General features: G+C 68.5%; 113 protein-coding genes, 1 tRNA gene, 1 other RNA gene, 1 pseudogene and 1 riboswitch (1 of these 117 running past the window's edge). Of the genes and pseudogenes, 69 read left to right on the forward strand and 47 right to left on the reverse strand.

Translation table 11 applies throughout. From position 1 onward, the window contains the following. The first annotated feature begins 260 nt into the window (after positions 1-260). From ABFX36_RS09025 to ABFX36_RS09085, 14 genes are read left to right on the forward strand one after another with little or no spacing between them, the layout of a single operon-like run. Positions 261-1037 (forward strand): aggregation-promoting factor C-terminal-like domain-containing protein, encoded by a 777-nt coding sequence (locus tag ABFX36_RS09025; protein ID WP_346076016.1) that lies wholly within the window; start codon positions 261-263, stop codon positions 1035-1037. Then, positions 1037-1954, forward strand: a complete 918-nt coding sequence (locus tag ABFX36_RS09030; protein WP_062368065.1) for a hypothetical protein — start codon at positions 1037-1039, stop codon at positions 1952-1954. Before ABFX36_RS09025 ends, ABFX36_RS09030 begins: the two co-directional genes overlap by 1 nt. Further along, entirely contained in the window at positions 1954-3663 is a 1710-nt protein-coding gene (locus ABFX36_RS09035; RefSeq protein WP_346076018.1) for a Gp37-like protein, read from the forward strand. Before ABFX36_RS09030 ends, ABFX36_RS09035 begins: the two co-directional genes overlap by 1 nt. Continuing rightward, entirely contained in the window at positions 3663-4019 is a 357-nt protein-coding gene (locus ABFX36_RS09040) for a hypothetical protein (RefSeq protein ID WP_346076020.1), read from the forward strand. The genes ABFX36_RS09035 and ABFX36_RS09040 overlap by 1 nt, the downstream gene beginning before the upstream one ends. Then, positions 4016-5206, forward strand: coding sequence for a peptidoglycan recognition protein family protein (locus ABFX36_RS09045; protein WP_346076021.1), 1191 nt, complete (start codon positions 4016-4018; stop codon positions 5204-5206). Before ABFX36_RS09040 ends, ABFX36_RS09045 begins: the two co-directional genes overlap by 4 nt. Beyond that, the gene (locus ABFX36_RS09050) at positions 5203-5538 is read left to right on the forward strand and encodes a hypothetical protein (protein ID WP_346076023.1); all 336 of its coding nucleotides are present in this window, start codon (positions 5203-5205) and stop codon (positions 5536-5538) included. The genes ABFX36_RS09045 and ABFX36_RS09050 overlap by 4 nt, the downstream gene beginning before the upstream one ends. 4 nt (positions 5539-5542) lie before the next feature. Continuing rightward, the gene (locus tag ABFX36_RS09055; RefSeq protein ID WP_346076025.1) at positions 5543-5971 is read left to right on the forward strand and encodes a hypothetical protein; all 429 of its coding nucleotides are present in this window, start codon (positions 5543-5545) and stop codon (positions 5969-5971) included. Further along, positions 5968-6387, forward strand: coding sequence for a hypothetical protein (locus ABFX36_RS09060; RefSeq protein ID WP_346076027.1), 420 nt, complete (start codon positions 5968-5970; stop codon positions 6385-6387). Before ABFX36_RS09055 ends, ABFX36_RS09060 begins: the two co-directional genes overlap by 4 nt. Beyond that, positions 6384-7313 carry a hypothetical protein gene (locus ABFX36_RS09065; protein WP_346076029.1) on the forward strand — a complete coding sequence of 310 codons (930 nt, stop codon included), beginning with the start codon at positions 6384-6386 and terminating at the stop codon, positions 7311-7313. Before ABFX36_RS09060 ends, ABFX36_RS09065 begins: the two co-directional genes overlap by 4 nt. 10 nt (positions 7314-7323) lie before the next feature. After that, positions 7324-7749 carry a hypothetical protein gene (locus ABFX36_RS09070; RefSeq protein WP_346076030.1) on the forward strand — a complete coding sequence of 142 codons (426 nt, stop codon included), beginning with the start codon at positions 7324-7326 and terminating at the stop codon, positions 7747-7749. Beyond that, positions 7746-7958 (forward strand): hypothetical protein, encoded by a 213-nt coding sequence (locus ABFX36_RS09075; protein WP_006897607.1) that lies wholly within the window; start codon positions 7746-7748, stop codon positions 7956-7958. Before ABFX36_RS09070 ends, ABFX36_RS09075 begins: the two co-directional genes overlap by 4 nt. Before the next feature lie 4 nt (positions 7959-7962). Continuing rightward, positions 7963-8187 carry an endonuclease domain-containing protein gene (locus tag ABFX36_RS19060; protein ID WP_428832051.1) on the forward strand — a complete coding sequence of 75 codons (225 nt, stop codon included), beginning with the start codon at positions 7963-7965 and terminating at the stop codon, positions 8185-8187. After that, positions 8169-8609 (forward strand): hypothetical protein, encoded by a 441-nt coding sequence (locus tag ABFX36_RS09080; RefSeq protein WP_346076033.1) that lies wholly within the window; start codon positions 8169-8171, stop codon positions 8607-8609. Before ABFX36_RS19060 ends, ABFX36_RS09080 begins: the two co-directional genes overlap by 19 nt. A 3-nt stretch (positions 8610-8612) precedes the next feature. After that, on the forward strand, positions 8613-10418 hold the full coding sequence (locus ABFX36_RS09085; protein ID WP_346076034.1) for a hypothetical protein: 1806 nt from the start codon (positions 8613-8615) through the stop codon (positions 10416-10418). A gap of 128 nt (positions 10419-10546) precedes the next feature. Here the strand turns inward: ABFX36_RS09085 and ABFX36_RS09090 are convergent, their stop codons facing one another. Both ABFX36_RS09090 and ABFX36_RS19135 read right to left on the reverse strand, forming a co-directional pair. Continuing rightward, the gene (locus ABFX36_RS09090; RefSeq protein WP_346076036.1) at positions 10547-10951 is read right to left on the reverse strand and encodes a HicB family toxin-antitoxin system; all 405 of its coding nucleotides are present in this window, start codon (positions 10949-10951) and stop codon (positions 10547-10549) included. Between the two features lie 71 nt (positions 10952-11022). After that, a complete protein-coding gene (locus tag ABFX36_RS19135) occupies positions 11023-11235 on the reverse strand; it encodes a type II toxin-antitoxin system HicA family toxin (RefSeq protein ID WP_487047121.1) in 213 nt (70 codons plus the stop codon). An 82-nt stretch (positions 11236-11317) separates the two neighbouring features. On the opposite strand from ABFX36_RS19135, the gene ABFX36_RS09095 reads away from it, so the two are divergent. After that, positions 11318-11509: a hypothetical protein gene (locus ABFX36_RS09095; RefSeq protein ID WP_278124101.1), complete on the forward strand. Its 192-nt coding sequence runs from the start codon at positions 11318-11320 to the stop codon at positions 11507-11509. Positions 11510-11552: 43 nt separating this feature from the next. Next, positions 11553-11711 (forward strand): hypothetical protein, encoded by a 159-nt coding sequence (locus ABFX36_RS09100; protein ID WP_346076038.1) that lies wholly within the window; start codon positions 11553-11555, stop codon positions 11709-11711. A gap of 23 nt (positions 11712-11734) precedes the next feature. Here ABFX36_RS09100 and ABFX36_RS09105 read toward each other — a convergent pair whose 3' ends face one another. Then, complete coding sequence (locus ABFX36_RS09105) at positions 11735-12541, reverse strand: GNAT family N-acetyltransferase (RefSeq protein ID WP_062366634.1); 807 nt, start codon at positions 12539-12541, stop codon at positions 11735-11737. 111 nt (positions 12542-12652) lie between these two features. Between ABFX36_RS09105 and ABFX36_RS09110 the strand changes: the two genes are divergently transcribed. Further along, positions 12653-13774: a hypothetical protein gene (locus ABFX36_RS09110; protein ID WP_156479411.1), complete on the forward strand. Its 1122-nt coding sequence runs from the start codon at positions 12653-12655 to the stop codon at positions 13772-13774. An 11-nt stretch (positions 13775-13785) separates the two neighbouring features. Here ABFX36_RS09110 and ABFX36_RS09115 read toward each other — a convergent pair. Together ABFX36_RS09115 and ABFX36_RS09120 are read right to left on the reverse strand one after the other, a co-directional pair. After that, positions 13786-13860: transfer RNA gene (locus tag ABFX36_RS09115), tRNA-Cys, on the reverse strand. 57 nt (positions 13861-13917) lie between these two features. Further along, complete coding sequence (locus ABFX36_RS09120) at positions 13918-14748, reverse strand: spermidine synthase (RefSeq protein ID WP_045537690.1); 831 nt, start codon at positions 14746-14748, stop codon at positions 13918-13920. 35 nt (positions 14749-14783) lie between these two features. Here ABFX36_RS09120 and ABFX36_RS09125 point away from each other — a divergent pair, with 35 nt between their 5' ends. After that, a complete protein-coding gene (locus ABFX36_RS09125) occupies positions 14784-15737 on the forward strand; it encodes a cobalamin biosynthesis protein (protein ID WP_062366639.1) in 954 nt (317 codons plus the stop codon). An 85-nt stretch (positions 15738-15822) separates the two neighbouring features. Beyond that, complete coding sequence (locus tag ABFX36_RS09130) at positions 15823-16470, forward strand: hypothetical protein (RefSeq protein WP_045538697.1); 648 nt, start codon at positions 15823-15825, stop codon at positions 16468-16470. Positions 16471-16486: 16 nt separating this feature from the next. Here ABFX36_RS09130 and ABFX36_RS09135 read toward each other — a convergent pair whose 3' ends face one another. Then, positions 16487-17428, reverse strand: a complete 942-nt coding sequence (locus ABFX36_RS09135) for an SURF1 family cytochrome oxidase biogenesis protein (RefSeq protein WP_006895230.1) — start codon at positions 17426-17428, stop codon at positions 16487-16489. 34 nt (positions 17429-17462) lie between these two features. Beyond that, the gene (locus ABFX36_RS09140) at positions 17463-17951 is read right to left on the reverse strand and encodes a low molecular weight protein-tyrosine-phosphatase (protein WP_006895231.1); all 489 of its coding nucleotides are present in this window, start codon (positions 17949-17951) and stop codon (positions 17463-17465) included. A gap of 287 nt (positions 17952-18238) precedes the next feature. On the opposite strand from ABFX36_RS09140, the gene cobC reads away from it, so the two are divergent. The 7 genes from cobC (at position 18239) to ABFX36_RS09175 (ending at position 24701) form a co-directional block, all read left to right on the forward strand. Continuing rightward, on the forward strand, positions 18239-19381 hold the full coding sequence (cobC, locus tag ABFX36_RS09145) for an Rv2231c family histidinol phosphate aminotransferase CobC (protein WP_081598072.1): 1143 nt from the start codon (positions 18239-18241) through the stop codon (positions 19379-19381). After that, positions 19378-20523, forward strand: coding sequence for a Nif3-like dinuclear metal center hexameric protein (locus ABFX36_RS09150; RefSeq protein WP_006895234.1), 1146 nt, complete (start codon positions 19378-19380; stop codon positions 20521-20523). The genes cobC and ABFX36_RS09150 overlap by 4 nt, the downstream gene beginning before the upstream one ends. Continuing rightward, entirely contained in the window at positions 20520-21278 is a 759-nt protein-coding gene (locus ABFX36_RS09155; protein WP_006895235.1) for a zinc ribbon domain-containing protein, read from the forward strand. The genes ABFX36_RS09150 and ABFX36_RS09155 overlap by 4 nt, the downstream gene beginning before the upstream one ends. Positions 21279-21328: 50 nt before the next feature. Then, entirely contained in the window at positions 21329-21952 is a 624-nt protein-coding gene (locus ABFX36_RS09160) for a histidine phosphatase family protein (RefSeq protein ID WP_045538702.1), read from the forward strand. Between the two features lie 52 nt (positions 21953-22004). Further along, an RNA gene (rnpB, locus tag ABFX36_RS09165) (RNase P RNA component class A) lies at positions 22005-22421 on the forward strand. A gap of 214 nt (positions 22422-22635) precedes the next feature. Beyond that, positions 22636-23226, forward strand: a complete 591-nt coding sequence (locus ABFX36_RS09170) for an LGFP repeat-containing protein (protein WP_006895238.1) — start codon at positions 22636-22638, stop codon at positions 23224-23226. Positions 23227-23276: 50 nt separating this feature from the next. Then, complete coding sequence (locus ABFX36_RS09175; RefSeq protein ID WP_039866933.1) at positions 23277-24701, forward strand: RNB domain-containing ribonuclease; 1425 nt, start codon at positions 23277-23279, stop codon at positions 24699-24701. Positions 24702-24711: 10 nt separating this feature from the next. On the opposite strand, the gene ABFX36_RS09180 is transcribed toward ABFX36_RS09175, so the two are convergent. The 3 genes from ABFX36_RS09180 to panB all read right to left on the reverse strand — a co-directional run bounded on the left by ABFX36_RS09180 (position 24712) and on the right by panB (position 28088). Further along, positions 24712-26193 carry a CYTH and CHAD domain-containing protein gene (locus tag ABFX36_RS09180; RefSeq protein WP_006895240.1) on the reverse strand — a complete coding sequence of 494 codons (1482 nt, stop codon included), beginning with the start codon at positions 26191-26193 and terminating at the stop codon, positions 24712-24714. Position 26194: 1 nt separating this feature from the next. Continuing rightward, positions 26195-27154 (reverse strand): prolyl aminopeptidase, encoded by a 960-nt coding sequence (gene pip / locus ABFX36_RS09185; RefSeq protein ID WP_006895241.1) that lies wholly within the window; start codon positions 27152-27154, stop codon positions 26195-26197. A gap of 85 nt (positions 27155-27239) precedes the next feature. Beyond that, positions 27240-28088 carry a 3-methyl-2-oxobutanoate hydroxymethyltransferase gene (gene panB, locus ABFX36_RS09190; protein WP_006895242.1) on the reverse strand — a complete coding sequence of 283 codons (849 nt, stop codon included), beginning with the start codon at positions 28086-28088 and terminating at the stop codon, positions 27240-27242. Positions 28089-28298: 210 nt separating this feature from the next. Here panB and glnA (ABFX36_RS09195) point away from each other — a divergent pair, with 210 nt between their 5' ends. From glnA (ABFX36_RS09195) to ABFX36_RS09215, 5 genes are all read left to right on the forward strand, one after another. Then, positions 28299-29636, forward strand: a complete 1338-nt coding sequence (glnA, locus tag ABFX36_RS09195) for a type I glutamate--ammonia ligase (RefSeq protein ID WP_006895243.1) — start codon at positions 28299-28301, stop codon at positions 29634-29636. Between the two features lie 11 nt (positions 29637-29647). After that, the gene (locus ABFX36_RS09200; protein ID WP_062366641.1) at positions 29648-32656 is read left to right on the forward strand and encodes a bifunctional [glutamine synthetase] adenylyltransferase/[glutamine synthetase]-adenylyl-L-tyrosine phosphorylase; all 3009 of its coding nucleotides are present in this window, start codon (positions 29648-29650) and stop codon (positions 32654-32656) included. Positions 32657-32705: 49 nt separating this feature from the next. Beyond that, positions 32706-33812: an esterase/lipase family protein gene (locus tag ABFX36_RS09205; protein WP_231650251.1), complete on the forward strand. Its 1107-nt coding sequence runs from the start codon at positions 32706-32708 to the stop codon at positions 33810-33812. Positions 33813-33936: 124 nt separating this feature from the next. Next, a complete protein-coding gene (locus ABFX36_RS09210; RefSeq protein WP_006895246.1) occupies positions 33937-34893 on the forward strand; it encodes a cyclase family protein in 957 nt (318 codons plus the stop codon). After that, positions 34890-36563, forward strand: a complete 1674-nt coding sequence (locus ABFX36_RS09215; RefSeq protein ID WP_006895247.1) for an AMP-binding protein — start codon at positions 34890-34892, stop codon at positions 36561-36563. Before ABFX36_RS09210 ends, ABFX36_RS09215 begins: the two co-directional genes overlap by 4 nt. A 43-nt stretch (positions 36564-36606) precedes the next feature. Here ABFX36_RS09215 and ABFX36_RS09220 read toward each other — a convergent pair whose 3' ends face one another. Further along, positions 36607-37425 (reverse strand): TetR family transcriptional regulator, encoded by an 819-nt coding sequence (locus ABFX36_RS09220; protein ID WP_006895248.1) that lies wholly within the window; start codon positions 37423-37425, stop codon positions 36607-36609. A 126-nt stretch (positions 37426-37551) separates the two neighbouring features. Here ABFX36_RS09220 and ABFX36_RS09225 point away from each other — a divergent pair, with 126 nt between their 5' ends. Next, positions 37552-39114, forward strand: coding sequence for an AMP-binding protein (locus ABFX36_RS09225; protein WP_006895249.1), 1563 nt, complete (start codon positions 37552-37554; stop codon positions 39112-39114). Between the two features lie 16 nt (positions 39115-39130). On the opposite strand, the gene ABFX36_RS09230 is transcribed toward ABFX36_RS09225, so the two are convergent. The 4 genes from ABFX36_RS09230 to ABFX36_RS09245 all read right to left on the reverse strand — a co-directional run bounded on the left by ABFX36_RS09230 (position 39131) and on the right by ABFX36_RS09245 (position 42236). Continuing rightward, positions 39131-39697, reverse strand: a complete 567-nt coding sequence (locus ABFX36_RS09230; protein WP_006895250.1) for an FKBP-type peptidyl-prolyl cis-trans isomerase — start codon at positions 39695-39697, stop codon at positions 39131-39133. 11 nt (positions 39698-39708) lie between these two features. Next, on the reverse strand, positions 39709-40323 hold the full coding sequence (locus ABFX36_RS09235; protein ID WP_039866935.1) for an FKBP-type peptidyl-prolyl cis-trans isomerase: 615 nt from the start codon (positions 40321-40323) through the stop codon (positions 39709-39711). Positions 40324-40472: 149 nt separating this feature from the next. Beyond that, entirely contained in the window at positions 40473-41483 is a 1011-nt protein-coding gene (locus tag ABFX36_RS09240; protein WP_006895252.1) for an alpha/beta hydrolase, read from the reverse strand. A gap of 264 nt (positions 41484-41747) precedes the next feature. Further along, positions 41748-42236, reverse strand: a complete 489-nt coding sequence (locus ABFX36_RS09245; RefSeq protein ID WP_006895253.1) for an SRPBCC family protein — start codon at positions 42234-42236, stop codon at positions 41748-41750. A 96-nt stretch (positions 42237-42332) separates the two neighbouring features. On the opposite strand from ABFX36_RS09245, the gene ABFX36_RS09250 reads away from it, so the two are divergent. Then, positions 42333-42920: a TetR/AcrR family transcriptional regulator gene (locus ABFX36_RS09250; RefSeq protein ID WP_039866984.1), complete on the forward strand. Its 588-nt coding sequence runs from the start codon at positions 42333-42335 to the stop codon at positions 42918-42920. A 255-nt stretch (positions 42921-43175) separates the two neighbouring features. Here ABFX36_RS09250 and glnA (ABFX36_RS09255) read toward each other — a convergent pair whose 3' ends face one another. After that, a complete protein-coding gene (gene glnA, locus ABFX36_RS09255; protein WP_006895255.1) occupies positions 43176-44609 on the reverse strand; it encodes a type I glutamate--ammonia ligase in 1434 nt (477 codons plus the stop codon). 292 nt (positions 44610-44901) lie between these two features. Between glnA (ABFX36_RS09255) and ABFX36_RS09260 the strand changes: the two genes are divergently transcribed. Beyond that, positions 44902-45435, forward strand: coding sequence for an RDD family protein (locus ABFX36_RS09260; protein WP_006895256.1), 534 nt, complete (start codon positions 44902-44904; stop codon positions 45433-45435). A 6-nt stretch (positions 45436-45441) separates the two neighbouring features. On the opposite strand, the gene ABFX36_RS09265 is transcribed toward ABFX36_RS09260, so the two are convergent. Next, on the reverse strand, positions 45442-46059 hold the full coding sequence (locus ABFX36_RS09265; protein WP_006895258.1) for a TetR/AcrR family transcriptional regulator: 618 nt from the start codon (positions 46057-46059) through the stop codon (positions 45442-45444). 119 nt (positions 46060-46178) lie between these two features. Here ABFX36_RS09265 and ABFX36_RS09270 point away from each other — a divergent pair, with 119 nt between their 5' ends. Genes ABFX36_RS09270 through ABFX36_RS09280 form a run of 3 tightly spaced genes read left to right on the forward strand, consistent with a single transcriptional unit; the run spans position 46179 to position 49560 of the window. Then, positions 46179-47138, forward strand: coding sequence for an SDR family oxidoreductase (locus tag ABFX36_RS09270; protein WP_081598073.1), 960 nt, complete (start codon positions 46179-46181; stop codon positions 47136-47138). Next, the gene (locus ABFX36_RS09275) at positions 47135-48067 is read left to right on the forward strand and encodes a patatin-like phospholipase family protein (RefSeq protein WP_006895260.1); all 933 of its coding nucleotides are present in this window, start codon (positions 47135-47137) and stop codon (positions 48065-48067) included. Before ABFX36_RS09270 ends, ABFX36_RS09275 begins: the two co-directional genes overlap by 4 nt. Then, entirely contained in the window at positions 48064-49560 is a 1497-nt protein-coding gene (locus ABFX36_RS09280; protein WP_006895261.1) for a flavin-containing monooxygenase, read from the forward strand. The genes ABFX36_RS09275 and ABFX36_RS09280 overlap by 4 nt, the downstream gene beginning before the upstream one ends. Here ABFX36_RS09280 and ABFX36_RS09285 read toward each other — a convergent pair. From ABFX36_RS09285 to ABFX36_RS09325, 9 genes are all read right to left on the reverse strand, one after another. Next, on the reverse strand, positions 49546-50049 hold the full coding sequence (locus ABFX36_RS09285) for a nuclear transport factor 2 family protein (protein WP_039866938.1): 504 nt from the start codon (positions 50047-50049) through the stop codon (positions 49546-49548). The two genes, ABFX36_RS09280 and ABFX36_RS09285, sit on opposite strands and share 15 nt — an antisense overlap. Then, positions 50046-50933, reverse strand: a complete 888-nt coding sequence (locus ABFX36_RS09290; protein ID WP_006895263.1) for an LLM class F420-dependent oxidoreductase — start codon at positions 50931-50933, stop codon at positions 50046-50048. The genes ABFX36_RS09285 and ABFX36_RS09290 overlap by 4 nt, the downstream gene beginning before the upstream one ends. Next, a complete protein-coding gene (locus ABFX36_RS09295; protein WP_006895265.1) occupies positions 50933-51724 on the reverse strand; it encodes an SDR family NAD(P)-dependent oxidoreductase in 792 nt (263 codons plus the stop codon). The genes ABFX36_RS09290 and ABFX36_RS09295 overlap by 1 nt, the downstream gene beginning before the upstream one ends. Before the next feature lie 88 nt (positions 51725-51812). Further along, positions 51813-52568 carry a DUF4191 domain-containing protein gene (locus ABFX36_RS09300; RefSeq protein ID WP_006895267.1) on the reverse strand — a complete coding sequence of 252 codons (756 nt, stop codon included), beginning with the start codon at positions 52566-52568 and terminating at the stop codon, positions 51813-51815. Between the two features lie 131 nt (positions 52569-52699). Beyond that, positions 52700-53746 carry a lipoyl synthase gene (lipA, locus tag ABFX36_RS09305; RefSeq protein WP_006895269.1) on the reverse strand — a complete coding sequence of 349 codons (1047 nt, stop codon included), beginning with the start codon at positions 53744-53746 and terminating at the stop codon, positions 52700-52702. Continuing rightward, positions 53743-54480, reverse strand: coding sequence for a lipoyl(octanoyl) transferase LipB (lipB, locus tag ABFX36_RS09310; protein ID WP_006895270.1), 738 nt, complete (start codon positions 54478-54480; stop codon positions 53743-53745). The genes lipA and lipB overlap by 4 nt, the downstream gene beginning before the upstream one ends. Next, the gene (locus ABFX36_RS09315; protein WP_006895271.1) at positions 54473-55357 is read right to left on the reverse strand and encodes a TIGR01777 family oxidoreductase; all 885 of its coding nucleotides are present in this window, start codon (positions 55355-55357) and stop codon (positions 54473-54475) included. Before ABFX36_RS09315 ends, lipB begins: the two co-directional genes overlap by 8 nt. Positions 55358-55367: 10 nt before the next feature. Then, positions 55368-57113: a 2-oxoglutarate dehydrogenase, E2 component, dihydrolipoamide succinyltransferase gene (gene sucB, locus ABFX36_RS09320; protein WP_006895272.1), complete on the reverse strand. Its 1746-nt coding sequence runs from the start codon at positions 57111-57113 to the stop codon at positions 55368-55370. A gap of 190 nt (positions 57114-57303) precedes the next feature. Continuing rightward, the gene (locus ABFX36_RS09325; protein WP_039866939.1) at positions 57304-58827 is read right to left on the reverse strand and encodes a leucyl aminopeptidase; all 1524 of its coding nucleotides are present in this window, start codon (positions 58825-58827) and stop codon (positions 57304-57306) included. An 85-nt stretch (positions 58828-58912) separates the two neighbouring features. Here ABFX36_RS09325 and gcvT point away from each other — a divergent pair, with 85 nt between their 5' ends. After that, on the forward strand, positions 58913-60022 hold the full coding sequence (gcvT, locus tag ABFX36_RS09330; protein ID WP_346076055.1) for a glycine cleavage system aminomethyltransferase GcvT: 1110 nt from the start codon (positions 58913-58915) through the stop codon (positions 60020-60022). Between the two features lie 58 nt (positions 60023-60080). Next, entirely contained in the window at positions 60081-61187 is a 1107-nt protein-coding gene (locus ABFX36_RS09335; RefSeq protein WP_006895275.1) for a branched-chain amino acid aminotransferase, read from the forward strand. Between the two features lie 93 nt (positions 61188-61280). Here ABFX36_RS09335 and ABFX36_RS09340 read toward each other — a convergent pair whose 3' ends face one another. Genes ABFX36_RS09340 through ABFX36_RS09350 form a run of 3 tightly spaced genes read right to left on the reverse strand, consistent with a single transcriptional unit; the run spans position 61281 to position 64453 of the window. Next, positions 61281-62063 carry an adenosylcobinamide-GDP ribazoletransferase gene (locus tag ABFX36_RS09340; protein WP_045540157.1) on the reverse strand — a complete coding sequence of 261 codons (783 nt, stop codon included), beginning with the start codon at positions 62061-62063 and terminating at the stop codon, positions 61281-61283. A gap of 10 nt (positions 62064-62073) precedes the next feature. After that, positions 62074-63783 (reverse strand): nicotinate-nucleotide--dimethylbenzimidazole phosphoribosyltransferase, encoded by a 1710-nt coding sequence (gene cobT / locus ABFX36_RS09345; RefSeq protein WP_346076058.1) that lies wholly within the window; start codon positions 63781-63783, stop codon positions 62074-62076. Between the two features lie 4 nt (positions 63784-63787). Next, on the reverse strand, positions 63788-64453 hold the full coding sequence (locus ABFX36_RS09350; protein WP_006895278.1) for a DUF3043 domain-containing protein: 666 nt from the start codon (positions 64451-64453) through the stop codon (positions 63788-63790). Positions 64454-64525: 72 nt separating this feature from the next. On the opposite strand from ABFX36_RS09350, the gene ABFX36_RS09355 reads away from it, so the two are divergent. From ABFX36_RS09355 to ABFX36_RS09365, 3 genes are all read left to right on the forward strand, one after another. Beyond that, positions 64526-65617, forward strand: coding sequence for a glycerate kinase family protein (locus ABFX36_RS09355; protein WP_346076060.1), 1092 nt, complete (start codon positions 64526-64528; stop codon positions 65615-65617). A gap of 158 nt (positions 65618-65775) precedes the next feature. Further along, a complete protein-coding gene (locus tag ABFX36_RS09360) occupies positions 65776-66123 on the forward strand; it encodes a HesB/IscA family protein (protein ID WP_006895280.1) in 348 nt (115 codons plus the stop codon). Positions 66124-66234: 111 nt separating this feature from the next. Further along, complete coding sequence (locus ABFX36_RS09365) at positions 66235-67206, forward strand: carbohydrate kinase family protein (RefSeq protein WP_045539470.1); 972 nt, start codon at positions 66235-66237, stop codon at positions 67204-67206. Between the two features lie 299 nt (positions 67207-67505). On the opposite strand, the gene asnB is transcribed toward ABFX36_RS09365, so the two are convergent. Further along, positions 67506-69431, reverse strand: a complete 1926-nt coding sequence (asnB, locus tag ABFX36_RS09370) for an asparagine synthase (glutamine-hydrolyzing) (RefSeq protein WP_346076063.1) — start codon at positions 69429-69431, stop codon at positions 67506-67508. Between the two features lie 310 nt (positions 69432-69741). Between asnB and ctaC the strand changes: the two genes are divergently transcribed. The 3 genes from ctaC to ABFX36_RS09385 are packed head-to-tail and all read left to right on the forward strand — an operon-like array spanning position 69742 to position 71900. Continuing rightward, positions 69742-70884: an aa3-type cytochrome oxidase subunit II gene (gene ctaC / locus ABFX36_RS09375; protein ID WP_006895283.1), complete on the forward strand. Its 1143-nt coding sequence runs from the start codon at positions 69742-69744 to the stop codon at positions 70882-70884. Between the two features lie 6 nt (positions 70885-70890). Beyond that, positions 70891-71307, forward strand: a complete 417-nt coding sequence (locus ABFX36_RS09380) for a cytochrome c oxidase subunit 4 (protein WP_006895284.1) — start codon at positions 70891-70893, stop codon at positions 71305-71307. 41 nt (positions 71308-71348) lie between these two features. After that, positions 71349-71900 carry a GNAT family N-acetyltransferase gene (locus ABFX36_RS09385; protein ID WP_346076066.1) on the forward strand — a complete coding sequence of 184 codons (552 nt, stop codon included), beginning with the start codon at positions 71349-71351 and terminating at the stop codon, positions 71898-71900. 135 nt (positions 71901-72035) lie between these two features. On the opposite strand, the pseudogene ABFX36_RS09390 reads toward ABFX36_RS09385, so the two are convergent. The 5 genes and pseudogenes from ABFX36_RS09390 to ctaE all read right to left on the reverse strand — a co-directional run. Further along, positions 72036-72521 (reverse strand): annotated as a pseudogene (locus ABFX36_RS09390) (helix-turn-helix domain-containing protein); the annotation flags it as partial. 379 nt (positions 72522-72900) lie between these two features. Beyond that, the gene (gene qcrB, locus ABFX36_RS09395; protein ID WP_006895286.1) at positions 72901-74520 is read right to left on the reverse strand and encodes a cytochrome bc1 complex cytochrome b subunit; all 1620 of its coding nucleotides are present in this window, start codon (positions 74518-74520) and stop codon (positions 72901-72903) included. Next, a complete protein-coding gene (gene qcrA / locus ABFX36_RS09400; protein WP_062366668.1) occupies positions 74517-75668 on the reverse strand; it encodes a cytochrome bc1 complex Rieske iron-sulfur subunit in 1152 nt (383 codons plus the stop codon). Before qcrA ends, qcrB begins: the two co-directional genes overlap by 4 nt. Continuing rightward, the gene (gene qcrC, locus ABFX36_RS09405) at positions 75665-76567 is read right to left on the reverse strand and encodes a cytochrome bc1 complex diheme cytochrome c subunit (RefSeq protein ID WP_062366670.1); all 903 of its coding nucleotides are present in this window, start codon (positions 76565-76567) and stop codon (positions 75665-75667) included. Before qcrC ends, qcrA begins: the two co-directional genes overlap by 4 nt. Before the next feature lie 81 nt (positions 76568-76648). Beyond that, positions 76649-77260: an aa3-type cytochrome oxidase subunit III gene (gene ctaE, locus ABFX36_RS09410; RefSeq protein ID WP_039866941.1), complete on the reverse strand. Its 612-nt coding sequence runs from the start codon at positions 77258-77260 to the stop codon at positions 76649-76651. Positions 77261-77430: 170 nt separating this feature from the next. Here ctaE and ABFX36_RS09415 point away from each other — a divergent pair, with 170 nt between their 5' ends. Then, positions 77431-77895 carry a hypothetical protein gene (locus ABFX36_RS09415; RefSeq protein WP_006895290.1) on the forward strand — a complete coding sequence of 155 codons (465 nt, stop codon included), beginning with the start codon at positions 77431-77433 and terminating at the stop codon, positions 77893-77895. A gap of 55 nt (positions 77896-77950) precedes the next feature. Next, entirely contained in the window at positions 77951-79039 is a 1089-nt protein-coding gene (gene trpD / locus ABFX36_RS09420) for an anthranilate phosphoribosyltransferase (protein ID WP_062366672.1), read from the forward strand. A 2-nt stretch (positions 79040-79041) separates the two neighbouring features. Here trpD and ABFX36_RS09425 read toward each other — a convergent pair whose 3' ends face one another. The 3 genes from ABFX36_RS09425 to ABFX36_RS09435 are packed head-to-tail and all read right to left on the reverse strand — an operon-like array spanning position 79042 to position 81901. Next, on the reverse strand, positions 79042-79833 hold the full coding sequence (locus tag ABFX36_RS09425) for an AraC family transcriptional regulator (protein ID WP_346076071.1): 792 nt from the start codon (positions 79831-79833) through the stop codon (positions 79042-79044). Continuing rightward, a complete protein-coding gene (locus ABFX36_RS09430; RefSeq protein ID WP_006895293.1) occupies positions 79830-80108 on the reverse strand; it encodes an Lrp/AsnC family transcriptional regulator in 279 nt (92 codons plus the stop codon). Before ABFX36_RS09430 ends, ABFX36_RS09425 begins: the two co-directional genes overlap by 4 nt. Before the next feature lie 32 nt (positions 80109-80140). Continuing rightward, positions 80141-81901: a DEDD exonuclease domain-containing protein gene (locus ABFX36_RS09435; RefSeq protein ID WP_346076073.1), complete on the reverse strand. Its 1761-nt coding sequence runs from the start codon at positions 81899-81901 to the stop codon at positions 80141-80143. A 277-nt stretch (positions 81902-82178) separates the two neighbouring features. Between ABFX36_RS09435 and ABFX36_RS09440 the strand changes: the two genes are divergently transcribed. From ABFX36_RS09440 to ABFX36_RS09460, 5 genes are all read left to right on the forward strand, one after another. Next, positions 82179-82343 (forward strand): hypothetical protein, encoded by a 165-nt coding sequence (locus ABFX36_RS09440; protein WP_346076075.1) that lies wholly within the window; start codon positions 82179-82181, stop codon positions 82341-82343. A 110-nt stretch (positions 82344-82453) separates the two neighbouring features. After that, positions 82454-82653: riboswitch (cyclic di-AMP (ydaO/yuaA leader) on the forward strand. An 18-nt stretch (positions 82654-82671) separates the two neighbouring features. Continuing rightward, entirely contained in the window at positions 82672-83247 is a 576-nt protein-coding gene (locus ABFX36_RS09445; protein WP_006895296.1) for a C40 family peptidase, read from the forward strand. 88 nt (positions 83248-83335) lie between these two features. Beyond that, positions 83336-84382: a C40 family peptidase gene (locus tag ABFX36_RS09450; RefSeq protein WP_006895297.1), complete on the forward strand. Its 1047-nt coding sequence runs from the start codon at positions 83336-83338 to the stop codon at positions 84380-84382. A 45-nt stretch (positions 84383-84427) separates the two neighbouring features. Continuing rightward, positions 84428-85783 (forward strand): peptidase MA family metallohydrolase, encoded by a 1356-nt coding sequence (locus tag ABFX36_RS09455; RefSeq protein WP_346076077.1) that lies wholly within the window; start codon positions 84428-84430, stop codon positions 85781-85783. After that, on the forward strand, positions 85780-86898 hold the full coding sequence (locus ABFX36_RS09460; RefSeq protein ID WP_346076079.1) for a glycosyltransferase family 4 protein: 1119 nt from the start codon (positions 85780-85782) through the stop codon (positions 86896-86898). Before ABFX36_RS09455 ends, ABFX36_RS09460 begins: the two co-directional genes overlap by 4 nt. 130 nt (positions 86899-87028) lie before the next feature. Here the strand turns inward: ABFX36_RS09460 and ABFX36_RS09465 are convergent, their stop codons facing one another. After that, the gene (locus tag ABFX36_RS09465) at positions 87029-88831 is read right to left on the reverse strand and encodes an AMP-dependent synthetase/ligase (protein ID WP_062366681.1); all 1803 of its coding nucleotides are present in this window, start codon (positions 88829-88831) and stop codon (positions 87029-87031) included. A 130-nt stretch (positions 88832-88961) separates the two neighbouring features. Here ABFX36_RS09465 and ABFX36_RS09470 point away from each other — a divergent pair, with 130 nt between their 5' ends. The 6 genes from ABFX36_RS09470 to ABFX36_RS09495 all read left to right on the forward strand — a co-directional run bounded on the left by ABFX36_RS09470 (position 88962) and on the right by ABFX36_RS09495 (position 93484). Beyond that, complete coding sequence (locus tag ABFX36_RS09470; protein ID WP_062366683.1) at positions 88962-89372, forward strand: hypothetical protein; 411 nt, start codon at positions 88962-88964, stop codon at positions 89370-89372. Between the two features lie 2 nt (positions 89373-89374). Then, a complete protein-coding gene (locus ABFX36_RS09475; RefSeq protein ID WP_346076082.1) occupies positions 89375-89812 on the forward strand; it encodes an SRPBCC family protein in 438 nt (145 codons plus the stop codon). A gap of 20 nt (positions 89813-89832) precedes the next feature. Continuing rightward, the gene (locus ABFX36_RS09480) at positions 89833-91044 is read left to right on the forward strand and encodes an ArsA-related P-loop ATPase (protein ID WP_062366688.1); all 1212 of its coding nucleotides are present in this window, start codon (positions 89833-89835) and stop codon (positions 91042-91044) included. Between the two features lie 274 nt (positions 91045-91318). Continuing rightward, on the forward strand, positions 91319-91672 hold the full coding sequence (locus tag ABFX36_RS09485; protein WP_062366690.1) for a hypothetical protein: 354 nt from the start codon (positions 91319-91321) through the stop codon (positions 91670-91672). Position 91673: 1 nt separating this feature from the next. Continuing rightward, positions 91674-92678, forward strand: a complete 1005-nt coding sequence (locus ABFX36_RS09490; protein ID WP_062366692.1) for an ROK family protein — start codon at positions 91674-91676, stop codon at positions 92676-92678. Between the two features lie 74 nt (positions 92679-92752). Further along, positions 92753-93484: a lysophospholipid acyltransferase family protein gene (locus ABFX36_RS09495; RefSeq protein ID WP_062366694.1), complete on the forward strand. Its 732-nt coding sequence runs from the start codon at positions 92753-92755 to the stop codon at positions 93482-93484. A 38-nt stretch (positions 93485-93522) separates the two neighbouring features. On the opposite strand, the gene ABFX36_RS09500 is transcribed toward ABFX36_RS09495, so the two are convergent. Then, positions 93523-94872, reverse strand: coding sequence for a glycosyltransferase 87 family protein (locus ABFX36_RS09500; RefSeq protein WP_062366696.1), 1350 nt, complete (start codon positions 94870-94872; stop codon positions 93523-93525). A gap of 40 nt (positions 94873-94912) precedes the next feature. Between ABFX36_RS09500 and ABFX36_RS09505 the strand changes: the two genes are divergently transcribed. Next, entirely contained in the window at positions 94913-95413 is a 501-nt protein-coding gene (locus ABFX36_RS09505) for a polyadenylate-specific 3'-exoribonuclease AS (RefSeq protein ID WP_006895308.1), read from the forward strand. Positions 95414-95483: 70 nt separating this feature from the next. Further along, positions 95484-96878, forward strand: a complete 1395-nt coding sequence (locus ABFX36_RS09510) for a class II 3-deoxy-7-phosphoheptulonate synthase (protein ID WP_006895309.1) — start codon at positions 95484-95486, stop codon at positions 96876-96878. Between the two features lie 39 nt (positions 96879-96917). Here the strand turns inward: ABFX36_RS09510 and ABFX36_RS09515 are convergent, their stop codons facing one another. After that, a complete protein-coding gene (locus tag ABFX36_RS09515) occupies positions 96918-98147 on the reverse strand; it encodes a protein kinase domain-containing protein (protein ID WP_062366698.1) in 1230 nt (409 codons plus the stop codon). Between the two features lie 70 nt (positions 98148-98217). Here ABFX36_RS09515 and ABFX36_RS09520 point away from each other — a divergent pair, with 70 nt between their 5' ends. Continuing rightward, the gene (locus tag ABFX36_RS09520; RefSeq protein ID WP_006895311.1) at positions 98218-98583 is read left to right on the forward strand and encodes an Rv2175c family DNA-binding protein; all 366 of its coding nucleotides are present in this window, start codon (positions 98218-98220) and stop codon (positions 98581-98583) included. A 12-nt stretch (positions 98584-98595) separates the two neighbouring features. Here the strand turns inward: ABFX36_RS09520 and ABFX36_RS09525 are convergent, their stop codons facing one another. The 4 genes from ABFX36_RS09525 to ABFX36_RS09540 are packed head-to-tail and all read right to left on the reverse strand — an operon-like array spanning position 98596 to position 103604. After that, complete coding sequence (locus tag ABFX36_RS09525) at positions 98596-99507, reverse strand: phytoene/squalene synthase family protein (RefSeq protein ID WP_006895312.1); 912 nt, start codon at positions 99505-99507, stop codon at positions 98596-98598. Next, positions 99500-100981 (reverse strand): alpha-(1->6)-mannopyranosyltransferase A, encoded by a 1482-nt coding sequence (locus tag ABFX36_RS09530; protein WP_006895313.1) that lies wholly within the window; start codon positions 100979-100981, stop codon positions 99500-99502. Before ABFX36_RS09530 ends, ABFX36_RS09525 begins: the two co-directional genes overlap by 8 nt. Beyond that, entirely contained in the window at positions 100978-102504 is a 1527-nt protein-coding gene (crtI, locus tag ABFX36_RS09535) for a phytoene desaturase family protein (RefSeq protein WP_006895314.1), read from the reverse strand. Before crtI ends, ABFX36_RS09530 begins: the two co-directional genes overlap by 4 nt. A 5-nt stretch (positions 102505-102509) precedes the next feature. Beyond that, on the reverse strand, positions 102510-103604 hold the full coding sequence (locus tag ABFX36_RS09540; RefSeq protein WP_062366701.1) for a polyprenyl synthetase family protein: 1095 nt from the start codon (positions 103602-103604) through the stop codon (positions 102510-102512). A 114-nt stretch (positions 103605-103718) separates the two neighbouring features. Here ABFX36_RS09540 and ABFX36_RS09545 point away from each other — a divergent pair, with 114 nt between their 5' ends. Continuing rightward, positions 103719-104702, forward strand: coding sequence for a methylenetetrahydrofolate reductase (locus tag ABFX36_RS09545; protein WP_062366767.1), 984 nt, complete (start codon positions 103719-103721; stop codon positions 104700-104702). A gap of 42 nt (positions 104703-104744) precedes the next feature. On the opposite strand, the gene ABFX36_RS09550 is transcribed toward ABFX36_RS09545, so the two are convergent. Together ABFX36_RS09550 and ABFX36_RS09555 are read right to left on the reverse strand one after the other, a co-directional pair. Beyond that, positions 104745-105563, reverse strand: coding sequence for an LppM family (lipo)protein (locus ABFX36_RS09550; RefSeq protein ID WP_231875683.1), 819 nt, complete (start codon positions 105561-105563; stop codon positions 104745-104747). A gap of 78 nt (positions 105564-105641) precedes the next feature. After that, positions 105642-106310 carry a GNAT family N-acetyltransferase gene (locus ABFX36_RS09555; RefSeq protein ID WP_006895318.1) on the reverse strand — a complete coding sequence of 223 codons (669 nt, stop codon included), beginning with the start codon at positions 106308-106310 and terminating at the stop codon, positions 105642-105644. A 337-nt stretch (positions 106311-106647) separates the two neighbouring features. On the opposite strand from ABFX36_RS09555, the gene ABFX36_RS09560 reads away from it, so the two are divergent. The 7 genes from ABFX36_RS09560 to ABFX36_RS09590 all read left to right on the forward strand — a co-directional run. Beyond that, on the forward strand, positions 106648-107181 hold the full coding sequence (locus tag ABFX36_RS09560; protein ID WP_062366707.1) for an SAV_6107 family HEPN domain-containing protein: 534 nt from the start codon (positions 106648-106650) through the stop codon (positions 107179-107181). A gap of 132 nt (positions 107182-107313) precedes the next feature. Beyond that, positions 107314-107724, forward strand: coding sequence for a DUF3040 domain-containing protein (locus ABFX36_RS09565; RefSeq protein WP_006895320.1), 411 nt, complete (start codon positions 107314-107316; stop codon positions 107722-107724). Positions 107725-108178: 454 nt separating this feature from the next. Next, positions 108179-108616, forward strand: coding sequence for a division/cell wall cluster transcriptional repressor MraZ (gene mraZ, locus ABFX36_RS09570; RefSeq protein ID WP_006895321.1), 438 nt, complete (start codon positions 108179-108181; stop codon positions 108614-108616). 249 nt (positions 108617-108865) lie between these two features. Then, a complete protein-coding gene (gene rsmH, locus ABFX36_RS09575; protein WP_346076090.1) occupies positions 108866-109894 on the forward strand; it encodes a 16S rRNA (cytosine(1402)-N(4))-methyltransferase RsmH in 1029 nt (342 codons plus the stop codon). 5 nt (positions 109895-109899) lie between these two features. Further along, on the forward strand, positions 109900-110712 hold the full coding sequence (gene ftsL, locus ABFX36_RS09580; protein WP_231875684.1) for a cell division protein FtsL: 813 nt from the start codon (positions 109900-109902) through the stop codon (positions 110710-110712). A 22-nt stretch (positions 110713-110734) separates the two neighbouring features. Further along, positions 110735-112651, forward strand: coding sequence for a peptidoglycan D,D-transpeptidase FtsI family protein (locus tag ABFX36_RS09585; RefSeq protein ID WP_045539581.1), 1917 nt, complete (start codon positions 110735-110737; stop codon positions 112649-112651). A 128-nt stretch (positions 112652-112779) separates the two neighbouring features. Beyond that, on the forward strand, positions 112780-113141 hold the start of the coding sequence (locus ABFX36_RS09590) for a UDP-N-acetylmuramoyl-L-alanyl-D-glutamate--2,6-diaminopimelate ligase (protein ID WP_062366713.1). It continues 1714 nt past the right edge of the window; the window shows 362 of its 2076 coding nt (coding positions 1-362); the start codon lies at positions 112780-112782; its stop codon lies off the right edge, out of view.

Below are 113141 nucleotides of genomic sequence, written 5' to 3' on the forward strand. Positions count from 1 at the left end.
GCACCGCGGCGGCCTTCTCCTCGACCGAGTAGCGACGAGTCGTCGGCTTCCCATTCGCCAGTTCCTTCGGCATAACTCCATCCTCGTTTCCAAGGTCAGGAGCCTCCAACAAACCCAGGGCGCTTCACTATCGTCCCGGTCAGCAGTCGGGTAGTTACGGGTCGTCGACGGCGGAGCAGCCGAAGGGCGCGTCGCTGTCTGAGCGTCTTGGGAATGCTGCGTCTGCGTTTGTGTCGGGTCAGGTCCAGTCGCTGCTTGGTGTGCTGAGTGTCAATGATTCGCCGGGTGTGTTGGCGGCGATCAATGAGTATGAGTCGCAGCGGTCGCAGAGTAAGTCGCAGTCTCAGGGTCCGGTAACGGATCCGGGGACGACGAAGCCGCAGGAGGGTGAGGATACCGGGGCGAGCGCGAAGGCTCCGGATGCTCCCGCGGCGCCGGCCGCGCTGACTGGTGTTGAGGCGATCAAGGCCGCGTTCAAGCAGGGGTTACGTGAGGCGTGGCGGACTGGCGTTGAGTGGGATGCGTCGGACTGGATTGTCGGCAAGGAATCAAACTGGGATCCGAAGGCCCGCAATCCGTCATCGGGCGCGTTCGGCCTGGGTCAGTGGTTGGGGTCAACGAAGGATCAGTACCTGCCGGATGAGAACCCTGATCCGACTGTGCAGGGTAAGGCGTTCGATGCGTACGTGAACGACCGGTACGAGTTGCCGACGAAGGCGAAGGCTCACTGGGATCAGGAGGGCTGGTACGACGTCGGAGGCGTGATTCATGAGGGAACCACGCTCGTGAAGAACGGTCTCGGTCACAAGGAGACGGCGCTTCCGTTCGACCCTCACGACCTGAAGAAGTCGCTCGATCGCAGCAGTGATGACCGGGTGCTCGAGCGGTTGGATCGTTTGATTGCGCTGACTGAGCGGATGAATGAGCGGATCGGTGAGGGTGGCGACACCTTCAACTGGACCTCGAGTGGCAATTCCAAGCAGGACATGGACGAGGTGCAGCGTGCTCGTCGTGTCGCGAAACTGGCGGGAGTCTGATGCAGACCGCGAATATCGAGCTGATCGGCGATGACGATTCGTTCCCGGTGTCGGGGATCGGTTTCGGCGAGTCGGAGGGCATCAAGCTCGCGGAGGATCCGGAGGAGATTTTCGATACGGATTTCTCACGGGCGACGATCCCGGCGGGGATCGGTGGCCGGCTGGGGAGGACCGAGGTTCCGGTTCGTCATCTGGTGTTGCCGTTCAACATCACCGGTGATGTGTCGGGCGGGAATGTGCCGATAGAGGCGCAGATCGCCCGGTTCCGGAAGCTGTGGGGCTCACACATGCAGCCTCGCCGCGTGAAGTGGCTGTACACCAGCGAGGAGTCTGGTTCCCGCTGGTTGTGGCTCTATCTCGAGTCGAAGATCAAGTTCAACCAGAAGCGGGACTGGAATCTGGATGGTTTCGCGAAGGCGGTTGTGCAGGCGGTCGCGGTCGAGCCGCGGTATGAGTCGACGCCGCTGGTGGTGAAGGCCGAGAACCCATCGTCGGGGACGCACACCGTGTGGTTGCCGGTGTGGAATCCGACTGATCAGGAGGCGTGGCCAGACTGGTCTCTCGATCCGAAGGGTACGGCGTCGTTCTCGATCGCGGACTTCTCGTTCGGGCATGAGCAGGACATCGATGTCACGTGGACGCCAGGTCAGCATGCGAACCGCATGGTCGCGCTGAAGCCGATCTCGGTGCCGTGGTCGGTGCGCCCGGTCCGGTCGGGCGATGACCCGTATGTCGCGGCGGATCTGTCGAACGCGTCGGGGCTGATGGGTGGAGTGTTCCCGCTGTACAGCATTCCGCCGTACACGGGGACGCAGCAGAACCCGGTACTGCTGCCGGTGACGATCAACGGTCCTGCCGGGGCTGAGGTACGGCTGACACTGCGGCGCTTCTGGTCGGCCGAGTCAGGTCTCGAGTGATGACCGGCAACATCGCACCGTTCCTCGGCGGCAGCGTGGACGACTTCGCGTTGTGGGCTGAGGAGATCCGGCAGACACGCCTCGATCGGGTCGCTCAGCCGGCGCGTATCCGTTTGTTCGACGGCAACTGGATTGAGCGTGGCGAGGCCGTCGAACGTCTCGACGGTAGCGGAATGACCCTCAAGCTCAACGACACCGGCAGCATCGTCGTTGAGCTTCCGATTGATCGGGAGGACCGCCGCGGCACCTACCTTGCGCATTGGGCTCTCGATCAGGATGCCCGCTCGACCACCAACATCCACATCATCGTGGAGAAGGATGGGGCGAGGATCGGTGGTCGCGCAGCTCCGGACAATGGCGTCACGCTGAAAACTGGCGGCGATCACGGCGACCGCGTCGTACTGACGTTCCTTGAGGACACTGAGGAACTGAAGAACGTTCATGTCGCGGCGAATCCGTTCTTGCCGGTCAGTTTGATTCAGCAGCCGAAGGTGCAGTTCTTGATCGGGCGGGCCGACTGGGTGCTTCCCGCGAGTCTGGCCATGAACCTCGCGCGCCTGCAGGTGTTCAACTTCGACATGAACAAGGACATCCTGGATCCGGCGAACTGGCTGGGCGGGATGTGGGCGCAGTCGCAGATCGTGGTGAAGCCGCGGCCGATGCGGAACTCGGTGGCGCCGGTGACGATCATGACGGGAACGATCAAGCAGTCGTGGTGGGAGATCGCGGCCCCGATTCTCGAGGATGCTGAGCTGCAGATCGTCACGCGACGCTTCCTGAATGGCGACCCGGAGCCGTGGCCTGGCGCAGGCACCAGTTGGCGTCAGGGAACCCTGTTCGTCGAGTTGGTAGACAAGTCCGGTTTCCGCACCGGTACATCGCTTGGCGGCAATCTGGCGACGGGACTGGTGCGGTCGATTGCGTCGGTGACTACGAATCGTGTGGAGGACCGGTATGACCTGCTGACGGGTGCGCCGGTCGATGACGGTAAGTATCGGCTTCCGGGGAAGCTGGGGACGGCACCGGAGATGCCGTACGTCACCTACATCGACGGCGACAACTCCGGGATCAGCGGTTTCGAGTTGGTTCGGGGTGCTGGTGGCGCGTGCCGGATCACCGCGGGTGGCGAGTCGATGCCTGGCGTGAACGAACTCGGCGAGGCTGTTGTCGGGTATGCGGGCGACGTCTTGGGCGACAACATCAACATCGCAGGCTACGGCGTCGGTTCGCTTGGTTCGATCCTCAATGCGTTCTTGATGCCGATCTACAAGAACAGCGTGCTCGCGTACACGAGTGTGCCGTTGATCGATCGTGCCGCTCAGCAGGGCTGGGGGCACGCGCTCGAGACTGCGTGCACCAACGTTACCCAGGCGTACACGCCGGCCGCGTTCATGGACCTCCGGCGTCGTCGCCGCGAGACCGACCCGAAAACGGCGTTCACGTTCACGGTGCAGAACGCGATCCCGTGGATCATCGGCGACAACGGTTTCGGGCACTGGTGGCTCGGCGACCGCAGCGGTGCGACGAACCGATACCTCGGCTCGCAAGTCCACGTTCAGCGTTGCACTGAGTTGACCCTTCCGCTCGACGGCGGGGGCGACTGGGAAGCGAAGTTCGGTGACGTCCGCGCCCATCAGGATCCGCTCGAGAAGGCTTTCGGGCTGGTGGCTACGGCGATGGGTGCATTCAATCAGATGGGGGTGGCGTGATGACGGTGGAAAAGCCTGGCGATCAGGTTGATCCGGAGGTGCAGAAGCTCGCGCAGGCGTTGATGTTCGTGCTGATGACGGGCGGTTCTGCGCCGTATCCGATTCCGGCTTTCGAGGTGACAAGGATGGCGCAGCTCGCGTTCGAGTGTGGGGTGCGTCAGACCGAACAGAAGGCCGACAGTATCGAGTTGCCTGGGTGGATTCTGCAGGGGATGCGGGAGCAGTCTGTGGAGTCGGTTCCGGAGCTGAGCGTGGTGGGGGAGCAGGAGACGGATCTGGTGTGCGCGGCGCCACCGGTGCCTGACGAGATCCCGGAGCATCTGATCGGCGCTGTCGTGAGTGAAGTGCAGTCTTGAGCACATCGGATGACTATGCGCGTGAGGTGATCCGCGCCGGCCGCGACATGGGTGTCTCGCCGCGAGGCATTGTGATCGGCCTGGCGACCTGCATTGTCGAGGTCGGGTATCCACTGCGGATGTATGCCAACCGCAAAGTGCCGGAGTCGTTGTTGCTGCCTCATGATGCGGTCGGCGACGACGGTTACTCGGTCGGCTTGTTTCAGCAGCAGATCCGGCGAGGCGCGTCGGGTGAGTGGTGGTGGTTCGACTGCGCTACCTGCATGAACCCGTACCTGTCGGCGCGATTGTTCTTTGAGCGGCTGGTGAAACGCGACTACGACCACGGCGATCCCGGAGCCCATGCTCAAGCGGTCCAGGGGTCGGCTTTCCCGGACCGGTACGGGAAGCGGATGGCTGAGGCGCAGCAACTCTACGACCGACTCTCAGGAGGACCAGTGTCCACGTACTACGACAGTGACCGCTCGAGCGAGTTCGGATTCGGTCGGCCGCGGCCGATCTCGGGATTGCGCGGCGTGTGCATCCACACGACCGAGTCGGGGAAGTCGGCGACGGCGACCGCCCGGACCGCTGACGACGTCACCAGCTATCAGATCCGCTCGCAGACCGGCTCGTACAACGTGATGGTCGGTGTCGACGGCAAGCGGATCCTGCAGAACACGGACGACTGGCAGACATGGTCGACGGGCAACAAGGGCAACGACATCCTGCTGCACGTGTGCGTCGTCGGCAATGCGTCGCAGTCACGCGCGGAGTGGCTCGCGCAGGACAAGATGCTCCGCGCTGCCGGGTCTGTCGTCGGCCACTGGTGCCGCCTGTACGGGTGGCCGCTCAAGAAAGTCACCGCCGACTCGCTGCCTGGCGTGGTCGGGCACGTCGACACGCGCGTGTGGGGCGGCACCGACCACACCGACCCCGGACCGAACTTTCCCTACGACGTCGTTCTCGCATACGCGCAGGGCGCACCCACTGACGAGGAGATTGACATGGCTAGCTCTGCAGACCTCGAACGAAAGCTGGACCTGATCTTGGATCAGATCGGCCCAAAACTCCCCGGATGGGGACCACAGTCGAGCTTCGGCAAGGACACTCAGGGCCGGGAACTGACCCTGCGTGATGGTGTCATCGCGAAGCTCGACCGGATGCAGGCCGACATCGACGCGATCCGCAAGGCGGTGACCAAGTGAGCAAGTACTTCACTCCCGCTGTCCGCAAACGCCTGTACCTGGCGCTGTCGGCTCTCCTGCCGCTCGCCGCCGTGTATGGGCTGATCGATCAGGACCAGGTGTCGATGTGGCTGACACTGGCGGTCGCAATCCTCGGCACCGGTGGCACTGTCCTCGCCGCAGCCAACACACCACAGACGCCCAGTGTCGATGATGTGGTGAAGGATGTACGGCAGCGTGCCGGAGACCTGCTCGAGTCGTCCACGTCGCAGTGGCCGGGCATCGTCGAGGATGTGATCGACTCGGCTACATCGGCGTGGCCGACTACGGGACGCCACGCGAAGGGCGACTGACCTGATGCGGTGGCCGCGTCGCGGCGATTGGGTGCCGCTGATGCCGGAGCGGTCCCGGATGCTCGTCATCCTCGCCGTCCCGATCGAGGCGATCCTCCGGGCCTGGGACTACCTCACACCAGACATCCAGCCGCCGACTCTATCGCTGAGTGTGGTGGAGCAGATGATGCCGCTCGAGGTGTGGGGTGCGATCTGCGCGGTGGTCGGTGTGGTGACGGTGTGGGGGTTCGCGATGCGATGGCCGCGGACGGCGATCGCCGGACTCCGTCTCGGTGGCGCCACCTACGGACTACTGGCGTTGGGACAGTGGCTTGCGGTGGTCGACAATCCGTGGCTTGACGGCGTCCGCTCCCCGGCGATCACCACGATCTTCGCGGTCGCCTACTGGGGTCTAGCGATGGGATACACACAGCAGATGCGGAGCCGTGCATGACCGTAGGTGATCTACCCATCGGCACCCCGTGGTGGGTCGCCGTCATCATCATCGTTGCTTTCGGTCGGCCGGCGTTGGGGTCGGCGATCATGTCGCGGGTGCCGGGGTGGTTGGGTGCGTATGCCCGGCATCGGCAATCGCGGACACCGGAAGGCCGTGCAGATCTGTCGTTGTCGGCGGCGTGGGAGCGGCAGGACCGGGAGATCAAGCGGTTGTCGGCGGCGTATGACTCCCTATCTGAGGATTACGGGGATTTGGCGTCTCGGGTTGACAGTTTGGACCGCAAGTTGTCGGAGATGACGAAGAAGTTCTTCTCCGCCCTCGGTTATATCCGGCAGTTGGTGGCGACGATCCGGCGACTCGATCCTGACCATACGATTCCTGATCCGCCTGTCGATTTGGAGGTGTACCTGTGACTTTGCCGCATATGGATTGGGATGATCTTGATCCGGATGATTTGGTGGAGACGGTTCTGATGCCCGACCAGCTCGGCACGGCGCTGCAGGACCAGTCGGAGACCAAGTTCGCCACCCAGTCCGCCGATCGCTTTCCGGGCTATGTCGACGGGACTCTCGCCGGCGGGCCGCTCGCTTCTGGTCCGCTCGGGATGGTCAACAAGATGTATGGCCGGTTTGTGTCCCGGGTGGCTCAGGCTGATCCTGCGACTATCGAGAAACCGAAGGACCTGCAGCCGCTGGTGCCGGGGTTCTTCAATCTGCCGTTGCAGGATCTGTTTGCTCCGCTGCTGAACGCGTTGATGGGCATTGGCGGAGGGGTCCTCGGCGGCGCCCTGTCGACCATTGCCAACTTCTTCGCTGGACGGTGGGCGCAGGTCGACGACTTGCACGACGGGCAAATGCAGCTCAACGATCGTGTAGACCTGCTTTCGCCACTGCAGGACTACGGGAGTTCATACGCCGGAACACAGAACTCTCTGTGGAACAAGGGCAAGATCCCTTTCGATAAGCAGATCGGCCCGATGAAGAAATGTCACCTTGCGTCTGGCGGGATCGTGTTCGAAGAGCAGGGGATGTGGGATGTTCGCGCGAGGGTCACGATCACGAGTACGCCGCCACTAGTGGGTGCGTTCATCGACTGGGAGATTCGTGTCGTCAAGGACTCTGATGGGTCGATTTTCTCGGTCTCTAGGGACACTCTTGAGTCGAGTAGTGCGCAGTCGCGGGAGATCAACACCTCTGTGGTAGTGCCGACTGCCGGGTACCGCGCCGAAGTGTGGGTTACCAACATTGGTCCGGGTCGTCAGATCGCTGGCGGACCGGAACGGACCAGGCTGACGGTTCAGCATATTTCGCGGTCGACATCTTTCCAGATCGAGGGTTGAGGTATTCGAAATGACAATCATCCAGGACCGCATCGAGGATATTGCTGGAGCGGAGTTCGCGCAGGCTGTAACCTTCACCATTCCGCGCATCCGGGAGTCGGCATCAGGCGCGGCGATCGTCACTGAGCAGAAGCACCGGTTTCAGGTGACCGATGGTGGAGACCTCGTCACATCTAACCTCGACCCCGGACCAGCGACAGTCAGGATTGGCCTGAACTCGTATCAGATCACGATCCCGGATAGTTCTTCACCGATTCGTTTGTGGCCGCTGATCGACGCTGGGATGCCGGCACCTCCACCGTCTGAGCAGTACGATTTCGTTCGCAATGGTGGAGGTCTGGTGCGGGCGCAGGCGGTCGACTTGGACGAGTACGAGTCCATGATGTGGGACCCCGGGACGCTGTACATCATCAAGGATGCGCAGGTGACGGAGTGAGCGCGGTCCGGTTTGATGCGACACCGTCTGACGGGATGACGACGGCGGTGATCCGCTACGGCACCCCGACGCAGAGCACTGAGGTCGAGTACCCGGATGCGGTTCTGATGCGTGTGTGGGATGACGGCGCGCTCGCTGTTTTCGCGGCTTCTGGCTGCACTCTCGAATTCGCCCAGCCGGGCACGTACTGGTCATTCACCTGGAAATAGAAGAATGTCAGGTAGTGGGGTTTGCGCTATCTGCGGCGAGCCGCCGAGTGGTCAGAGGATATCTGTAGATCATGATCACTCATGCTGTCCTGGAAATAGGACTTGCGGGTGCTGCATCCGCGAACTGCTGTGCGGGAAGTGCAACACTCTAATTGGCATGGCAGACGAAGATGAGCGACGCCTAGAACAGGCGATCGCCTACCTAAGGAGATGGTCCACATCGCTATAACACATAAGATCTACCGCGGGTTTTTCGAGTCGGTATTCAACAAGGAAATCGATTTCGACACCGACACCATCAAGGTGATGCTGGTCGGCGCCGGGTACACGCCGGACCAGGCGGCGCACCGCTACAAGTCGGCGGTCACCAGCGAGGCGTCGGGCCCGGGCTACACGGCCGGCGGTGTCACGCTCGGGACGCCGCAGATTGTCGGGTCGGGGAGCACTGTCACTCTCAAGGGCGACAACATCGCGTGGCCGTCCTCGACGATCTCCGGCCGTTACCTGGTGATCTACGATGCGACACCGGGGTCAGATGCGCAGCGCCCGCTGATCTCGTACGTGGACTTCGGTGAGACTGTCAGCTCGACGAGCGCGACGTTCCAGGCGACGTGGAATGCGCTCGGTCTGCTGTCGGTGTCTGTGGCCTGACGTATGTCGATCAGCCTGGGTGGCCGGTCGGTCCGCGGTCTCCGGTACGTCGATGAGGTAGGCGAGGAGCACGTCATCATCCTCGCCTACCTCGACGGCGTCGCGGTGTGGGATGGGCGGATGCCGGTGTTCGTGCAGGCGCCGCGCGCGATGGCGACCGCTGTGGGCTATGCACCGGTGGTGTCGGCGGAGTCGCGCCTGGTGGCGCCGGCAGCTGTGGCGTACGCGGAGGCTGGTAGGCCGGTGATCGCGGGTGCTGTCAGCATCGCCCCGCCGGCCGCGGTCGCGTCTGCCGTCACTCAGGTGCCGGAGTTGTCGCACGGTCATGTCATCGACATTCCGACCGCTATCGCGTCGGCCGAGGCACATGTCCCGGTGGTCGCTGTGGTGGCGGGCATCATCGCGCCGACCGCTGTAGCGACGGCTGTCGCGCATGTTCCGGAAGTGTCCGCGGCGGTCGACGCGGCTGTCCCGCAGGCGCGCGCGTACGCGGAGGCGCATGTCCCGGAGGTGGGGTCGCGCGTTGAGGTGCTGGTGCCACTCGCCGAAGCGACGGCGCTCGCCCACCTGCCAGACGTGCAGGCCGCGGTGGCCGTGGCGGCACCGATGGCCACCGCGACCGCAGTTGGGAGCAAGCCGACGGTCTCAGCCGGAGCGGAGGTCGCCGTCCCGCAGGCAATGGCGTCGGCGGTCGCTCACGTACCGGAAGTGAAAGTCAGTACCGGACCGGACCTGGTGGGCACCACTACCTCGTCGTCGACGACAGTGCCACTGCCAGCGCATCAGTCTGGTGATCTCATCCTCGTCTTCGCGTCGAATCTGTCGTCGAATACGGCTACGGCACCCACATTGCCGTCGGGGTGGACGTCGGCAGTTGTGGCGTCGTCGGGTGCGCGTGCCGGATGGAAGATCGCGGCCTCGGGCAGCGAGACGTCCGGGACGTGGACGAATGCGACGCGGATGATCGCGATGGTGTGGCGGGGCGCGCAGATCGGCGCGACCGCCACGGACACGTCAGGCAACGTCGGTCTGACGTCGGTGAATTGGCCGGCGCTCGGGACGAAGCCGGATTCGTGGACCATCCGGTATCTGCACGCCCGCTCGAACGGCGGCGAGGCTATTTCGGCAGATCCGTCGACGGAACCTGACGCGCTGATCTCGTCTATCGGGAACGGTGTGAAGCTGTGGGGCGAGAAGACGCCGGACCCGGTCGAGGCCGGTACCGCGTCTCTGAGTTTCTCGCAGTACTGGCGGAATCTGACGGTGGAGATTCAGCCGGAGGGCGCCCAGTATCCGCTGGACCCGATCGCGTCGGCGACGAATGGAACCTCCGCATCATCGACTGTCACGATCACCCTCCCGGAGGCGGCGACAGTCTTCGCCGCTGTGGCAGGAGTCGGCGGCGGACCGCCTGAGGCATCGACGATGACCAGCGGAGGTATCACAGGCACTCAGGTGTACACGCACGCCGGAAACAACATCCGTCTCACAGTGGCGCGATTCGACCTGCCGGAAGGGACACACACGATCACCAGTGACTCGGATCGGGCGATCGTGGCGGCCGCATACCGAGGTACGGCGACGCTCGGTACACCGGTGTGGACGAACGGCGCTACCTCGGCGTCCGTCGCCGCCGACATGAAGGTCGCGGTCTTCACAACCGGTGGCCAGGTGTCATCTACGACGTCAGGGACGCTTCGGGCGACCGCCTACAAGGGCGGCGGCTGGTCGTGCTCGGTCTCCATCGTCGAGGGCGCCCAGTCATCGATCTCCGGTGCGGAAGGATCTGTCGTGCTGCCGCTGACCTGACCCGCTGTCACACCCTGGCGGTACTGTGCACAGTGCGCGTAGGGAAGATACGCGTGAAAGAGCCCCCGACAGTCACATGTCGGGGGCTCTTTCTTTCGTTCCGCCACCTGTGATCGCAGAGGCGGGGCTTAGACGGGCTCGGCTACCAACTGTCCAGCGCGTTGAAAGCTGACTCCGACGATCTCGCCGATGTCGCGGAGGGTGACACCAGCGTCCTTGAGTTGGTGCGCGACGACAGCAGATTGATGGACTGCTCTGCGTTCGGCCGCAGCGGCGGTTGCGCGGTCCTTAGCGATCTGTTCGGCGCTTTCTGTGACGTCGAGGTTTTCGACGGTGACGTGTAGGTCGAGCTCAATGGTGGATGGTGCGACGTCGGCGACGAGGGCAATGAGGTCCCGTGCCTGGGTCTCAATCTCGGAGTAGCGGCGCGCCTGGGTGAGGGGTTCGTCAACTCCGTTGACGCCGTCGAGTTCGGGGATGCGGATCATCCACCACCGATCGTCGCGGTAGACGTCGACGTGGTACATGGTCATGCGATTCGGTTCTCCTTCGGTGGTTGGTCGTGTCGGACTCGCTGAGTGAGGGCGAGTCCGACACGTGGCGGTTAGGTGCAGGAGGTCTGGCACTTCTTGATTGCCGTGTTGACCTTGCGGACTACGCCGGGTGATGTGGTCCGGTGGCCGCTGCTGATGGGGATGCTTACCTGTCCGTGTGGGCAAACGTACATCTGGTGGCTTCCCTTCATCCTGCGGTTCGGAGTGAATCCGGCGGTTTTGAGTTTCTTGATGGTGGTCGACGTTGGTTCCCCTGCGATCATGATTCTATTCTAGTCGGATAGACAAAGATAGTCAACCAACTAGACGTAATAGGCTCAATCCGACTGGACTATACTTCTCCGCATGCTCGTCACCCTGTACGGCGGACCGCACGACGGCCGCACCATCGACGCCGACCCCGACGAGACGCTACGACTGCCAGTGCTCACCCCGAGCGTCGACGGCGGGCCACCAGACCTCGGTGACGACGCGACGTACGAGTGGCAGGGGAGGCGCGACGGAGCAGGGCGTCCGGTGATGGAGTGGCGGTCATAGGCTCGCGAACACCCACCCTTTACCCACCCGAAACTCTCGAAACATGGCGGAACAGACGGCAGAATCCGGCATTCATCCGGCTGCCAGTCGGGAATCACAGCAGGTCAACGACACCTCGCGGAACAAGCAGAAAATTCTCACCATCACCAGCGGTCAGGGGTTCGAATCCCTTTGCGCGCACCACCCACCTGATGCTCGGTGACGGCTCGGCATCGCACCCCGGCATCACGCCACCGGACGCCGACCGTAGCTCTGCACGCGGCAGATCTCCGAGAATCCCAGCCGTCGGTACAGGCCTTCTCCTTCGGGCGAGGCGGTGAGCACGCACGTCTTCGCGCCGCCGAGCACGGCGCGGTCGAGCGCGGCTTCGGTGAGACGCGTTCCGATCCGACGGGAGCGCCACTCCGCAGCGACGATCACGTGTTCCACAGCCGCGGACACTCCGGCGACCACCGCCGCTGAACACCCGACGACTCTTCCACGGTGGAGCGCCAGAAAATGCGTCACGATCGGTGCGGCCGAACCGCTTTCGGGCAGGCCGAATCCGGTGAACGGTGCCAGCGCCGCAGTGATACCGGGAAGGTGCTCGGAAGCGGCATCCTCGGCAGCCCAGAAGCGCGCCCAGCGATCGAGATCCCTGAGCGACCTGCAGGCTTGGATCGTCACTTCGGAAGCGTCGCGGTCGGTCGTCACGTCGTCCGTCGGCAACGCCCACCGCGCGAGTGGCAGCGTCATGAGCGGCTCTTCCTCCACCGCAGCGAGGCCTGATTCGCGCATCGCTGCCTCCACGTCGGCGAAACCCTCGGTCCCCGGCCACAGCGACCAGAGCGCTGGCACGTCGTCCATCAGTTCGAGGCAGGCGGGGACATCGTCCGCGGTGAACCACAGCACCCGATTGAGCTCGGCGTGCCGGGCGCCTGTCCGTGCCCAGACGAGCGAGGGCGTCTCGCCCCACCGCTCCGCGCGGGCCAGATGTGTCCGCAGGTAGTGACCTCGTGCCGCCGCTGCCGTGGCTTCGGTTTCGTTGCACACAGTCTGTGACGCTAGCCCACCGCCGGTCCGGAATCATGACGAGGAACCGGGCCGCGGATCGGGGACGTCCGCTCGCGTTTGGCGACGATCGAGTCGGGTACCCGCGTCGGCGTGGGTGAATACGTCTCGAACGCAGCAGATGCACATGGAACCCGCGCCGACGCGGCCGAGCCGGACGATCTCCGGCTCTGGCCGCCGCCGACGGTCGGTCTGCTGGCGGACCCCGGCGCACCCCGGCAACTCGCGGAGGCGATCGGCGGCGGCCTCGCTGAAGATCTCGGTGACGACCTCGGCGGGCAGTGGTCGGTGGAAGTCAGCGAGGAGTCGTTGCCGATCGCTCCGAGCGGCGCGATTCCCCTCGCCGAACGCACGCCGGACCTCTTGCGGCGCCACCGATGGCGATACGTCGTCTATCTCACGGACCTGACTCACTATCGAGGGCGGTCGGCCCTCCGCTATCTGCTCGCCGCGGGTGAACCGGCGGTCGTCGTGTTCGTCCCGACTCTCGGCTGTACGCGACGGCGCACCAAGGTGCGCACGCTCGTTCGCGAGATACTCCGAGCGGACGCAGAGACCGACACCGGCGTGGACTACCGCCCGGGCGGCCACAGCCACGTCTGGCCACCCGCATCTCAGCTACCCGACGATGGTGTACGAGGTCCGCTCGGACATGCGCGAATGCTGACCGGGATGGTGCACAGCAATCGGCCGGCCGCCATGGGGCGGGCGCTGCGCGGCTGCACGGCCGTCGGTATGGCCTCGGGGGCCTTCGGCATCTTCTTCGGGAGCGTGTGGCCGATCGCCGACTCGATGTCGTTCGCACGTCTGGCGGCGGTCAGCGTCTGCGTGATCGCTGCGCTCAGCTCGTGGCTGATCCTGCGCAACGGGCTCTGGACCCGTCGACGTCGGAACCTGGCACCGCAGAGCGGCTCGCTGGACAATGCCTCCACCGTCGTGACCGTCTCGTCGGCGGTGACACTCATGCACGTGATTCTCTTCGTCGGACTGACCGTACTGGCCACGGCGGTCGTGGAGCCGGCGTATCTGGCGAGCCGACTGGGCCACGCCGTCTCGGTTGTCGATTACCTCGTCATCGGCTGGTTCGCGGCGTCGATGGGGACCATGGCCGGTGCACTCGGCTCCAACTTCGACAACGAAGAGGTGGTCCGAGAGGCCACCTACAGCCAGCGATGGCACCAGCGCCGTCTCATGTTCGAGGACTACGGCGGCTGAACGCGGATGAATGGAGCGGATGGCAGGATTCGAACCCGCGTCGCACGGTTTTGCAGACCGCTGCCTCGCCACTCAGCCACACCCGCAGGTCTTCGACGATGCCGGGCGAGGACGCCGTCGTCGACCGTTGTGCCCGCAGTGAATCAAACAGTGCCGGGCCGGGTGGCGGGGCCGTCGCGCAGGACGGCGCCGGAACCGAACGCCCGCGCGGCGTCGCCGGTCATCAACCGGGCCGGTTCGGGATCGGAGCGCAGCCGCCGTTCCAGTTCGGGAGAGTCGGGGACCGGGCCGTCGGACGCCACGACGACCACGTTGCCGCTGCGCCGCCCTTTGAACATCGACGGGTCGGCGATCAGGGTGATGTTCGCGAACACCTCGGCGACGGTGGCGACCTCGCTCCGGACGGACTTGAGGTCGCGACGGTCGCCGCAGTTGGCGATGTAGAGGCCTCCGGGGGCGAGCACGCGACGCACCGCCTGGGTGAACTCAGCCGTCTTCAGATGGTCGGGTGTGAGGCTCTCGGCGAAGGCGTCGCGGATCACCACGTCGCGCGTCTGTTCGCGCAGACCGGTCACCACCTCCCGCGCATCGCCCACCCGGATTCGCAGACGGGGTGCGCGCGGGATGTCGAACCATTCGCGGGCGAGCCGGGCGAGTTCGGCGTCGATCTCGACGGCGACATGGCGTGAGGCGGGATAGGTGTGCGCCAGAGCGCGGGGCAGCGCGCATGCCGCGGCGCCGAGGTGTAAGAATCGCAGTCCCGCGGACCGGTCGGGATAGCGGTCCTCGACGGCGGCGACCGCCTGCCGCATGTACTCGAACTCGAGCAGGTCCGGACGAGCGGGCGCGATGTGACTGCTCTGCACACCGTTGACGGTCAGCAGCCAGCCACCCTCGCGGTCGGAGGCGAGCTCGGCGACGCCGGTGGAGATCTCGAATGAGCCCGGCTCGGGCTCGGAACGTGCGGTGGCCATCGGGGACCGATTCTAGTCGCCGATACGATCACCGGATGCGCAGGAATCGGGCGGAGGCGGCGGGACTGGCGATCGGAGCGGTCGCGGATGCGGTCTTCGGCGACCCGCGGCGAGGACACCCGGTGGCGCTGTTCGGCAGCGCCGTGGCCTGGCTGGAGCGACGGGCGTACGCCGACGCCAGACCGGCCGGCGCGGTCTTCGCCGGAGGATGGATCGCAGTCGCGGTCGCGGTCGGTGCCCTGGCGCGGCGGACGGGCCCGGCGGGCACCGCGGCGGCGACCTTCACCGCGCTCGGCGGCACGTCGTTGTGCCGGATCGGCGACGATATCGCCGGAGCCCTCGAATCCGGTGACGTCGACCGGGCGCGCCGGCTGGTATCGGGACTGGTGGGACGGGACCCCGATCTGCTCGACGAGTCCGGGATCTGCCGCGCCGCCGTCGAATCCATCGCGGAGAACACGTCCGACGCCGCGGTCGCACCGCTGCTGTGGGGCGCGGTCGCCGGCGCGCCCGGCCTGCTCGGCTATCGGGCGGTCAACACCCTGGACGCGATGATCGGCTACCGCTCGGACCGGTACCGGAACTTCGGGTGGGCGGCGGCGCGGATCGACGACGCCGCGAATCTCGCGCCGGCTCGGATGACGGCGGTGGCCGCGGCGCTGGTGAGCGGCCGGCCCGTGACCGTGTGGCGTGCGGTGCGCAGAGACGCCGGAGCACACCCCAGCCCGAACGCCGGGGTGGTGGAAACCGCGTTCGCGGCGGCCCTCGGCATCGAACTCGGCGGTCGCACGGTGTACCCGCACGGGGTGGAGGACCGACCGCGGCTGGGCGACGGCCGGGCGCCGCTCGCATCCGATCTGCGCGCGGCGGTTGTGCTGTCGCGCCGGATTCAACGGCTCTCGGCCGTCGTCGCCGTGGCGGTGGCGGTGCGTCTGGCAGGCAGGCGCGGACGGTCAGGAACGACGCGCGGTGACTCGCATCGGTGGTGAACGAACAGGTGAACGGCGTCCGAGCGCGCGGTGGTGATTCGTCTGAATTGATATCGTTCGCGAACCATCCTCGAAGGGAGACCCGATGAAGCACGGTGCCAAACTCGCAGTACTCGGCGCAGCAGCAGGAACACTGACGGTGCTGGCTCCACCGGCGAATGCGGTGCCGGCCCCCGGTACGCCCGAAGGGGCCGTCACATTCTCGGCGAAGAACCTCGGCGGCTGCAAGGCCGAGTTCTCCATTGTGAACAAGACGAACGTGACGACATACACGATCGACTGGCGTATCGACGAAGAAGCCGGACGAATGGTCGAGGATATTCCGTTCGAGATCTACCGGACCGGTGGCATGTCATCGAAGGCTGCTTCGCCGACCTGGCCGGACGAGGTACCCGATAACACCGTCGACAACCGCACCATGGTCTCGGACCGGGCACCGGTGACGGCGACCTACGTGCAGGATCTGAAGAACCCGACCGGGACGTTCAACCCGGCGCTTCCGAACCCCGGTGCCTCCACCCATCGCGTCGACTACCGAATCGTGCTCGGCCCTCCCGGAAACAACGGCCAGACGCCGAACGAACAGCCGGAGTGGCTGGGCGACCGCCAATGGCGCAGCGTCACGGTCACCGGATGCGGGTCCGGCCCCGACATGGGCAGCAGCGGATCAGTCGGCAGCAGCGGGTCCGTAGCCGGCTCGCTCGGCGACCTGCTGAGCGGATTGTTCAGCTGACCGTGCGCATTCTCCGTCAGCTGCGGTAGCGCTGCGCGAGCTTGGCCTTCACCTCGTCGTCGGTGTCGGCGGGCGCCGCGCCGCCACCGATCTCGGCGGTCTTCTTGGCCGTCATGTCGTTGCCGGTGAAAGTTCCCGCTTCGCGCAGCTGGCTGCGGATGCGCTCGCGGTCTTTGCGCGGCGGGGGCGGCGGAGCGGCGGTGTCGTCGCCGGTCTTCTTCGCGGCGCGACGCGCCTTCACCTCGGAGTAGATGAAGTACGCGGCGCCCAACGGGGCCATGACACCGAAGGCCAGCCACTGCAGTCCGTACGAGAGGTACGGGCCCGACTCGAGTTGCGGCAGAGCGATCTCGCCGAGCGAGCCGGGCTGGTTCGGAGACAGCTGAAGATAGAGATTCTCGCTGTTCAGGCCGGTGGACTGCCCCAAGAGGCGGGTGTCGATGGTGTATGCGGTGCGCTGCCCGTTCTCGACGCGGGGTTCTTTGCCCGGGCTCGTCGACTCGGTCTTGCGCAGGCGCGCGGTGACGGTCACCTCGCCGGTCGGTGCGGGCGCGACGTCGACGCGGTTGTTGTCGCCGGGCCGCACGTAGCCGCGGTCGATGAACAGAACGCGATCACCGCCGGCCACCTGGAAGGGGGTCACGACCTCCACGGAGGGACGCTCGTCGGCACTGCGGAGGCGGATGAGGGTCTGTTCGTCGTCCAGGTACCGGCCGGTGACCTCGACCTCGCGCCACTCGGAATCCGGATTCAGCGGCCGGCCGGCCGGGGCGAGTTCGTCGATCGGGACCGGAGCGGTGGACTCGGCCGTACGGATCAGGTCGTTGCGGTGCTCGGTGTCGGAGTTCTTGCCCAGCTGCCACGGCGCGAGAACCGTGAAACAGGCGGCCGCGAATGTGACCACGAAGACGGCCAGGAGCAGCCAGCCCGGTCGCAGGAAGGTCTTGAGCACACGCACGACTCCAGGTTACTGGCTGCTGGAATCGGCTCGGTCAGTCGTCGTCGGCCAGGGTCGCGTGCACCCACGCCAGCAGCCCGGGAACGGCGGCCTCGACCTGCTCGCGAACCAAGGTGAAATCCGCCGGACTGCCATAGAACGGATCGGGGACATCAGCGCCGTCGGCGTCGGGATCGAAACTGCGCAGGAGCCGGACCCGATCCCCGAGTCGCTTGCGTTCCAACTCGGCGACGTGACCGCTGTCGGCGGCGACCAGCAGGTCGGCCGACAGGTGATCGGGCGTCAGCTGGGCGGCGACGTGCTGATCGGAGTAGCCGTGGGCGAGCAGTTCGGTCCGCGCGCGGTTGTCGGCGGGCTCGCCGATGTGCCAGCCGCCGGTTCCGGCGCTGCTCACCCGGACGCGGTCGGCCAGGCCGGCCTCCTCGATCGCCGAGGTGAAGATCGACTCCGCCATGGGCGAGCGGCAGATGTTGCCGGAACAGACGAAGCACACGTGCAGTGTGCGGGGCGAGTTGTCAGACACCGAGTTCCTCACACGATTTGGTGAACCGCGTCGCAGTCCAGTCGTTTGTTGTTCTTCCCATCACGGCTGCGTGCCCGGCGGCAGCCATCGCGGCCGTGACCTGTCCGGGGAACCGATCCTCACGCCGACCGTCCCGACTCGGGGCGTTGTCACATTCGACTGTAGTACGTCGCACACGTGACCGACGCCCTCGGACGAGGCCGGGCGTGTGGCCGCGGCAGTCCTTCGACGTGCCGGGCGCGGGGCCCGGGCCCGTGCCGTCGACCGTGCACGTAGTGTCAGAGGTCATGAAACCGGGCAACTCGCAGACGACGTCCGTCGTTGAGCAGACGCCGTCCGGATCGGCCGAGTTCTTCGATCCCGATCGGCACGGCGACGAGGACACCGCTCCGGGTGTGATCGACTTCGCCGTGAACGTGCGGCCGGGCCCGCCGGAATTCCTCGTCTCGGCGTTGCGCGATCGGATCGCCGATCTGGGCCGATATCCGAGTGCGGCGGACCTGACCGCGGCCACCAGCGCGGTGGCGCGCCTGCACGGCCGCGATCGGTCGGAGGTGCTGTTGCTGGGTGGTGCGGCCGAAGGGTTCGAACTGCTCGCCAAGCTCGCACCGAAACACGTCGCGCTGGTCCAGCCGTCGTTCACCGAGCCCGAGCGCGTGCTGCGTGCCGCCGGTGCGCGCATCAGTCAGGTGATCCTGACCGACCCCTGGTCGCTGGCGGACGTCCACGTTCCCGACGACGCAGACATGGTGGTGGTCGGCAACCCGACCAATCCGACGTCCGTGCTGCACACGCGCGCGCACATCGACTCGCTCCGGCGGCCGGGCCGGACCGTGGTGATCGACGAGGCCTTCGCCGATCTCACCCTCGACCCGGTCACCGGCGCCCACGAACCGCAGTCGCTGGCAGGAGAGCGCTCCGACGATCTGATCGTCGTCCGGTCGATCACGAAGACGTTCGCGCTCGCGGGGCTGCGCGCCGGCTACCTGCTGGCCTCGCCTGCGATCATCGCGCGGCTCTCGACGGGCCGCAGGCACTGGCCGCTGGGCACGCTCGCGCTCGTCGCGCTCGCGGTGTGCGCCGGCGACGAAGGGCAGGCGTACGCGCGGGCCCAGAGCGAGGCGGTGGCAGCGCATCGCGCGTATCTGAGCACCCGGCTCGCCGAGTGCGGGTGGCCGCCCGCGGCGGACGCGGCGGCATCCTATGTGCTGATCCGGGTGCCGAACGCGCTGCAGGTGAAGGAACGCCTGCGTCACCGCGGGATCGGCGTTCGCAGCTGCGCCAACTTCGTCGGGCTCGGACCGGACCATCTGCGCATCGCGGTCCGGAGCCCGGAACTCACCGACGTGCTCGTCGGCGCGTTGCAAGATGTGATGGCGGAGAACGCACCGCCCTTCACCCGACAGAGCCGAGAGAGTGAGGCCACATGAGTCCCCGTCTGCCGAGCCCGCGACTGGACGAGGTGATCGCGGAGCTGGAGCGCGTGTACCCGCCCCGGCTCGCCGAGAGCTGGGACGCCGTCGGCTTGGTCTGCGGCGACCCGGCCGAACCCGCGGACAGCGTGCTGGTCTGCGTCGACGTCACCGACGCCGTGGTCGACGCCGCGCTCGAAGCCGGTGCGACGCTCATCGTGGCCCACCACCCACTGCTGATGCGGGGCGTCACGTCGGTGGCCGCCGACACTCCCAAGGGCCGCATCGTGCATCGCCTCATCCGGGGCGGATGCGCGCTGTACGCCGCGCACACCAACGCGGACAAGGCACGCCGGGGCGTGTCGGATGCGCTCGCGGAGACGCTCGGTCTCCTCGACACCGTGCCGCTGGCTCCCGAGCCCGCGCCGGCATTGGACAAATGGGTGGTGATGGTCCCCGAGGGCAGCGCGGATCAGGTGAGTGAGGCGATGTTCAACGCCGGGGCGGGCGCTCTGGGCGAGTACCGCAATTGCCAATGGAGTGTGGTCGGTACCGGACAATTCCTGCCGGTGGACGGTGCCTCGCCCGCTGTGGGGGCCGTCGGAGCCCTGACCCGGGTGGATGAGGAACGGCTCGAGATGGTCGCGCCGCGGCATCTGCGCCGGTTGGTCCTCGGTGCGCTGCGCGAGGCGCACCCGTACGAGGAACCGGCCTTCGACGTGTTCGAGCAGGCCGTCACGGACGGTGACGTGGGTCTGGGCCGGGTGGGACGACTGCCCGAGCCGATGACCTTCGGCCAGTTCGTCGCCCACGCCGGACGCGTCCTGCCCGCCGCGGCGTGGCCGGTCCGCGGGGCGGGTGATCCGGCTGCGACGGTGGAGACCGTCGCGGTGTGCGGTGGTGCCGGTGACTCGCTCATCGGTGCGGCGAGCGCGGCCGGCGCCGACGTCTACCTGACCGGCGATCTGCGCCACCACGTGGTCGACGAATCGCTACGCGACCGATCGCCGGCCCTGGTCGACGCCGGCCATTGGGCCACCGAGTTCCCGTGGTGCGAGAGCGTCGCCGATATCCTGACCGAGATCGGTTGCCGGACGACCGTATTCCAAGACCCGACCGATCCCTTCACGGTGATCGCCGGCCCCAAGGAGCAGCAGTGAAGGTCCCGAACGCTCAGCAGCGCCGACTGCTCGACCTGGCCGAGATCGATGCCGATCTCGCGAAGGCTCGCCACGAACGCCGCAGCCTCCCGGAGGTCGCGGAGCTGGCCCGACTCACCGAGGAGATGGAGAAGATCCGTGAGGACCGCGCCCGTGCTCAGGTGGCGGTCGACGATCTGCAGAGCGAGTACGAGCGCATCGACGCGGAACTGTCGGGCACGACGGAGCACCTGCGGCGCGACCAGGCGCAGATCGAGTCGGGTGCGCTCAACCACAAGGCACTTGCCGAACTCCAGCACGAGGTGACCGGTCTGCAGCGCAGGTCGGAGAACCTGGAGACCGAACTCCTCGAGATCATGGAGCAGCAGGAGGCGACGACGGCGGAAGCCGAGCGCACCGAGGCCGCGCTGTTGCACGCCACCGAACGCGAACTCGACCTGATCGCACGGCGCGACGCCGCGGGCGTCGCGGTCGACGAACGCATCGACGACCTCGCCGTCAAACGGACGGCCGTGGTGGAGGGCGTCGACGAGTCGCTGCTGGCGGTCTATGAGAGGCTGCGGTCGCAGGGCAAGGTCGGCGCCGGACTGCTGCGCCAGCGTCGATGCGGCGCGTGCCGGATGGAACTCGATCCGCGGACGCTGTCGAGAATCGCCGCCGCCGACGAGGACGAGGTGGTGCGCTGCGAGGAGTGCGGGGCGATCATGGTGCGGACCGAGCAGTCGGGTCTGCCGCGACCCGGATCGGCTCAGTGACCGCCGACCGCCGGACCGGACCGCGGAAGTCGCCGAACTGGCAGGGACAGATGGAGGAGCCGACCCGGATCGTCCTGCTCCGGCACGGCCAGACGGCGCTCTCGGTGGACCGTCGGTACTCCGGCCGCGGCAATCCCGAACTGACCGCCCTCGGCCGCGCACAGGCCTCCGCGGCAGGCGAGCGGATCGGCGGGGGAGGCCTCGGTCGAATCGACGCGGTGCTGTCCTCTCCGCTGGTGCGGGCGATGGATACCGCGACCGCCGCCGCGGAACGGCTGGGCGCCGAGGTGGAAGTGTGCGACGGGCTGATCGAGACGGATTTCGGTGCGTGGGAGGGACTCACCTTCGGCGAAGCCGCCCGCCGCGACCCCGAGGTGCACGGCCGGTGGCTCGCCGACGCCGACGTCGCCCCGCCCGGCGGAGAGAGCTTCGCCCAGGTGCAGGAGCGGATCGCCGCGACCCGCGAGGACATCGTCGCCCGATTCCCCGGCCGGACCGTGCTCGCCGTCTCACACGTGACGCCGATCAAATCGATGCTGCGACAGGCGCTGACGGTGGGACCGGAACTGCTCTTCCGGCTGCATCTGGACCTCGCGTCGATCTCCGTGGTCGAGTTCTTCCCCGATGGCGGATCGGTGGTCCGGCTCGTGAACGACACCGCACACCTGCAGTAGCCCGCGGCATTCGGTGTCCGACCGCCCGCCGGGCTATCCTGAATCTCGCGAACGAGTCGGCCGGGCGGCCGCGGCGAGGGAACCGCACGAGCGATCGTGCAGGCCCGAGTCGAGGAAAGTCCGGACTCCACAGAAGCAGGGTGGTTGCTAACGGCAACCCGGGGTGACCCGCGGGACAGTGCCACAGAGAACAGACCGCCCGCACGCATGGCGTGCGGGTAAGGGTGAAACGGTGCGGTAAGAGCGCACCAGCGATGCGGGTGACCGTGTCGGCTCGGTAAACCCCACCCGGAGCAAGGCCGAAGCTCGCACCGCCGGCCGGCGTGTGCGAGTGCGCGAGTGACCGAGGACTGCTCGTCCGAGCTCGCGGGTTGGCCGCTCGAGGCACCCGGCGACGGTGTGTCCAGATGGATGGTCGCCACCGGCTCTCGGGCCGGTACAGGATCCGGCTTACACGCCGGCTCGTTCGCTCTCTCCTTCGCCCGCCTGCGCGGTGCGGGCACCGCACTTTTCTCACGGTTCGGTCGAGCGCACATCACGATTCCGGCTCGCGTATCACTCATACGCGGTGATCCGGCCATCGAACACCGCGCAAGCGGACGGCGCGACATAGCATCTCGCCCACGCACCGCCGCGGAGGACGGCGGGCGGCAACACGCACCGAACGAGGCAGGGGACTGTTCATGAATGTCGATTCCAGGAAAGTGGCCGCCGTCGTCGTGGCCGTCGGGGCCATCGGGCTGCTGGGTACCGCGTGCTCGTCCGACGACGACTCGGCGTCGAACACGTCGGCGGCGATGTCGAGCCCGATGTCGAACGCGAGCGGTGCGACCGCGTCGTCCGATGCGATGGAGCCGAACGGGATGGATTCGGGGGCGTCCAAACCCACGACGATCACCACCGACACCGAGCTGACCACCGTCGGCGGTCAGCAGATCACCATCGGCGACGAGGCGATCGCGAAGTCGTACGGCGAACGCGGCGGACCCGACGGCTACCTGGGCAAGCCGCTCGGTCCCGTCGTGAAGCTCAAGTCCGGCGGTTCGTTCATCACCTTCGAACACGGCTCGCTGTACCAGAATCCGGCCACCGGCGCGGTCTACGCCGTGCACGGCGAGATCGGCGACGAGTGGGGCCGGCTGAACCACGAGAACGGCCGCTTGGGCTACCCGACCAGCGATGAGACGAAGATCGAGGGCGGTCTCGAACAGACTTACGACAACGGCACGATCAAGTTCGTCGGCGGCAAGGTGACCGTGACACCGGCCGGCTGACCCGAGGCGGGCCCGGCGTCCGCCCGCCACGGCTCCTATGCTGTTCAGATATGCAGCGGAGAATGCGGGCGCCGGCAATCGATTTCGCTCAGTTGCGCCGTGACATGGGGATCGCAGGCGAGTTCTCCGCGGAGGCTCAGCAGCAGGCGGCCGCGGCCGTGGACCGCTTCGCGGACGCGCGCGTCGATCGCACCGACCTCGAGCTGGTGACGATCGACCCACCGGGATCGATGGACCTCGATCAGGCGCTGCGGGTGATCCGGGCCGACGACGGAGGCTTCCTGGTCCACTATGCGATCGCCGACGTCGCGGCACTGGTGGAGCCCGGCAGCGCCCTCGATCTGGAGACCCGGCGGCGGGGACAGACCGTCTACTTCCCCGACGGGAGCGTTCCGCTGCATCCGCGGGCGCTCTCGGAGGGGGCCGGCTCGCTCTTGCCGGATCAACGACGACCGGCCGTTCTGTGGACGGCCGATGTGGCGGTCGACGGCCAGTGCCGGGGCGTCGAGGTCTCGCGGGCACTCGTCCGGTCCCGGGCTCGCCTCGATTACGCCGGGGTGATGGCCGACCTGTCCGCAGACCGGCTCCATCCGGCGATCGCGGCGCTGCCGGACTTCGGCCGCACGCGCCTGGCATGGTCGCTCGCCCGCGGTGCGGTGCAACTCGACCTCCCCGACCAGGAGATCGTGCCCCACACCGAACCCGGACGAGCATGGACGCTGCGGATGGCGCCGCGCACGCCGGCCGACCAATGGAATGCGCAGGTGTCGCTGTTGATCGGGATGTGTGCGGGCCGGATCCAGAATGACGCGGGGATCGGTCTGCTCAGAACCCTGCCGCCGGCCTCGACGGAGGCGGTGGAGGATCTGCGCCGGGCTGCCGCACACCTCGGGATCGAGTGGCGCGACGGACTCTCTCCGGGAGAGTTCCTCGCGACGCTCGAACCCGATGCGCCGACCACCCTCGCGCTGATGACGGTCGGGGCGCGACTGATGCGCGGCGCCGGCTACCTGTCCCTCGCCGGTGAGTCCTCGGCACTGCCCGCGGAGCGCCGCGAGCACGCCGGGGTCGGCGGACTCTACGCACACGTGACCGCACCCCTGCGTCGTCTGGGCGACCGATACGCCACCGAGGTCGCGCTGGCCGTCACGGCGGGGGCGGAGGTGCCGACGTGGGTGCGCGAAGTGCTGCCGGAACTGCCGAAGACCATGAGCGGCTCGGACTCGGTGGCCGCGACCGCCGAGCGCAAGAGTATCGACCTCACCGAGGCAGTCGTGCTGTCCGACCAGGTCGGCCGTCGGTTCGACGCCGTCGTGATGCGCGGAGCCGACGGCCGGCGGCCGCCGGAGATCTTCATCGAATCCCCGGCGATCGTCGCCCGCTGCGAGAACGCACCCGCGGCGGGGACTCCCTGCACGGTGGAGGTGGTCACGGCCGATCCGGCGGTGCCGGAGGTGTCCTTCCGCGCGGTGTGAGTCCGCGCGATCACCTCGTGCGGCGGTACTTCTTCACCGCGCGACGTCCCCGGGCTTCCTCGTGCGCGTCGAGCCGGCCCAGGACGAACAGGGCTTCGCGGCTCAGATCCGGATTCGCCGCGACCCCGGCCAGGTGCCGCCGATTGACCACCGTGTCGTGAAAGACGCCGAGGTGGTTCTGCACGCGCTTGGCCTCCTTGCCGGCCCGGTGGAAGGCGCGCTTGCCGAGCGGATCGGCCGACTCGGCGGTGTACCGGACCGCCTTGGCGCGCTTGCGGATCGTGTGCAACTGCTCCACCCACTCCGCGGACCAGGGGCTGTACTTCTTGAGCCGCTTCTCGGCCGAGACCATCCGTGAGTAGGCGCGGCCGATGGCGTCGGCGGCCACGTCGCGGGCGTCCCGGGCGGCCGCGGGGCCCGGGATGGGCGCCTCGATCAACGCGTCGAGATCGTCGAGCAGTCGGAGATAGCGGAGCGTCGTGAGTGCGAAACGCATCGACTTGAGTGCGCGCTCGTGGTGGAGCCGCTCGTCGTCGATCAGTGCCCGGACCAGATCGTCGGGCGCCTGCTCGCGGTGCAGCAACTGGGCGTTGGCGGCGAGACGGACCTCGCGATCGCGTGCGTCGCCGAGAACTTCGCCGAGCAGGCGCAATTCCTCGGCCACCGGTGCCGCGGCCTCGGGTGCGATGACGCCCGGGTACGACGCGAGAATCGACCGGATCTTTCGTGCCGCCACTCGCATCTGATGGACCGCGTCTTCGCCGTTCTCCCGCGCGATCGGGTCCCAGGCGACGAGGGCGTCGCGGTGTGCCGCGAGGTCGTACTGCACCAGGCCGAGCGCAGTCGCTTTCTTCGGGAGTGCCCGGACGAGGTCGTCGTGCGGCCGGCTGCCGATGGCCCGCGCCAGTTTGGAGACGCTCGACGCCTCACGCGCGCCCGCTGAGCGGAGGACGCCCTTGGCCCGCTTGAGCAGTTTCGCATCGCCGCCGGTGAGCTCGAACTCCCACTCGGCCCAGCGGTGTACGGAGCCGCCGGGCAGCAGGGACTCGGCCGAGACCAGATCCTCGCAGAACTCGGCGAGCGAGCGGCCGTCGGCGTCGAGGACGCGTGTGACGGTCCGGTCGGTGGTGATCGTCGCGACCGGCACCAGCGGCGCCGACCGGACGATGGTCAGCACCTGCTCGCGCAGGTGCGCTGGCACCTGGGCGTCGCCGGCCTCGTCGAAGCCGACCGCGGTCTCCTTGCGTCCGCCGGGCACGGACGACGGTCGCTTCAGATGCCAGCCCGCATCGGTGCCGCCGGTCCGGCGACGCAGGGTGATCCGGTTCCTGGCGAGCGCGGTGTCGGCGGTGTCGAAGTAGGTCGCCTCGAGCAGGTAGGTGGTGGGCTCGCCGACGGTGCCGCCGTCGACGAGACCGGTGAGGTCGGGGGCGGGGAGTCCGGCGTCGACGTCGAACTTCAGCTCGATCTCGATCGAATCGGAGGGGCTCATGTCATACGCTCCTGCTGCGGGAGAAACTGTCGGTTGCCTCGACGAGATGGTGGACGATGCCCGGCTCGAACGATGCGTGACCGGCGTCGTCGACGATCTCCAACTGCGCGGCGGGCCAGGCGCGGTGCAGATCCCAGGCGCTGCGCATCGGGCAGACCACATCGTAACGGCCCTGGACGATGACCGCCGGGATGTGCGCGATGCGGTCGATGTTCGCCAGCAGTTGTCCATCCGCGAGGAATCCGCGGTTCATGAAGTAGTGGTTCTCGATGGTGGCGAAGGCCAGGTCGAATCGATCAGTCTGATCCGAGTTATCTTGTGGCAGAAGATAACTCGTCTTGTTCTCCCACGTGCTCCATGCAGTCGCGGCCCGCTGTGCCCGTTCGCGGTCGGCGCCGGTGAGAATCCGGTGGTACGCCTCCACCAGATCGCCGCCGCGCTGATCCTCCGGGATCGGATCGAGGTAGGTCTCCCAGAGATCGGGGAAGATGTTCGCCGCGCCGCCGTTGTAGTACCAGTCGATCTCGCTGCGGCGCAGCAGGAAGATCCCGCGCAGCACCAGTTCGGTGACGCGCTCGGGATGGGCCTGGGCGTAGGCCAGGCCGAGGGTCGATCCCCACGAGCCTCCGAAGACCTGCCAGGCGTCGATACCCAGATGGACGCGCAGCGCCTCCATGTCGGCGATCAGATGGTCGGTGGTGTTGACCGAGAGGTCGCCGCCGTCGGCGATGTGCGGCCGCGACTGTCCGCAGCCGCGCTGATCGAACAGGACGATCCGGTAGCGGGCCGGATCGAAGAACCGGCGCTGTCTGGGCGCCGTTCCTCCGCCCGGCCCGCCGTGGACGAAGACGACGGGCTTGCCTTCGGGGTCACCCGAAGTCTCCCAATAGATCTCTTGTCCGTCACCGACGTTCAGATGTCCGGATTCGTAGGCCTCGATCGGTGGGTACAGGGTGCGCATACCCTCAGCCTAAGTCACGCGCCGACGGCGCTCATGCCCGTGCGAGACCGGTGATCGGCGCTGGCTGATGTGACCGCGGCTCGGATCAGTACGAGTGCTCCGGGCCGGGGAAGGCGGCGGTGGCGACCTCGGCGGCGTAGGTGCGGGCGGCCTCGCGGAGCTGGTCGCCGACCGCGGCGTAGCGCTTCACGAACTTGGCGGTCTTGCCGTGCGTGTATCCGGCCATGTCCTGCCAGACCAGCACCTGGGCGTCGGTCTCATTGCCCGCGCCGATACCGACGGTCGGGATGGTCAGCTTGCGGGTGATCTGCCCGGCGACGTCGGCCGGGACCATCTCCATGACGACCGAGAACGCGCCCGCCTCCTGCACCGCGATGGCGTCGGCGACCAACTGATCGGCGGCGTCGCCGCGCCCCTGAACGCGGAATCCGCCGAGTCCGTTGACGCTCTGCGGGGTGAACCCGACATGGCCCATGACCGGGATGCCCGCAGCCGTGAGCGCCGCGATCTGCGGTGCGACGCGCTCGCCTCCCTCGAGCTTGACCGCGTGCGCGCCGCCCTCCTTGAAGAAGCGCACGGCGGTCTCGAGCGCCTGCTGGGGACCGGCCTCGTAGGTGCCGAACGGCAGGTCTGCGACGACGAGGGCGTGCGGTGCTCCGCGGACGACCGCGCGGACCAGCGGAATCAACTCGTCGATCGAGATCGGGATGGTGGTGTCGTAGCCGTAGACGACGTTGGCGGCCGAGTCGCCGACGAGCAGGACCGGGATCTCGGCCTCGTCGAAGATGCGGGCGGTGGAGTAGTCGTACACGGTCAGCATGGGCCACTTGTGACCCTCGGCCTTCCACTGCGCGAGATGGTGGACGCGGGTCGCGCGGCGAGGTGCCTGCGTGCCGGTGTCCGGAGTGGAGCCGTAGACGGGTGCATCCGACATGATCTGCCTCATTTCTGCCTCGAGTCCCGCTCGTGCGGGTACCCGGGTTGGTGTGGACGCCCTCGATTGTTCCACCGGGCCGAGGAGGGGAGAACCCGCGGTTCGGTGGGATTGGTCACACGGCGGGCCCGTCGTGACAAGCCCTGGCGCGCGGGCGCGGTTACGCGCGTGTGTAACACGCGCGTAACCGCGGCCCTCTAAGGTTCGGGTATGGACCGCCAACAGGAATTCGTGCTGCGCACCCTCGAAGAGCGGGACATCCGCTTCGTCCGACTGTGGTTCACCGACATCCTCGGCTATCTGAAATCGGTGGCGATCGCGCCGGCCGAACTGGAAGGCGCGTTCGCCGAGGGCATCGGTTTCGACGGGTCGGCGATCGAAGGCTTCTCTCGCGTGTCCGAAGCCGACATGGTGGCCAAGCCCGACCCGTCGACCTTCCAGATCCTGCCGTGGCGCGACGAGGGCGACCTGTACTCGGCGCGCATCTTCTGCGACATCACGATGCCCGACGGTTCGCCGTCCTGGGCCGACCCTCGCAACGTGCTGCGCAGGCAGCTCAACCGTGCGGCCGATCAGGGGTTCACCTGCTACGTCCATCCGGAGATCGAGTTCTTCCTGTTGAAGGACAAGCCGATCGACGGCACGCCGCCGATTCCGGCCGACCGCGGCGGCTACTTCGATCAGGCGTTCCATGCCCTGGCACCGAACTTCCGCCGCCACGCGATCGACGCGCTGGAGGCGATGGGCATCTCGGTGGAGTTCTCGCATCACGAGGGCGCGCCGGGGCAGCAGGAGATCGACCTGCGTTACGCCGATGCACTGTCAATGGCCGACAACGTCATGACCTTCCGCTACCTGGTGAAGCAGGTGGCCTTCAGCGACGGGGTCCGCGCCACTTTCATGCCCAAGCCCTTCAGCGAGTACCCGGGCTCGGCGATGCACACGCATATGAGTCTGTTCGAGGGCGACACCAACGCCTTCCACAATCCCGACGACCCGATGCAGCTGTCGACGGTCGGCAAGCAGTTCATCGCGGGGATTCTGAAGCATTCCGGTGAGATCAGCGCCGTCACCAACCAGTGGGTGAACAGCTACAAGCGCCTCATCTACGGCGACGAGGCCCCCACCGCCGCCACATGGGGCGGCGCCAACCGCTCGGCGATGATCCGGCTGCCGCTCTACACACCGAACAAGGCGTCGTCGCGCCGCGTGGAGATCCGGACACCCGACTCCGCGTGCAATCCCTACCTGACGTTCGCGGTGCTCCTGGCCGCGGGCATGAAGGGGATCGAGAACGAGTACGAGCTGCCGGACGAGGCCGAGGACAACGTCTGGGCGCTCACCGAGGCCGAACGTCGCGCGATGGGCTACCGCGAGCTCCCGGGCTCACTCGCCGATGCGCTCGTCGAGATGGAGAAGTCGGAACTGGTGGCCGAGACGCTGGGTGAGCATGTCTTCGACTACTTCCTGCGCAACAAGCGCGCGGAGTGGAACGCGTACCGCGGCCGGGTGACGCCGTACGAGCTCGAGAACTACCTGCCGCTGTAAGGGAGGCACGTGTGACTGTTTCCCGTGGCCGTTCCACCGTCCCCAGCCCCGGCCGCCTCGGTCTGCTGCAGCCCGAGGCGCGCGCGCGTCTGGCCTCACTCGGCTGGACCGAACCGGAGCACATCGACCTGTTGTGGTCGCTCTCGCGGGCGGCCGACGCCGATCTGGCCCTCGCCGCGCTGATCCGGCTCCGCGACGCCGACCCCGACGCCTGGCCGGAGATCAGCCGGCTGATGGCCCGTAACAAGCATTTCCGGGGGCGTCTGCTCTCCGTGCTCGGCGGGTCGGACGCGCTGGGCGACCACGTGGTCGCCGAGCCCGGCACGTGGCGGCTGCTTCTCGACGACGAGCTGCCGGACGAGATCGCGGTCCGCGAGTCGCTGCTGAGCGCGGTGGCCGCGACCCCCGAGCCGGGCGCGGACGAACGCGGAGATCTCCTGTACCGCGCCGGGGTCACCGGTCCGGACGCGGTAGCCGCGCTGCGCTGCGCCTACCGGGACCAGTTACTCGTCCTGGCGGCACACGATCTGGCGGCGACGGTCGAAGACGAGCCCGTCCTGTATCTGCCCGAGGTGGGGGCACGCCTGTCCGATCTCGCCGACGCCGCAATGACCGCGGCCCTGGCGGTGGCGATCGCGACGGTGCTCGACGAGGATCCCCTCGAGATCGATCTCGCGGTGATCGCGATGGGCAAATGCGGGGCGCGCGAACTGAACTACGTCAGCGATGTAGACGTGGTCTTCGTCGCCGAGCCGGCGGACTCGGTGTCGGCGCGCATCGCGGGGGAGATGATGCGCATCGGCTCGTCGGCGTTCTTCGACGTCGATGCGGGACTGCGGCCGGAGGGAAAGCGCGGCGCCCTCACGCGGACGCTGGAATCGCATGTGGCGTACTACCGTCGGTGGGCCAAGACCTGGGAGTTCCAGGCGTTGCTGAAGGCCCGCCCGATGACGGGATCGATGAAGCTCGGCGCCGCCTACATCGAGGCCACTTCGCCGATGGTCTGGGACGCGTCCGAACGAGACGACTTCGTACCGGAGGTGCAGGCGATGCGCCGCCGGGTCGAGGCACTGGTGCCGCCGGAGGAGAAGGCTCGCAATCTCAAGCTCGGGCGCGGCGGACTGCGCGATGTGGAGTTCGCGGTGCAGCTGCTCCAGATGGTTCACGGCCGCGTGGATCCGGAATTGCACGTCCAGTCGACCGTCGACGCTCTCGCCGCGCTCACCGACGGCGGGTACATCGGGCGTGACGACGGCGCGAACTTCTCGGCGTCGTACCAGTTCCTGCGGATGCTGGAGCATCGCCTGCAACTGCAGCGGCTGCAGCGCACTCATCTGCTGCCCGATCCCGACGACACCGCGGCCATGCGGTGGTTGGCGCGGGCGGCGCACGTGCGGCCCGAGGGCGACAAGGACGCGACCCAGGTCCTCGGCCGCGAGCTGCGCAAACAGCGGACCCGGGTCCGGCAGCTGCATGAGAAGCTCTTCTACCGTCCGCTGCTGGAGTCGGTCGCCCGACTCGACAAGGGGGCGCTGCGGCTGTCGGACGAGTCGGCCAAGCGTCAGCTCGCCGTGCTGGGCTGGGCGTTCCCCGATCGCGCGCTCGCGCACATCCGGGTGCTCGGATCGGAGCCGGGGCGCAGCGGCCAGATCCAGATGCTGATCCTGCCGAGTCTGCTCGAGCACATCAGCGACACCCCCGATCCCGATGCCGGCCTGCTGAACTACCGCAGGCTGTGCGACGAGGTGGTGGGCGTCGACTGGTTCCTGCGCCTGCTGCGCGACGACGCGGTGGTCGCCGAACGGCTGATGCACGTTCTCGGCACCAGCGAGTACATCGCCGACCTCCTGATGCGCTCGCCCGACGTGATCCAGCTGTATTCGACGGGGGCGACCGGACCCAAGCTCACCGAGGTCGATTCGGCCGACGTGGTGAAAGGTCTGGTCGCCTCCACCATGCGGGCGACCGACCTCGACCGGGCGATCGCCGTGGCGCGGTCGCATCGACGCGCCGAACTCGCGCGGATCGCCTCGGCCGATCTGCTCGGGCTGATGTCGGTGCAGGAGGTGTGCCGGGCGCTGTCGACCGTCTGGGCGGCGGTGCTCGGCGCGGCGCTCGACAAGGTGATCGCGTCGACGCTGGACCGCGGGGCGCGGGCGCCGGCCCGGATCGCCGTCATCGGGATGGGCAGGCTCGGCGGTGGCGAACTCGGCTACGGGTCGGACGCCGACGTGCTGTTCGTGTGCGAGCCGGCCGACGGCGTCGACGAATCGGAGGCGCTGCGCTGGGCGCAGACGGTGGCCGACCAGGTCCGCAGTCTGCTGGGGACGCCGAGCGCCGATCCGCCGCTCGAGGTGGACGTCGGTCTGCGGCCCGAGGGGAAGAACGGGCCCATCGTCCGGACCCTCGGATCGTACGAGGCCTACTACCGCCAATGGGCCCAGCCGTGGGAGGTGCAGGCGCTGTTGCGCGCCCACTCGGTGGCCGGCGATTCCGACCTGGGGTTGCGCTTCCTCCACATGATCGACGTGACGCGGTACCCCGAGGGCGGGGTGTCCGCGGAGGCTGTTCGGGAGATCCGGCGCATCAAGGCCCGCGTCGACTCCGAACGACTGCCGCGCGGCGCCGATCCGGCCACTCACACCAAACTCGGCCGCGGCGGGCTCGCCGACGTCGAGTGGACGGTGCAGTTGATGCAGTTGCGCTACGCGCACAAGTACCCGCAACTGCACAACACGTCCACGCTCGAGACACTCGAGGCGATCCGGGAGCTGGAGCTGCTCACCGAGGACCAGGTGGACATGCTGGCGGACGCCTGGCTGACCGCGACCAAGGCGCGCAACGCGCTCGTGCTGGTGCGCGGCAAGCCGGTCGATCAACTGCCGGGGCCGGGGCGCGCTCTGCGATCGGTCGCGTACGCTGCGGGATGGCCGCAGGACGAGGCGCAGGAGTTCCTGGAGCACTACATGCGGGTGACGCGACGAGCGAAGGCCGTCGTGGTGGAGGTATTCGAGAGCTGATCGACCCGGCCCACGGAGTCGCGGCCGGACGAGAGGCGTGCTGCGAGACGTGAGCATTCTGCACCGAGCGTGGGGCCGACCGGTCGCCGATGCGATCACCGCGGGTATCCGCGCCGGCCAGAAGGCGGCCGCGCCGGCGTTGCGTGCGGCGCAGACGCTCGCGCAAGCTCTGCCTCTCGACCTGCTCGTGGAGGTCGGCAGCGAACGGCAGCGCGCGTCCAACCGGGTGGTCTACGACTTCTTCTCCGGAATCGGTCCCGAACTGGCGCATCCCGGCGGATCGCTGCCGGGCGCGAATCGGTGGGACGTTCCGTGTGATCCGGAGCATCCGGTTCCGGTGATCCTCGTGCACGGCACGGCGGGCGGTGCGCAGACCAACTGGGGCACATACGTTCCGCTCCTTGTGGGTGCGGGATTCTCGGTGTTCACGCTCACCTACGGAGCCACGGAGGGCGCCAGGTGGCCCATCTCCGCGCTCGGCGGCATGAGCCGGATCGAGGACAGCGCCGCCGAGTTCGGCCGATTCGCCGAGAAGGTGATGGCATCGACGGGAACCGACCGCATCGACGTGGTGGGGCATTCGCAGGGCACGCTCGTCCCGGCGTACTGGGCCAAGTTCCTGGGCGGGGAGGACCGGATCCGAAGATACGTCTCCCTCGCCCCCTTGTGGCAGGGGACCTCGACTTTCGCCCGCGCACGCCCCGTGGCCGCGCAACTCGAGCGCCGGCTGGGGATCGATCCGAGCGCGGTGATCCCATGTCATGCCTTGCCGCAGATGATGCAGGGGTCGACGTTCCTGCGCCGCCTGAACTCCGGCGGCAGTCCGTACGTGCGCGGGACCGCGTACACCAACATCTCCACGGTTCACGACGAACTGGTGCGCCCGTACACCTCGGGGCAGGCGGAGGGCGGACCCGGTCACGACGTCACCAACATCGTCCTGCAGGACGGGTGCGGCAAGGACTTCTCCGACCACCTGGGCATCTGCGGCTCGCCGCGCGCCGCGGCGATGGTCGTCAACGCTCTCGAGGGCCGCGACGTGCGCGTGGTGCCCTGCCGGCTGGTGGCGCCGTTCTTCGGCTCGCCGCTGCTGCGCCGAACCGGTGGGGCCCCGGAGTTCATCACACCGTTCGCTCCGTCGCGACGGGATCGCTGACGTCGGCTTTCACGCGATTCCGCGGCGAAGCCTTGACATCCGGACGGAGAGGGGTGAGTGTAGTCACACCTGAACAAACCGAACGCTCGGTAGTGAGTGTTCAATTCTGGAAGGTGTGACTCCCATGACCGATGCTCCCGACCTTACCGATCTGCTGGCCGACGCACCGTCCAACTGGGGCAAGTGGGGCCCCGACGACGAGGTCGGATCGTTGAACTACCTGACCCCGGACCAGGTTCTCGCGGGGGCGTCGGAGATCCGGAAGGGCGAACTGTTCACGCTGCAGCGGCTCATCGGAGACCCCGCCGGCGATCCGGTGTGGCCGGGCCGCAGTCCGGCCACCCGCGAGATGATCTTGGACGAGTCGCACTGGGACGAGGGCGGCGACGGGCCGGCGTTCCCGGGCGGATTGCACTACGCCGACGACAAGCTGAACGCATTCCTGCAGGGGTCCACGCAATACGACGCGCTCGGCCACGTCTGGTACGACGGCAAGATCTGGAACGGCTTCGACGCCCGCACCACCATCGGTGGCCTCGACAAGGCGAGCGTGGAGCCGATCGCCCAGCGCGGTGTCGCGGGGCGGGCGAATCTGCTAGACATGGCCCGATTCCGCGGGAAGGACTATCTCGACCCGGGGGAGACGTTCACGCACGAGGATCTGATCGCCTGCGCCGAAGCGCAGGGCACGCCGATCGCCGAGCGCGACATCCTCATGATCCGGACCAACCACCTGCAGTTGTTCTTCGAGAAGGGAGACGCCTTCTACGAGGACTTCTGCGAGTCGGGACTGGTGTACTCGCCGGAGCTCGTCGAGTGGTTCCAGGAGATGGAGATCCCGAACCTGGTCACCGACACCATCGCCAACGAGGTGACCTTCGACCCCGACAGCGGAGTCGCGCTGGTGCTGCACAACGCGCTGATGCGCAATCTCGGTATCGCGTTCACCGAGATCTGCGACTTGGAGCGACTCGCCGAGGACTCCGCGGCGGACGGTCGTTACACGTCGTTCTACGTCGCGGCCCCGCTCAAGATCCACCGCGCCACCGGTGCCCCGGTGAACCCGGTGGCGATCAAGTGAGCGCGTACACCGACCGTCCCTGGCTCGCGCGGTATCGGGCCGGTACGCCGACGGACATCACCGCGGAGAACGCGTCCGCACTCCAGATCTTCATGAGCGCCGCCGCCCACGCTCCTGACGCTCCGGCGATCAAGTACTTCGACGGAGTGCTGACCTACGGCGAACTCGACGCGGCCGCGGACGCGCTCGCCGGTGCACTGCGCGCCGACGGCTTCACGGCCGGGGATCGCTTGGCGGTCTACGTGCAGAACAACCCGGCGTTCGTGATCGGACTCCTCGCGGCGTGGAAGGCCGGCGGATCCGCCGTGGCCGTCAACCCGATGAATCGACAGCGAGAACTCGCCTACCTCCTCGAGGATTCGGGGGCGACGGCGCTGCTGACGCTGAACACTCTGTACGACGAGGTGGCCGCGGAGGTCATCGCGGGCGGCACGACCGCCGTCCGCACGGTGATCTCGGTGTCGGCGCTCGACGGTCAGTCGCGCGACGACGACCGGGTGCTCGGCGACCAGAGCGCCGACGTGCCGGTCGGCACCCGTGCCCTGTCGGCGATCATCGCCGAGCACGACGGCACTCCCGTGACGCCGACGGCGCCGTCTGCGGACGATCTGGCGGTCTTGACCTACACGTCCGGTACCACTGGAAAACCCAAGGGTGCGTTGAATACTCACGGCAACCTGGCGTTCAATGCGCAGACCTACCGGGACTGGATCGGGCTCACCGGTGAGGACGTGGTGCTCGGCGTCGCGCCGCTGTTCCACATCACCGGTCTCGTGGGCCACGTGATGCTCGCTCCGCTGCTCCGGATTCCGCTGGTCCTCACGCACCGGTTCGCGCCCGCGGTGATGGTGGACGCCGTGCGCGAACACCGTCCGACGTTCACCGTCGGTGCGATCACCGCCTACATCGCCCTCGCCGACTCCGGCGGCGCGCGGCCGGGTGACTTCGACTCGCTGCGGGCCCTGTACTCGGGCGGCGCGCCGATCGCGCCCGCGGTGGCCGATCGTCTCGAATCGGTGTTCGGTGCGTACATCCACAACATCTACGGCCTCACGGAGACCAACTCACCGTCGCATGCGGTGCCCTTCGGAGTGCGGGCGCCGGTGGACGGCGAGTCCGGGGCCCTGTCGGTCGGGGTGCCGGTGTTCAACACCGTGGTCCGGGTCGTCGACGACGACGGTGAAGACCTGCCGGTGGGTGCGATCGGCGAGTTCGCGACCTCGGGGCCCCAGGTGGTGCCGGGATACTGGAACCGTCCGGACGCCACCGCCGAGTCGATTCCCGGCGGTGAACTGCGCACCGGCGACGTCGGCTTCATGGACTCCGACGGCTGGTTCTACCTGGTCGATCGCAAGAAGGACATGATCAACGCATCCGGTTACAAGGTGTGGCCCCGTGAAGTGGAAGACGTCTTGTACGGTCATCCGGCCGTCGCCGAGGCAGCGGTGGTCGGCGTGCCCGACGAGTACCGGGGGGAGACGGTGAAGGCCTTCGTCTCCCTTCAACCGGGCAAGGCCGCCACCGGCGAGGAGATCGTCGAGTTCTGCAAGTCGCAGATGGCGGCCTACAAGTACCCGAGATCGGTGGAGATCCTCGACGAACTGCCGAAGACCGCGACCGGCAAGGTGTTGCGCCGCACGCTGCGCGACCAGGCGGCCGCGCGCGCCTGAACGGCGTCGCCCCGCGCCTGTCGGCGGTCGGGTCCCGACCGGCTCAGCCCGGCCGGGACCCGACGCCGTCGAGTCCCGCGAGACGGAGACCGAAACGGCGGTAGCGGACCGCGATGTCGGCGGGATCGTCGATGCGCTCCAGCCGGCAGACGCCGGTGCAGAGGTCGAGGACGGCGCGCGCGGTCGCCGCGGAGTCCTCGTCGTCGCCGTCGGGCAACTGCGCGCGGACCACCTCGAGCAGCCGCCCCGACACCGCCTCTATTCGCGGCCGGTCCGCGGGGTCGAGGTTGGCACGGTCGGTCACGACGATCCGCATCACGTCGCGCCGAACCGCGGCGAACAGCGCGACCGCCTCGCAGACGTTGCCGAGTGCGAGCACCCGGTCGTCGACGTCCGCGGCGGCCTCGACGTGTGCCGCGAGCTCGGTGTACGCGAGGTCGAAGACGGCGGTGAGCAACGACTGCTTGCTCGGATAGTGGTGATACACGCCGGCTGCGCTGAGTCCGGCCGCGGCCGCGACGGTCCTCATGGTCGCGCCGTGATATCCGGTCTCCACGAAGCAACCGATGGCCGCGGCGAGGGCGGGGTCGATCTCGCGGTCGGGATAGTCGCGCCAGTCGAACTCCTTGGCCGCGTCGGCCGGCTGTGGTGACTGGAGCTCGGTGAGCGCGGTGATCGTCGTGTCGAGTTCGGCGGCGATGGCCGCGAGCCGTTCCGGTGAGGCCGCGGTCTTGCCGGTCTCGATCCCGCTCATCGTCCCGACGCTGACTCCCACGCGACGGGCGAGCTCTCGCATCGAGATCCCGGCGAGCTCGCGAGCCGGCCGGATCATCAGCTGCGCGCGGGCGCATGGATCGGGCATGGGGTCAACGGTAATAGGCCGCAACGGTTCCGGGGCGCGACCGGGCCGCGAAAGCGACCTTGTCCCGGTTGCCGCCGCTTACAATCGCGGGTGCGGGCAACCAGCGACGAATGAGGGCGCGAACTGATGATCGACGACGGATCCGACCTGCCGAGGCCGACATCCGGGCTCACGATGTTCCACGAAGCGGTCGCCGCCGGCTCCGGCCGTCCGCTGATCCGCTACTTCGACGGCGTGCTCACGATGCGCGACGTCGACAGGCATTCGGATGCGCTCGCGCACCACTTGATCGGACAGGGATTCTCCTCGGGCGACCGGCTGGCCATCCTCACGCAGAACAGCCCCGCATTCGTCATCGCCCTCGTCGCCGCGTGGAAGGCCGGCGGGATCGCGGTACCGCTCAACCCGATGAACACCCGGCGGGAGACGGCGTTCGCGTTGGTCGACACCGGTGCGCGGGCGCTCGTGTGCCTCGACGAGTTGTACGCCGCGGGTGCGCAATCGGTGATCGCCGACGGCGACACCGATGTGCGGACGGTGGTGCTGACCTCGATCGGCGACTGGGCGGCGAAGACCGACCCGGCGCCGGGATCGCTGCCCGCGCTGCCGTGGTCCGGCCCGGTGCGCGGCGCCGATCCGGGCCGCGACGACCCCGCTCTGCTGCTGTACACGTCGGGCACCACCGGAGTGCCGAAGGCCGCTGTGGTGACCCACGGCAACCTCACCGCGGGCGCAGAGCTGTTCCGCCGGTGGACGACGATCGGCTCCGATGACGAGATCCTCGGGATCACTCCGCTGTTCCACGTCACCGGAATCGTCGGCCACGTGGCGCTCGCGCTGCGTGTGGGGGCGCCGCTGATCCTCGCGCACCGGTTCGATCCGCCGGTGCTGGTGCGCGCGCTGCGCGAGCATCGGCCGGCATTCGTGATCGGCGTCATCAGTGCGATCGTCGCGCTCGCCGAGGAAGCCGACGGTCCCGACGACTTCCGGTCCGTGAAATGGCTCGCGACCGGCGGTGCGCCGGTGTCGGCGGACACCGCCGCACGGGTGGCCGAACGCACGGGCACCGAGCTCAGCATCGTCTACGGGCTCACCGAGACCACCTCGCCCGCGATAGCGACGCCCGTGGGGCGGCTCGGGCCGATCGACCGCGAGTCCGGCGCACTGTCGATCGGGATGCCGGTCGCGGCCACGCGCTGCCGAATCCTCGACGACTCCGGAGAGCCGGTCGGCCCAGGTGTCATCGGCGAGGTGGAGATCGCCGGACCGCAGGTGAGCCCCGGGTACTGGCAGGACGGTTCGATCGTCGGCGGCCCGGGCGACGGCGCGCTGCGGACCGGCGACATCGGCTTCCGCGATACGGACGGGTGGGTGTTCCTGATCGACCGGCGTAAGGACATGATCACCACCGCCGGCTACAAGGTCTGGCCGCGCGAGGTGGAGGAGGTGCTCTACCGCCATCCGGCGATCGCCGAGGCCGCCGTCGTCGGAGTGCCCGATGACACACGAGGCGAAGTGGTCAGCGCCTTCATCGCCTTCGAATCCGGGGCCACCGCCACCGTCACCGACATCGAGGAGTTCGCGGCGGCTCAGCTCGCGGCGTACAAACGTCCCCGCAGCATCACCGTGCTCCCTGCCCTGCCGAAGACGGCCACCGGCAAGGTGCTGCGCAGACGCCTGCGCGGATGAGCCGACCGAGGCCGGTTCAGCCCTGTGCCTCCAGGATCTTGAGCCCGAAGACGATGGTGTCGCCCTTGTTGATGGAAGCGCCCGGATTGCCGTCGGGATAGCCGTCGGCGGAGGGGATCACCACGCCGACGGTGGAGCCGACCTTCTGGCCGACGAGGGCCTGACGGAAGCCGGGAACCACGCCGGAGGCCGGGAACTGGGCCGGCTCGCCTCGCTGGTAAGCGCTGTCGAAGACCTGACCCGTGGTGCCGTTGACCCCCTCGTAGCAGACGGAGACGGTGGTCGCGTCGGTCACCTCGGAGCCATTTCCCGCGATGAGCGTCTTCACCTGAGTCTTGTCGACCTTGAACGGTGTGGTCAGGGTGATCGCCGGCGCAGCGTTCTTCGCGTCGTCGGTGACGGTGAAAGCGGCCTTGCCCTGCACGCCGTCGACGGTCCACGAGGGCGCTCCGGAGACGTTCTGCGGCGTCGGCGCGCAGCTCGTGGTGTCGGCGGCCGAGCTGTCGCCGTCGTCGGACGAGCACGCGGTCAGGGCGAGCGCGGAGGCGGCGAGGGGAAGGAGGACCAGTGCCTTGAGCTTCATGGTCGATCAGCCTATCCGTCGGTCGCCGAGGCCGGTTCCGCAGCCATGATCTTGAGGACGAACACGATGCTGTCTCCGGGCTTGATGGTTCCGTCGGGACTGCCGTCGGGGTATCCGTCGGCGGAGGTCATCACCACTGCCACCGAGGCGCCGACGCGCTGTCCGACGAGCGCTTTGCGGAAACCCGGAACCACGCCGTCGGCGTGCAGGCGGGTGGGCGTGCCCTTCTGGTAGGAGCTGTCGAAGGTCTGGCCGTCGCGGCCGTCGACGCCCTCGTAGCAGACGTTGACGATGGAGGCGTCCGTGATCTCGTCGCCGGTTCCCGGTGCCAGTGTCTTGACCTGGGTCTCATCGACGCTGAACGGCGGGGTGATCTTGATGAGCGGCCCGGCGGTATCGGTGGAGGCGGCGATCTCCGCGCTGCCCGTCGCACCCATCACCTGCCACTGCGGTCTGGTGTCGGCCGGCGGATCGGCCTCCGGGCACATCCCGCCGTCCATTGTCGGACTGGGCGTGGTCACGTCGAGGCTGGTCTGCGCGCTGCCCGCGGTGTCGTCGGAGGAGCATCCGGCCACGGCCAGCAGGGCCGCCGCCGCGGGGACCAGGAGGAGAGACTTGCGCTTCATGGGCGACGACACTAGCAGCCCGGACTGATAGGTTCCTGGGCCCGGACGTGGCACGAAAACGTCGGTGGCACACCTCACGCAGAGCGGCGGCTCGGAGTCCCCCGACAGGACTCCGAGCCGCCGCCCGCACGTGTGGTGCCCGGTTCCGGTCAGGCTCCGATGGCCTTGGCGATCATCGGCCAGGACGAGTGCAGTTCGCGCTCCCAGTAGCCCCACGAGTGGGTGCCCTGCGGATGCAGTTCCACGCGGGCGGGGATCTTCAGCTGCGCCAGGCGTTGCGCCATCTGTTGGGTGCAGACGTTGGTGGCGGCTTCGATGGCGCCGCCGAGAACCACCCGGTCGGCCAGCGAGACGCCCTGCGCCGCGGTGCTTCCGGGCTCGATCGACTCGTCCTGCCCGGGGAGCCCGGAGTTGGAGGAGAGATAGATCTGGGTGCCGCGGAGCTTCTCGGCGTTGAGGTACGGATCGTTCTTGCGCCAGCCGGGGCCGTCGTACGGTCCCCACATATTGCGGGTGTCGGCCTTGCCTCGGCTCTCCACCACCGTGCGGATGTACTGCTGGCCGACCTTGTCGCTGGTGCGAGCGCAGCCGCTGTACGAGGCAGTGATCTTGTACAGCGCCGGCGCGGCGATGGCGAGGTTCAGTACCGATGTGCCCGCCATCGAGATGCCCGCGATGCCGTTCTTTCCGCTGGTCTTGAACCTCTTGTCGAGCAGGGGAGGAAGCTCCTTCGTCAGGAAGGTCTGCCACTTCTGCTTGCCGAGGACCTCGTCGTCGCGCTCCCAGTCGGTGTAGTAGGAGAACATGCCCTTGAGCGGGGTCACCACGTTGACGTGCTTGGTGCGGAAGAACTCGACGTAGTTGGTGCGCAGGGCCCAGCTCGCGGAGTCCTCGCCGCCGCCGGCGCCGTTGAGCAGGTACAGCACCGGAGCCGGCTTGCGGGTGTCGGCGGGCCGCAGGACGTCGAGCGGGATGTCGCGCTGCATCGACTGCGAGTAGACGGTGACCACTTTGTGCTGCGGGGTGGCACCGTCGGCCACCGACACGATGTGGGAGGGAGCCGTGGCGGACGCGGACGCGGCCATGACCGTCGTACCGGTCGCAGCGGCCGTCAGGGTGAGCAGGCCGGCGAACAGACCTGCCAGGGAACGGATCTTCATACGAGTTCTTTTCACTTCCGTGAGCGACGCGAGCCGCTGCGGTATCGGGGGGCCGGGAGGGCGCCGGAAGGAGACGCCGATCGGGACCGGCGGACTCGCAGTAAGTTGTAGCACCGCGGACGGCGGTGGTTGCGCGCACAGCGCGCCGGAAGGCACAGAAACAGCGCTGGTGTCGCGGGACCGGTCACGACCCGTTCAGTCGGGCACACGCGCGAACAATCGCACGCGACAAGGCTGGGGAACCGACTTGCCGGTGGCCTCGGATCAGGTGGTGCGGTCGGACTGTTCGGCGGCGGCCTTGATCGCCTCGAGCGTCTGACGCATTCCGGCGCGCAAGACCTGAGTGAAGGCTTGCTGTCCGCCGAGGTACTTCTCGGTGAGTTCCCGTGAGTAGTCGGAGATGCCGGCCGGTGTCTCGCGCCGCTGGCTCAGGCGCGTCTGGCCCTTGGGTAGGGGAGTGGTCTGGAACGACCAGACGACCCAGTTCTCCTCGATCCGGAAGGCGATCTCCTGCTCAGGCTCGAACCGCACGATCGTGCTGTGGGTTGTCCACTTGAGGTCGCCTTCATGGTTGAGATGTGTGAACTCGGCACCGAGCTCGATCCGGTCGAAGCCTTCGCGCAGCCGCACGGAGTCGACCTGGGGACTCCACTGCGGCATGCGGCGCAGGTCGCTGATCAGTTCCCAGACCTGTTCCGGGGTGGCGTCGATGTCGATGGTGTCGTGCAGGAGCTCTGCGGAGGGGACGGGCACGGAGGGTCTCCAAACTATACGTTCGATCGGACGTGTTGTTGTGGAGCGTAGGTAGCGCCGATGGTTCGCGTCAAGTCGGTCGCATATTCTCGGACCATGACGTCGGACTCGAAGGTCGACGGGCGCCGTGCGCGTGGAGATCTCACGCGTCGCACCGTCGCGCGGAAGGCGGCGGAGATCGCCACCACCCATGGGCTCGACTCGATCAGCGTCGGGTCGCTCGCGGCGGCGACCGGGTTGAGTAAGAGCGGGATCCTGACGGTGTTCGGTACCAGGGAGGCGATCCAGGTGGCTGCTGTCGCCGAGGCGCGCGCGATCTATCTGGAGGCGGTTGTGGCTCCGGCATGGGGACATGAGCCGGGCAGGCCGCGGTTGCGGGCATTGTTGGACTGCTGGGTCGCCTACCTGCGGGCAGCGGTCTTCCCCGGCGGCTGCTTCATCGTCGCGAGTACGGCCGAGTACGGGCGCCGTGAGGGTGACGTAGCGGACGCGGTGCGTGCGTTGAAGCGTGAGTGGCTCGATCTGCTGGAGTCCGAGTTGCGAGAGGCGGGGGTCGCTGACCCGGCCGGGGACGCGTTCCGCATCGACGCCTACCTGTGTGCGGCGAACGTCCACCGCGAACTCTTCGGAAGCGAGGAGCAACTCGACCGAGCGCGAGACCTGGCGCTCGATCTCATCGGGTAGGCCGGCGCGGGCACCTGCGCACGTCTGTCTCGGCACTGTTCATGCGCGGCGACATCGAGCCCGGTCGACGGTTCGTCGAGCAGAGGGAACGGGGCTCGTCACGGATGGACGTGAGCCCGAGCGGGTGGATCGGCTCTGTCATCGCCGGACTCAGACGAGTCGACCCGCTCGGCGATCGGGAAGGTGATCGCGGAGCGGGTCGAGGGGACTGCGGGCTCTACTGCGTACCGAAAAGGCGTAGCAGCAGGTCAGACGTCAGCAGTCGTAGTACAGGTTGAACTCGTACGGGTGCGGGCGGATCTGGATCGGCTCGATCTCGTTCTCGCGCTTGAGTGCGATCCAGGTCTCGATGAGGTCCTCGGTGAAGACGCCGCCGTTGGTCAGGTAGTCGTGGTCCTGCTCGAGGCGATCGATCACGGCAGACAGCGAGGTCGGTGCCTGCGGGATGCCCTTGGCCTCCTCCGGCGGGAGCTCGTAGAGGTCCTTGTCGACCGGCTCGTGCGGCTCGATGCGGTTCTTGATGCCGTCCAGGCCGGCCATCATCATCGCCGCGAATGCCAGGTACGGGTTGCCCGAGCTGTCGGGGCAGCGGAACTCGATGCGCTTGGCCTTCGGGTTGTTGCCGGTGATCGGGATGCGCACACAGGCGCTGCGGTTGCGCTGGCTGTAGACGAGGTTGATCGGAGCCTCGTAGCCCGGAACCAGGCGCTTGTAGGAGTTGATGGTCGGGTTGGTGAAGGCCAGCAGCGACGGAGCGTGGTGCAGGATGCCGCCGATGTAGTAGCGCGCGATGTCCGACAGTCCGGCGTAGCCCGACTCGTCGTGGAACAGCGGCTTGCCGTCCTTCCAGAGCGACTGGTGAGCGTGCATGCCCGAACCGTTGTCGCCGAAGAGCGGCTTCGGCATGAAGGTGACCGACTTGTTGTTCTGCCACGCGGTGTTCTTGATGATGTACTTGAACAGCTGAACGTCGTCCGCGGCGTGCAGCAGCGTGTTGAAGCGGTAGTTGATCTCCGCCTGGCCGCCGGTGCCGACCTCGTGGTGGCCGCGCTCGAGGGTGAAGCCCGAGTTGGTCAGGTTGGTCGACATCTCGTCGCGCAGGTCGACGTAGTGGTCGTACGGGGCGACGGGGAAGTAGCCGCCCTTCTGGCGGACCTTGTAGCCCTTGTTCGGGGTGCCGTCGGGGTTGGTCGGCGACGCGGCGTTCCACCAACCTGACTCCGACTCGACCTCGTAGTGGGTCGAGTTCATCTCGGAGCTGAACGAGACCGAGTCGAAGATGTAGAACTCGGCCTCCGCGCCGAAGAAGCAGGCGTCGGCGATGCCGGTGGAGGCGAGGTACTCCTCGGCCTTGCGCGCGACGTTGCGGGGATCGCGGCTGTAGGCCTCGCGGGTGAACGGGTCGTGAACGAAGAAGCTGATGTTCATCGTCTTCGCCTTGCGGAACGGGTCGATCCGCGCGGTGGCCGGGTCGGGGAGGAGCATCATGTCCGACTCGTCGATCGACTGGAAGCCGCGAACCGACGAACCGTCGAATGCCAGGCCCTCTTCGAAGACGTCCTCGGTGAATGCTGCTGCGGGGATGGAGAAGTGCTGCATCGTTCCCGGCAGGTCACAGAAGCGGATGTCGACGTACTCGACACCTTCGGCCTTGATCCCCTCGAGCAGTTCCTCGTTCGTGTTGTACACGGTTCGCCTGACTCCTTCTTGGTGAAGATCCGGTCAGAAACTCTCTGACACAGAACCCGTGCCACCCTCGCGAGGGCAGCACGAATCTCGGCAACCAGAGTACGGAGATGACGTTGCTCGTGCGCTAAACCAATGTTTCCCCCGTGTTACACCGATGGCCGGCGCGTTACGAAAGACCGCGTCGCGCGCACGGCGGTGTGGTCGGAGTCACGTTATTGGGGTGCACGGGGAAGCTGGCTACCATGGCATTCATGACCGTGGTATTCATGACCGTTTCCCGAGGGGCCCAGTAGTGGCGCGCGCGACGAGTACGTGGCTGTCGGGGCCGCAGTTCCCGGGTGCCACGGAGAACGAGTACCGCGGGCAGGATCTCGGGTTGCCGCAGGACGGACCGGGCGCTCTCGCCGGCGGGTGGCTGCGCGTGGTGGGGTTGCTGTTCGACTGGCTGATCGCCGGCGGCCTCGCGATCGTGATCGTCGGCGTGCGGCCGGCTCAGGAGATGGCGTCGAGTCTGGAGATGACCATGCGTGCGGCGGCGACGCCGCAGTTGATCATCTGGTTCGTGATCGGTGTGCTGGCGGTGGCCTTCTTCGGCTTCACCCCGGGGCAGTTCATCGCGGGCACGCGGGTGGTACGGGTGGATCTGGGCAGTGATCGCGGCGCCGCGGAGGCTCGCGGGGAGACGCCGAGGGCCGCGGTCGGGCCGATTCGGGCCCTCGGCCGCCAAGCGATTCTGATCTTCGTGGTGCCGGCACTCATCAACGACTACAACGGTCGCGCGATGCACGACCGCGCGACCGGAACGGCCATCGTCCGCACGCGCTGAGTCGACTCACCGGCCGAACGCCGACCGGATCAACGCGATGCCGGGTTCGACGGACACGGCCGGGTCGATGGCTCGTTGGATCCCGAGCCCGATTCCGGTGCTGAGAATCAGGTCGGCGATCTCGTCCCGCGTGGGCACCGGATTCGAGGTGTCCGCCGCCGCCTGGTCGATGAGCGGCGAGAAGTCTCCGAGAACGGTTTCGAGAAGCCCGGCCAGGGCGTCGCGCGCATCCTCACGCAGGGAGACGATCATCGCCTTCTGTTCCGGATGATGCCGTGAGAGCACCGCGAACTCCATTTCGAGCATCGTCCACTCCACGTCGCCGATGGTGCGGCGCACCCACGCTGCGAAAGCGTCGAGCATCCCGTGCAGGTCGGTGCTCTGTTCGACGATGCCGCGCAGCTCGTTCAGCTTCTCCCCGTGGATGTCCTCGAGCACGGCCCGGCAGAGCGTCGGCTTGTCCTTGAAGTTGGAGTACACCGCGCCCTTCGAGAAGCCCGCCGCCTCGGCGATCGCATCGAGGCTGGTCGCCGCGTAGCCGGCGTCGAGGAACTGGGTGCGTGCGGTGGCGAGAAGAGCCGCTCGGTTCCGCTCCTTCTGGTCGGCGCGGCTGATCCTGGCCATATCGGACCTCCTCATTTCAGATACCGAAGGTATTGACATACCGATGGTATCTGAACGATCATCGGTGCCATCATCCAATGGCAAGATCCGAGAGAAGGTGGGCCGTGAGGCTGTCCGAGATGCTGAGCGAGTTGGTTCCGGGGTCGTACGCGCGGTCGAATCCGCGGATCGAGCCGCCCGGCGCCGTCGTCGTAGTCACCGGTGGGGCGCGGGGGATCGGCGCCGAGATCGCCCGACAGTTCGCGGAGGCGGAGGCGACGGTCTGGATCGGGGACGTGGACGCCGACGTCGCCGCTGACACGGCTGGCGTCATCGACGGTGCGCGGTCGGCGGTACTGGACGTGACCGACGCCGTCTCCTGGCGTGAGTTCGTCTCGAAGGTCCTCGACGAGTGCGGGCGCATCGACATCCTGGTCAACAACGCGGGTGTGATGCCGGTGGGCGCGTTCCTCGAGGAGTCGGAGGCCACCGCCGATCTGATCCTCGACGTCAACGTCCGGGGCATGCTGAACGGGATGCGCGCCGTCCTGCCTTCGATGCTCGGCGAGGGGAGAGGCCACATCGTCAACATTGCGTCGATGGCCGGAATGCTGCCACTGCCGGGAATGGTCTCGTACAACGCCAGCAAGTTCGCCGCCTACGGCGCCTCGCTGGCCGCCCGCCGCGAATACGACGGCACGGGCGTCACCGTGTCCGCGATTCTGCCCGCAGCGGTCCGCACCGAGCTGGCTTCCGGAGCGGACCTCGGAGGCGTGCTTCCCACCGTCGACCCGCAGGATGTCGCCCGTGCCGTGGTCCGCACGGTTCGCACGCGAGCGGCCCGCACGTCGGTCCCCGGATGGGTGCTGCCCGGATGGTCGATCGCCGACCTGTTCGTCCCGGAGTCGGTGGAACGCGTCGCGCGCACTCTGGCCGGACACGGTCAGGCGCTGGCCCTGGACGCCGCGGAGCGATCGGCGTACCTCGCACGGATCGCGAGGCAGGCGAGCGATCACGCGGCGGGCGGCCACTCCGGCGGCACGGTGGTCGACGGCGCGGTAGTGGACTCTGCGGGCACGAGCGAGGTGCGGGCGCGATGACGAAGACGGCCCTGGTGATCGGATGCGGCGGGACCATCGGCGGAGCGTGGGCGATCGCCGCCCTCGACGAGCTGACTCGGCAGACCGGTTGGGACCCGGCGGAGGCGACGGTGCTGCAGGGCACCTCCGCCGGTGCGGAGATGGTGACGATGCTCGCCGGCGGATTCACTGCCGCCGACCTCGCAGACATGCAGGCCGGTCGGGCCACCAGCCCGATTCTCCGGGCGCACTCGGCTGCCACGCCCCCGAGCCTGCCTCCGCTGCCGCGTCCGGCGCGACCTCGACCCTCGACGCTGTGGACCAGGCGCGGCGGTCACGCCGCGCTGACCGGCATCGCTCCCCGCGGGCGCGGTGATGCCTCCTGGCTTCAGCGACTCGCGGACGCGGTGACCGCGGACTACGGCCGACTGCCGCATCCCGGCGCGCGCATGGTCGCGTACCGCGTGGACGACGGCGCGCGCGTCGCGTTCGGTGCTCCGGGTGCACCGAAGGCCGGCGCAGGCGAGGCGCTGCGCGCCTCGTGGGCGATTCCCGGATGGATGCCCCCGGTGGCGATCGAGGGCCGCGAGTACGTCGACGGCGGGGCCGCGTCCACCGCCTCGGTGGATCTGGTCGCGCGAGACGAAGCGGATCTGATCTACCTGATCACCCCGATGGCGTCGGCGCCGTCCGTGCGGGCCCCCGGAATCGGCGGACTCGCCGAACGAGCTCTTCTCCGGCGGCCGATGTCGGCCGTGCTCGACGCCGAGATCGCAACCGTCCGTCGACGCGGGACCGAGGTGGTCCACATCGCCCCCGGTGCGGCAGACATGGCCGGTCTCGGATGGAACTTCATGAACCGGGATCACCGGGAGCGCGCATTCGACGCCGCGCGATCGACCGTGGCCGAGGCCGTCGCCCGGGCTCTTGAGACTCGGGCCGCGCTGTGACGGCCCGCCGATCGCCGCGGATCGTCGTCATCGGTGCGGGGATAGCCGGCATCACCACGGCACATGTCCTGCAGGAGGCCGGGTTCACCGACTTCACCGTCTACGAGAAGGGCGACGACGTCGGCGGGGTATGGCATTGGAACCACTACCCGGGTCTCACGTGCGACGTGCCCTCGCAGCTCTACCAGTTCGGATTCGCACCCAAACCCGATTGGCCCAAGATCTGGGCCAGTGGTCCGGAGATCCAGCGGTATCACCGGGACGTCGTCGAACGCCTGGGCTTGAGCGACCGGATCCGGCTGAACGCCGAGGTCGTCAGCAGCGTCTTCGACGACGCCACCGGTCGGTGGACGGTCACTCTCGCTGACGGGGAGACGGTGGACGCCGACTTCGTCGTCTGCGCCACCGGGGTGCTGCACAACCCGTCGATCCCCGACATCCCCGGGCTCCACAGCTTCGCGGGACCGGTGGTGCACACCGCGCGTTGGGACGACGACGTGCGCACCTCAGGACAGCGGATCGCGGTGATCGGCACCGGCTCCACCGGCGTGCAGGTGGTCTCCGCGCTACAGCCGGAAGCCCGGGAACTGCTCCACTTCACCCGGACCCCGCAGTGGATCCTCTGGGCGCCGATGTCGTTGCCGCAGTTGCCCTTCGCGGACACCGTCCTGGCCGCGTCGCCGCGCCTGCATCACGCGCTGTACCGAGGCCTGCTGTGGGGGTCGGGAATTCTGGCCGACATCGTCCGCAAAGACACGTGGCGCCGCCGAGCCGTTCAGGCCTACGCGCGGCTGTCGCTGCGCGCGCAAGTCCGCGACAGCGACTTGCGGGCCGACCTGACGCCCGACTACCAGCCGCTGTGCAAGCGGCAGGTGGTGTCGGGCACCTACTACCGTGCGATCACCGCCGGCAACGCCGACCTCGTGACCGAGTCCATCACCGAGGTCCGGCCGGAGGGGATCGTGACCGCCGACGGGCGGCTCCACGAGGTGGACGTGATCATTCTGGCGACCGGCTTCCGCGCGCACGACTACATGCGCCCGATGACGGTGGTCGGCCGCGGCGGACTCACGATCGACGAGGCGTGGCGGGACGGTCCGCGGGCGTACCGGATGACGGCGATCCCGGGCTTCCCCAACCTGTTCACCGTCCTTGGACCCAACTCACCGACCGGCTCGATCTCCCTGCAGTACACGGCCGAGAAGACCGCACGGTACCTGGCGCAGTGGTTCGACCTGTTCCGGAACGGAGAGGTGGACCGGATAGAGGTCACCGAGGAGGCGACGGCCGAGTTCAACGCCCAGGTGGCGGCGGCGTCGGAGACCACGGTGTGGAAGACAGGCGGATGCGATTCCTGGTACCTCACCGAGTCCGGTGCGGTGGACCTGTGGCCGTTCGACCGCGCGACGCTGTCGAGGATGCTCGCCCGGCCCGACCGGTCGCACTTCCGGCTCGGTGCGGATGAGCCGCTCGGCGACTCAGCTGCTCTCTGACGTCCGGTCGAGGCCGTGGGAGGCGAGCAGCGCGCGCACCTCGTCGGATCCGTCGACCTTGCGTGCGGTGCGCTGGGCCACCCGCCACCCGTCGGGGGTGCGGGTGAGCGCCCAGTGATTGACCGTCGCACGCAGCACGGTGAAGGTGTCCCTGGCGGGGTCGCGCAGGAGCAGCTGCGAGTAGCTGACGACGCTCGCACGGTCGCCGTCGATCCGGATCTGCGGCGCGCTCATCACGTGACTGCAGCCGCGGTGGATGAGCCCCTGGTGCGGATCGCCGGTCACCATGTCCGCGATCTCCTGCGCACCGGAGAGCCTGCCGGTGTCGACGTCGTACACGCCGTCCTCGGTGAAGAGAGCGAGCACGTCGTCGACCGACCCGGTGTCGATCGCGGGACCGTAGCGGTAGACGAGATCGGTGATCGCGAGCCTGTCCTCCACGAGGCGCAGCCGGGTCTCGAGAGCCTCGAGCCGCTCGTCGACATTCATCGGGGGCCCTCCGCCGCGGGGCTGAACACGGCGCCCTGCGCACGGGCGAGGGAGTGGAGTGCGTCGAGCTGGTCGGTGTAGTGATCCAGACCGGTGGCGGCGATGGATGCTGTCACGATCGTCGCGCCGGCCGCCTGCAGCGAGTCGAGACGGCTCCGGACCCCGTCCGGATCGCCGAGCGGGTCCACCGGACCGCTGGGCAGCACCACGTCGAATCCCTCCGGGGTCTCGACGCGCGACAGCATGGTGGCGACCTCGTCGGGCGACAGGGCGAACGGGCTGAACCCGTCGCCGAGTTCCACGGCGCGGCGCAGGGCGCGACCGCTCCGGCCGCCGACCCACACGGGCACCCGGTCCTGCACAGCGTGCGGCTCCACCGTCACGCCGCCGTAGGAGTAGTACGGGCCGGTGTGCGACGGCGTGCCGGTCGGGAACGCCGACCGGATCGCGGCCAGCGCGTCGTCGGCGCGGGCGCCGCGGCCGTCGAACTCGGCGCCCAGCAGCTCGAACTCCTCCTGCAGACTCCCGACGCCGACGCCGAGGACGAGCCGTCCGCCGGAGACCTGGTCGAGGGTGCCGTAGCGCTTGGCGACTTCGAGCGGATGGTGATAGCCGAGAACCAGCACGCTGGTCGCGAAGCGGATCTGGCGGGTGATGGCCGCGAGGTACCCGAAGGTCGCGAGCGGATCCCAGTACACGCCGCCCCGGACCGCGGCCACCTCGTCCGGCACCGCGACGTGTTCGCTGCAGGTGAGGTGGTGGAAGCCGAGGGCGTCGGCCACACGGGCGGCCGTCGCGATCTCAGCGATGCCCGCACCCTTCTCCCAGTCCTGAGTGGTCGGCGGGTAGGCGGTGACGACGGGCAGACCGAGTCCGATGCGCATCACCGCTGACCGACCACCTTCGCGATCACGTCGGCGGACGCCTGAACGATCGCGGCGCGATCGGGCCCCGACTGCCGCTGAACCGACCTCACATTGTTTTCGGTGATCCAGACCGGGCCGTCGGCCAGATGGGCCAGACCCTCGGCGGCGACATCGTCGGGCTCGGACACCGGGATGCCGGGGTTGTCGAAGTTCAGGCCGCGGCGCTCCATCGCGGGGGTCCGGGTGAGTCCGAGCACCAGGTGCACCACGTCCACGTTCTTCGGCTTGCACTCCACCCAGAGACCTTCGGTGAAGACCCGGAGGAAGGCCTTCGACGCGGCGTAGGCGCCTTCGCGCGGTGAGCCCGTGTAGCCGGCGACCGATCCGGTGGTGATGACTCCGCCCCGGCCGCGCTCCACCATCGCCCGCGTGTAGTGGTGCAGGAGCGGCAGCTGGCGCAGGACGTTGAGCGTGACCACCTCGTTGTGGCGCGCGAGGTCGCCGTCGACGAACGAGTGCCCGTACGTGTTGGCGCCGGCGTTCATCACCAGGAGCCCGATCTCGAGGTCGGCGGTCGCGTCGATCAGCCGTTCGGCGGCGTCCTCGTCGAGGATGTCCAGAGCGACCGTGCGCGAAGGTGCGCCGAGCGCCTGCACCTCGCCGGCCACCGCCTCCAGACGCTCGGCGTTGCGGGCGGCGAGCACGACTCCGAACCCGTCGGCGGCCAGGCGCCGGGCGAACGCGGAACCGACTCCCTCGGAGGCTCCGACGATCAATGCCCAGGGGCCGTAACGGTTCAGATCGGTCATGTCAAAGCTCCTCGTTCGAGTCGGAATCGCCCGACATTCGCACGAGCGCGATGCGGGCGGTAGGGCGGTGTTCCACCGGCCGGGAGGTTCAGGCCCCGCGGCGACGGGTGGTGCGGCTGACGCTGCGCATCTTGGCGCCCTGCGGCATCGGGCCCTTGGGCATGGCGGCGCCGGCGCCGCCCTTCGCCTTGAGCGCGGACAGTCGGCCCTCGAGCGCGTCCATCCGCTTGCGGTCGATGTTGCTCGGGAGTTTGCGGATGTGGCGTTCCAGCTTCGACAGCGGCACCTGGCCGTCGCCGTCGCCGACGAGGATCTCGTAGATCGGGGTGTCGCCGACCACGCGGGCGGCCTTCTTCTTCTCCTGCGCCAGCAGCGGCTTGACGCGAGTGGGGGAGCCCTCACCGACCAGGATGACGCCGGGCTTGCCGATGACGCGGTGCACCGCGTCGAGATGCGAGGTGCCGGTGACGGCCTGCTGTACCCGCCACTGCCCACGGATGTTGCTCAGAGCCCAGCCCGCGGCGCCCGGCTGGCCCTCGGCCTTCTTGTAGACGCTCCGCTGAACGCGCCGGCCGAACAGAACGAAGGCGAGCAGCGCGCCGAGGATGACGCCGAGCGGCAGGGTGATCCAGAGATTGTGGAAGACGAACTGGCCGAGCAGGCCGAAGACCAGCGTGGTGCCCAGGACGGTGGCGACCATCAGCGGGATGAGGGCCTTGTCCTCTTTCCGCTGCATCTGGAACGCCTGCCAGATCTGCTGCCGCCGTTCCCTGCTCGCCGCTTTGCGAGCTGCCTTAGCAGCCTGCTTCGCCTCTTTGCTCGACTTGTCTTGCGCCTTAGCCATGAGTGCCAGTCTACGGTGCACACCGAGCGCGCCGACGCAGTGTCGACGGCGCTCGGGTAGCGCGGCCCGCACAACGGAATCGACCGGCCGGAACACATGTTCCGGCCGGTCGATTCGGCAGTGGGCGGGCCTCAGCGCACGGTGCGGGCGAGGACCGAAGAGGCCTCCTGAGCGGCGCTGCCCTCCTTGGCCAGATGGGCCAGTTCCGGCGGCAGCTCACGGCCGTGACGGGCCATCGCCTGGGCGTACAGCCGGCCTGCGCGATACGACGACCGCACCAGCGGACCGGCCATCACCCCGGCGAATCCGATCTCCTCGGCGTACTGCGAGTGCTCCACGAACTCCTCGGGCTTGACCCACCGTTCGACGGGATGATGCCGCACCGACGGTCGCAGGTACTGGGTGATGGTGACGATGTCGCAGCCGGCGTCGTGGAGGTCGCGCAGAGCCTCTCGCACCTCGTCCGGTGTCTCTCCCATGCCGAGGATGAGGTTCGACTTGGTCACGAGGCCGTAGTCGCGGGCACGGGTCAGCACCTCCAGGGAGCGTTCGTACCGGAAGGCGGGCCTGATGCTCTTGAAGATGCGGGGAACGGTCTCGAGATTGTGAGCCAGCACCTCGGGACGGGAGGCGAAGACCTCGTCGAGCAGGTCGGGCTTCGCGTGGAAGTCGGGGATCAGATTCTCGACGCCGGTGCCGGGATTGAGTTCGTGGATCTTGCGAACGGTCTCGGCGTACAGCCACGCTCCCTCGTCGGGGAGATCGTCGCGGGCGACGCCGGTGATGGTGGAGTAGCGCAGCCCCATCGACCGGACGGACTCGGCCACGCGGCGCGGTTCGTCGCGGTCGAGTGCGGCGGGCTTGCCGGTGTCGATCTGGCAGAAGTCGCAGCGACGGGTGCACTGCTCTCCGCCGATCAGGAAGGTGGCCTCGCGGTCCTCCCAGCACTCGTAGATGTTCGGGCAGCCGGCCTCCTCACACACCGTGTGGAGCCCCTCGCTGCGCACCAGTCCCTTGAGCTCGGTGTACTCCGGTCCCATCGTGGCACGCGTCTTGATCCACTTCGGCTTGCGCTCGATGGGAGTCTGCGCGTTGCGCACCTCCAGACGCAGGAGCTTGCGCCCGGCGGGAGCGTCGGCGGGACTCGGTGAGGCGGGTTGGGCGGGGGTGGTGGTCACTGTGCCGATCCTACGCTCGTGGGTGCGGTGGGCCGACCGGCCTCAGCCGGGGCGCCTGCCGTATCCGAGCCGGGTCCGGCCGGGTCGTCCAGGCACTTCTGGACCAGTTCGACGACGTCGTCGAGCACGTCGTCGACGGTCACGGCGGTGCCGGTCTCCTGGCTCAGCGAGGTCACCCCCGCGTCCGCGATGCCGCACGGGACGATCGCGTCGAACACGGACATGTCGGGGTTCACGTTGAGGGCGAACCCGTGAAGGGTGACGCCCTTGGCGACGCGGATGCCGATCTGGGCGAGCTTGCGCTCCCCGGCGGCGTCGCGCAGCCACACGCCGGAGCGCCCGTCCACGCGGCCGGTGGCCAGACCCTGCCGTGCCGCCACGCCGATCAGCGCCTCTTCGAGACGGCGGACGTAGTCGACCACATCGAGGGGTTCGGCGAGCTTGACGATGGGATACCCGACGAGCTGGCCGGGACCGTGCCAGGTGATGCGGCCGCCGCGGTCGACGTCGATCACCCGGGCGCCGTTGACCGGACGGTCGGAGTCCTCGGTCCGTTTGCCCGCCGTGTAGACCGACGGATGTTCGAGCAACAGCAGCAGGTCGTGGTCGAGCTCGCCGGTGGCGCGTTGCTCGGCCAGGCGGTGTTGCAGCTCGTAGGCCTCGGTGTAGTCGACGACGCCGAGGCGGCGGACTTCGATCGGTGCTCCGTCGGCTCGCGACGATGCGTTACGCACAGCAGTACTCCAGTGCAGATGTCAGATGAGGGTGGGTGAAGGTGAAGCCGCGGTCGGTGAGCAGCGCGGGAACCACGCGCGAGGACGTCAGGACCATCTCCTCGACCATCTCTCCGCCCGCCTTGCGCGCGAGCGCGGCGGGCACGCGCAGCACCGCGGGGCGGTGGACGGCTCGTGCGAGCTCGGCGGAGAAATCGGCGAAGCGTACCGGTCCGGGCGCGGTCAGATTGACCGGACCGACGATCGAATCGTCGCCGAGCACGTGCGTGATCGCGGCGATCTCGTCGGGCAGGCTGATCCACGAGAACCACTGCCTGCCGTCGCCGATACGGGCGCCGAGGCCGAAACGGTAGAGCGGTCGGAGCCGCGCGAGGATGCCGCCGCGCCGGGAGAGCACGGGCGCCGTGCGGAGCGTGACCACGCGCGCCGAGGCCTGTGCGGGCTCGGTGGCCTTCTCCCAGTCGACCACCAGGTCGGCCAGGAAGCCGGAGCCGTGCGGCGACGTCTCGTCCGCCGCGGTCTCACCGGTGTCTCCGTAGAAACCGGAGGCACTGGCGTTGAGGAACACTCCGACGCCGGACTCGGCGACGGCGTCGGCCAGGACGGTGGTCGGGATGATCCGCGAATTGCGGAGCCGCTGCTTCACCTGGCCGCTCCATCGGTGGGCTCCGATGTTCTCGCCGCCGAGGGCGATGACCGCGTCGAAGCCGCGCAGGGCGTCGGCCGGCAGTTCGGACCGCTCGGGTTCCCAACCGATCTCCCGCGGACCGGTCGGGGCACGACGCACCAGAGTGTGGACGTCGTGCCCCGCCTGCGTCAGCGCGGGAACGAGGGCCGAACCGATCAGCCCGTGACTTCCCGCGACCGCGATTCGCATATCCGGGTGCTTACAGCCCCAGGTCGGCGGCGAACTCCGCGGCCTCGAGACGGTGACGGACCGTGGTGAGGAACCGGCCGGCGTCCGCACCGTCGATGAGCCGGTGGTCGTAGGTCAGCGGTAGGTAGGCCATCGACCGTGCGGCGATCGACTCGGTGCCGTCGTCGCCGGTGAGAACCACGGGGCGCTTGACGATCGCGCCGGTGCCGAGCATGGCCGCCTGCGGCGGGACCAGGATCGGGGTGTCGAACAGAGCGCCCTGGCTGCCGATGTTCGTGATCGTGAACGTGCCGCCGGCCAGCTCGTCGGGCTTGAGCCCGCCGGAACGGGCCCGTGCGGCGATGTCGGCGATCGCGCGAGCGAGGCCGGCCAGCGAGAGGTCGTCGGCGTTGTGGATCACCGGCGACAGGAGGCCCTGCTCGGTGTCGACGGCGATGCCCAGATGCACGTCGGCGTGGTACGTGATCTCCTTGGCCTCTTCGTTGATCGAGGCGTTGACGTTCGGATGCACCTTCAGTGCCTCGACGACGGCCTTGGCGAAGAACGGCAGGAAGGTCAGGTTGACGCCCTCGGCTGCCTTGAACGAGGACTTCGCCGCGGTGCGCAGTGCCGCGATGCGGGTCATGTCGACCTCGTGGACCTGCGTGAGCTGCGCGCTGGTCTGCAGCGACTCGCGCGTCTTGGCCGCGGTGATCTGCCGGATGCGGTTGATCTTCTGCGTCGTTCCGCGCAGTGCAGCCAATTCGGGGCTCGCCGCGGCGGGTGCGGCGGCCGGTGTCGGCGCCGACGGTGTTGCGGCCGGAGCCGCGGCGGGGGCGGCAGGCGCCTTCTTGGCCTCGGCCGCGGCCAGCACGTCCTGCTTGCGGATGCGTCCGCCGACGCCGGTGCCCTTGACGGTCGCCAGGTCGATTCCGTTCTCCGCGGCCAGCTTCCGCACGAGCGGCGTCACGTACGGAGTGGACTGCAGATCTCCGTCGGCGGCAGCGGGAGTCGGAGCGGGTGCGGTGGCCGCGGGTGCGGGTTCAGGTGCCGGAGCGGCGGGCTCGGGCGTCGGGGGAGCGGCCGGCGCGGGAGCCGCAGCCGCGGGAGCGGGAGCCGGAGCCGCGGGGGCCGCCGATGCGGCACTCGGGTCGCCGATGACGGCCAGCTTGCCGCCGACCTCGACGATCTCGTCGGTGTCGGCGACGATCTCGAGAAGCACACCAGCCGTCGGCGACGGGATCTCGGTGTCGACCTTGTCGGTGGACACCTCGACCAGCGGTTCGTCGACCGCGACCGTGTCGCCGACCTGCTTGAGCCAGTTGGTCACCGTGCCCTCGGTGACGCTCTCGCCCAGTTCGGGCATGAGGACGTCGACGCCGGATGCCGAGGCCGCGGGAGTCGACGCGGCCGGCGCCTCGGTCGCGGGGCTCTCGGCGGCCGGAGCGGAGGCAGCGGGTGCGGCGGGCTCGGGTTCGGGTTCCGGCTCGGGAGCGGCGGCGGGTTCGGGCGCGGCCGCGTCATCGGACGCCGACTCGCCGGCCTCTCCGATCAGCGCCAGCTGTCCGCCCACCTCGACGACGTCGTCCTCAGCGGCGACGATCTTGACCAGCACACCCGCGACGGGCGACGGGATCTCGGTGTCGACCTTGTCGGTGGAGACTTCGAGCAGGGGCTCGTCGACCGCTACGGTGTCGCCTTCCTGCTTCAGCCATTGGGTGACGGTTCCCTCGGTGACGCTCTCGCCCAGTGCGGGCATCTCGACAGAGAAGGCCATTTGCGTGTGACTCCCTAACAATTTCGTGAACTGTGCTGTTCGGTCGATCGGTCGATGCGGGTCGGCGCGCTCCAGCGGCGTGTGCAGGTTCGCGTGATGTCGGCCGGATGGGTCGACGCCCGTGACTCAGCCTACTCCCAAACGATCTCGGCTCCGCGTGAGTCCGCTGAACGCCGGAGTGCGGTGCGCGTCACTGTCCGCCGGCGATGTCCTCGATGACCGCGATGATGGTCCGGACGGGTACGCCGGTGCCGCCCTTACCGGTGTAGCCCCACGGGCCACCGGTGTTGAACGCCGGGCCGGCGACGTCGATATGCGCCCAGTCGAGCCCCTCGGCGACGAACTCCCGCAGGAACATCGCGGCCGACAGCATGCCTCCCCAGCGGTGGTTGGTGACGTTGGCGAGATCGGCGATCCGTGAATTCAGGTCGCTGCGGAGTTCCGCAGGCATCGGCATCGGCCAGCCGTGCTCGCCGACCGACTGGGAGATGGCGGCGACGCGGTCCCGGAAGTCGTCCGTGCCGAGCACACCGGGAGTCCGGGTGCCCAGCGCCACCATCTGTGCGCCGGTCAGGGTGGCCGTGTCGATGAGGAAGTCCGGCTCGTCCTCGCAGGCGCGGACGATGGCGTCCGCCAGGATCAGCCGGCCCTCCGCGTCGGTGTTGAGGACCTCGACCGTGGTGCCGCCGTACTGGGTGAGGACGTCGCCGGGACGCTGCGCGGTCGACGAGGGCATGTTCTCGGCCATCGGCACCGTCGCGATGACCGTGACCGGCACGTCCAGGCGTGCAGCGGCGATCGTGGAGGCGATGACCGCCGCCGCACCGCCCATGTCCGAGGTCATGTGGTCCATCCCGGCGGCGGGTTTGATGGAGATGCCGCCGGTGTCGAAGGTGATGCCCTTGCCGACGAGCGCGACGGTGCGCTCGGCGCCCTTGGCCTCGTGGGTCAGGCGCACCAGGCGGGGCTTGCGCGAGGATCCCTGTCCCACGCCGACGATGCCGCCGTAGCCGGCCTTGGCCAGTTCCACGTCGTCGAGGATCTCCACCCGGAGGCCGGCCTTGCTGCCGAGGATGCGCGCGCGCTCGGCGAACTCGGCGGGGTAGAGGACGTTCGGCGGGGTGTTGACGAAGTCGCGGGCGATCGCGACGGAATCGGCGACGATCAGCGCGTGGTCGAGTTCGACCTTGGCCTGCTTGCTCTTCGCGGGTACCGCGAGTGACACGGCGGAGGGCGGCTGCTCGGAGGGGCGTGACTTCTCGCTGCGCAGTTCGTCGAAGCGATACGCGCCCAGGTACGAACCCTCCGCCGCCGCACCGAGGTCGGCGGCCGAGAGGGTGCTCACGACGCGGTCGAATCCGTCCAGTGCGCGTACGGCGTTCCCTGCGGCCTGTCGGATGGTCTCCGGATCGTCCACCTCTGTTCCCAGCCCGACCGCGACCACCACGCCGACCGGCAGCGATTGCGGTGCCGGGATCCGCGTGATCTCGCCGACCGACCCCTTGGCGCCCAGAGCCGACAGCGCCGCGCTGATCTGGTCGGCGGGCTCGTCGTCGAGGAAGTCCTCGACGAGCAGCAGTGTCGGCTCCTCGGTGCCGCCGTCGCCGGAACCGGCGACGAGGCCGACGACGAGCACGTCGTCGTCGGAGGAAAGGGCAGTGGTCAGGTCGATGCGGGGACCGCGGACACGGTCGGAGAAGTGGTTGGCGCTCACGCCTTTCAACTCTGCCACACCGGCACCGCCGAGCGGCTGAACCTCGGGTGGGAACCGCCCGGGTCGGGGCGATACCGTTAGCGCCATGACTGAACTGCTCGCAGGCCCGATCGCCGATCGTCACACCGCCCTGGGCGCCTCCTTCGCCGAGTTCGGCGGATGGAACATGCCCGTCTCGTATGCAGGCACCGTCGCCGAGCACAACGCCGTCCGCAGCACCGTCGGCATCTTCGACGTCAGTCACCTCGGCAAGGCGCTCGTGGCGGGCCCGGGAGCCGCCGGATTCGTGAACACGACCCTGACCAACGATCTCGGCAAGATCGAGCCCGGGAAGGCCCAGTACACACTGTGCTGCAACGAGCGCGGCGGCGTGATCGACGATCTGATCGCCTACCTGGCCGGCGACGACGAGGTGTTCCTGGTGCCGAATGCAGCCAATACGGCAGCCGTCGTGGAGGCACTGCGAGCGGTCGCCCCCGAAGGGATCGAGATCACCGATCAGCATCGCGACTACGCGGTCTTCGCAGTCCAGGGCCCGCAGTCGGCCGACGTGCTCGCCGCGCTCGACCTGCCGACCGACATGGAGTACATGGCCTACCGAGACGCTCGGATCGTGCTGGGCGGAGCCGAACTGGAGATCCGGGTGTGCCGGTCGGGCTACACCGGCGAGCACGGGTACGAGGTGCTGCCCCGGTGGGACGACGCGGGTGCGGTCTTCGACGCTCTGCTCGCCGAGGTGACTGCGCGCGGCGGTCAGCCCGCGGGGCTCGGTGCGCGTGACACGCTCCGCACCGAGATGGGGTACGCGCTGCACGGACACGAACTGACCGTCGACATGACCCCGGTGCAGGCGCGGTCGTCGTGGGCCGTCGGCTGGGACAAGCCGTCGTTCTTCGGCCGCGAGGCGCTGGTGGCCGAACGCGCCGCGGGCCCGGCCCGACGCCTGTACGGGCTGAAGGCCACCGGCCGCGGGGTGCCGCGCGCGGACTGCACGGTGCATGTCGAGGCCGGCGGTGAGCAGATCGGTGTGTGCACGTCGGGCACGTTCTCTCCGACCCTCAAGCAGGGCATCGCCCTGGCGTTCATCGACACCGCCTCCGGCGTCAAGAAGGGCGATGAAGTGGTGGTCGATGTCCGCGGGCGGGCCCTGACCTGCGAGGTCGTTCTGCCGCCGTTCGTGGAGAGTCACGTCTGACCGGCGCATCCCGCCGGTGCCGGGAAACTCCCTTGCGGGTCGGCGGTACCATGACCGCATGACCTTGGAGTTCACCCGCACCGAGCATCCGCATCCGGTGTCGGAGAATCGACGCGCCGAGATCCTCGCCGCGCCGGGCTTCGGCAACTACTTCACCGACAACATGGTGACCGTAGACTTCGACCGCGATCGTGGATGGCACGGCGCACGGGTGACCCCGTACGGGCCGCTCGCTCTGGACCCGGCTGCGATGGTCCTGCACTACGCGCAGGAGATCTTCGAGGGGCTGAAGGCGTACCGCCAGCCCGACGGCTCCATCGCCGCCTTCCGGCCGGAGGCCAATGCCGAACGGTTCAACCGGTCGGCACGGCGCCTCGCGATGCCGGAGCTGCCGGTGGAGGACTTCGTCGGATCGCTGCGGGCGTTGCTGGCCGCCGACCACGCGTGGGTTCCCGGCGCGGGCGGCGAGGAGTCCCTCTATCTGCGCCCGTTCATGATCGCGACCGAGGCGAGCCTCGGCGTCCGGCCGGCCGACAAGTACAGCTACTCGCTGATCGCATCGCCCGCCGGCGCTTACTTCAAGGGCGGCGTGAAGCCGGTCAGCGTCTATCTGTGCACCGAGTACGTGCGGGCCTCCCCGGGAGGTACCGGTGATGCGAAGTTCGGCGGCAACTACGCCGCGTCGCTGCTGGCGCAGGCGCAGGCCGCCGACAAGGGGTGCGACCAGGTGGTGTGGCTCGACGCCATCGAGCACCGCTTCATCGAGGAGATGGGCGGCATGAACCTGTTCTTCGTCTTCGGCTCGGGGTCGGACGCACAGCTGGTGACGCCGGAGCTCAGCGGCTCGCTGCTTCCGGGCATCACCCGCGACTCACTGCTCACCCTCGCCGCCGACGCGGGTTACAAGGTGGACGAGCGCCGCATCTCGACCGAGGAACTGCGCGAGGGGGTCAAGAACGGCGACATCACCGAGGTCTTCGCCTGCGGTACCGCTGCCGTGATCACTCCCGTCGGTCGGGTTCAGAGCGACACCGACGACTACCTGATCGGCGACGGCACCACGGGAGAGGTGACGCAGGCTCTCCGTGACACCCTCACCGGTCTGCAGCGCGGCACCTTCGCCGACACACACGGCTGGATGACCACGCTCTACCCGGCTCCGTGAACCGGCCGCTCCGGCCCTGAATGAGCGCTCATGCCGCAGCCGCAGCCGCACCCGTCCGGGGTCCGGCTGCGGCATGATCCGTTTCGGCGACCTCTACAGGAGCAGGCCGACGGCTGTCAGCACGGTCGCCACTTCGATCGTCGCGCCGATGACATCGCCGGTCAGCCCGCCGGCGCGACGGGCGCAATGCCCGGTGAAGGCCCAGGCGAACGCCCAGACGACGGCCACGGTCGCCGCCGCACGGACCGCATCCGCCGCGTGGAAGGTACCCGTGTTCCAGCCTCCCGCGGCCACCGCGACCGCGAGCAGAAGCACCGCCCACACCGCGATGGACGCGCGTTGAGTTCCGGCGACCAGCGCCCCGAACCCGTCGGTGTTCGCGGCGCTCAGACCGGCCCGGCACGCGACGGTCGCGGTGGTCCTTCCGGCGACCACCGCCAGCGCCAACGACCACCATCGTGAGTCGGCGGTCAGGGCGCCGAACGCCAGGGACTGGCCCAACAGCACCAGAACGAGCGTGGCCGCACCGAACGGCCCCACGTCGCCGCTGCGCATCACCGCCCGCACGCGATCCGGATCTCCGTAGCAGCCGAGACCGTCGGCCGTGTCGGCGAGACCGTCCAAGTGCATGCCGCGGGTAGTCGCCGCCAGCACCGCCACCACGGTGACGCCGGCCAGCGCGCTGGGGAGATCGGTGTGCGACAGCCCGAAGGCGACGGCGGCGGCGAGCAGTCCGACCACCGCTCCGACGACGGGTACCGCGGCGATCACGGTCGCGCCCCGGGCGCGGTCGAATTCGCCGCGGGGCTGCGGGAGCGGGAGTACCGTCAGCCAGCTGAAGGCGTCGTGCACGCCGCGGAGGCCACGGGCGATCATCCCGATGTGCCTATTCTCCGCCGCTGACGCCGGCCTCGTCGAAGGTCGCCATGTCGGTCAGAATGTCGATCGACGACGCGACCAGCGGCAGCGCCGACACGGCACCGGTGCCCTCGCCCAACCGCATCGACAGGTCGAGGATCGCGGTCAGGCCGAGTGAATCGAGTGCGAACGCGTGCGCCGGTTCGGTGGACCGGTGACCGGCTTGCCACCAGGAGGCGGCACCCGGCGCCAACTGCTGCGCGACCAGGGCGGCCGAGGTCGTGATCAGCCCGTCCAGGAGTGCCGGAGTCTTCCGGACGGCCGCCTGGGCGAGGAATCCCGCCATCGCCGCGATGTCGGCGCCCGCCACCGCGGCGAGCAGCGCGAGCGGCTCGTTGCGGTGCCGCCGTGCATGACGCATGCCGTCGCGGATGGCCGCTGTCTTGCGGATCCAGGTGGCGTCGTCGATCCCGGTGCCCCGTCCCACCACGACCAACGGCTCGCGATCGGTGAGAGTCCCGACCAGCACGGCCGCCGGGGTGGTGTTGCCGATGCCCATGTCGCCGGCGATGAGCAGGTCGGCGCCGGCGTCGACGAGCTGGTCGGCCACGGCCCGTCCGGCGGCGACCGCCCGTCGGGCTTCGGCGATGGTCAGCGAACTGCCGGTTCGCAGATCGCCGCTTCCCGCGCGCACCTTGTACCGGGAGACGTGCGGGTCGGTATCGGCTCGCACCGCCATATCGAGGACCTGCACCGTGGCTCCGGCGCGGCGCGCCAGCACGTTGATCGCGGCGCCGCCGGTCGCGATGTTCGCGACCATCTGCGCTGTCACCTCGGGCGGATAGGCGGAGACGCCGTCGGCGGCCACGGCGTGATCGCCCGCGAACACCACCACTGCGGGCGACTGCAGGGTCCGCGGCGGGCAGACGCCCTGGCACGACGACATCCAGACGCCGAGCTCTTCGAGTCTGCCGAGGGATCGCGCCGGTTTGGTCAGCCGCAACTGTCGTGCCCGGGCCTGCTCGGCGACGTCGTGATCGGGGAGTTCGACGATCGGGAAGATCTCGGCGTCGGTGCCGTCGATCTGGGCCGGTTCGGAGACGGTCGCCCGCCGGGGCGCCGGCGCGTCGGCGGGCCGGGCGGGCTCTTCCGCGGGGACGGGTGAGGACGGTGCCGTGGACGCGGAAACCGGTACCGGGGCCGCGGGCACGGCGCCGGTACCGGCGGGCAGGTCCAGTGCACGTCCGGCGACGACGAGAGTGACCGTCTCGCAGACAGCCGCCACCGCCGCATTCAGGCGGCCCAGTTCGTCCGCGAAGCGCCGTCCAGACGGTGTCGGCGAGACGAGCGAGAGCCCCACTTCGGGGCTCACCAGCACTAGATCGCCGGAGTAGCCGGCGATGGCGGCGCACAGGTCCTCGATCTGCGCGGATACGTCGGCGGCCTCGTCCTCCCAGGCTCCGGCCTCGTCGAGCAGTGCGGTGAGCCAGTTGCCGAGGTCGTCGACGAGTGTCGGCTCATCGGGAAAGTCGCGCAGGAGCGACGCGAGATCGCACGATTCGACGGTGCGATAGCGGTCGCCGCGACGTTCGCGGTGGGCATCGATCCGCGCGCGCCAGGCCCGGTCGCCGTCGGCGGAACCGGTCGCGACGTAGCGGACCGCGGGTGCGTCGGCGAGGAGATGCTCGGCGTGCGCCGATTTGCCCGAGCGGATGCCGCCGAGGATCAGCGTGCGCACGCGATCAGACCTTGTCGCCCGGCTTGACCTGCGGGCGCGGCGCGCGCATCATCCGCAGCTGCATGGCACGGGTGAAGCAGTACCACCCGAGCCGGAATCCGGTGTCGGTGGTGTCCGGGTAGCGCTCACGCACCCGCTTGTTGACCATCCGGCCCAGGTACAGCGAATCGATGATCACCAGCAGGACGAAGGCCAGCAGCACCAGGTTCCCGATGACCGCGAGGTTCGGCAGCATCAGAACCACCAGCAGGAAGATCGCGAAGGGCAGGAACAGTCCGGCGAAGTTGCGTCGCGAGTCGACGATGTCACGCGCCATCTTCCGGACCGGCCCCTGATCGCGGGCCATCATGAACTTCTCGTCGCCGGACATCATCTTCTCGCGCTGCTCGAGGCGGACGCGGCGGCGTTCGGCGGCCACCTCCTTGCGCTCCACCTTGGTCATCGACGCCCGCAGTGCCTTCTTCCGGGCCCGCGCTTCAGCGCGGGTGGTCGGGGGCGGCGCGACGGGACCGCGGCGGCGTTCGGCTTCGCGGCGCTTCGGCGTGGGGCGGCCCTTGCCGGGCGTCGTCGAACCAGAGGTCGGCCTCGCGTCGTCGGCCGGCACGTCGGTGGTCTCCTCCGACTCGGCGGCTGAGCTCTTGGCGGCGTCGGATTTCCAGGGCAACTTCACGACTACGAGACTATTCGATGCGGCGGCGACGGCGGGCATCGGGCAAGCGCCTCCCGGCTACTCTGACCGGTGATGGACACGACGGCGATGCGGGTGGTGATCGCCCCCGACGAGTTCGGCGGGACGCTGACGGCGGCGCAGGCCGCGTCCGCGATCGCCGAGGGCTGGGCCCGCGCGCGGCCGGGTGATGTGCTCGAGCAGCTGCCGCAGTCCGACGGCGGTCCCGGATTCGTCGACGTGCTCGCGGCTGCCGGCGTCGGGCGGCGTCTCGGCGTCTCGGCGTCCGGACCGCTCGGAGGTGCGGTGGCCGCCGAGGTGCTGCTCGACGGCCGCACGGCGTTCGTGGAGTCGGCTCAGGCATGCGGACTGCATCTGATCGGCTCGCCCGGTCCGGAGACGGCCTGGTGTGCGGGGACGGCCGGGGTCGGTGACCTGCTGCGGGCTGCGGTGGAGGCCGGTGCGACCCGGATCGTGGTCGGACTCGGCGGAAGTGGAACCACCGACGGAGGCCGCGGCGCCTGTACGGCACTCGGCGGACTGACCGCCGCGCACCACCTCCTGCGGGGGACCGAACTCGTGGCGGCCACCGACGTGACCAACCCGCTGCTCGGTCCGTCCGGGGCGGCCGCTGTCTTCGCTCCGCAGAAGGGCGCCGACCCCGAGACGGTCGCGCGGTTGGAGTCGCGACTGCAGCGGTGGGCGGACGAGTTGGAGGACCACCGCGTCGGCACCGACAACGGTCAGCGGCTCCGTGACGCCGCCGGTGCGGGTGCTGCGGGCGGGCTCGGTGCCTTTCTCCTGGCACTCGGTGCGACCCGAGAGGCGGGCGCCGAGGTGGTGGCGGGTGTCACCGGTCGTGCGCGGCGCATCGCCGGCGCCGATCTCGTGCTGACCGGGGAGGGCCGCTTCGACGAGCAGACTCCCTTCGGCAAGGTGGTGGCCTCCGTCGCAGCCGACGCACGGCATGCCGGAGTGCCTGCGGTGGTTCTGGCCGGGCAGGTGCGCGGCAGGCCGCGCGTCGACGGCGTCACCGTCGCGTATTCGATGGCCGACTGGGCCGGCTCGTCCGCGCGCGCACTCGCCGACCCGGCGCCGATCCTGGCCGGACTCGCGCAGACGGTCGCGGCCGGATTCGCCGGGACGGTCGAGCGGACCGGAATCTGACTCGGCCGAAACCCGGGCGCGGGATGCGGGAATAGCGGGTCGGCGAGTACCGTTGATGCTGTTGGCCGTGTCTGCCGGGCCGCTGTACCGGTAACTGAGCCACCGACAACGTATCCGGCCGTCGAGATTCTTCGCGGTCGGCGACATGAGGAGCGCCCATGACCGTTCAGAACGAAACCGCAACCGGTGTCCTGCTGACCGACGCCGCCGCCTCCAAGGCGAAGGCACTGCTGGACCAGGAAGGACGCGACGACCTGGCCCTGCGCATCGCGGTGCAGCCCGGTGGCTGCGCCGGTCTGCGCTACCAGCTGTTCTTCGACGACCGCAGCCTGGACGGCGACGTGGTCTCGGACTTCGGCGGCGTGAAGCTGGCCGTCGACCGGATGAGCGCACCCTACGTGCAGGGTGCCACCATCGACTTCGTCGACAGCATCGAGAAGCAGGGCTTCACCATCGACAACCCGAATGCGACCGGCAGCTGCGCCTGCGGCGATTCGTTCAACTGAGTCCATTCGGCAGCTGACACGGAGCTGTCGACGGCCGTGACCTCAACTGACGCTCGCGTCGGGGGTGGGGTCACGGCCGTCGTCGTTTCCGGACGAAGTACCGTTGGACAGATGTTCATTGCCGTCTGCGGGTCGCTTGCGACCGACCATCTGATGAAGTTCCCCGGAAAGTTCTCCGATCAGCTCGTAGCCGATCAGCTCGAGCACATCTCGCTCAGCTTTCTCGTCGAAGACCTCGTCGTCCATCGGGGCGGCGTCGGCGGCAACATCGCGTACGCGATCGGTTCGCTAGGGGAGAAGCCCCTGCTCGTCGCGGCGGCCGGTCCCGACTTCGACGACTACGAGAACTGGCTGTCCGGACACGGCGTCGACTGCCGCGGCGTCACGAGGTCCCAGTCCAAGCACACCGCGCGATTCATGTGCACCACCGACGAGACCATGGCTCAGCTCGCCACGTTCTACGCCGGAGCCATGAGCGAGGCCCGCGACATCGACCTCACCGCGCTGTTCGCCACCACCGGCCGCCCCGACCTCGTGCTCGTCGGAGCCGATGACCCCGACGCGATGGTCAGCCACACGCGGACGTGCCGTGAGCAGGGGATCCCGTTCGCCGCGGACCCCTCGCAGCAGTTGGCGCGGCTCGACGGCACCGCCGCCCGCGACCTGATCGACGGCGCGGCGTACCTGTTCACCAACGAGTACGAGTGGGGCCTCCTGCAGCAGAAGACCGGACTCGACGCCGCGCAGGTGGCAGATCTCGTCGGGACCCGCATCACCACGCTCGGTGCCGGCGGTGTCGACATCGTGGAGCGAGACGGCACCACGACCCACGTCGGCGTGGTGCCGGTCCGCGAGCAGGTGGACCCGACCGGTGTCGGCGACGGCTTCCGCGCAGGGTTCCTGACCGGCATCGCCCGCGGCCTCGGCTACGAACGGGCCGCACAGCTCGGTGCGATGGTCGCCACTCTGGTGCTCGAATCGGAATCGACCCAGGGCTGGACCTGGAACGTCGACGTGGCCGTCGAGCGACTCACCGAGGCCTACGGCGCCGACGCCGCTGCGGAGATCAAGACCGTTCTGTAGCCGGTTGGCGCGCCACTCAGGCTGGTTGAGCGAGCGAAGCGAGTCGAAACCAACGCGACATCCGACGGCAGCAGATGGTTCTGCTACCGGCCGATTGTCACCGGGGTTTCGACTCGCTTCGCTCGCTCAACCAGCGGGAACAGGGACGGGCCGCTCGCTCAACCAGCGGGAACAGGGACGGGCCGCTCGCTCAACCAGCGGGAACAGGGACGGGCCGCTCGCTCAACCAGCGGAGGCGGGACGGGCCGCTCGCTCAACTAGCGGAGGCGGGACGGGCCGCTCGCTCGACCACCGGGCGATTACAGGCGGACCGGGTAATCGTGATCTTCGATCGCCGGGACGATGGTTCCGTCGACGAAGATGCCGTACCAGAGCATGAAGCAGAGGACGGTCCAGATCCGCCGGCTGTTGTCGACCTCGCCGCGCCGGTGCTCTTCGAGCATCTGCATCACGAAACGCTTGTCGAAGACGTGGTCGGTGTCGGACGTGGAGATGAGCTCGCGCGCCCAGTCGTACATCTCGGTGCCGGCGAGCCAGTGGCGCAGCGGGACCGGGAAACCGAGCTTACGACGATGCAGCACGTGCGGCGGAACGATCTGTTCGAGCGCCTTGCGCAGCGCGTACTTGGTGGTGCCGTGGCTGATCTTCTCCTCGAACGGGAGGCGTTCGGCGACGGCGAACACCTCCTTGTCGAGGAACGGAACGCGCAGTTCCAGCGAGTGCGCCATGTTGATCTTGTCGGCCTTGACGAGGATGTCGCCGCGCAGCCAGGTGAACAGGTCGAGGTGCTGCATGCGCGTCACCGGGTCCATTCCCTCGCTCATCCGGTAAATGGGTGCGGTGACGTCCTGATGTGTCCACTCGGGCCGGAAGTTCCGCAGCACCGCACGCAGCCGGGCGTCGTCGAAGCTGCGTGCATTGCCGTAGTACCGCTCCTCGAGGGTCAGCGAGCCGCGGTGCAGGAGGCTCTTGCCCCGGGTGCCCTCGGGGATTCTGTCCGACACCTTGCCCGCCAGCCGCCGCAGTCCGCCGGGCAGCTTGTCGAACGACTTGAGCGACAGCGGCTCCTTGTAGATGGTGTAGCCGCCGAACAACTCGTCGGCGCCCTCACCGGAGAGCACCACCTTCACGTGCTTTCGGGCCTCGGCCGCGACGAAGTACAGCGGTACCAGCGCGGGGTCGGCGACCGGGTCGTCGAGGTACCAGATGATCTGGGGGAGCGCCTCGATGAACTCCCGCGGCGAGACCACCTTCACGATGTGGCGGGCGCCGATCGCCTCCGCCGACTCCGCGGCGACGTCGACCTCGGAGTAGCCCTCCCGTTCGAATCCGGTGGTGAAGGTGATGAGGTCGGGATTGTGCTGGATCGCCAGCGCCGCGATCGCCGTCGAGTCGATGCCGCCGGACAGGAACGACCCGACGGTGACATCCGCGCGCATGTGCTTGGCCACCGAGTCGCGCAGCACGTCGGCGATCTCGTCGTAGCGCTTCTGCTCGCCACCCGGAGCGAAGGGGCGCACCGGGAATCGAGGTGCGAAATAGCGAGTCGTCTGCGGGGCGGCACCCGGCTTGAGTGTCGCGTAACAGCCGGAATCCAGCCGGGTGATGTTGCGGTGCAGAGTCTCCGGCTCGGGGACGTACTGGAGAACGGTGTAGTGCTCGATCGCGCGATCGTCGAGTTCGCGGTCGAGGTCGAGCCGGTCGAGCAGTTCCAGGAGGCTCTTCTTCTCCGATCCGAAGGCGGTACCCCGCGGGCTGGTCGCCAGGAACAGCGGCTTGATGCCGAACGAGTCACGGGCGATGAACAACTCGCGGTTCTGGGTGTCCCAGATCGCGAAGGCGAACATGCCGCGCAGTTTGCGGACCACCTCCGGTCCCCAGTAATGGAAGCCCGCGACGATCGACTCGCCGTCCCCTTCGGTGCGGAACGGCGCGTCGTGGTCGCGCGCCAGCTCGTCACGGATCTCCAGGTAGTTGTAGATCTCTCCGTTGAACACCAGTGCATAGCGTTCGGGGTTCTCCGCCGGCCCCCATCGCAGCGGCTGGTGCGAGTGTTCGATGTCGATGATCGAGAGCCTGTTGAAACCGAAGACGAGGTCGCCGTCGTTCCACGTGCCCATGTCGTCGGGCCCGCGATGCCGCATGCACCTCGCTGCCGAGGCGACGAGGTCGATGGTGGACGACGCCGAACCGTCGCTGGTGAGCATTCCGAGCAAGCCACACACGGTGTCAGGGCCTCTTTCGCAGATACTGTCAGGTCAGACGGGCGGCGATCCGCGCCCGTGAGCGCGTTCCACTATGCCGCAGATGCGCTGGCCGCCGCGACTCCGGCGCACCGTGGCGAGGGCGGAATCACCCCCGGTCGAAGCCGTATCCGCAGGTCGCGAAAAATGATCGGCGAAACAGCGAACCCCAATCACGACGACTTCGTCGGGTTGGTCTACGCTGCGTAGTACTAGGTGCAAGAATTGCGTCGAGGAGTGTCTGCTCGTCGCCGCAGGCCTTGGAAGAACAGCTCCCTGCCAGCAGGAAGGCGTGAAATTGACGAACGGTGTACGGCCGTCGACGCGACGGAAGGGATCTCCGTCGCGCACGATCAAGAGACTGAGTGGCCTCGCAGTACTCGGCGTCGGTGTGCTGATGACATCGGGCTGCAGTGCTGAAGAGGCCCTGCGTTTCGGTTGGCCGGAGGGAGTCACTCCCGAGGCACATGATATGCGCACCTTCTGGACCTGGTCGGTCATCGCCGCCCTGGCCATGGGTGTGCTGGTGTGGGGTCTGATCTTCTGGACCATCACCTTCCACCGCCGCAAGAAGAACGGCACCGCCGAGGACGAGATTCCGCGTCAGACCGGATACAACGTTCCGCTGGAACTCGCGTACACCGCGATCCCGTTCGTGCTGATCGCCGTGATGTTCTACTTCACCGTCGTCGTTCAGAACTCGGTGGAGAAGAAGGAAGAGAACCCGGCTGTCGCCGTGGACGTCACCGCCTTCCAGTGGAACTGGAAGTTCGGCTACAAGTCGGTCACCATCGACGGCAAGCAGCTGGTGAACCCAAAGACGGACTCCAAGCAGGGCGTTCCCTTCCAGGACCAGATCGCCAAGTACCGCGAAGAGGACGGCAAGCAGGAGGAGATCCTCGGTGCCGCCGGCGGCCGTTCGGCCGAGATCCGGGACTACCTGAGCTACGACAAGATCGAGACCCTCGGTAGCTCGTCGGAGATTCCGATCCTGGTGCTGCCGACCAATACGCGCATCCAGTTCGATCTCGCAGCAGCGGATGTCGTGCACTCCTTCTGGGTTCCCGAGTTCCTCTTCAAGCGCGACGTGATGCCCTTCCCGAAGCAGAACCACCAGGACTCGAGCTTCCAGATCTCCGAGATCGACCGCGAGGGCGCCTTCGTCGGACGCTGTGCGGAGATGTGCGGAACGTTCCACGCGATGATGAACTTCGAGGTCCGCGCCGTGAGCCCGACGACCTTCGCGAACTACATCAAGTACCGCCAGGCCCACCCGGAGGCGACCAACGCTCAGGCGCTCAAGGCCGTGTGCCAGGTTCCCGAGTCGGTCACCACGGTTCCGTTCGACACCCGCCGTGTCTCCAACGGAACCACTCCGAAGAACCTCGGCGATGCCAACAACACCACGATCGCCCAGTGCACCCCGGAGGTTTAAGGAACTATGAAGGTCGAAGCACGGGTCTTTGAGGCCCTCGCCCTCTTCTTCATCCTGATGGGCGTGATCTACGCCGTCGCGACGTTCTACTACCGGACCGGTGTGGAATGGGCGGGTGCGACCGCCATGTTCTTCTCCGGCGGTCTGGCGCTCATCGCGGGCACCTACTTCCGGTTCGTGGCCCGTCGCGTGGAGATCCGTCCGGAGGATTACGAAGAGGCGGAGATCGAGGACGGCGCCGGTGAGCTCGGCTTCTTCTCGCCGCACAGCTACTGGCCGATCATGATCGCCGGCGGCGCAGCGCTCTTCGCCATCGGTTTCGCGAGTTCCAACTGGTGGTTCGCCATCGGTCTGGTGCCGATCATCGTCGGCACGGTCGCCGGACTGGTCTTCGAGTACCACGTCGGACCCGAGAAGCACTGATCGTCTCCACTCAGACGCACGAAGCCGCACCCGAGAACCGGGTGCGGCTTCGTCATTCTCACGAGCTGTCCGCGGCGTTCCGCGGGCAGCTGTTCGCATTCCTGGCCGATGCCTTCGACGGGGACTTCGGCGCCGACGACTTCGACCATGCGCTCGGCGGCGTCCACGTGATCGCGTTCGGTACCGAGGACGCGGTGGTGGGACACGCGTCCGTCGTTCAACGGCAGCTGATCGTCCAAGGGGAGAATGTGCCCGGCGGCAGGGTTCTGCGGACGGGCTATGTGGAGGCGGTGGCGGTCGATGCCGCATACCGCCGCCGCGGCATCGGCGATGCGCTGATGCACCAGGTGGACGGAATCGTCGCCCGTGCGTACGACTTCGGCGCACTCGGTGCCTCCGACGACGGTCGCCGGCTGTATCTTCGACACTGCTGGGAACGGTGGTCCGGCCCGCTCGGCGTCCTCACACAGTCGGGGGTACAGTCCACCCCGGACGATGAGGGCGCAGTCCTGGTCCTCCGGACACCTGAGACCGCGGAGATCGACACGGACGGTCGGCTGATCTGCGAATTCCGCCGCGGGGACGTGTGGTGAACTCGACGTCCACGGCCTCGTAGGCCCGTTCCGGGGCGCCCGGGGCTGACGATCGAGGACGTTCTTCCGGAGCAGGCCCTCTGCCGGGGTTCTCCAGCCCAGGCTCTTGCGGGCCGGTTGTTGAGCGCGAGAGCTTGCCGTCGTCGGCCGCTTCGCCGCCTGCGGCGCTTTCCACTGCGCCACCAATGCCCGATACTCCTGCTTCCCTGCGCGCGTGGCCGCGTTGCGGCGTAACTCACGCGAGATCGTCCCCGGAGTCCCGGCCAATCCTGCGTACGATCTCACGAACCCCGACCTGTCTAGCGCGCAAGAGCGCGATCTCCTCACGTCCGGCGAAAGACAGGTAGCGGCCGGTAGGTGCGGCCAATGAGATCGGTGGCATACCGCCAGCGTGACGGAACCAATGAGCGCCAACCGGCACGGACACGCCAACCGTCAACGACGCCTCGGCCTAGTTGATGCCCTTCGCGATCAGAGGCAGAACTGCCGCTGCACCGCCCGAGAGGGCTCGGGCCGCCCGGGCGAGCGTATCGGCGGGCGCAACGCACGATCTGGACGCCACTGCCGCCGAGCCCTTTCAGGAACGTCGCTCGTCTTAGCAGACCAGTCCTTCGTCGCCACTGCGGAAACACCTCCACAGTCAAGGTGTTGCGGCGACCAGTTGAATCCGCCCTGCGATCCGCGGTCGTTGTGAACCACGCAGCCGGCCACCAGATCTCCGGGCGCGGCCGGGCGGGCGACGGTAGAGCCGAGGGCGTCGACTCCGAGTCGTGCCTTCATTCTCGGCCGGCGTCGGCGACCTCGTCGAGTTCGGCGGCGGTCACCGGGACCGCGAGCGACGCTTGCGCAGTTCCCGTTCGGCTGCCGCCAGCTCGGCCGTGGTCCGTCGCTTGGCGACCGATCGAGGGCGCGCACCGTCGCCGGTGGGGGAGGGGAGCGCAGATACGACGAAGGCCGTCTCGCTGGTGCGAGACGCCCTTCGTCGTGGTGACTGCGCGGATCAGTCGAGGGCCTTGCCGCCCTTCTCCTGCAGGGCGATGAGCGCCTGCTTCTCCGCTTCGTGCTGCTCGTGAGCGATGCGCTCGTTGAGCGCCTGCTCCTCGGCGCTGTCCGGAACCAGCACGGTGCCGGAACCCGGCGACCCCGCTGCGCCGAGCTTGTTCATCCGCTTCGGCAGCGGTGCACCCTCGTAGGGGAGCGGGATCGGGTGACCGTGGTCGTCGACCGGTCCGAGCGGCTGGTGGATCTCGATGTACTCGCCCTTGGGCTCGCGGCGGATGATGCCCGTCTCGATGCCGTGTGCGAGGACGTCGCGGTCGCTGCGCTGCAACGACAATGCCCAGCGGTACGCGATGAAGTACACCAGCGGCGGGATCACCAGCAGACCGATGCGGCCCATCCAGGTGGTCGCGTTGAGCGAGATGTGGAACTTCAGCGCGATGATGTCGTTCATACAGCTCACCGTGAGGATGATGTAGAACGCCAGGGCCATCGCTCCGACCGCCGTGCGCACCGGGGTGTCACGCGGACGCTGCAGCAGGTTGTGGTGCGCGGTGTCGCCGGTCAGCTTCTTCTCGATCCAGGGGTACGTGAAGAGCAGGCCGAAGATCACGCCGATGACCACAACGACCCAGAAGATCGCGGGGATCGTGTAGTTGCCGAGGTAGAGCTCCCACGGCGGCATCAGTCGGGCGAAGCCGTCGGTCCACATCATGTAGATGTCGGGCTGCGAGCCCGCCGAGACCTGCGCCGGGTTGTACGGACCGATGTTCCACACCGCATTGATCTGGAAGACGCCGGCCATCAGGGCGAGAACGCCGGTGATAATGGCGAAGAAGGCACCGCCCTTGGCGGCGAACACCGGGAGGATGCGAACGCCGACGACGTTCTTCTCGGTGCGGCCGGGGCCGGGGAACTGCGTGTGCTTCTGGTACCAGACCAGAGCCAGGTGAGCACCGATCAGACCCAGGATGATGGCCGGGAAGATCAGGATGTGCAGGACGTACAGGCGCGGGATGATGATGTCGCCCGGGAAGTCGCCGCTGAACAGGGCCCACTGGACCCAGGTACCGATCAGCGGAATGCCCAGGACGATGCCCGACATCGCGGCGCGAACGCCGGTGCCCGAGAGCAGGTCGTCCGGCAGCGAGTACCCGAAGAATCCCTCGAACATCGCCAGCAGCAGCAGGAAGCAGCCGATGACCCAGTTCGCCTCACGCGGGCGGCGGAACGCGCCGGTGAAGAAGATTCGCATCATGTGGATGATGATCGACGCGGCGAACAGCAGGGCCGCCCAGTGGTGGATCTGGCGAACGAAGAGTCCGCCGCGGACCTCGAAGGAGAGGTTCAGCGTGGTCTCGTACGCGCGACTCATGGTGACGCCGTTGAGCGGCTGGTAGGCGCCGTCGTAGATGACGTGAGCCATCGACGGGTCGAAGAACAGAGTCAGGTACGTACCGGACAGCAACAGGATGATGAAGCTGTACAGCGCGATCTCGCCCAGCAGGAACGACCAGTGGGTGGGGAAGACCTTGTTGATCTGTCGACGCATACCGGCCGCGAGGTGGTACCGCGAGTCGACCTCTTCTGCCTGCGTGGCGAGGCGGTCAGCGATCGTCATGACTTACGCTCCCAGAATGCCGGTCCGACGGGCTCGATGAAGTCGCCGTTGGCGACCATGTAGCCCTGGTTGTTAACACTGATGGGCAGCTGCGCCAGCGCACGTGCGGCCGGTCCGAAGACCGCCTTGCCGTACTCGAGGGCGTTGAACTGCGACTGGTGGCACGGGCAGAGGATCCGGTTGGTCTGCTGCTCGTACAGCGAGGTCGGGCAACCCAGGTGACTGCAGACCTTCGTGTAGGCGTAGTAGTCGCCGTAGTTGAAGCTCTCCTGGCCCTTGCGCTTGATGACGCGCTCGGCGTCGGCCGGACGCAGGCGGATCAGCATGACGGGGTTGCGGACCGCGCGAAGACCCTCGAGCAGCTTGTGGCGGGACTCCTCGGTCTCGCCGTAGCCGTCGGAGACGCGCCACGGGAAGACGGTCTCCATGGCGCCGGCGTCGAGGTCCTCCGGTCGGACCAGGGCCACCTGGTAGGGGTTGCCGGTGTCGCGGCGCAGGAAGACGGTCTCGCCCTTGGTCTCGTTGTAGATCGGCGACCAACCGGTGTGCCACAGGGGAGCGTCGTCGCCCTTGGCCCACGGGTTCTTGATGAAGCCGCCGATCGCGGCGACGCCGCCGGCCACCGACAATGCGCCGAGGCCGAAGACCGCCGAACCGATGATCATCTTGCGGCGGGGGAGGGTGGAGGTCTCCAGCGTGTCGTCGAGTTCAGCGACGATGGTCTGCTTGTCGACGTCCGCCGAACCTCCGTCGTGACGATCCTGCACCGAGATCTCGGCCGGGATGAACCGCTTGGTCAGCTGAACGACGCCGAATCCGAACGACAGGATCGAGAGACCGAAGGTAACGCCGAGCAGAGGCGTGTACAGGGTGTAAGCCCAGTAGCCCGACTCGTCCGGCATGCGGAACTGCCATTCATTCCAGATGAACAGCGCGAAGCCGGCGATGGCGAAGAGGCCTGCCAGCACGAACCAGATCGCGACAGCGAACTCGGCGCGCTTCTCGGCCTTCGTGCCCGGCTCGGGGAAACGCTCGGCGCGGTGGATGATCTCCACTCCGTCGAGGTTGGTACCGAGACGGACCTTCTCGTCGCGAGACATTGCGGCGAGTTCGTCGTCGGACGGGACGTCCTTACTCGTGTCGCTCAATTTCGTGATCCAATCCACATTGCGCCGGCGACGACCGCCGTCACGCCGACAACCCACATGACGATGCCCTCAGAGACCGGACCGAAACCGCCCAGTCCGTAACCGCCGCTGGGGTTGGCGGTGTCCACGTAACGGACGTAGCCGATGATGTTCTTCTTCTCGTCCACCGACAGCTGACGGTTCGAGAACTTGGGCATGTTCTGCGGTCCGGTGAGCATCGCGGTGTAGAGCTGCTGCGGGTTGACGTCCGTCAGCGGGGGAGCGAACTTACCGCCCGAGAGAGCGCCGCCACGACCGGTGAAGTTGTGGCAGGAGGCGCAGTTGAGACGGAACAGCTCCGAACCGCGGCCGATGTCGGTGCCGCGCAGCGAGTCCATCGCGAGGACGGGGAAGCCGTCCTTGTACTTGATGTTGCCGTCGGCGTCCTTCTCGTACATGACCGACGGACCGCCGCCCATCGCCTGGATGTAGGCGCCGAGCTGGTCGATCTGAGCCTCAGTGAACTTGGCGGGCTTGCGCTGCGCCTGAGCCTCGTTGCGCGAGGCCGGCATGCGGCCGCTGGAGACCTGGAAGTACACCGCGGCGTCACCGACGCCGATGAGCGACGGACCGCGGTCCCGGACGCCCTCGAGGTTGGCGCCGTGGCAGGTGATGCAGGAGGTGTCGTACAGCTGCTTGCCTGCGGCGACGGAGCTCGCGCTCTTGTCGTCGGCGGTCGCGACCTGCGGCTTGGGCGAGATCAATGCGGCGATGATGCCGGTGGCGATCAGGCCAAGCAGAAGGAAGATGGTGCCGCTGGCTCGGCGACGGAGCTTGCGACGCCGCTTAGCGCGCGCGGCGTCGTTGTTTTCATCGGACGGGTCGCGGTCTTCCGGCGAACTCGGTGGAGATGATCTCATCTGTGACTCTCTACTAAGCGGTTTGGACTGAATGTATGTGAACCGGTCCGGCGGGCCGGCCGGTTCTTCGGCCGCCGGGGGCTACCGGATGAAGTAAATGACGACGAACAGCGCGATCCACACCACGTCGACGAAGTGCCAGTAGTACGAGACGACGATCGCAGCTGTCGCCTGCGCCGGAGTGAACTTCGACAGGCGTGTGCGGATGAGGAGGAAGACGAAAGCGAGGAGACCGCCGATGACGTGCATGCCGTGGAAACCGGTCGCCATGTAGAAGACCGACCCGTATGCGCTCGACGAGAGCGTGGTGCCCTCGTTGATGAGCGAGTAGTACTCGTAGGCCTGGCCGCACACGAAGAAGGTGCCCATCAGCAGGGTCAGCGTGTACCAGCGACGAAGGCCGTACACGTCGCCGCGCTCGGCGGCGAAGACACCTGCCTGGCAGGTGAACGAACTGAGAATCAGAACCGTGGTCACCGGCACGGCGAGCCAGAGGTTCAGATGTGTCGGGGGCTGCGGCCAGCCGTCCGATGCATTGGCCCGAGCGACGAAATACATCGCGAAGAGGCCAGCGAAGAACATCAATTCGCTCGACAGCCACACGATGGTGCCGACGCTGACCATGTTCGGACGGTTCAGCGAGTGCACGCGTGAGGTGATGGCGGTTTCTGAGTTACCCACAGCGCTAGTCACAAGAGAAGTATGACGGTTCGTAGTAACCGTTGACCACCCGGGTCGGAAAATTGCTCGAAGTCGCCTGCTTTCCGCAGGTAGAGCCGATGACGACGAGTCTACCGGCGTGTCCTGAGACCAGGATGAGGGTTTACGGTGGACGCCATGACGATATGGCGTGAGGTGGCGTGATGGTCTCGTGGAAGCTGCCCTGGCGCAGTGACGCCGCGCGCGCACCCGAGCCCGTGGTGGGCGATCCGGATCTGCGGGTGGTCGTCTCCGGCACCGACGAGACGGTCGCGAGTTCGGTGGCATTGGCGCAGGCGGGGTTCGCCTCGACCGAGGCGGTGGTTCTGCGGCATGTGGTGCGACTGCCCGCCTCGGCGGTCGGCGGGGTCCTCGAGCGTGTCGGTGCGGACGGTTACGCGGTCGACGAGAGTCCGGTGGATGAGCGTGTGGTGGCTGCGGGGCCCGACGCAGCGGACGACGCGCTGACGACCCTCGCGCTTGCTCGGGTGATGCCGGTGGATGCGGTGGCGCTCTCTCGGGAGCGGGCCCGCATCGCGAGCATGGTCTCGCGCGCGGAGGGGGCCGTCGTCGGTTGGGCGGTGCTGCGGCCGGCGGGTGCCGGGGAAGCCGGTGCGCCCCGTCGCTGAACTGCGGCGGATACTCCGCTGACGCGTCCGGGAGGCTGCCGTTAGGGTGGTTCGCGTGACTGCTGACGACGTGACTGCCGCCGAGAACGCTTACACCTGGCCGTATGTACTCGGCAAAGTGACCGATCGGGTCGATCTGACGGTGGACGAGGCGGCGTGGGCGATGCGCGAGATCATGTCCGACGCGGCGACCGGCGCACAGATCGCCGCGTTCGGTGTCGGCGTCAAAATGAAGGGCGCCTCGTCGTCGGAGTTGCGAGGGCTGTCGGAGGCGATGCTCGCACTCGCGAACCGCATCGAGGTGTCGGGGTCGGCGGTCGACATCGTCGGGACCGGGGGCGACCGCTCCCACACCGTCAACATCTCCACGATGACATCGGTGGTCGTGGCCGCTCTGGGTGTTCCGGTGGTGAAGCACGGGAACCGTGCGGCCTCGTCGAAGAGCGGCGGAGCCGACGTGCTCGAGGCGCTCGGCGTGGCGATCACGCTGCCGCCAGCCGCGGTCCAGCAGTGCGTCGAGGAACTCGGTATCGGCTTCTGCTTCGCGCCGGTCTTTCATCCGGCCTTCCGCTTCACAGGACCGCCGCGCAGTCAGATCGGCATTCCGACGGTCTTCAACGTGCTCGGGCCGCTGACGAATCCGGCGTCGCCGGAGGCCGGACTCATCGGCTGCGCCTTCTCCGACCTCGCGCCGGTGCTGGCGCAGGCCTTCGCAGAGCGCGGCAACCGGGTGCTTCTGGTTCGAGGCGACGACGGTCTCGACGAGTTGACGACCACCACCACCTCCACCGTGTGGCAGATCATCGGCGGCCGGTCGCGCGAACTGACCCTCGATCCCCGGGACCTCGGAATCGATCTCGTCGAACTGTCAGCCCTGCAGGGCGGAGACGCTTCGGTCAACGCGCAGATCGCCCGTGAGATGTTCGCCGGTGCCCGCGGTGCGGTGCGTGACGCGGTGGTCCTCAACGCCGCGGCCGCTGTGGTCGCCTTCGAACAGGACGAGATGTTCACTCAGGAGGAGTTCATCGCGGCGATGCGCGATGCTCTCGCGAGGGTCGAGGCCGTGATCGACTCGGGCGGGGCGGCGGACCTGCTGTCGCGCTGGGCGCAGGTCAGCAACCGCCTCGCCGCCGAGCACGGCTGATCTCACCCTCCCGCGCGGTAGCGGCTCGGGGTGAACCCGAGCACCGAGGCGAAGTCGCGTGTCATATGGGCGTGATCGGTGTAGCCGAGCTCGGCGGCGATCTCGGCGAGGGATTCGTCCGGCCGTGTCCGGACGCGGTGCGCCGCCTCCTGCAGTCGACGGCGGCGGATCAACGCCGCCGGTGACAGGCCGACGTACTTGGCGGTGAGGCGCTGCAGGGTCCGTTCGCTGATCCCGAAGAGTTCGGCCGATTGATCGACCCGGATCAGAGCGGGGTCGGACTCGAGCGCGGTCACCGCGCGGTTCGCGAGCAGCGCCTCGTCGGTGAGCGACGCGCGAGCCCGCAGCCACCGTCCCACCGTCTCGGCAGCGGCCGCGGGGTCGGGCGGGGAGCCCATTCCAGTGGTCATCTCGGTGCTCACCGCGGCGTGCAGGTCCGGTGCGGACACCACGGTGACGGTGTCGAGATGTTCGGCGGGACGGATGGGGAGTGCTCCTGCGGCCGCGGGCCGCAGGAGTGCTCCCACGGCCCATCCTGTTCCTGCCAGGTCCCGATGACTGATCCGGGTGGTCGCACCGGCCACCACGACGTGATCGTGCTGAACCACCAGATTCAGGGCGCCGAAGCCGATGACCTCCTGGCGGCTGACACGGCCGGTCGGCAGCTGCCAGCGGCAGATCCAGAACCACCGGACCAGGTCGGCCGTCGCGCCGATGGCGGGAAGTCGATGGAACTCGGGAAGCGACTCCGGGTGCAGGACGCCTCGGTCGGACGGGACATCGGGGCGCGTCACGCCTCGCCGATCGAGAACCCGCCCTCCACCTCGGCGCTGGCGTAACTGCGGAACGCGATGTGCGTGGCACTCGTGCGGACACCGGGAAGACGGTTGATGGCGCCGGTCACCACCGAGGCGATCTCCTCGTGATTGCGCACCCGGACCTTGGCGATCAGGTCCACGTCGCCGGCGCACGAGTACACCTCGGTGACGCCCGGGATCTCGGCGACGGCCTGGGCCGTCTCGGGGATCTGATGGATGTCGGCTCCGATGAGAACGATGGCGGTGATCATGGGCTCGACTCTAGTGGCTTGCCGCCAGGCCGTTAGCGACTCGTCGCCTCGCGCGCCGATCGCGCGATGCGTGCGAAGTCGCGCCAGCGCTCGGCCGCGCCGATCGGCAGTGAGAGCTGGTCGCTCACGTCGACCAACCGCGTACCGGACTCGTACAGCCATCGCTCGATCAGCGCCGTCTCCTCGGCAGGCGCACCGGCGAGCGGTCCGCTGTCGTCGGCCGGGGGCAACACGGTCGTGGACGCGGCTCTGAGTCGTTCGACGACCGCCATCGGGGCCACGCCGCGAGCCGCGTGCGCGGAGCCGGCCAGGCGCCCGTATCTGACGACGCTCAGCTCCCAGCCGCCGGCACCGTCGGGCCGTGCGCCCACGACCTCCGGCCGCTGCGCCACCGCCGCGAGCCGCTGCGTCCGGGCGAGGGTCTCGATGGTCGCCGACAGCCGGTCGCGCGCCCGGGCCGCCGACTCGAACCGGCGCTGCTGGGCCAGGTACTCGACGCGTTCGCGCAGAACCGCGAGAAGCGAGTCGGACCGTCCCGAGATCAGGTCGCGTACGGCCTCGACTCGGCAGAGGTAGTCCGGCAGCGTCTGCGGGCGGTCACTGGCGGCGCGGCACGTTCCCGGCAGCGTCGCGACGAGCGGATCCGGCAGTCGTCCCGCCTCCGTCGGCCCCTCACACCAGTGGTGGCTCGCCTTCTTCAGGTCGACGCCGCACGTCCGCAGCCCCGCCGCCCCGGAGAGGACGTCCGCCACCTCCAGCGCGACCGCCCGGCTCGACACCGGCCCGAGCGATTCGGTCCCCGGCGTGCGCGACACCTTGAGGCGCGGGAAGCGCTCGGCGGTCAGGGTGATCCACCAGCCCCGCTGCGGATTGCGGGAACGGCGATTGTAGGACGGCTTGTGGACCCCGAGAAGTCGCAGTTCGGCGACCCCGGCCTCCAGCGCATGAGCGCACTCGACGTGATCGACGCGGGTCGCGAGTGAGACCATCTCGGCGATCCGGGTGCGGGTGTCGCTTCCGTTGAAGTACCCGGAGACGCGACGGTGGAGGTCGACGGCGGTACCTATATATAGGACCTCCTCCGACGGACCGCGGAAGAGGTAGACGCCGGGCCTATGGGGGAGCCCGGACGCCATCGTGCGTTTGGCGCGCATCGCCGGCGTCGCCCGGGGCAGATACGTGGTCAGATCGCCCACCGTTCGCACCCCCTGGTCGCCGACGCGCTCCAGAAGTCGATGGAAGACGTCGACCGTGGCACGGGCGTCGTCCAGCGCACGGTGGGTCGGCCGGACCGAGACGTCGAACAGATCGGCCAGCGCGGAGAGTTTGACGCTCGGCGCCTCCTGCCTGCTCAGAATCCGTCGGGCCATCACCACAGTGCACAGGGACGCGGAGAACGGCCACGGCAGGCCCGCTCGGGCAGCGCTCCTCCGCAGGAACCCCATGTCGAAGCGGGCGTTGTGCGCCACCAGGACGCACCCGCGGGCGAACTCGACGAAGGACGGCAGCACCGCCTCGACGGCTGGCGCGTCGTAGAGCATGGCGGTGGTGATTCCGGTGAGGGCGACGATCTGCGGCGGGATCGCGCGCCCGGGGTCGACCAGCGTCGCGAACTCGCCGAGCACTTCGCCTCCACGGATCTTGACCGCACCGATCTCCGTGATGCGGTCGTTCTCCGGACTCCCGCCCGTGGTCTCGAGGTCGACCACCACGAAGGTGGTCTCCCGCAACGGAGCGGAGGTGAACTCGTCGGCCTCGGGAAGGTCGGCGAACGACAGCTGTTCGACGGTCATGGCCGAACCGTACGGCGGGGCTCTGACAGCCCCGGCCCGACGCGCTTCGGCGGACGGAGATGTCGTAGGGGCGTCGTAGTCTCCACCCGAGGTCGACGGCGACGAGACGTCTTCGGGTCGCGGACAACGTGATTGCCCGGTTTCGCCGTCTCCACCGAGATGATGAGAGGCAGATCACATGAAAATTGACTGTGCGCGGTGTCCGATGCGAGCGCGAGCCTGCGGCGACTGCATGATGCAGGTCTTCTTCGGTCCGCCCACCAGCGGTTATGGGGTCATGGAGAACACTGACCCCGCCGGTGCCGAACTCGCCGACGCGATCGATGTGTTCGCTGACACAGAATTGATCTCCCCTGAGGTCGCGGGTGCGGCCAAACGGGGTGTCGTCGCAGGTGATGACACTTTCCGGGAGTCGTGGCCGGGTGGCCTCCGCGCCGTGTGAGCCGGTAGCGGACGGCGCGCCTACGGCGGGCCGGTGGACATCGCTGTCAGGGTTTCGTAATCTTTCCGAGACCTTCCAGTCAGGGATGTCCCGGAGCAGTCCGGGTGCCCGGTGGGTCATCGCCTAATCGCCCTCACCAACGGGGGCGAACCGGGGAACCACTTCCTCCGTGCGACCGATGCGAATCGTGCGTGCGGATTGGGGTGAATCGCACAAGGATTGAAGCTTCGGGCTTCTTTCTGCCTGCGTAGGGTCCATCTCTTCCGGCCCGAACCCGACAGCTAACCCGGTCGGCGATAAGGGAGAACAACAAGGAGTACGTGTTTTCGTGGGCAAACATAGTTTGGAGCAGACCAGTGCCGGCCGTAAGGCCGCCAAGTCCGCAGTGCTCGCCGGCTCGATCGCCATCGGCGGATCGCTGGCGTTCGCCGCAGCTCCCGCACATGCCACTCCGGTGACCGTTCCGAACGTCGGCACCTTCGACGTTCCGGGACTGCCGCAGAACCTGGTGCCGAAGGCCCCGCAGGCCCCGAGCCTGGACATCGGCACCCCGCAGCAGGTGCGCGCCAAGAAGGCGCTGCGCTACGCGGAGTCCAAGATCGGCGCGCCGTACGTCTACGGTGCGGCCGGCCCCAACGCCTTCGACTGCTCGGGTCTGACCTCGTGGGCCTACAAGCAGGCCGGGAAGATCATCCCGCGCGACAGCTACGGTCAGCTCGGCGGCGGCACCCCCGTCGCATCGCTGGCACAGGCCCAGCCCGGCGACATCCTGATCTTCAACGGCGGCGGCCACGCAGGCATCTACGCCGGCAATGGAATCTTCGTCCACTCGTCCACCGAGGGCGTTCCGGTGAAGCGCGACAAGGTGAACGCGTGGAACCTGACGGGTATTCGCCGCTACTGAGCAGCGACTGCCGTTTGAACTTCGGTGAAGGGCGGGACGGCGTGATGTGCGCCGGCCCGCCCTCACGGGTATGAAGGATCGAGTGCGAGTGGTGTTGAAGAGTCGAACGTCCCGGACGCTCAGACGGGCGGCCGCCTTCGGGCTGGCAGCCGTGTCCGCGTCGACGATCATGGTCGGGGCCCCCGTGTCAGCCGACCCGGCGCGCACCCCCGACCAACTGCTCTCGAAGTACCGCTCGCTCTCGGTGAACGCCGAGAAGACCTCCGAGGCGATGAACGCCGCGCAGGTCGAGTACGACAAGCAGCGCCGCATCGTCGCCGTCGAACGACGCAAGGCCGACAAGGCGGCCCATCAGCTCACCGCGATGCAGGGCCAGATGGACGCGGCCCAGAAGAAGGTGGACGCCCTCGCGCGCGTCAGCTACCGCGGAGCTCGCATCAACCGCCTCTACGCGATGCTGGTGAGCGATTCGCCCCAGAATCTCCTCGACAACATGTCGGGTCTGGAAGTGATGTCCCGCCAGTCGGCTGCCGACTTGCGGTCGGTGGTGAAGACCGCACGCGAGGCCAAGGCCGCCAAATCGGAGGCCGAGAAGACCGCCGCAGCCGCGACCCAGGCCATTGCCGCCTCGGAGAAGCAGCGCGGTGAACTGCAGGCCAAGCAGGCGAATCTGCAGATCGAAGCCGTTCAGATCCGCGCCATCTACCAGTCGATGACCGGCAAGCAGCTCGCCGCGCTGCGCGGGCCGAAGTACAACTTCGACCCCCGGGCCGTGCCGAAGGGGACCTCTCCGGAACTCGTGGCCGTCCAGGCCGCGATCTCGCGTATCGGTGATCCGTACGTCTGGGGCGCCACCGGGCCGAACCAGTTCGATTGCTCCGGCCTGATGCTGTGGGCCTATAAGCAGGCCGGACGTTCGATTCCGCGGACCAGTGAGGCTCAGCTCGCAGGCGGCACCCCGGTCGATCGCAACGACCTCGAGCCGGGAGATCTGATCATCTACTACCCGGATGCCACGCACGTCGGGATGTATGTGGGCGACGGTTACGTGGTGCACGCATCGACCTTCGGTGTGCCGGTCGCGGTGGTGCCGATCGACAAGGCCGGCCCGTACAACTCCGCGCGACGGTACTGAGTGCGCCCCCAGCGTGCCGCGATCGCGGCCACTGTCTTGGCGGCCGTGACTGCCGCGTCGCTCACCGCCTGTGGCTCCGTTGCCGATCACCCATCGGCCTCTTCGTCTCCGACGGTCGCGACGACGCCGCTGAACCCGTTCGAACAGCAGCGCTACGACGGCGTCACCGCCCTGCTCGACCAACTGTCGTCGACGCTGCGCAACGGCGACCGCAGAGGCCTGTCCGAACTCATCGATCCGGCCGCCACCGTCGAGTTCCGGCATCGGCTCGACGCCGTGGCTGCCGATTTCGCATCGGCGCCGGTGGGAAAGCCGCTCAAACTCAAGGAATTCCGCTATCGAGTGGCGCCCCAGACCGGTCCGGAGCACCTTCTCGAACCGGATTTCGAGGCGAAGCTCGAAGCGGCCGGCGCCTCCGACAGTTGGGTGACGCCCGTCGATCTCGACTACGCGCTGGGCGGCGCGTCGTCGCCTGGACTCGACGAACCGACGGTGACCCTCCACCAGAGCCTGACCTTCGCGCGATACGGCGACGACTGGAAAGTCGTCGGCGACGGTGGCCTGGCGCCCGACCCGTCGCAGGCCTCACGCGAGAATCCGAAGGCACCCGAGGTGGGGCCGTGGGCGTTTCCGGGGCTGTCGGCGAACGACGTGCGCACCTCCGGGGGGACCTCGACGGTTCTGTGCTACCGGGGCGCGGAGAAGACCGCGGCTCAGGTCGCCGAAATCCTGCCCGCTGCGGTGGATGAGGTATCGAAGTTCTGGGGCGACGACTGGGTCCGGCGGATCGCGGTGATCTCCACCGCCGACGGCGCTCAGTTCTCCGGACTCACGAGGACCGTTCCGGTCGACACCTCAGCTGCTGCCGCCGCCACCGTGTACACCATGATCGATCGTCAGAATCAGCAGGTGGTGGGACAGCGGATCGTGCTCACGCCCGCCGCCCGTGCCCTGTCGAAGCCGGCGCTCGCCGTCGTGATCCGCCATGAGCTCACGCACGTCGCCTCGCGGCTCAACACCGCCGAGAACGCGCCGCTGTGGCTCACCGAGGGCGTTCCGGAGTACGTGGGCCGCAAGGGCACTTACCGGGACTTCGTCGACGCCGCACCGGAATTGGCCGCTGCCGTGGCCGCCGGCGACGTTCCGAAGGCGCTGCCCTCGGACGGGTCGTTCTCCGTCGACTCGGACGCGGCCCGGATCGCCTATCAGGAGGCGTGGTCGTTTGCGGCCTTCGTCGGCCAGAAGTTCGGCGAGGAGAAGCTCAAGAAGATGTACATCGGTGTCGGCAAGGGCGGAGACACCTCCACCACCGACGACGCGATGAAGGACGCGCTGGGTGCCGACAAGTCGACGGTGGTCGCCGACTGGCAGGCATGGCTGCGCACCCAGGTGCGCCGGTGAGACGAACGCTGCTTGTCACCAACGACTTCCCGCCTCGGCCGGGCGGCATCCAGTCGTACCTGGAGAACCTGATCGCCTTCCTCCCGCCGGAGGACGTCATCGTCTACGCGCCGACGTGGCGGGGCTGCGAGGAGTACGACTGCGCGGCTCCGTACCGGATCGTCCGCCATCCCACGAGCCTGATGCTGCCGACTCCCGGAGTGCTGCGAAGGACCGCGAATCTCGTGCGCGACAACGATGTTCACACAGTCTGGTTCGGCGCGGCGGCTCCGCTCGCGGTCCTCGGGCCCAAGCTCCGGAAGGCCGGGGCTCGGCGGATCGTCGCGAGCACACACGGTCACGAGGTCGGGTGGTCGATGCTGCCCGGCGCCCGCCAGGTACTCCGGTACATCGGCGACCACACCGACGCGATCACCTACGTCAGCCGCTACACCCGCGGCCGGTTCGCGGCGGCCTTCGGCCCGCGGGCATCGCTCGAGTACGTCTCCTGCGGAGTGGACGTCGACCGGTTCGCGCCGGACTCCACGGCGCGGCGCGTGCTGCGGGAGCGCTACGGACTGGGCGACGCACCCACAGTGCTCTGCCTGTCGCGGCTCGTGCCGCGCAAGGGCCAGGACATGCTGATCAGGGCGTGGCCCGCGATCCGTGACGCAATTCCCGACGCGCGGCTGATGATCGTCGGCGGCGGTCCCTACGCCGATGCGCTGCACCGGCTCGCCGAGGAGAACGGCGTGATGGATTCGGTGACCTTCACCGGCGGCGTCCCCGCCGCGGAACTGCCGATGCACCACGCGATGGCCGACGTATTCGCCATGCCGACCCGCACCCGGGGCGGCGGCCTCGACGTGGAAGGCCTCGGCATCGTCTTTCTCGAGGCCTCGGCCAGCGGTGTGCCGGTGGTGGCGGGCGACTCGGGCGGGGCGCCCGAGACGGTGCGCGAGAGCCTGACGGGCACCGTCGTCGACGGCCGTGACCGGGCCGCCGTCGCCGGGGCGATCGTCGAGATCCTCTCCTCACCGCGGCTCGCTGCGGCGATGGGGGAGGCCGGACGCGAATGGGCAGTGGAGAACTGGCAGTGGAAGATGCAGGCCGTGCGCCTCATGCGGCTGCTGTGACGAGCGCCGTCCGGTCCGGCCGACCACGCCGCCCCACGCGCTTGAACTGACGATCCCCGCGAACCCCGTCGGAAGGGGTTCGCGGGGATCGTCATACCGCGTCTCGGTGCCCGCAGGCACGCACCGGCGGCTACTTGCGGTAGATCGCCGCGATCTCCTCGGCCCACTTGTCGGCCACCACGTTGCGCTTCACCTTCAGCGTGGGGGTCAGTTCGCCCGAGTCCTCGCTGAAGTCGGTCGGGAGGATGCGGAACTTCTTGATGGTCTCGGCGTGGGAGACGGTCTCGTTGGCGGCGTCGACGGCCTCCTGGACCTCGGCCAGCAGGTCGGGGTCCTGCGCCAGATCGGCGACGCTGAGGTCGGCGGACTTGCCGTGGCGCTCCTTCCACGCCGGGAAGGCCTCGAGATCGATCGTGATGAGTGCGCCGATGAACGGTTTCTGATCGCCGACCACCACGGCCTGCGACACCAGTGCGCTCGCGCGGATGATGTCCTCCATCGGCGCGGGCGAGACGTTCTTGCCGCCGGCGGTGACGATGATCTCCTTCTTGCGGCCGGTGATGCTCAGGTAGCCGTCCTGGTCGAGCGCTCCGATGTCGCCGGTGTGGAACCAGCCGTCGGTGATCGCGGTAGCGGTGGCCTCGTCGTTGCGCCAATAGCCGGTGAAGACCACCTCGCCGGAGAGCAGGATCTCGCCGTCGTCGGCGATCCGGACGGCGTTGCCCGGGATGGGCCGGCCGACGGTGCCGACCTTCACCTGGCCGGGGGTGTTCACCGTGATCGCGGCGGTGGTCTCGGTGAGGCCGTAGCCCTCGTAGACGGGGATGCCGACGCCGCTGAAGAAGTGTCCGAGGCGCGAACCGAGGGGTGCGCCGCCGGAGATCGCGAGTTCGCAGACCCCGCCGAGCGCGGCGCGCAGCTTGGCGTACACCAGCTTGTCGAACACCGCGTGCTTCGCGCGCAGCAGCAGGCCCACGTCACCGTTCTGGGCGGCCGTCGAATACTGCACGGCGACGTCGGCCGCGAGATCGAAGATCTTGCCCTTCCCGCCGTCGTGCGCACTCTGGCGTGCCGAGTTGAACACCTTCTCGAAGACGCGGGGGACCGACAGGATCAGCGACGGCTTGAAGACGGAGAAAGTCGGCAGCAGATTGGGGATGTCGCTGGTGTACCCGACCTCCATGCCCGCCTCGAGCGCGACCAGGTTGATCGCGCGGGCGAGTACGTGTGCCATCGGCAGGAACAGCAGCAGGCGCTTGCCGTCGCCGAGCAGAGCATTCAGCGGGGTCTCCATCACGCCGGCGATCTCGCCGAGCAGGTTGGAGTGGGTCAGCATGCAGCCCTTGGGGCGGCCCGTGGTCCCCGAGGTGTAGATGAGGGTGGCCGGACTGGAGGCCTTGAGCGTCCGACGACGCGCGTGGACCTCCTCGTCTGCCACATCCTTGCCGCGCTCGGTGAGGAGTTCGACGACTCCCGGGCCGTCGGCGACGTCGATCTGGAACACCTGGACCGAGTCGTCCACCGATTCCACCGTGTCGATGACGGCGCGGTGCCCGGCGGTCTCGGCGATGATCGCCGTAGCGCCGGAATCGCGCATGATCCAATCGATCTGGGGACCGGAGGAGGAGTCGTAGACCGGGACGGTGATCGCGCCGGCCGACCAGATGGCGAAGTCCAGGAGAGTCCATTCCAGGCGCGTGGCCGAGACCAACGCGACGCGGTCGCCCGGTTCGATGCCCGATGCGATCAATCCTTTGGCGATCGCCGTGACCTGCGCTCCGGCCTCGGCCGCGGTGACCGGGAGCCACTGCGAGCCGGACTGACGACGGAACACGGTCTTGCCGCTCTGCTTCTCGACGATGTCGAAGAGCACGTCGGACGCGTTCCGCTCCTCGGGGATCTGAAACTTCGCGGGCACGCGGCACTCGGCCATGAAATACACCTTCCGGAACGGAAATTTCTCAGAACGACCTGAATCTCTGAGTGATCTTAGACCCACTCGGAGTGCCGGTTACGCACGAGTCGGGTTTCACCCACGGGGCCGGGTGTGTGAAGCTAGGACGGTGACGAGCATTCAGGTTGCCGACGAGGTCTTCGTCGCTGCGGCGCCGTCGCTCGCCGGTGCGGTGGTGGGCGATCGGGCGCGCTGGCGGCAGTGGTGGCCGGACCTACGGCTGACCGTGGTCGAGGACCGCGGAGACCAGGGCGTGCGGTGGACGGTGGCCGGACCGGTCGAGGGCACCATGGAGATCTGGTGCGAGCCGTGCATGGACGGTTTCATCCTGCACTACTACCTGCACGCCGAGCCGTCGCGCCCACTGCCGGACGGGGCGCGCGAGCGGATGGACGCGGTCGCGGAGCTGAACCGCCGCAGGCGCATCGCGGGCAAGGAGATGTCCTTCCATGTCAAGGCGCTGCTCGAGGGTGACCGCGAGGCCGGGGCGCCCGCGGCGTCTGCCGTCGCGGGGGCGTAGCGATGGCCGACCACACCGAGCAGTCGATCGTCATCAACGCCGACGTGGCGGACGTGATGGCAGTGATCGCCGACTTCGACAACTATCCGCAGTGGGTCACCGCGGCCCGCGAGGTGACCGTTCTGGAACGGGACGAGGAGGGACGGGGCGTTCGGGTGCGATTCGTCCTCGACGCGGGAGTCCTCGCCGACACCTACGAACTCCGATACACGTGGGACGAGGACGGCGACGGTGTCTGCTGGACGCTCGTCTCGAGTGAGCTGCAGCGCGCTCAGGAGGGCAGTTACCGTCTGGCGCAGCAGGTTCCGGGTTCGACCAAGGTGACCTACGCTCTCATGGTGGACCTTCACATCCCGATGATCAGCCAGTTGAAGCGACGCGCGGAGAAGGCGATCACCGAGGCCGCGCTCGGCGACCTGAAGAAGAGGGTCGAAGGCTGATCGATCTAGCGCCCATCGATCTGGTGCTCGGGCCGGGTGGCTCGGGCGTCTCCGTCGTCGCCGCGGCCGCGGCACTGCGGCACACCACGCACCCGCCCGCGGGCGTGCGGCTGGGCGCCGAGCGGGGCACACTGCTCGTCTCTCTCGACTCGCGGTCGTATCTGCCGGAACGTCTCGGCGTTCTTCGGCTCCCCGGGGAACCCGTCGCGGTGACCGCCGACGTCGACCTTCTGCAACTCGACCCGTTGTCCGTGCTGGAGCAGGCGTGGAGCGAGTTCACCGGCGCGCTCACGGCGGTGAGCTCGGGCAAGGCGCTCCTGCCGATAGTCGGTTCGGTGGCGTCGATGGCGCCGGGCGAGCTGTCGGCGCTGCCCGGCGTACAGGAGTTCCTGCTGCTCAGGCGGATTCGCGAAGCCGCGACCGCTGGACGGTGGCGACGCATCGTCGTAGACCTGTCCGGCTGCGGTGATCCGTTCGCCCTGTTGCGGTCGCCGACGGTGCTGTCCGCGGCACTCGAACGGCTGTGGCCGCGGCACGCGCGGCTCGCCGAGGCGGCGGAGAAGCCCGCGGTGGCGCAGTTGTCCGCGGCGGTGGAGGGCATCGACCGCGACTGCCAGGATCTGGCGGATCTGTTCACCGATCCGCACGGGGTGGCGGTCCACGTGGTGGTCGACGCGGGGGACCGCGGAGCGCGTGCGCTCGCAGACCAGATCGCGATCAGCGACCTGATGGCGCTGCCGTTGCGATCGGTGCTGGTCAATGAGGGCGCGGGCGGCGCGGCACAGGTCTGCGCGATCGATACCGCGCGGGCGGTGCTCGGCGGCGACGACACGGTGCAGGTGACGGCCGTGGCCGCCGCGCCGGAGGCGGTCGACCGGCTGTCCCGGATCCGCCGGGTGGTGGTCGATCTGCCGACACCGGGCGGGCGGCCGCGCGGGTCGGGCGCGCTGACCGTCGCGCACGTCTCCGGGGAGGGCCTGGACAGCGTCTTCGAACTGGCGTGGGACCAAGGGCTACCCGACCCCGACCGGCTGGCGCTGGGCAGGTCGGGCGACGATCTGCTGGTGACGGTGTCGGGTTTCCGTTTCCCGGTCCGGCTGCCCTCGGTGCTGCGGCGGTGCCTGGTGACGGGGGCCGACTGGCATGCGGGACGGCTGGTTCTGCGCTTCCGCCCGGACCCGGCCGTCTGGCCGCAGCGGCGCACCCGAACCACTCCGGACGGGGACGGATGACCGGACGAACGATCCCGGCGACGGGCACGACGAGAAGCCGGTGAACGTACACTCGTCGTTGTGAGCGAGGGCATCGACCGGGTGGGATGTGCGGTCTGTCACCACTCCGGTGCCCGGCGCTGGGGATCGGCCGCCGCGCCCGGTAGCGTCAGGTGTCCGCGATGCGCACCCACGTGCCGTCCGACCCCCGCTTGCTGCCCGACCCCCGCTTGCTGCCCGACCACCGTTTGCCCGACCACCGATGTCGGCCCGACCACCGAGGACTCCACCCACGATGACCGACGACCACGACGCCACCGGTTCCGGAGCCGCCGACGCCGGCGACTCCGTGCAGGCGTTGCTGCTCGGTTTCGCGAATCAGATCGACCAGCTCGCCGGTCTGATCGCCGGCACATCCGGGTCGCGAGTCCCGGGTTCCGGGGTTGCGGGATCGGGCATTCCGGAGCTGCTCGGAGACGTCGGCACGATGGTCCGGGAACTCGGCGACCTGCTCGCCCGCATCCTCGCCGCACTGATCGCGGTGCTCGAGGCCGTCGCCGACATGCTGCGCTCGGATCGGTCCGAGCGCGCAGGCACGTCGTCGCGGTTCGAGACGATCTCGGTCAACGTCACGCCGATGGGCAGGTGACGTGACCGCGCGCGCAGGCGACGGGGCGTCGCCCGGTTCGGAACTGACCATCGGCATCGACATCGGCGGCACCAGCGTGAGAGCTTCGGTGGTGGACGCGCGCGGTCGCCAACTCGACACGCTTCGCACGGCCACCCCGCCGACCGCCGAGTCACTCGAGCACTGCCTGCACCGGCTCGTCACCGAACTGCGGGACCGGTGGGCGGTGGCAGCGGTGGGACTGGCGATCGCGGGTTTCCTGACACCCGATCGCCGGACGGTGCGCTTCTCCCCGCATCTGGCCTGGCGCGAGGCTCCGGTACCGGAGACGATGACGCGCAGGCTGGGGTTGCCGGTATTCGCCGAGCACGACGCCAATTCGGCCGCACTCGCCGAGCTGCACTTCGGTGCGGCGGCAGGTGGACACAACACGCTCGTCCTGTCCATCGGCACCGGGATCGGCGCGGGGATGATCATGGACGGGCGGCTCTATCGCGGCAGCTTCGGCGTGGCGCCGGAGTTCGGGCACCTCACCGTGGTTCCGGACGGCCGCTCGTGCAGTTGCGGCAAACGCGGTTGCTGGGAGCGCTACTGCAGCGGGACGGCACTGGTCGACACCGTGCTGGAACTGCTCGCCTCGCACGACTATCCGCGCAGCGTGCTGGCCGCCGAGTCGGAGGCGGACCCGGGCTCGCTCACGGGCAGGCGAGTGGCGGCGGCCGCGGCGGACGGCGACCCCGCGGCACTGGCCGCGTACGAGGACATGGCGCGCTGGCTCGGCTACGGTCTCGGCATGATCGCCGACGTCTTCGATCCGGATCTCATCGTCCTCGCCGGCGGCGTCGGTGCCGCGTCGAGTCTGTTCCTCGACGACGCGCGCGAGCACTATGCGGCGGCGGTCACCGGTAGCGGGCACCGCCGGCTGGCCCGGATCCGCGGTACCCAGCTCGGCGAGGCGGCGGGAACGATCGGTGCGGCCGAGGTGGCACGGCAGGGACTGGCGATGCAGGTGGCGGGCAGTCAGTAGAGTTTCTTCCGATGCGTTCGGGCGCCGGTGCGCCGGTGCAGGTCGGGAATCGAGCAGGAGGGGCAGCAACGTCCATGTGGTACTACCTTTTCAAATACATCTTCATGGGTCCGGCGCTCCGCTTGATGGGACGTCCGCGGATCGAGGGGCTGGAGAACATCCCCAAGGACGGTGCCGCGTTGATCGCGTCCAACCACATGGCGGTGGTCGACAGCTTCTACCTGCCGCTCATGGTGCCGCGGAGGATCTTCTTCCTCGCCAAGAGTGAGTACTTCACGGAGAAGGGCCTCAAGGGGCGCTTCAAGAAGTGGTTCTTCAGCACTTCGGGACAGATCCCGATCGACCGGTCCGGCGCCAGCGCGGCCGCGGACGCGCTTCTGGCGGGCAAGAAGGTGCTCGAGGACGGACGGCTGCTGTGCCTGTACCCGGAGGGCACCCGGTCGCCGGACGGCCGGCTGTACAAGGGAAAGACCGGGCTCGCACGGATCGCTCTGGAGACGGGCACACCGGTGATCCCGATCGCGATGGTCGGGACCGATCGGATCAACCCGCCCGGCACGGTGCTGCCGCGGCCGACCCGCATCGTCGTCCGAGTGGGCGAACCGCTCGACTTCTCGCGGTACGAGGGCATGGCAGGCAACCGCTTCATCGAGCGCGCGGTCACCGACGAGATCATGTACGCGCTGATGCGTCTCGGCGGCCAGCAGTACGTCGACGTGTACGCCGCCAGCCTCAAGAACGCCGACGGCGGCGCCAAGACGGCGGCACCGACGGCGCCGGCCGCGAAACCGGGCGACGCGGCCTGATCCGATTCCGGACCCCGTGACGGTGTCCGCGCCGGCCGTCAAGCGGCCGTGGCGGACACCGTCGTCGTCTCGGGGGCACGGTACGGCAGCCGCCACAGTGCCACCAGGAGCGCCACGCCCCAGAGCGTGAAGGCGTTGCCGACCAGGTGCTGCCATGCAGCCCAGCCGTGCTCGATGGGCGGCAGGAGCTGGAAAGGCCCCACCGCGAAGATCACGACCCCGGTTCCGGCGAGGCCGAAGTACGTGGCACGGTAGCGGCGCTCATCGACGCGCCAGCCGATCGTCAGGCACAGGAGCAGCGCCGGGACGCACCAGACCCAGTGGTGGGCCCAGGTGGTCGGCGAGACGAGCAGTCCCCACACGGCCACGGCGCACGTGATCGCGAGGGCGTCGACGCGGCCGGTCATCGGTCCGCGCGCGAACGCCTCGGCGGGTCGTGCCGCCAGCACCGCCGCCAGCGCGAGGACCGTGGCCGCGACGCTGGTCAGGATCCAGGCGACCTCCGCGGCACTGCCCGCGTCACCGAACACGCGGAGCCACGCGGCGTTCAGATTCTGGTTGATCCGCCCCTCGGGTTGGCCGATCCGGGCGGTGTGGAACAGCGTGTCGGTCCAATACGTGCGGGAGTCGGCCGGCATCCAGATCCAGCCGATCGCCGCCGCGCCGACGAACGCGGCCAGTCCGGTGGCGACGGCGCGGAACCGGCGGGCCACCAGGAACACGCCGAGGAAGACCAGCGGGGTGAGTTTGACCGCCGACGCGATGCCGATCAGGACACCCTGTGCGCGGCGGCCCCCGGCGCGGTGCAGGACGAAGACGTCGATCATGATCATCGCCATCAGCACCACGTTGATCTGACCGAATCCGAGGGTCATCCAGAACGGGTTGAACCAGATGGTCGCGACCGATGCAGCGATCGCGAGCCACCACCGGTTGCCGGGCGAGCCGATGTCGAGCACGGCGAGCGAGAGCTTGGTGACGTAGACCAGCAGCGCGGCGGTGACCAGTGAGATCCCGATGCTCGCGACGGCGAGCGGGATCGCACCCAACGGGGTGAACAGCAGCGCCGCGAACGGCGGGTACGTGAACGGCAGCCAGATGCCGTCGGCGGTGAAGGGCATCGAACCGTCGGCGTACAGACTCAGGCCCTGATGCCAGATCTGGCCGCCGATGCGGTACACGTCCATGTCGAACCGGGTTCGGGTGCCGAAACTGGATGTGAAGGGCACGCCCAGGATCTGCAGGGCGGCCGAGAGTGCGAATGCGGCGACGATCGCCGCCCTCGCGGCTGGTCCGGGCGACCGCCGGGTGAGCCGCTCGGCGAGCCGTTGACCCCGGAGCGCTCCGCCCTCGTCGCGGGGCTGCGTCTGACCGCTTGCAGTGGGCATGAAAGCCAGTATTCCTGTCCGGCATGGATAATCAGAAGTCGTGCGCTACTTCTACGACACCGAGTTCATCGAAGACGGAACCACCATCGAGCTGGTGTCGATCGGGGTGGTCGGCGAGGACGGCCGCGAGTTCTACGCCGTCTCGACCGAATTCGATCCGGCGCGGGCGGGTGACTGGGTACGCACCAACGTCCTCGACAAGCTGCCGTCCCCGGCCGACAAGGCGTGGCGGAGTCGCCGAGCGATCCGCGAGAGCCTCTACGAGTTCCTCACCGCCCCTGGCGACGGCGTCGAACTGTGGGCGTGGGTCGGCGCGTACGACCACGTGGTGGTGTGTCAGCTGTGGGGGTCGATGACCGAGCTGCCGCGGGAGATGCCGCGCTTCACCCGGGAACTCCGACAGCACTGGGAGGCCGCGGGCCGTCCGGAACTGCCTCCGGCTCCGCGCAACGCACACGATGCGCTCGCCGACGCGCGGCACAACCTCGTCAAGTGGCGCGCCATCGAAGCGGCCGTCGGCGGCGGCGCCGGCGTGAACTGACGGCCGAGAACCGACGGCACTGTCGGAGGTGACCGACGCGACGTCCGGTTCGTCACGATAGGCTGGAGCGGTGGTGAACTGGACCGTAGACGTGCCCATCGACGAGCTTCCCGAACTGCCGCCCCTGCCGGGACGTCTCGCCGAGCAATTCGACGACATGCTGGCGCGCCCGGCTCTGCAGCAGCCGAGCTGGCCCGAAGAGGAGGCGCACAAGATGCGCACCGTCCTCGAGAGCGTCCCGCCGATCTGCATGCCGTCCGAGGTGGAGGTGCTCGCCGACCAACTCGCCGAGGTGGCCCACGGTCGCGCGTTCATGCTCCAGGGCGGAGACTGCGCCGAGACCTTCGCGGCCAACACCGAGCCGCACATCAAGGGCAACATCCGCACCCTGCTTCAGATGGCCGTGGTGCTCACCTACGGCGCGAGCATGCCGGTGGTGAAGGTCGCCCGCATCGCGGGGCAGTACGCGAAGCCGCGTTCGTCCGACACCGATGCGCTCGGGCTGCTCTCGTACCGAGGCGACATGGTCAACGCGCTGGAGGCCGACGAGGCCGCGCGCGTGCACGATCCCTCGCGTCTGGTGCGCGCGTACGCGAACGCCGCCGCGGCGATGAACCTGGTGCGGTCGCTGACCGGGTCGGAGGCCCGCCTGGCGCACGTTCACAACTGGAACCGCGAGTTCGTCCGCACATCGCCGGCCGGTGCGCGGTACGAGGCGCTCGCCGCGGAGATCGATCGCGGGCTGCGATTCATGGACGCCTGCGGCGTCACCGACTCGAGCCTCGAGTCGGCGTCGATCTTCGCCTCGCACGAAGCTCTGGTGATGGACTACGAGCGCGCCATGCTGCGGCTCGCCGACAACCCGCGCGGCGGCGACGAGCAGACTCTGTACGACCTGTCGGCGCACTTCCTGTGGATCGGCGAACGCACCCGGCAGCTCGACGGCGCTCACATCGCGCTGGCCAAGCTGATCAGCAATCCGATAGGCGTCAAGATCGGCCCCACCACGACGCCCGAGCTGGCGGTCGAATACGTGGAGGCACTCGACCCCGACAACCGTCCCGGCCGGCTGACGCTGGTGTCGCGGATGGGTAACGGCAAGGTCCGCGAGGTCCTGCCCGCGATCGTGCAGGCCGTCGAGGCGACCGGACACAAGGTGATCTGGCAGTGCGATCCGATGCACGGCAACACCCACACCGCGTCCACCGGTTTCAAGACCCGCCACTTCGACCGCGTGGTCGACGAGGTGCAGGGCTTCTTCGAGGTGCATCGTGCGCTGGGCAGTCACCCCGGGGGCATTCACATCGAGCTGACCGGTGAGGATGTGACCGAGTGCCTCGGTGGCGCACAGGACATCTCCGACCTCGATCTCGAAGGCCGTTACGAGACGGCGTGCGATCCGCGCCTCAACACCCAGCAGTCGCTGGAACTGGCTTTCCTCGTGGCGGAGATGCTGCGCGGCTGAGGGGAGCCTGCGCGGCTGAGGAGACCGACGGCGCCCGGTTCAGGCGAGCGAGGCGCCCACGGCCCACCCCGCAGCTGCGAGCACGACGGCGACGATCGTGATGATCGTCAACCACACGGCCGCCAGTGCGCGTCCGCGCGAGGTGGCCGCGGGATCGGCTTCGTCGATCACGTCGACCTCGTCGGAGTCCGGCTCCCAGTCGGCCCGGTCGGCCCACTCCGGCTCGTCGTCCGCCCAGCGTCGCTCGTCGGGTCCGTCCCAGGCGTCGTCGTCCCAACGATCAGACGGGGGGAGCGGCTCGGGATCGTATGCGGTGACCGGTCGCGGATCGGGCGCCTGCGCCGACACGGCCCGCACCGGGCGGGCGATGGCGGAGGTGACCCGCGCCGAGGCCCGGCTCGGAGCCGGGACGGTGAAGGCGGGCAGGTCGAGTTCATCGGCGGCGTCGAGCAACGCGTGCTGCATGGCGAATCCGTCGCGGAAGCGATCGGTGCGGTCACGCTCGGTGGCTCGCAGGACGATCTCGTCGATCTGCGGCGGGACGCCTTCGATCAGGTCGCCGGGGGCGGGGACGTCGTAGGTGAGCCGCTGATAGGCCAGCGCGAGCGGAGTGCTGCCGCTGAAGGGCTGCCGTCCGGTCAGTAGTTCGAACAGCATCACTCCGGCCGAGTACACGTCGCTGCGCGCGTCGACGTCGGTGGAGTTGACCTGCTCGGGGGACAGGTACGCGGCGGTCCCCAGAATCACGCTCGCCGACGTGACGCCGGCTTCGGCGACCGCGCGGACCAGACCGAAGTCGGCCACTTTGATGTCGCCGTTGTCGGAGACGAGGACGTTCTCGGGCTTCACGTCCCGGTGCACCAGCCCCGCGCGGTGCGCGGTGCCCAGGCCGCCGAGCATCGGGATCGCGACGGACGCCACCGCGTGCGGCGGCATCGGCCCGCGTTCGCGGAGCAGTTCGCGGACGCTGCCCCCGCGCACGAGCTCCATGACGAGGAACGCGACCTCACCGTCGATGCTCTGGTCGTAGACCGCGACGAGGCCGGGGTGGCTCAGACCGGCGACGGCGCGGGCCTCGAACTCGAACCGGCGCAGGAACTGGGGGTCGCCCACGTAACGCGCATCCATCACCTTCACTGCGACGCGCCGACCCAGACGCAGGTCGGTTCCCACATACACCGAGGACATCCCGCCGCGAGCGATCGGCGCGTCGATCCGGTATCTGCGCTCCAGCACTCGGCCGATGAGCGGGTCGCCAGGGGTGGTCACGGTGTTCGAATCTACCCGCCGCGCCGACGACCTCGTATGTGCCGCGCAGGACACCGGTAGGCTTTGCCCCGTGGGTTCTCTTCCGCTTTCGATCGACATCCTTCCCGACGACGTTCCAGTTCTCGACCTGGACCAGGCCGCCAAGCGGCTGGGGGTCTCGTCCAACCGGCTCCGCACACTCATCCGCGACCACAACCTGCTCGCGGCCTCGCGCGGAGGGGTACCCGTGATTCCGGAGGCCTTCTTCGGGTCCGACGGCCTCGCGAAGCACTTCGAGGGGCTGGTCCGGATCCTGCTCGACGGCGGTTACACGCGCGACGAGGCGATGCGCTGGCTGTTCACCGAGCAGGACGACCTGGGGCTGCGCCCGGCCGATGCGCTGCACACTCATTCGGCGCGCGAGGTGATCCGGCGCGCACAGGCTCAGGCCTTCTGACGGCGCAGCCGGTCAGCCGAGAGCCGGGCGGCCGGCCACGGCGGTGACGGCATGGCCGAGCCTGCGGTGGACCGGTACGACGGCCCGCGCGGCGAACACGTCGTGACCGCGGTCTTCGATGGCGGTGAGAATCGCGCTGTACGACCGCGCGGCCGCGCAGATCGCGGGGCGCGACCGTCGGGGCAGTGAGGCGATGGCGGGCAGCGTCCGCCGGTACTGGTCGCGATTGACGGCGATCAGATGCGCCGTCGCCCGCCGCATCCGGGGGCCGGCCGTGCCCGCGGTGGCGTCGTGACGCAGCTCCTGCTCGTCGACCCCGAAGGCGCCGAGGTGGTCGAGGGGCAGGTAGATCCGATTCCGGTTCAGATCTTCGCCGACGTCACGGAGGAAGTTCGTGAGCTGGAACGCTTCGCCCAGCAGGGCTGCACCCCGGGCGGTGTCCGGATCGGGAGCCGCGCCCAGGATCGGCAGCAGTTGCAGGCCGATCACCGCGGCCGAGCCGTAGGTGTACTCGGCCAGGGCGTCGAGCGTCGCGTAGCGGTTCCGGAACAGGGGGTCGCCGGGCAGGTCCATTCGCATCGATCGGCCGAACGCCTCGAAGGTTTCGGCAGGGATCGCGAACCGGTCGACCGACTCGGCGAGCGCAGCGAGCATGTCGGCCTCGTCCCGGCTCAGACCAGCCGGCACCGGCGCCCCCGCGAGTGCGGCGGCCAGGCCGTTCTCGAGGGCGTCGAGCCGCGCCGATCGCGGCTGCGACCCACCGGCACCGTCGACGACGTCGTCGACGGTGCGTGCATAGCCGTACAACGCGAACACCGCGCGCCGGCCGTCCACCGGCAGCAGACGCGAGGCCAGGAAGTAGGTGCGGCCGGCCGCGCGCGTGAGCGACTCGGCGAGGCGGTACCCGCGGTCGGCGTCAGCCATGGATCAGCAGGGACCCGAGCCCCCGCAGTCTGAGCGGGTCGCGGCGGCGCAGCGAGACGGCCGCGAGAACGGCGAAGGCCAGCGCCATCAAAGTTTCGAGCGGCTTGTAGAACAGGATCGAGTCGTCCGGCTGGAAGACGATGAGATAGAAGGTGCTGACTCCGACGACCACCTGCCGCACCCACATCGGGAGGGTGAATGCGACGGCCAGGCAGGCGACCCACGTGTAGTACCAGGGCAGGGTCGACGGTTCGAGCAGTAGCAGAGCGAGCATCGCCCATGCCATGCCGGCCATCGCGGACCGCTCGTCGCGACGCGACCGCCACCAGAGGTACACGAGGATCAGCGCGAGTGCGACGCTGCCGATGGCCCGCGTCACCACCAGGACCGCCTGGAGGTTGAGCGTCGCGAAGGGAGCCGCGGCGTAGGTGACGATGTGCCCGACGAAGATCGGGACGGTGAACGGGTTGATGATCCGAGAGGCGTACGACAGGCCGTTCATCCATCCGAGGCCGAGGCCGAGGATCACCGTGAAGGCACCGAACACCGCGGCGGGGATCGCGCCCGTCGCGACGAAGATCGCGACACGGTCGCGCCAGGCGATGAGCGGAGTCGGTGCCGCGGGATCGGCCGCGCGCCGCTTGCGCAGGTGGTCGAGCCAGATCCACATGACGAACGGAATCGCGATTCCCGCGGTGACCTTCACCGAGATCGCCAGGCCCAGGACCGCGAGACCCGCGACGTGCCTGCCCTCCAGCGCCAGGGCCACGCCTGCGGCCAGGAAGCCCATCATCAGCAGTTCGAGGTGTGGGCCCCCGACCAGATGGATCAGCAGCATCGGGTTCACCAGGACCAGCCAGAGCCCGAGTCGCCGGCTCGCACCGAAGTGCGCGGCGATCCGGGGCACCGCCCACATCGTCAGGAGCAGTCCGGGCAGCAGGGCGACGCGGATGGCGAACACGCCGGCGAAGACGTTGTCGCCGGTGATCCCGACGATGCCGCGCAGCAGGAGCATGAACCCGGGACTGTAGGGCGAGGTCGTGGGAGCCCAGATCTGCGCCATCGAATCGACGATCGGTCCGGGACGGTGTGCGGGTCCGTCGGTGTAGGGATCGAATCCGTGCATCAGCACCGACGCCTGACCGAGGTAGGCGTACACGTCGCGGCTGAAGGTGGGTACCGCGAACATCAGCGGCGCGGTCCAGGCGCCGACGGTGGCCATCGTGGCGCGCAGGCTCATCCGCTCGGGGCTCCGGCCGATTCGCACCCAGGCGATGACCATCAGCGCGATCCCCGTCCAGAACGCGAAGCCGGACAGCGTCTTCCCGTGGCCGTACGTCATCGGCGCCAGGCCGAGATCGGCGAGCGTCGCGTCGTTGCGAGGAACGTCGGAGAGACCGTAGCTTCCCGCGACCACCAGCAGCACACCGAGGAACCCGAGACAGGCGTCGGGATAGCGCTTCAGGAGATTCACGACCGCCCCCCGTGTCCGTTCCGGCCACGCAGGTAGTCGTCGATCCGCGCCGCGGCGAGCCCGCCGGACACGAGCACGGGCGGGATGCCGACTCCGGGCACGGTCGCGCTGCCGCCCAGAGCCAGGTTCGGCACACCCCGCCAGCGGTTGGGCGTGCGCAGCGGGCCGGTCTGCGCGACGGTGTGAGCCGCGGAGAACGGCGTCCCCGCGGGCAGACCCGATCGCAGCCAGGTCAGCGGGTGGTCGATCCGGAGCACGGTCATCGAGGACAGACCCGGGTAGCCGCGGGACTCCAGGACGCCGAGGAACTCGGCGGTGTACGGCTCGGCGAGCACATCCCACGGCAGATCGGCCGAGACCAGATTCGGTGTCGGCGCGAGAACCGACACCGACTCGGATCCGTCGGCCACGAATGTCTCCGGATCGGTGGCCGCAGACCGGGTGATCAGGAACGATCCGTCGCCCATCAGTCGGCCCGGGCGAGCGGTGAGGTCGGCGAAGGTGTCGGTCCACGCGGCGCCGAAGTCGAGAGTGTGATGGCCGGACCGCCAGCCCGCGGTGGTCCCGGCCGGCAGCACGCCGTGCACCACCACGGCGCTCGGCGAGTAGCGCAGAGTCCGCAGGCGGCGCTCGTCGTGCAACAGTTCGGCGACCGCGTCGCGTTCGAGTGTCGCGACCACCGCGTCGGCGGCGAGCCGCTGGTCGCCGACGAGCACACCCGAGGCGGAGCCGTCGGTCCGGCGCAGAATCCGGTCGACGCGTGCTCCGTACTCGATCCGCACGCCGGCGTCGGCCAGTGCGCGCTCGAGGACCCGGCCGATGCGGCCCATGCCGCCCGCGGGAGCACAGAGGCCGCGGCCGATGTCCATATCCGCGATGATGGCGTAGATCGCCCGCGCGCGGTGGGGTGGAACGCCGGCGTAGAGCGCCTGGAAGGTGAACGCCCGCTGAACCCTGGGGTCGGAGACGAATCGACCCACGGCGGCGGTGAGGCCGCCGAGCGCGCCGAGCCGGACCAGGTTCGCGGCGGCGGCGCGCGTGCGCGGTCCGGTCAGGTCGGCCAGGCCGTCGTAGTTGCGGTCGATGAAGACGTCGAACTCGGCATCGTAGACGCGGCGCAGCCAGGTCAGCAGGTCGCGAGTACCGTCGGCGGCCTCGGTCCCGAACACCTGCTCGACGGCGGCGGGGATGGCCGCGGGCTCGCGCGGTATCGCCAGCGACGAGCCGTCGGCGTAGTTCATGACGTAACTCGGGTCCACCGGGCGCAGGGCCAGCCGCTCCAGGGCCTGCTCGCGGTCGACGCCGACGGCGGTGAGTGCGTCGACGATCAACTCGGGCATGGTGAGAACCGTTGCACCCGTGTCGAATCGGTGACCCGAGATGGTCTCGGTGCGCACCAGGCCGCCGGGGGAGTCGGTGGCCTCCAAGACTGTCACCTCGTGTCCGCGGGCGCGCAGGTGGGCCGCGGCGGTCAATCCCGACAGCCCCGCTCCGATGACGACGACGTGCGAATCAGCGGTCATGGCCGTCACCGCCGTCGATGGGTGATTCGGCGGGCCATCCAGGTCAGATCGGCGCGCGCGGACTCTCCGGCATCCAGTCCGTCGATGCCGGCCAGGGCCGCGTCGAGGCGTTCGTCGATCTGTCTCTCGATCTCGGTGAGTGCGCCGGATTCGGTCAGGACGTCGCGCGCCGCGGTCAGCTCCGCCTCCGACAGCGAACGGCCGAGGCTGTCGCGCAGCAGATCTCGGCCGGCCGCCGACGCGCGCTGCAGACCCTCGGCCAGGAGTGCGGTGCGCTTGCCTTCGACGAGGTCGTCACCGGACGGCTTCCCGGTCTCCGCGGGGTCTCCGAATACACCGAGGACGTCGTCGCGCAGTTGGAAGGCGACGCCGAGATCGAGCCCGATGCGACGCAGTGAGCGTGACAACTCGTCCTCGGCCCCGGACAGCGCCGCACCGAGCTGGAGCGGCCGGGCCACCGTGTACGCGGCCGTCTTGTACTCCATCACCCGGTACGCGGCGGTCACGGACTCGTCGCCGGACGACTCGTTGGTGATGTCGAGGAGCTGACCGCCGAGCACCTCGGTCCGCATCTGAGACCACAGAACGGCCACCGGCCGCGGCAGCGGATGCGGATCGGCGGGACCGCCGTCGGCGGGAGTGATGCCGTGCACGAGGTCGTCGGCCCAGGCCAGTGCCAGATCGCCCAGCAGGATGGCCGCCGAGACGCCGTAGTGCGCGGGGTCGCCGGCGAACCCCCGGTCGCCGTGCAGGGCCTCGAACCGGCGGTGGACGGTCGGGCGGCCGCGCCGCGTGTCGGAGCGGTCGAGGATGTCGTCGTGGATGAGGGCGCAGGCCTGGATCAACTCGATCGCGGCGCCGACCCGCAATGCCGTCGACTCCCCGGGGCCGGTGTCGGCGGCCGCTTCGGGGCCGCATCGCCAGCCGGCGTAGACGAACAGCGGCCGCACCCGTTTGCCGCCCGACAGCACGAAGTCGGCGAGCACGTCGCCGGCCTCCGCGACCGCGGGGTAGATGTCGTCGAGCGCAGGCCGGCCGGAGTCGAAGAACGCCGTCAGGATCTCGTCGACCGCGGCGGGCACGTGCGCAATGTTGACCACGACTGGCAAGGTTACCGGTCCTCGTCGACAGCCCGGCCACGCGCCGCAGCGGCGGTGATCGCGGGCACAGCCGCGGCATCGGCGGCCGCGGGCCGCTCGCCGGGTGTCCGTATGATGACTGGGGTGACCGATCCGATCAGTACCGACTCCGACGTCCGCGCCCGCCCGGGGCAGTCGGTCGTGGAGCGTCTGGCCGACCCGCACTCCGGGCCGGTGCCGTTCTCCGTCGAGTTCTTCCCACCGCGCGACGCCGCCGAGGAGGCGCGACTGTGGCGTGCGGTCCGGATCTTCGAACGAATGAACCCGGCCTTCGTGTCGATGACCTACGGTGCGGGCGGATCGACACGCGACCGGACCGTGCGCATCGCGGGCGAACTCGCGACCGAGACCACGCTGCTGACCGTCGCGCATCTGACCGCGGTCAACCACAGCGTCGACGAACTCCGCGGCCTGGTGGGCGCGTACGCCGACAAGGGCATCGTCAACCTGCTCGCCCTGCGCGGTGATCCGCCCGGTGATCCGCTCGGTGAGTGGGTCAAGCACCCGGAAGGCGTGGCGTACGCCGAAGAACTGGTGCGCCTGATCGGAGAACTCGGCGACTTCCACGTGGGCGTCGCGTCGTTCCCCGAAGGCCACCACCGCGCGCCCAACCTCGCCGCCGACACCGGAAATCTGGTGCGGAAACTGCGGGCGGGCGCGGAGTACTCGGTGACGCAGATGTTCTTCGACGTCGACGACTTCCTCCGCCTGCGCGACCGTATCGTCGCCGCCGATCCCGAGCAGGGCGCCAAACCGCTGATCCCGGGGATGATGCCGATCACCTCGCTGGCCTCGGCGCGCAGGATGACCGAACTGTCCGGCAGCAAGATCCCCCCGGCGGTCGAGGAACGGCTCGCGAAGGCGGCGGGCGACGGACCGGAGGAGAATCGGGCCGACGTGCGTGCGGTCGGCATCGACCTGTGCACGGAGGCCTCGTTGCGGCTCATCTCCGAAGGGGTGCCGTGCCTGCACTTCTGCAGCCTCAACTTCGCGAAGGCGACCAGCGAGGTGCTCGAGCGCATCGGCATCGACACGCGCGGGGCGCTGGCCGGCGTCTGAGACGTGCGGTCCGCCGGAGAGGGCGACCGCACGCGGACGGCGTCAGTCGGCGCCGCGCCCGGATGTCTCGCGCTCGGGCTTCGGGGACTCCTCGTCGGACTGCGGCGCCTCGGGCTTGCGCTTCGGGCGTCCCGGACGGGGTGAGCGGTCCCGATTCTGGTAGGCCGCGTACACGACCATCGCGACGATGATCGCGCACAGCAGGAACATGAACCAGGTCCAGCTGGGCACGGCGGCGGTCGCCGGATCCGCGTACTCCGAATCGGCCTGCAGGTCGACGTTCTGTCCCGGGCTGGGCGTCCAGACCACCGTGTCGTCGCCCGCCTGATGACCGTTGGTCGCGACCACCTCACCGCCGAACGTGATCGACAGGGAGAAGTACACGCTGCCGGGATCGGCGTCCGTCAGCGACGCCGAGCCGCGGAAACGGACGATGTCGCCGCTGCGGGACGATTTGAGATGGACCGTCGCGGACGGGTCGGGGAGGGCGGCGGCGATGATGTCGCCGAGCTGGCTGAACTGACCCGCCGAGAGTCTGTCGAAGGTGAGCTCGGACCCGACCTTGCCGTCGGGCGACGGCGCGGCCTGTCCGCCGGGGCGCGAACTCTGCGTCGACGGGGCGGGTACGGCACTGCTCTCATCCGACTTCTCCGGGAAGTCGGTGGTCCAGACCTGGCCGCTGAGCGAGGCCGGGATGTCGAAGGACGGCTTCTGCGGATGCTGATCCGGTGACGTGGCGATGATGACCGTGCCGGAGAACTGGTCGCCGACCGTGGTCGACTTGGTGAGACAACCGGTGAGCACGGGGATCAGTGCCAACAGTCCGGCTAGGGCGAGCGCGGTGCGGCGGAACGAGGTCACCGACTCATCGTGCCAGAAGAGATGCGCCAACCTGCGCAGTGTCGTCATCGGTGCGTCGGACGGACCGCGGGCGGCCGGTCATCGCGGCGGGGGACCGGCGTCCGGAAGAGGGAGCGGGCGTCCGAGGAAGGCGAACGGCCGGGCGTCTCCGGCGAAGGTGAAGTGCCGCAGGACATCCTCGAAGCCGAGGCGGCGGTAGAGGCCCCAGGCGCGATTGGCCTCACCCTGGACTTCGGGCGTCGAGAGGAGGACCTTGCTCTCCGGTCTGCCCGAGAGCAGCGATGTCAGGAGCCGTTGGCCGACGCCGCGGCCCTGACCGGCCGGATGCACATGCAGTTCGGTGAGTTCGAAGTAGTCGCGCATGAACTCGCGCGCGTCGGCGGGCCGGGTTCCGGCCTGTAGCAGTCCCGAATACAGCTGGCGGTTCCACCACTGGTCCGGTGCACCGCGGTAGCCGTACGCCACCCCGACGAGGATCTCGCGATCCGAGAGCGCCAGCGGTGCGCGCACGCGCAGCCGGGAGTACGTGGGCCGGAGCGAGTCGAGCGCGGACAGCGTCGCGAACGCGCCGAAAGCCGACCACCCGGGGCGCGCGATGTGATCGCGCCACAGCGGCAACCGGTGGGCTTCGCTTCCGCGGGGGTAGTGCATGGCGGTGATGTAGGTGTGCACCGCGGGATCGAGCCACAGGTGTGCCAGATCGGCCGGGAGGGGCGCGACGCGGATCGGGGAGGCGTCCAGTGACATGCCCGTTCCCTTCGTCGTCGGCTCGATTCGTCTGCGGCTGCCAGACTCTGGGAGCGTAGCGGCACTTGCCCATCGGCGTTCACACCGGCTACGGTTGACGCCTGTCGAACTGATGTTCGTATCGGTTGGGCGGTCCAGTGGCCCGGCGATGGGGAAGACATCGCCGGGCCACCGATCATCGGTGACGGGGTCCGCTGTCGAAGTCTTCGCGGGAGTGCCGGCGCCGTGCGACGGCCGGCCGTCGGGCCCGTCGTCGCAACGCCCTCTTTGTCGTACCCCTCTGTCATGGTTTCGTCACGAGCCCGACAGAGCCGGGCGCCGACACGGAGGAGTTGGGATGGAGCGGTCAGCAGAACGGTCCGGGCGGCAGTTCGCCGGGTTGCATCTCGCACCCGCCCCGTCGGTGTCCGGTGCACAAGCCGATCACGGAGTCGACCCGCACGTGGTGCACCGCAGCCGCGATCTCCTGGATCGGGCAGAGGACCTGTTCGAGCAGGCGGCGTCGGTGGACGACGACGGGGCCGAGCGATTCCGGCTGTTCTATCTCGCGGCGATCCGAGCCGCCGGCGCGGTGCTGGAGATCTATGAGCCCTCGGGCCGCGTCCGCCGACGCCGCGGTGCGGCGGACGCGTGGAGTCGGATCAAGGAGCGTGCTCCCCAGTGCCGGGAACTCGCCGACTATTTCGGCGAACTCTCGACCATGCGCTCGCACGTCGAGGCGGGGCTGGTGCGCACCGTCGATTCCACGTTCTGCGCGCGCGTGGAGCGCCGTGCGGTCGAGTTCCTGGACGTGGCCGACGCGACGCTGCTGGCGTACGAGCAGGGGAAGCTCACCTCGAAGCGTCCGGCGGCGCGCGGAACCGTCGCTTGAGTGCGCGGGATGATCGGCGTGATTGTGAACGCATCGTCGGCCAATGGTGGTCGAAGGGCGCTCGGGCTCGTACTATTGACATAGAGAGGCGAGAAGACGAAATCCTCGCCACGATCCAGTAAGGGAGGAGCGGTGCCGCTTTCAGAGCACGAGCAGCGCATGCTCGATGAGATAGAGAGCGCTCTCTACGCCGAAGACCCGAAGTTCGCGTCGAGCGTCACCCGCCACAAGGTGCGCTTGCCGAACGCACGTCGTCGGATCGTGGTCGCTCTCGGGTTCCTCGCTGGACTCGCATTGCTGGTCGGCGGAATGATGGTCGACGTCGAGGTCGGCGGACTGAAGATCCTCAGCTTCGTCGGATTCCTGCTGATGTTCGGGGCCGCGGTCTTCGGCCTGATGGCTGGCCGCGGGCGGATCTCGGGTCCCGACGGCGCCTCCTCGTCGAAGAAGTCCGGAAAGGCCGCGAGCGGTCACGGCTCGTTGAGCCGACGGATGGAGGATCGCTTCAACCGTCGCTTCGAGCGGGACGACCGCGATCTGTAGAACCGGCCGTCGGCACCGGCGGCTGACGGCCTGACGTGCCCTGCGTCGACAACGATCTCCCTGGCGGGGTCGCAACTTCCGAAAGGAAGATGCGGCCCCGTTTTTCGTATCTCGGGAACGTCTGTCTCCGAGGTGTCCCCACAGCGTCCCACCCCGTCTCCCCACAGTGCCCCACCCCCTCTCCCCACAATGCCCCACCTACCGCTCTTGGTTGGTCTCACCAGTCACTTCGTTACCTTTTGACCCCTTTCGTAACGACACTAGTGAGCTGCGACACGTCGATGATTGCTGAGAATCCAGTGAAGCTCAGGCACTCTGACCTGCTCATATAGTTGATGGTGGGGAAACGGTGGGGCCTGCGGGGTGGAATGTGGTGGGAAGTGGGGTAGTGTGGGCATCACTGGGCGAGGGGGAACCGGAACCGCCGAACCCGGGAGGGTGAGGAGGTGTCGACGTGGCTCGTTTCGTCGGCACCTACACGCCCAAGCTCGATGACAAGGGGCGACTGACGTTGCCCGCGAAGTTCCGCGACGCGCTGGCAGGAGGAGTCATGGTCACACGCAGCCAGGACCGCAGCCTGTCGGTGTACCGGGCAGAGGAGTTCGACGCGATCGCCGAGAAGGCGGTCACCGCGTCGCGCAACGACCCGGAGGCCCGCGCTTTTCTGCGGTACTTCTTCGCCGGCGCCGACGAGCAGCGGCTCGACGGGCAGGGCCGCGTCAACCTCTCGGCCGAGCACCGCGACTACGCGGGGCTCACCAAGGAGTGCGTCGTCATCGGCTCGTACGACCACCTGGAGATCTGGGACGCGCAGAGCTGGCGCGACTACCAGGCCCAGCACGAGGAGGCGTTCTCCAACGCGGGATCGTCCGCCCTCGACTCGATCCTGTAACGGGATCGCGTCGACACACGTGAATTGAACATTCGGAGATCACGACTGCTGCGGTGAGTCGAGGCCTCGGCCCGATCGACCCTGACGTACTTCCCCAACGCCAGGTGCGCTCGGGCGGGGACCCCGTCTCATCGCAGGCCCACACCGCCGCAGTTCCACGGCATCGATGCCGGTGGTCTCCGGAGCGTCGCAGGGGGCGACGCCCAGAAATTATCGGCACGGTTCTCACGGCAGCAGGGAGGGAGCGGGGTGAACGCACCGCGGCAAGGCGAACACGGACACGTTCCGGTGATGGCTGATCGCATGTTCGCGCTGCTGGAACCGGCTCTCACCCGTCGGTCGCCCGACGGCGGCGGCGCGGTCCTGGTGGACGGCACGCTGGGCGCCGGCGGCCACACAGAGTACTTCCTCGAACGCCTGGCGGGTCTGCACGTCGTCGGCATCGACCGCGACACATCGGCGATCGGCATCGCCTCCGAGCGTCTGCAACGCTTCGGAGACCGCGTGGAGTTCCACCACAATCGTTACGACGAGATCGAGTCGGTGGTCGCCGCCACCGGACGCGACGAGGTCGACGGGGTGCTCCTCGACCTCGGGGTCTCGTCGATGCAGCTGGACCGGGCCGAACGCGGGTTCGCGTACGCCGTCGACGCACCGCTGGACATGCGGATGAATCCCGACGACGAGCTGACGGCGGCTGACGTCCTCAACACCTACGACCACGGCTCTCTCGCCCGAGTGCTCAGCGAGTACGGCGAGGAGCGGTTCGCGGGGAAGATCGCCTCGGCAGTGATCCGGGAACGCGCCAAGGAGCCGTTCACCACCAGCGGACGTCTCGTGGAGCTCCTGTACGCCACCATCCCGGCGGCGACCCGGCGGACCGGTGGCCATCCGGCCAAGCGGACCTTTCAAGCGCTCCGGATCGAGGTGAACCACGAACTCGACTCATTGCGCGGGGTGATCCCGGCGGCGCTCGAAGTACTCGCGGTCGGCGGCCGGGTCGCCGTGATGAGCTACCAGTCGCTCGAGGACCGAATCGTCAAGCGCGACTTCGCCCGTGCGGTGGAGAACACCACCCCGGCCGGTCTGCCGGTCGATCTGCCGGGGACCGCCCCGCGGTTCTCGCTCGTCACTCGCGGAGCCGAACAGGCAGACGCGGCCGAACGTGCGGCCAACCCGCGTTCGGCCCCTGTCCGGATCCGGGCCATCGAACGTATCGCACCGAACCACCCCGCGGGTCGCGGCGGCGGGACCGCAGACGGAAGGGGAGCACAGTGACGCTTGTGGACACTCGCACCGCCACCGGACCACGCGAGGGTTCCGACCGTCAGCGTCGACGGCGCACCGGCGCCGCGGCGAGCGAGCGTCCGTCGCGATCCAAGGCGGCCCAGCGGGCTCTCGATCGGCGCACTCGCCGTGAGCGCACCGGAGCCCGGCTGCCGATGACCGGGCGCCGCATCGCCGGAGTCCCGCTCGTGGTGCCGATCCTGGTCCTGGTGATGGGCGCCCTCGCGCTGACTCTGTTCCTGACCACCAAATCGGCGCAGGACTCGTACTCGATCGACGCGCTCCGCAAGGAGAACCAGGAGCTGCAGGCCCGTGCCGCCGAGTTGAAGGCGGCAGCCGACGCAGGCGACCAGGCGCCCGCGATCGCGCGGGCGGCCGCTCGCCAGGGGATGGTTCCGGCGTCGAACGCCGCCGAGATCATCGTCGGAGCAGACGGCAAGCCACGGCTCCGCGGCACTCCCACACCGGCGACCGGCAGCCCGCTTCCGGACCTGAACCCGGCGCCGGACCCCGTCGAGAAGATCGACAAGAACAAGGTCGACGATTCCGAGGGACTCGGTGGCGAACAATCGCAGAGTGCACCGCCGCGTACGGCGACCACTCCCGCTCCGGCGCCGTCGACGCCTGCGCCGAACCCGCGGCCGGCGCCGAACCCCCGCCCGTCCTCGGTCCCGACATCGCAGTCTCGGACGAATCCGGCACCCCAGACCTCGGTGCGCCCGGATGTCCGGAATCGGGTGAGTCGGCCCACCGATGTGGCGTCTTCGACGACCGCCACGCCGCCCGCCAATACCGCGCCCGCGCGTTGATGCGCGCGACAATCGGAAGATCATGACCCGCACCCGTACACCGCGCGCAGCCGAGGCGAGGGCGGGAGGCCGCCCGTCCGGCGCGTCGTCGAACGGCACCGGAACGCCTCCGCCCAGGCCTCCCCGTCCCCCCGAACGTTCCGGTTCGGGGCCGTCGGGGTTCGTCGTCCGCCAGCGGATCCTGACCGTGCTCGTCGCGGTGGTCGCTCTCGTGATCGCGGGCCGGATGCTGTACGTGCACGTGATCGCGGCCGACTCCATCTCGGCGCAGGCCTCGCAGCAACGATCGATCACCCAGGAACTGCCTGCGGTGCGGGGGAGCATCGTCGACCGCAACGGACGCCTGCTGGCACACACCGACGACGCACGGGCACTGACCTTTCAACCGAAGGCCGTACGCAAGCAGATCGCCGAGGAACACAAGAAGGATTCGACCGTCCCGGACGTTGACGTGCGCCTCAAGCAGATCGCCGACGGCGTCTCGTCGGCCCTCGGCGGCAGCATCGCGTCCGACGATCTGCTGGCACAGATGAAGTCGGACAAGGACTTCGTCTACCTCGCCCGCCTGGTGTCGCTGGACGTCACGAAGAAGATCCAGGACGAGTTCCCCGAGGTCGGCGCCGAGCGGCAGAGCAACCGCCTGTACCCGGGCGGTTCACTCGCCGCCAACCTGGTCGGCGATGTGAACTTCGACGGCAACGGTCTGATCGGCCTCGAATCGTCGCTCGACTCCGTGCTCGCAGGCACCAACGGCACCGAGACCTTCGACCGCGGTCGCGACGGCGCGGTGATCCCGGGCAGCAAGCGCAACGTCCATCCGGCCGTCGACGGAGAGACCGTGCACCTCACGATCGACTCCGACCTCCAGTGGTTCGTGCAGAGCCAGGTGAACCTGGCGAAGGACAAGTCGGGCGCGCACAACGTCTCCGCCGTGGTGCTCGACTCGCACACCGGCGAAGTGCTGGCGATGGCCAACGACAGCACCTTCGACGCCTCGCGGCCGCTCTCGGAGCAGCAGAAGGCCGATCTCGGCAACCGGTCGGTGACCTCGCCCTTCGAGCCCGGGTCGGTGAACAAGATCGTGACCGCTTCCGCGGCCATCGAATACGGGGTCACCACCCCGGACGAGGTGCACCAGGTGCCGGGGTCGATTCGGATGTCGGGTATCACCGTCAACGACGCGTGGGTGCACGGCACCGCGCCCTACACCACCACCGGCATCTTCGGGAAGTCGTCCAACGTCGGCACACTGATGCTGGCGCAGAAGGTCGGTGAGCGGCGGTTCGCCGACATGCTCGACCGCTTCGGGCTCGGTCAGCGCACCGGAGTCGGCCTCCCCGGCGAGAGCCCCGGCGCGGTGCCCGCGCTGAGTCAGTGGTCGGGCGGCTCGTTCGCCAACCTGCCGATCGGTCAGGGTCTGTCGACCACGCTGCTGCAGATGACGTCGATGTACCAGGCGATCGCCAACGACGGGGTTCGGATCCAGCCGCGGATCATCGCTCCCGAGGACGAGGACGAGGCCGGCGTGAGCAAGCCGGAGTCGGTGCGGGTGGTCAGTCCGCAGACGGCCAAGACCGTTCGCGACATGTTCCGTGCCGTCATGCAGAAGGACCCGGAGGGTGTGCAGAACGGCACCGGCTACACCGGCGCCATCCCGGGCTACCAGACCTCGGGCAAGACCGGTACCGCACAGCAGGTCGACCCGTCCTGCAACTGCTACTCGCGGTCGAGCTACAACATCACCTTCGCGGGTATCGCGCCCGCCGACGCGCCGCGGTTCGTCATCGGCATCATGATGGACAATCCGGTGCGCAGCTCGGACGGCAGCGGCGGTCAGTCCGCGGCGCCGTTGTTCGGAACCATCGGTTCGTGGCTTCTGCGTCACGACCAGGTGCCGTTCTCCGCGCAGCCGGCTCCGCGCCTGCGCTTGGAGGCGTGAGGGCGCTCCGCATCGCACGGTAGATTCATTGCGTCATCACCGCGTGCGCTCCGGCGGACGAGGGGGAGACGTCGGCGAGACGAGTACGTCTCAACGGGACGAGAAGGTCAAGGCGGAGGTCTGAGGTAGTGGTGGAGCCGGGAGCCGGTGCGACGAACAGCAGTGGGCCGATCCGCCCGGAGCACCTCCGGCCGGTGGCCCTGAGCGCACTGGCGGACGAGTTCGGTCTGGTTCTCGACGGCGCCGACGCCGAGGTCACGGGCGCGACTTTGCGTGCGCAGGACGCGGGTGCCGGATACCTGTTCGCCGCGCTGCCCGGCGACCGCACCCACGGTGCTCGATACGCCGGCCAGGCGTCGACCGCCGGTGCCGTCGCGGTGCTCACCGATGCGGCGGGACTGGACCTGATTCGCGCCGCGCCCGGCCTGGGGTCGGTGCCGGTGCTGGTGCACGACCGCCCGCGGTCGGTGCTGGGGGAGGTCTCGGCGCG

Source organism: Gordonia cholesterolivorans (genome assembly GCF_039531975.1).
Classification (GTDB): domain Bacteria; phylum Actinomycetota; class Actinomycetes; order Mycobacteriales; family Mycobacteriaceae; genus Gordonia; species Gordonia sihwensis.

Excerpts from the sequence above, each read along its gene's own strand:
- sucB (WP_006895272.1), bottom strand. The coding sequence starts at position 57,113 with ATGGCCTTCTCTGTCGAGATGCCCGCACTGGGCGAGAGCGTCACCGAG.
- ABFX36_RS09465 (WP_062366681.1), bottom strand. The coding sequence starts at position 88,831 with ATGGCCGAGTGCCGCGTGCCCGCGAAGTTTCAGATCCCCGAGGAGCGG.
- ABFX36_RS09055 (WP_346076025.1), top strand. The coding sequence starts at position 5,543 with ATGCGGTGGCCGCGTCGCGGCGATTGGGTGCCGCTGATGCCGGAGCGG.
- ABFX36_RS09170 (WP_006895238.1), top strand. The coding sequence starts at position 22,636 with ATGAATGTCGATTCCAGGAAAGTGGCCGCCGTCGTCGTGGCCGTCGGG.
- ABFX36_RS09130 (WP_045538697.1), top strand. The coding sequence starts at position 15,823 with ATGAAGCACGGTGCCAAACTCGCAGTACTCGGCGCAGCAGCAGGAACA.
- ABFX36_RS09210 (WP_006895246.1), top strand. The coding sequence starts at position 33,937 with ATGACCGATGCTCCCGACCTTACCGATCTGCTGGCCGACGCACCGTCC.
- ABFX36_RS09230 (WP_006895250.1), bottom strand. The coding sequence starts at position 39,697 with ATGAAGCTCAAGGCACTGGTCCTCCTTCCCCTCGCCGCCTCCGCGCTC.
- ABFX36_RS09495 (WP_062366694.1), top strand. The coding sequence starts at position 92,753 with ATGTGGTACTACCTTTTCAAATACATCTTCATGGGTCCGGCGCTCCGC.
- ABFX36_RS09555 (WP_006895318.1), bottom strand. The coding sequence starts at position 106,310 with ATGTCACTGGACGCCTCCCCGATCCGCGTCGCGCCCCTCCCGGCCGAT.
- ABFX36_RS09090 (WP_346076036.1), bottom strand. The coding sequence starts at position 10,951 with ATGACCATGTACCACGTCGACGTCTACCGCGACGATCGGTGGTGGATG.
- ABFX36_RS09315 (WP_006895271.1), bottom strand. The coding sequence starts at position 55,357 with ATGCGAATCGCGGTCGCGGGAAGTCACGGGCTGATCGGTTCGGCCCTC.
- ABFX36_RS09040 (WP_346076020.1), top strand. The coding sequence starts at position 3,663 with ATGACGGTGGAAAAGCCTGGCGATCAGGTTGATCCGGAGGTGCAGAAG.
- ABFX36_RS09125 (WP_062366639.1), top strand. The coding sequence starts at position 14,784 with ATGCGCAGGAATCGGGCGGAGGCGGCGGGACTGGCGATCGGAGCGGTC.
- ABFX36_RS09475 (WP_346076082.1), top strand. The coding sequence starts at position 89,375 with ATGGCCGACCACACCGAGCAGTCGATCGTCATCAACGCCGACGTGGCG.
- ABFX36_RS09270 (WP_081598073.1), top strand. The coding sequence starts at position 46,179 with ATGCTGAGCGAGTTGGTTCCGGGGTCGTACGCGCGGTCGAATCCGCGG.
- ABFX36_RS09525 (WP_006895312.1), bottom strand. The coding sequence starts at position 99,507 with ATGGCTGACGCCGACCGCGGGTACCGCCTCGCCGAGTCGCTCACGCGC.
- pip (WP_006895241.1), bottom strand. The coding sequence starts at position 27,154 with ATGCGCACCCTGTACCCACCGATCGAGGCCTACGAATCCGGACATCTG.
- qcrC (WP_062366670.1), bottom strand. The coding sequence starts at position 76,567 with ATGAGATCATCTCCACCGAGTTCGCCGGAAGACCGCGACCCGTCCGAT.
- ABFX36_RS09220 (WP_006895248.1), bottom strand. The coding sequence starts at position 37,425 with ATGCCCGATCCATGCGCCCGCGCGCAGCTGATGATCCGGCCGGCTCGC.
- ABFX36_RS09295 (WP_006895265.1), bottom strand. The coding sequence starts at position 51,724 with ATGACCGATCTGAACCGTTACGGCCCCTGGGCATTGATCGTCGGAGCC.
- ABFX36_RS09285 (WP_039866938.1), bottom strand. The coding sequence starts at position 50,049 with ATGAATGTCGACGAGCGGCTCGAGGCTCTCGAGACCCGGCTGCGCCTC.
- ABFX36_RS09265 (WP_006895258.1), bottom strand. The coding sequence starts at position 46,059 with ATGGCCAGGATCAGCCGCGCCGACCAGAAGGAGCGGAACCGAGCGGCT.
- ABFX36_RS09275 (WP_006895260.1), top strand. The coding sequence starts at position 47,135 with ATGACGAAGACGGCCCTGGTGATCGGATGCGGCGGGACCATCGGCGGA.
- ABFX36_RS09435 (WP_346076073.1), bottom strand. The coding sequence starts at position 81,901 with ATGACCGTCGAACAGCTGTCGTTCGCCGACCTTCCCGAGGCCGACGAG.
- ABFX36_RS09340 (WP_045540157.1), bottom strand. The coding sequence starts at position 62,063 with ATGATCGCCCGTGGCCTCCGCGGCGTGCACGACGCCTTCAGCTGGCTG.
- ABFX36_RS09035 (WP_346076018.1), top strand. The coding sequence starts at position 1,954 with ATGACCGGCAACATCGCACCGTTCCTCGGCGGCAGCGTGGACGACTTC.
- ABFX36_RS09560 (WP_062366707.1), top strand. The coding sequence starts at position 106,648 with ATGGAGCGGTCAGCAGAACGGTCCGGGCGGCAGTTCGCCGGGTTGCAT.
- ABFX36_RS09360 (WP_006895280.1), top strand. The coding sequence starts at position 65,776 with ATGACCGTTCAGAACGAAACCGCAACCGGTGTCCTGCTGACCGACGCC.
- ABFX36_RS09430 (WP_006895293.1), bottom strand. The coding sequence starts at position 80,108 with ATGATCACCGCCATCGTTCTCATCGGAGCCGACATCCATCAGATCCCC.
- ABFX36_RS09250 (WP_039866984.1), top strand. The coding sequence starts at position 42,333 with ATGACGTCGGACTCGAAGGTCGACGGGCGCCGTGCGCGTGGAGATCTC.
- ABFX36_RS09485 (WP_062366690.1), top strand. The coding sequence starts at position 91,319 with ATGACCGACGACCACGACGCCACCGGTTCCGGAGCCGCCGACGCCGGC.
- ABFX36_RS09240 (WP_006895252.1), bottom strand. The coding sequence starts at position 41,483 with ATGAAGATCCGTTCCCTGGCAGGTCTGTTCGCCGGCCTGCTCACCCTG.
- ABFX36_RS09030 (WP_062368065.1), top strand. The coding sequence starts at position 1,037 with ATGCAGACCGCGAATATCGAGCTGATCGGCGATGACGATTCGTTCCCG.
- ABFX36_RS09175 (WP_039866933.1), top strand. The coding sequence starts at position 23,277 with ATGCAGCGGAGAATGCGGGCGCCGGCAATCGATTTCGCTCAGTTGCGC.
- crtI (WP_006895314.1), bottom strand. The coding sequence starts at position 102,504 with ATGACCGCTGATTCGCACGTCGTCGTCATCGGAGCGGGGCTGTCGGGA.
- ABFX36_RS09380 (WP_006895284.1), top strand. The coding sequence starts at position 70,891 with ATGAAGGTCGAAGCACGGGTCTTTGAGGCCCTCGCCCTCTTCTTCATC.
- gcvT (WP_346076055.1), top strand. The coding sequence starts at position 58,913 with ATGACTGAACTGCTCGCAGGCCCGATCGCCGATCGTCACACCGCCCTG.
- ABFX36_RS09335 (WP_006895275.1), top strand. The coding sequence starts at position 60,081 with ATGACCTTGGAGTTCACCCGCACCGAGCATCCGCATCCGGTGTCGGAG.
- ABFX36_RS09440 (WP_346076075.1), top strand. The coding sequence starts at position 82,179 with ATGGAGAACACTGACCCCGCCGGTGCCGAACTCGCCGACGCGATCGAT.
- qcrB (WP_006895286.1), bottom strand. The coding sequence starts at position 74,520 with ATGACGATCGCTGACCGCCTCGCCACGCAGGCAGAAGAGGTCGACTCG.
- ABFX36_RS09160 (WP_045538702.1), top strand. The coding sequence starts at position 21,329 with ATGGAGGAGCCGACCCGGATCGTCCTGCTCCGGCACGGCCAGACGGCG.
- glnA (WP_006895243.1), top strand. The coding sequence starts at position 28,299 with ATGGACCGCCAACAGGAATTCGTGCTGCGCACCCTCGAAGAGCGGGAC.
- ABFX36_RS09095 (WP_278124101.1), top strand. The coding sequence starts at position 11,318 with ATGCTCGTCACCCTGTACGGCGGACCGCACGACGGCCGCACCATCGAC.
- panB (WP_006895242.1), bottom strand. The coding sequence starts at position 28,088 with ATGTCGGATGCACCCGTCTACGGCTCCACTCCGGACACCGGCACGCAG.
- ABFX36_RS09500 (WP_062366696.1), bottom strand. The coding sequence starts at position 94,872 with ATGCCCACTGCAAGCGGTCAGACGCAGCCCCGCGACGAGGGCGGAGCG.
- ABFX36_RS09080 (WP_346076033.1), top strand. The coding sequence starts at position 8,169 with ATGGTCCACATCGCTATAACACATAAGATCTACCGCGGGTTTTTCGAG.
- ABFX36_RS19135 (WP_487047121.1), bottom strand. The coding sequence starts at position 11,235 with ATGATCGCAGGGGAACCAACGTCGACCACCATCAAGAAACTCAAAACC.
- ABFX36_RS09415 (WP_006895290.1), top strand. The coding sequence starts at position 77,431 with ATGGTCTCGTGGAAGCTGCCCTGGCGCAGTGACGCCGCGCGCGCACCC.
- ABFX36_RS09300 (WP_006895267.1), bottom strand. The coding sequence starts at position 52,568 with ATGGCTAAGGCGCAAGACAAGTCGAGCAAAGAGGCGAAGCAGGCTGCT.
- ABFX36_RS09355 (WP_346076060.1), top strand. The coding sequence starts at position 64,526 with ATGGACACGACGGCGATGCGGGTGGTGATCGCCCCCGACGAGTTCGGC.
- ABFX36_RS19060 (WP_428832051.1), top strand. The coding sequence starts at position 7,963 with ATGTCAGGTAGTGGGGTTTGCGCTATCTGCGGCGAGCCGCCGAGTGGT.
- ABFX36_RS09060 (WP_346076027.1), top strand. The coding sequence starts at position 5,968 with ATGACCGTAGGTGATCTACCCATCGGCACCCCGTGGTGGGTCGCCGTC.
- ABFX36_RS09180 (WP_006895240.1), bottom strand. The coding sequence starts at position 26,193 with ATGAGCCCCTCCGATTCGATCGAGATCGAGCTGAAGTTCGACGTCGAC.
- ABFX36_RS09545 (WP_062366767.1), top strand. The coding sequence starts at position 103,719 with ATGACTGGGGTGACCGATCCGATCAGTACCGACTCCGACGTCCGCGCC.
- ABFX36_RS09585 (WP_045539581.1), top strand. The coding sequence starts at position 110,735 with ATGACCCGCACCCGTACACCGCGCGCAGCCGAGGCGAGGGCGGGAGGC.
- ABFX36_RS09120 (WP_045537690.1), bottom strand. The coding sequence starts at position 14,748 with ATGGCCACCGCACGTTCCGAGCCCGAGCCGGGCTCATTCGAGATCTCC.
- cobC (WP_081598072.1), top strand. The coding sequence starts at position 18,239 with ATGAAACCGGGCAACTCGCAGACGACGTCCGTCGTTGAGCAGACGCCG.
- ABFX36_RS09070 (WP_346076030.1), top strand. The coding sequence starts at position 7,324 with ATGACAATCATCCAGGACCGCATCGAGGATATTGCTGGAGCGGAGTTC.
- ABFX36_RS09235 (WP_039866935.1), bottom strand. The coding sequence starts at position 40,323 with ATGAAGCGCAAGTCTCTCCTCCTGGTCCCCGCGGCGGCGGCCCTGCTG.
- ABFX36_RS09100 (WP_346076038.1), top strand. The coding sequence starts at position 11,553 with ATGGCGGAACAGACGGCAGAATCCGGCATTCATCCGGCTGCCAGTCGG.
- ABFX36_RS09225 (WP_006895249.1), top strand. The coding sequence starts at position 37,552 with ATGATCGACGACGGATCCGACCTGCCGAGGCCGACATCCGGGCTCACG.
- ABFX36_RS09290 (WP_006895263.1), bottom strand. The coding sequence starts at position 50,933 with ATGCGCATCGGACTCGGTCTGCCCGTCGTCACCGCCTACCCGCCGACC.
- ABFX36_RS09365 (WP_045539470.1), top strand. The coding sequence starts at position 66,235 with ATGTTCATTGCCGTCTGCGGGTCGCTTGCGACCGACCATCTGATGAAG.
- ABFX36_RS09085 (WP_346076034.1), top strand. The coding sequence starts at position 8,613 with ATGTCGATCAGCCTGGGTGGCCGGTCGGTCCGCGGTCTCCGGTACGTC.
- ABFX36_RS09150 (WP_006895234.1), top strand. The coding sequence starts at position 19,378 with ATGAGTCCCCGTCTGCCGAGCCCGCGACTGGACGAGGTGATCGCGGAG.